General features: G+C 56.7%; 92 protein-coding genes and 11 pseudogenes (2 of these 103 cut by a window edge). 56 read left to right on the forward strand and 47 right to left on the reverse strand.

Features of this window, described 5'->3' with window-relative positions:
• Nucleotides 1-433, reverse strand: partial view of an AraC family transcriptional regulator gene (locus ELQ88_RS00885; protein WP_138962991.1) — the start only. 596 nt of this gene lie to the left of the window's left edge; only the first 433 of its 1029 coding nucleotides appear in the window; the start codon lies at nt 431-433; its stop codon lies off the left edge, out of view.
• Nucleotides 434-577: 144 nt separating this feature from the next.
• Here ELQ88_RS00885 and ELQ88_RS00890 point away from each other — a divergent pair, with 144 nt between their 5' ends.
• The 8 genes and pseudogenes from ELQ88_RS00890 to ELQ88_RS00925 all read left to right on the forward strand — a co-directional run.
• Nucleotides 578-1630, forward strand: coding sequence for a phosphotransferase (locus ELQ88_RS00890; RefSeq protein WP_161599935.1), 1053 nt, complete (start codon nt 578-580; stop codon nt 1628-1630).
• A gap of 11 nt (nt 1631-1641) precedes the next feature.
• On the forward strand, nt 1642-2814 hold the full coding sequence (locus tag ELQ88_RS00895; protein WP_138962995.1) for an MFS transporter: 1173 nt from the start codon (nt 1642-1644) through the stop codon (nt 2812-2814).
• 1 nt (nt 2815) lies between these two features.
• Nucleotides 2816-3652, forward strand: coding sequence for an SDR family oxidoreductase (locus ELQ88_RS00900; RefSeq protein WP_138962997.1), 837 nt, complete (start codon nt 2816-2818; stop codon nt 3650-3652).
• A 44-nt stretch (nt 3653-3696) separates the two neighbouring features.
• Nucleotides 3697-5016: an aminotransferase class III-fold pyridoxal phosphate-dependent enzyme gene (locus tag ELQ88_RS00905; RefSeq protein ID WP_161599936.1), complete on the forward strand. Its 1320-nt coding sequence runs from the start codon at nt 3697-3699 to the stop codon at nt 5014-5016.
• A 99-nt stretch (nt 5017-5115) separates the two neighbouring features.
• Nucleotides 5116-5601: pseudogene (locus ELQ88_RS00910) on the forward strand (IS1595 family transposase); the annotation flags it as partial.
• A 212-nt stretch (nt 5602-5813) separates the two neighbouring features.
• Nucleotides 5814-6335: pseudogene (locus tag ELQ88_RS00915) on the forward strand (IS5 family transposase); the annotation flags it as partial.
• A gap of 604 nt (nt 6336-6939) precedes the next feature.
• Nucleotides 6940-8445 (forward strand): group II intron reverse transcriptase/maturase, encoded by a 1506-nt coding sequence (ltrA, locus tag ELQ88_RS00920; protein WP_138963345.1) that lies wholly within the window; start codon nt 6940-6942, stop codon nt 8443-8445.
• A 72-nt stretch (nt 8446-8517) separates the two neighbouring features.
• Nucleotides 8518-8976: pseudogene (locus ELQ88_RS00925) on the forward strand (IS5 family transposase); the annotation flags it as partial.
• 221 nt (nt 8977-9197) lie between these two features.
• On the opposite strand, the gene ELQ88_RS00930 reads toward ELQ88_RS00925, so the two are convergent.
• From ELQ88_RS00930 to ELQ88_RS00940, 3 genes and pseudogenes are all read right to left on the reverse strand, one after another.
• Complete coding sequence (locus tag ELQ88_RS00930) at nt 9198-10790, reverse strand: aminotransferase class III-fold pyridoxal phosphate-dependent enzyme (RefSeq protein WP_138963001.1); 1593 nt, start codon at nt 10788-10790, stop codon at nt 9198-9200.
• 191 nt (nt 10791-10981) lie between these two features.
• Nucleotides 10982-12481 carry an amidase gene (locus tag ELQ88_RS00935; protein WP_138963003.1) on the reverse strand — a complete coding sequence of 500 codons (1500 nt, stop codon included), beginning with the start codon at nt 12479-12481 and terminating at the stop codon, nt 10982-10984.
• A gap of 385 nt (nt 12482-12866) precedes the next feature.
• Nucleotides 12867-13826 (reverse strand): annotated as a pseudogene (locus ELQ88_RS00940) (IS1595 family transposase).
• A 696-nt stretch (nt 13827-14522) separates the two neighbouring features.
• Between ELQ88_RS00940 and ELQ88_RS00945 the strand changes: the two are divergent.
• The 7 genes from ELQ88_RS00945 (at nt 14523) to ELQ88_RS00975 (ending at nt 27362) form a co-directional block, all read left to right on the forward strand.
• On the forward strand, nt 14523-16079 hold the full coding sequence (locus ELQ88_RS00945; RefSeq protein WP_161599937.1) for a DUF1302 family protein: 1557 nt from the start codon (nt 14523-14525) through the stop codon (nt 16077-16079).
• A 16-nt stretch (nt 16080-16095) separates the two neighbouring features.
• Nucleotides 16096-17454 (forward strand): DUF1329 domain-containing protein, encoded by a 1359-nt coding sequence (locus ELQ88_RS00950; protein ID WP_138963006.1) that lies wholly within the window; start codon nt 16096-16098, stop codon nt 17452-17454.
• Between the two features lie 153 nt (nt 17455-17607).
• Nucleotides 17608-18600: a YCF48-related protein gene (locus tag ELQ88_RS00955; protein WP_138963008.1), complete on the forward strand. Its 993-nt coding sequence runs from the start codon at nt 17608-17610 to the stop codon at nt 18598-18600.
• Nucleotides 18601-18636: 36 nt separating this feature from the next.
• Nucleotides 18637-21018, forward strand: coding sequence for an efflux RND transporter permease subunit (locus tag ELQ88_RS00960; protein ID WP_138963010.1), 2382 nt, complete (start codon nt 18637-18639; stop codon nt 21016-21018).
• A 64-nt stretch (nt 21019-21082) separates the two neighbouring features.
• A complete protein-coding gene (locus tag ELQ88_RS00965) occupies nt 21083-22267 on the forward strand; it encodes an MFS transporter (RefSeq protein ID WP_161599938.1) in 1185 nt (394 codons plus the stop codon).
• A 235-nt stretch (nt 22268-22502) separates the two neighbouring features.
• Entirely contained in the window at nt 22503-23702 is a 1200-nt protein-coding gene (locus ELQ88_RS00970; RefSeq protein ID WP_138963014.1) for a serine hydrolase, read from the forward strand.
• A gap of 1038 nt (nt 23703-24740) precedes the next feature.
• A complete protein-coding gene (locus ELQ88_RS00975) occupies nt 24741-27362 on the forward strand; it encodes a LuxR C-terminal-related transcriptional regulator (RefSeq protein ID WP_161599939.1) in 2622 nt (873 codons plus the stop codon).
• A gap of 292 nt (nt 27363-27654) precedes the next feature.
• On the opposite strand, the pseudogene ELQ88_RS00980 reads toward ELQ88_RS00975, so the two are convergent.
• Nucleotides 27655-27878, reverse strand: a pseudogene (locus ELQ88_RS00980) (transposase); the annotation flags it as partial.
• 188 nt (nt 27879-28066) lie between these two features.
• On the opposite strand from ELQ88_RS00980, the gene ELQ88_RS00985 reads away from it, so the two are divergent.
• From ELQ88_RS00985 to ELQ88_RS01005, 5 genes are all read left to right on the forward strand, one after another.
• On the forward strand, nt 28067-28357 hold the full coding sequence (locus ELQ88_RS00985) for a hypothetical protein (protein ID WP_138963018.1): 291 nt from the start codon (nt 28067-28069) through the stop codon (nt 28355-28357).
• A 151-nt stretch (nt 28358-28508) separates the two neighbouring features.
• Nucleotides 28509-29759 carry an acyl-CoA dehydrogenase gene (locus ELQ88_RS00990; protein ID WP_138963020.1) on the forward strand — a complete coding sequence of 417 codons (1251 nt, stop codon included), beginning with the start codon at nt 28509-28511 and terminating at the stop codon, nt 29757-29759.
• 2 nt (nt 29760-29761) lie between these two features.
• The gene (locus tag ELQ88_RS00995) at nt 29762-30994 is read left to right on the forward strand and encodes a thiolase family protein (protein ID WP_138963022.1); all 1233 of its coding nucleotides are present in this window, start codon (nt 29762-29764) and stop codon (nt 30992-30994) included.
• Nucleotides 30995-31005: 11 nt separating this feature from the next.
• Complete coding sequence (locus tag ELQ88_RS01000; RefSeq protein WP_138963024.1) at nt 31006-32622, forward strand: AMP-binding protein; 1617 nt, start codon at nt 31006-31008, stop codon at nt 32620-32622.
• Between the two features lie 30 nt (nt 32623-32652).
• On the forward strand, nt 32653-33759 hold the full coding sequence (locus ELQ88_RS01005) for a DUF5938 domain-containing protein (RefSeq protein WP_138963026.1): 1107 nt from the start codon (nt 32653-32655) through the stop codon (nt 33757-33759).
• 396 nt (nt 33760-34155) lie between these two features.
• On the opposite strand, the gene ELQ88_RS01010 is transcribed toward ELQ88_RS01005, so the two are convergent.
• Both ELQ88_RS01010 and ELQ88_RS01015 read right to left on the reverse strand, forming a co-directional pair.
• Nucleotides 34156-35742, reverse strand: a complete 1587-nt coding sequence (locus ELQ88_RS01010) for an aminotransferase class III-fold pyridoxal phosphate-dependent enzyme (protein WP_138963028.1) — start codon at nt 35740-35742, stop codon at nt 34156-34158.
• Between the two features lie 134 nt (nt 35743-35876).
• The gene (locus ELQ88_RS01015) at nt 35877-36902 is read right to left on the reverse strand and encodes an AraC family transcriptional regulator (RefSeq protein ID WP_138963030.1); all 1026 of its coding nucleotides are present in this window, start codon (nt 36900-36902) and stop codon (nt 35877-35879) included.
• Between the two features lie 188 nt (nt 36903-37090).
• Between ELQ88_RS01015 and ELQ88_RS34470 the strand changes: the two are divergent.
• Nucleotides 37091-37264: pseudogene (locus tag ELQ88_RS34470) on the forward strand (transposase); the annotation flags it as partial.
• A 163-nt stretch (nt 37265-37427) separates the two neighbouring features.
• Here ELQ88_RS34470 and speB read toward each other — a convergent pair.
• Complete coding sequence (gene speB, locus ELQ88_RS01020; protein WP_228761527.1) at nt 37428-38423, reverse strand: agmatinase; 996 nt, start codon at nt 38421-38423, stop codon at nt 37428-37430.
• Between the two features lie 269 nt (nt 38424-38692).
• On the opposite strand from speB, the gene ELQ88_RS01025 reads away from it, so the two are divergent.
• Nucleotides 38693-39613, forward strand: coding sequence for a LysR family transcriptional regulator (locus ELQ88_RS01025; protein WP_138963032.1), 921 nt, complete (start codon nt 38693-38695; stop codon nt 39611-39613).
• Between the two features lie 202 nt (nt 39614-39815).
• Here the strand turns inward: ELQ88_RS01025 and ELQ88_RS01030 are convergent, their stop codons facing one another.
• The 6 genes from ELQ88_RS01030 to ELQ88_RS01055 all read right to left on the reverse strand — a co-directional run bounded on the left by ELQ88_RS01030 (nt 39816) and on the right by ELQ88_RS01055 (nt 47352).
• On the reverse strand, nt 39816-41036 hold the full coding sequence (locus tag ELQ88_RS01030) for a serine hydrolase (RefSeq protein ID WP_138963034.1): 1221 nt from the start codon (nt 41034-41036) through the stop codon (nt 39816-39818).
• A gap of 77 nt (nt 41037-41113) precedes the next feature.
• A complete protein-coding gene (locus tag ELQ88_RS01035) occupies nt 41114-42313 on the reverse strand; it encodes an MFS transporter (protein ID WP_161599940.1) in 1200 nt (399 codons plus the stop codon).
• Nucleotides 42314-42401: 88 nt separating this feature from the next.
• Nucleotides 42402-43577 carry an MFS transporter gene (locus tag ELQ88_RS01040; RefSeq protein ID WP_138963038.1) on the reverse strand — a complete coding sequence of 392 codons (1176 nt, stop codon included), beginning with the start codon at nt 43575-43577 and terminating at the stop codon, nt 42402-42404.
• Between the two features lie 121 nt (nt 43578-43698).
• Nucleotides 43699-44886: an MFS transporter gene (locus ELQ88_RS01045; RefSeq protein WP_138963040.1), complete on the reverse strand. Its 1188-nt coding sequence runs from the start codon at nt 44884-44886 to the stop codon at nt 43699-43701.
• A gap of 81 nt (nt 44887-44967) precedes the next feature.
• The gene (locus tag ELQ88_RS01050; RefSeq protein WP_138963042.1) at nt 44968-45996 is read right to left on the reverse strand and encodes a phosphotransferase; all 1029 of its coding nucleotides are present in this window, start codon (nt 45994-45996) and stop codon (nt 44968-44970) included.
• 51 nt (nt 45997-46047) lie between these two features.
• Complete coding sequence (locus ELQ88_RS01055; protein WP_228761528.1) at nt 46048-47352, reverse strand: aminotransferase class III-fold pyridoxal phosphate-dependent enzyme; 1305 nt, start codon at nt 47350-47352, stop codon at nt 46048-46050.
• A 349-nt stretch (nt 47353-47701) separates the two neighbouring features.
• Here ELQ88_RS01055 and ELQ88_RS01060 point away from each other — a divergent pair, with 349 nt between their 5' ends.
• Entirely contained in the window at nt 47702-48793 is a 1092-nt protein-coding gene (locus ELQ88_RS01060) for an IS630 family transposase (protein ID WP_138963044.1), read from the forward strand.
• Nucleotides 48794-49107: 314 nt separating this feature from the next.
• On the opposite strand, the gene ELQ88_RS01065 is transcribed toward ELQ88_RS01060, so the two are convergent.
• Nucleotides 49108-50136, reverse strand: a complete 1029-nt coding sequence (locus ELQ88_RS01065; RefSeq protein ID WP_138963046.1) for an IS30 family transposase — start codon at nt 50134-50136, stop codon at nt 49108-49110.
• A 59-nt stretch (nt 50137-50195) separates the two neighbouring features.
• Between ELQ88_RS01065 and ELQ88_RS01070 the strand changes: the two genes are divergently transcribed.
• A complete protein-coding gene (locus tag ELQ88_RS01070; RefSeq protein WP_138963048.1) occupies nt 50196-51023 on the forward strand; it encodes a DUF2254 family protein in 828 nt (275 codons plus the stop codon).
• Between the two features lie 72 nt (nt 51024-51095).
• Here the strand turns inward: ELQ88_RS01070 and ELQ88_RS01075 are convergent.
• Nucleotides 51096-51239: pseudogene (locus ELQ88_RS01075) on the reverse strand (chloride channel protein); the annotation flags it as partial.
• Between ELQ88_RS01075 and ELQ88_RS01080 the strand changes: the two are divergent.
• Together ELQ88_RS01080 and ELQ88_RS01085 are read left to right on the forward strand one after the other, a co-directional pair.
• Nucleotides 51237-51377 (forward strand): annotated as a pseudogene (locus tag ELQ88_RS01080) (aspartate aminotransferase family protein); the annotation flags it as partial. The pseudogenes ELQ88_RS01075 and ELQ88_RS01080 sit on opposite strands and share 3 nt — an antisense overlap.
• Nucleotides 51378-51389: 12 nt before the next feature.
• Nucleotides 51390-51949 (forward strand): annotated as a pseudogene (locus ELQ88_RS01085) (hypothetical protein); the annotation flags it as partial.
• 230 nt (nt 51950-52179) lie between these two features.
• On the opposite strand, the gene choX reads toward ELQ88_RS01085, so the two are convergent.
• From choX to ELQ88_RS01100, 3 genes are all read right to left on the reverse strand, one after another.
• Complete coding sequence (choX, locus tag ELQ88_RS01090) at nt 52180-53124, reverse strand: choline ABC transporter substrate-binding protein (RefSeq protein ID WP_138963050.1); 945 nt, start codon at nt 53122-53124, stop codon at nt 52180-52182.
• Between the two features lie 85 nt (nt 53125-53209).
• Entirely contained in the window at nt 53210-53644 is a 435-nt protein-coding gene (locus tag ELQ88_RS01095) for a helix-turn-helix domain-containing protein (protein WP_138963052.1), read from the reverse strand.
• 114 nt (nt 53645-53758) lie between these two features.
• Nucleotides 53759-56275 carry a CoA transferase gene (locus tag ELQ88_RS01100; protein ID WP_138963054.1) on the reverse strand — a complete coding sequence of 839 codons (2517 nt, stop codon included), beginning with the start codon at nt 56273-56275 and terminating at the stop codon, nt 53759-53761.
• Between the two features lie 703 nt (nt 56276-56978).
• Between ELQ88_RS01100 and ELQ88_RS01105 the strand changes: the two genes are divergently transcribed.
• The 5 genes from ELQ88_RS01105 (at nt 56979) to ELQ88_RS01125 (ending at nt 63282) form a co-directional block, all read left to right on the forward strand.
• Nucleotides 56979-58607: a BCCT family transporter gene (locus ELQ88_RS01105; protein WP_138963056.1), complete on the forward strand. Its 1629-nt coding sequence runs from the start codon at nt 56979-56981 to the stop codon at nt 58605-58607.
• 120 nt (nt 58608-58727) lie between these two features.
• Entirely contained in the window at nt 58728-59885 is a 1158-nt protein-coding gene (locus tag ELQ88_RS01110) for an iron-containing alcohol dehydrogenase (RefSeq protein WP_138963058.1), read from the forward strand.
• 61 nt (nt 59886-59946) lie between these two features.
• Nucleotides 59947-61443, forward strand: coding sequence for a CoA-acylating methylmalonate-semialdehyde dehydrogenase (locus ELQ88_RS01115; RefSeq protein WP_138963060.1), 1497 nt, complete (start codon nt 59947-59949; stop codon nt 61441-61443).
• A 127-nt stretch (nt 61444-61570) separates the two neighbouring features.
• On the forward strand, nt 61571-62347 hold the full coding sequence (locus ELQ88_RS01120; RefSeq protein ID WP_138963062.1) for an IclR family transcriptional regulator: 777 nt from the start codon (nt 61571-61573) through the stop codon (nt 62345-62347).
• 8 nt (nt 62348-62355) lie between these two features.
• Entirely contained in the window at nt 62356-63282 is a 927-nt protein-coding gene (locus tag ELQ88_RS01125) for a LysR substrate-binding domain-containing protein (RefSeq protein WP_138963064.1), read from the forward strand.
• A gap of 192 nt (nt 63283-63474) precedes the next feature.
• Here ELQ88_RS01125 and ELQ88_RS01130 read toward each other — a convergent pair whose 3' ends face one another.
• The 16 genes and pseudogenes from ELQ88_RS01130 to ELQ88_RS01200 form a co-directional block, all read right to left on the reverse strand.
• Nucleotides 63475-63687 (reverse strand): hypothetical protein, encoded by a 213-nt coding sequence (locus tag ELQ88_RS01130; RefSeq protein ID WP_138963066.1) that lies wholly within the window; start codon nt 63685-63687, stop codon nt 63475-63477.
• A 326-nt stretch (nt 63688-64013) separates the two neighbouring features.
• The gene (locus ELQ88_RS01135) at nt 64014-64577 is read right to left on the reverse strand and encodes a hypothetical protein (protein ID WP_138963068.1); all 564 of its coding nucleotides are present in this window, start codon (nt 64575-64577) and stop codon (nt 64014-64016) included.
• A gap of 101 nt (nt 64578-64678) precedes the next feature.
• Nucleotides 64679-66235, reverse strand: a complete 1557-nt coding sequence (locus tag ELQ88_RS01140; protein ID WP_138963070.1) for a BCCT family transporter — start codon at nt 66233-66235, stop codon at nt 64679-64681.
• A gap of 229 nt (nt 66236-66464) precedes the next feature.
• On the reverse strand, nt 66465-67712 hold the full coding sequence (locus ELQ88_RS01145; RefSeq protein WP_138963072.1) for a Xaa-Pro peptidase family protein: 1248 nt from the start codon (nt 67710-67712) through the stop codon (nt 66465-66467).
• A 52-nt stretch (nt 67713-67764) separates the two neighbouring features.
• Entirely contained in the window at nt 67765-69066 is a 1302-nt protein-coding gene (locus ELQ88_RS01150; protein WP_178084662.1) for an MFS transporter, read from the reverse strand.
• 100 nt (nt 69067-69166) lie between these two features.
• Complete coding sequence (locus tag ELQ88_RS01155) at nt 69167-69538, reverse strand: ethanolamine utilization protein EutQ (RefSeq protein ID WP_138963074.1); 372 nt, start codon at nt 69536-69538, stop codon at nt 69167-69169.
• A complete protein-coding gene (locus tag ELQ88_RS01160; protein ID WP_138963076.1) occupies nt 69535-70863 on the reverse strand; it encodes an FAD-binding oxidoreductase in 1329 nt (442 codons plus the stop codon). The genes ELQ88_RS01155 and ELQ88_RS01160 overlap by 4 nt, the downstream gene beginning before the upstream one ends.
• A 10-nt stretch (nt 70864-70873) precedes the next feature.
• On the reverse strand, nt 70874-72127 hold the full coding sequence (locus ELQ88_RS01165; protein ID WP_228761530.1) for an FAD-dependent oxidoreductase: 1254 nt from the start codon (nt 72125-72127) through the stop codon (nt 70874-70876).
• Nucleotides 72116-72280 (reverse strand): annotated as a pseudogene (locus ELQ88_RS34475) (rubredoxin); the annotation flags it as partial. The pseudogene ELQ88_RS34475 and the gene ELQ88_RS01165, both read right to left, overlap by 12 nt.
• 6 nt (nt 72281-72286) lie before the next feature.
• Entirely contained in the window at nt 72287-73732 is a 1446-nt protein-coding gene (locus ELQ88_RS01170) for an aldehyde dehydrogenase family protein (RefSeq protein WP_138963080.1), read from the reverse strand.
• A 10-nt stretch (nt 73733-73742) separates the two neighbouring features.
• The gene (locus tag ELQ88_RS01175) at nt 73743-74933 is read right to left on the reverse strand and encodes an aromatic ring-hydroxylating dioxygenase subunit alpha (protein WP_178084663.1); all 1191 of its coding nucleotides are present in this window, start codon (nt 74931-74933) and stop codon (nt 73743-73745) included.
• Between the two features lie 326 nt (nt 74934-75259).
• A complete protein-coding gene (locus ELQ88_RS01180; RefSeq protein WP_138963082.1) occupies nt 75260-76195 on the reverse strand; it encodes a LysR substrate-binding domain-containing protein in 936 nt (311 codons plus the stop codon).
• Between the two features lie 71 nt (nt 76196-76266).
• Nucleotides 76267-76638: a RidA family protein gene (locus ELQ88_RS01185; protein WP_138963084.1), complete on the reverse strand. Its 372-nt coding sequence runs from the start codon at nt 76636-76638 to the stop codon at nt 76267-76269.
• A gap of 58 nt (nt 76639-76696) precedes the next feature.
• On the reverse strand, nt 76697-78217 hold the full coding sequence (locus tag ELQ88_RS01190; RefSeq protein ID WP_228761531.1) for a BCCT family transporter: 1521 nt from the start codon (nt 78215-78217) through the stop codon (nt 76697-76699).
• A 91-nt stretch (nt 78218-78308) separates the two neighbouring features.
• A complete protein-coding gene (locus ELQ88_RS01195; RefSeq protein ID WP_138963088.1) occupies nt 78309-79295 on the reverse strand; it encodes a membrane dipeptidase in 987 nt (328 codons plus the stop codon).
• Nucleotides 79296-79306: 11 nt separating this feature from the next.
• Nucleotides 79307-80749 carry an aldehyde dehydrogenase family protein gene (locus ELQ88_RS01200; protein WP_138963090.1) on the reverse strand — a complete coding sequence of 481 codons (1443 nt, stop codon included), beginning with the start codon at nt 80747-80749 and terminating at the stop codon, nt 79307-79309.
• Between the two features lie 93 nt (nt 80750-80842).
• Here ELQ88_RS01200 and ELQ88_RS01205 point away from each other — a divergent pair, with 93 nt between their 5' ends.
• From ELQ88_RS01205 to ELQ88_RS01225, 5 genes are all read left to right on the forward strand, one after another.
• A complete protein-coding gene (locus tag ELQ88_RS01205) occupies nt 80843-81748 on the forward strand; it encodes a LysR family transcriptional regulator (RefSeq protein WP_138963092.1) in 906 nt (301 codons plus the stop codon).
• Nucleotides 81749-81934: 186 nt separating this feature from the next.
• Entirely contained in the window at nt 81935-83656 is a 1722-nt protein-coding gene (locus tag ELQ88_RS01210; protein ID WP_138963094.1) for a hypothetical protein, read from the forward strand.
• Nucleotides 83656-84402, forward strand: a complete 747-nt coding sequence (locus ELQ88_RS01215; protein ID WP_138963096.1) for a DUF3726 domain-containing protein — start codon at nt 83656-83658, stop codon at nt 84400-84402. The genes ELQ88_RS01210 and ELQ88_RS01215 overlap by 1 nt, the downstream gene beginning before the upstream one ends.
• 493 nt (nt 84403-84895) lie before the next feature.
• Entirely contained in the window at nt 84896-85162 is a 267-nt protein-coding gene (locus tag ELQ88_RS01220) for a hypothetical protein (RefSeq protein ID WP_138963098.1), read from the forward strand.
• 244 nt (nt 85163-85406) lie between these two features.
• On the forward strand, nt 85407-86096 hold the full coding sequence (locus tag ELQ88_RS01225; RefSeq protein WP_138963356.1) for an IS6 family transposase: 690 nt from the start codon (nt 85407-85409) through the stop codon (nt 86094-86096).
• 161 nt (nt 86097-86257) lie between these two features.
• On the opposite strand, the gene ELQ88_RS01230 is transcribed toward ELQ88_RS01225, so the two are convergent.
• A complete protein-coding gene (locus tag ELQ88_RS01230) occupies nt 86258-87175 on the reverse strand; it encodes a LysR substrate-binding domain-containing protein (protein ID WP_138963100.1) in 918 nt (305 codons plus the stop codon).
• Nucleotides 87176-87298: 123 nt separating this feature from the next.
• Between ELQ88_RS01230 and ELQ88_RS01235 the strand changes: the two genes are divergently transcribed.
• The 3 genes from ELQ88_RS01235 to ELQ88_RS01245 are packed head-to-tail and all read left to right on the forward strand — an operon-like array spanning nt 87299 to nt 91180.
• Nucleotides 87299-88924 carry a BCCT family transporter gene (locus ELQ88_RS01235; protein WP_138963102.1) on the forward strand — a complete coding sequence of 542 codons (1626 nt, stop codon included), beginning with the start codon at nt 87299-87301 and terminating at the stop codon, nt 88922-88924.
• Entirely contained in the window at nt 88921-90042 is a 1122-nt protein-coding gene (locus tag ELQ88_RS01240) for a mandelate racemase/muconate lactonizing enzyme family protein (protein ID WP_138963104.1), read from the forward strand. Before ELQ88_RS01235 ends, ELQ88_RS01240 begins: the two co-directional genes overlap by 4 nt.
• A 13-nt stretch (nt 90043-90055) precedes the next feature.
• Nucleotides 90056-91180, forward strand: coding sequence for a mandelate racemase/muconate lactonizing enzyme family protein (locus tag ELQ88_RS01245; protein WP_138963106.1), 1125 nt, complete (start codon nt 90056-90058; stop codon nt 91178-91180).
• 181 nt (nt 91181-91361) lie between these two features.
• On the opposite strand, the gene ELQ88_RS01250 is transcribed toward ELQ88_RS01245, so the two are convergent.
• A complete protein-coding gene (locus ELQ88_RS01250; protein WP_138963108.1) occupies nt 91362-92252 on the reverse strand; it encodes a LysR substrate-binding domain-containing protein in 891 nt (296 codons plus the stop codon).
• A 156-nt stretch (nt 92253-92408) separates the two neighbouring features.
• Here ELQ88_RS01250 and ELQ88_RS01255 point away from each other — a divergent pair, with 156 nt between their 5' ends.
• The 8 genes from ELQ88_RS01255 to tnpB all read left to right on the forward strand — a co-directional run bounded on the left by ELQ88_RS01255 (nt 92409) and on the right by tnpB (nt 97731).
• Entirely contained in the window at nt 92409-93533 is a 1125-nt protein-coding gene (locus ELQ88_RS01255; protein WP_138963110.1) for an FAD-dependent oxidoreductase, read from the forward strand.
• Nucleotides 93523-93864: a (2Fe-2S)-binding protein gene (locus ELQ88_RS01260; protein ID WP_138963112.1), complete on the forward strand. Its 342-nt coding sequence runs from the start codon at nt 93523-93525 to the stop codon at nt 93862-93864. Before ELQ88_RS01255 ends, ELQ88_RS01260 begins: the two co-directional genes overlap by 11 nt.
• Entirely contained in the window at nt 93854-95260 is a 1407-nt protein-coding gene (locus ELQ88_RS01265) for an FAD-dependent oxidoreductase (protein ID WP_138963114.1), read from the forward strand. Before ELQ88_RS01260 ends, ELQ88_RS01265 begins: the two co-directional genes overlap by 11 nt.
• Entirely contained in the window at nt 95257-95628 is a 372-nt protein-coding gene (locus tag ELQ88_RS01270) for a RidA family protein (protein ID WP_138963116.1), read from the forward strand. The genes ELQ88_RS01265 and ELQ88_RS01270 overlap by 4 nt, the downstream gene beginning before the upstream one ends.
• Before the next feature lie 99 nt (nt 95629-95727).
• A complete protein-coding gene (locus ELQ88_RS01275) occupies nt 95728-96513 on the forward strand; it encodes a transporter substrate-binding domain-containing protein (RefSeq protein ID WP_138963118.1) in 786 nt (261 codons plus the stop codon).
• A 17-nt stretch (nt 96514-96530) separates the two neighbouring features.
• Nucleotides 96531-96869 carry a hypothetical protein gene (locus ELQ88_RS01280; protein ID WP_138963120.1) on the forward strand — a complete coding sequence of 113 codons (339 nt, stop codon included), beginning with the start codon at nt 96531-96533 and terminating at the stop codon, nt 96867-96869.
• A 341-nt stretch (nt 96870-97210) separates the two neighbouring features.
• Nucleotides 97211-97534 (forward strand): transposase, encoded by a 324-nt coding sequence (locus tag ELQ88_RS01285; RefSeq protein WP_138963122.1) that lies wholly within the window; start codon nt 97211-97213, stop codon nt 97532-97534.
• Complete coding sequence (gene tnpB / locus ELQ88_RS01290) at nt 97531-97731, forward strand: IS66 family insertion sequence element accessory protein TnpB (RefSeq protein ID WP_138963124.1); 201 nt, start codon at nt 97531-97533, stop codon at nt 97729-97731. Before ELQ88_RS01285 ends, tnpB begins: the two co-directional genes overlap by 4 nt.
• A gap of 348 nt (nt 97732-98079) precedes the next feature.
• Here tnpB and ELQ88_RS01300 read toward each other — a convergent pair.
• Nucleotides 98080-98359, reverse strand: a pseudogene (locus ELQ88_RS01300) (IS21 family transposase); the annotation flags it as partial.
• Between the two features lie 164 nt (nt 98360-98523).
• Here ELQ88_RS01300 and ELQ88_RS01305 point away from each other — a divergent pair.
• Nucleotides 98524-99198 (forward strand): GntR family transcriptional regulator, encoded by a 675-nt coding sequence (locus ELQ88_RS01305; protein WP_138963126.1) that lies wholly within the window; start codon nt 98524-98526, stop codon nt 99196-99198.
• Nucleotides 99199-99262: 64 nt separating this feature from the next.
• On the opposite strand, the gene ELQ88_RS01310 is transcribed toward ELQ88_RS01305, so the two are convergent.
• Together ELQ88_RS01310 and ELQ88_RS01315 are read right to left on the reverse strand one after the other, a co-directional pair.
• Nucleotides 99263-100021, reverse strand: a complete 759-nt coding sequence (locus ELQ88_RS01310) for a hypothetical protein (RefSeq protein WP_228761509.1) — start codon at nt 100019-100021, stop codon at nt 99263-99265.
• A gap of 294 nt (nt 100022-100315) precedes the next feature.
• Complete coding sequence (locus ELQ88_RS01315; protein WP_138963128.1) at nt 100316-101179, reverse strand: LysR family transcriptional regulator; 864 nt, start codon at nt 101177-101179, stop codon at nt 100316-100318.
• A gap of 154 nt (nt 101180-101333) precedes the next feature.
• Here ELQ88_RS01315 and ELQ88_RS01320 point away from each other — a divergent pair, with 154 nt between their 5' ends.
• The 3 genes from ELQ88_RS01320 to ELQ88_RS01330 all read left to right on the forward strand — a co-directional run bounded on the left by ELQ88_RS01320 (nt 101334) and on the right by ELQ88_RS01330 (nt 104876).
• A complete protein-coding gene (locus ELQ88_RS01320; RefSeq protein ID WP_138963130.1) occupies nt 101334-102218 on the forward strand; it encodes a hypothetical protein in 885 nt (294 codons plus the stop codon).
• Nucleotides 102219-102323: 105 nt separating this feature from the next.
• Complete coding sequence (locus ELQ88_RS01325; protein ID WP_138963132.1) at nt 102324-103571, forward strand: Xaa-Pro peptidase family protein; 1248 nt, start codon at nt 102324-102326, stop codon at nt 103569-103571.
• A gap of 72 nt (nt 103572-103643) precedes the next feature.
• Nucleotides 103644-104876: a Coenzyme F420 hydrogenase/dehydrogenase, beta subunit C-terminal domain gene (locus ELQ88_RS01330; protein WP_138963134.1), complete on the forward strand. Its 1233-nt coding sequence runs from the start codon at nt 103644-103646 to the stop codon at nt 104874-104876.
• A 41-nt stretch (nt 104877-104917) separates the two neighbouring features.
• Here ELQ88_RS01330 and ELQ88_RS01335 read toward each other — a convergent pair whose 3' ends face one another.
• The 5 genes from ELQ88_RS01335 to ELQ88_RS01355 are packed head-to-tail and all read right to left on the reverse strand — an operon-like array spanning nt 104918 to nt 108904.
• Complete coding sequence (locus tag ELQ88_RS01335) at nt 104918-105616, reverse strand: SDR family NAD(P)-dependent oxidoreductase (protein ID WP_138963136.1); 699 nt, start codon at nt 105614-105616, stop codon at nt 104918-104920.
• Between the two features lie 45 nt (nt 105617-105661).
• Nucleotides 105662-106033 carry a tautomerase family protein gene (locus ELQ88_RS01340; RefSeq protein WP_138963138.1) on the reverse strand — a complete coding sequence of 124 codons (372 nt, stop codon included), beginning with the start codon at nt 106031-106033 and terminating at the stop codon, nt 105662-105664.
• Between the two features lie 31 nt (nt 106034-106064).
• A complete protein-coding gene (locus ELQ88_RS01345) occupies nt 106065-106841 on the reverse strand; it encodes a glucose 1-dehydrogenase (protein WP_138963140.1) in 777 nt (258 codons plus the stop codon).
• A 16-nt stretch (nt 106842-106857) separates the two neighbouring features.
• Nucleotides 106858-107787 carry a glyoxylate/hydroxypyruvate reductase A gene (locus ELQ88_RS01350; RefSeq protein ID WP_138963142.1) on the reverse strand — a complete coding sequence of 310 codons (930 nt, stop codon included), beginning with the start codon at nt 107785-107787 and terminating at the stop codon, nt 106858-106860.
• A 31-nt stretch (nt 107788-107818) separates the two neighbouring features.
• The gene (locus ELQ88_RS01355; protein WP_138963144.1) at nt 107819-108904 is read right to left on the reverse strand and encodes a mandelate racemase/muconate lactonizing enzyme family protein; all 1086 of its coding nucleotides are present in this window, start codon (nt 108902-108904) and stop codon (nt 107819-107821) included.
• 124 nt (nt 108905-109028) lie between these two features.
• Here ELQ88_RS01355 and ELQ88_RS01360 point away from each other — a divergent pair, with 124 nt between their 5' ends.
• From ELQ88_RS01360 to ELQ88_RS01380, 5 genes are all read left to right on the forward strand, one after another.
• Nucleotides 109029-109658 (forward strand): hypothetical protein, encoded by a 630-nt coding sequence (locus ELQ88_RS01360; RefSeq protein ID WP_138963146.1) that lies wholly within the window; start codon nt 109029-109031, stop codon nt 109656-109658.
• A gap of 134 nt (nt 109659-109792) precedes the next feature.
• Nucleotides 109793-110794: an ABC transporter substrate-binding protein gene (locus ELQ88_RS01365; protein WP_138963148.1), complete on the forward strand. Its 1002-nt coding sequence runs from the start codon at nt 109793-109795 to the stop codon at nt 110792-110794.
• Nucleotides 110795-110851: 57 nt separating this feature from the next.
• Complete coding sequence (locus tag ELQ88_RS01370) at nt 110852-111715, forward strand: proline/glycine betaine ABC transporter permease (protein ID WP_138963150.1); 864 nt, start codon at nt 110852-110854, stop codon at nt 111713-111715.
• A gap of 6 nt (nt 111716-111721) precedes the next feature.
• Nucleotides 111722-112783, forward strand: coding sequence for a glycine betaine/L-proline ABC transporter ATP-binding protein (locus tag ELQ88_RS01375; protein ID WP_138963152.1), 1062 nt, complete (start codon nt 111722-111724; stop codon nt 112781-112783).
• 67 nt (nt 112784-112850) lie between these two features.
• Entirely contained in the window at nt 112851-113183 is a 333-nt protein-coding gene (locus ELQ88_RS01380) for a glycine betaine ABC transporter substrate-binding protein (protein WP_138963154.1), read from the forward strand.
• A gap of 266 nt (nt 113184-113449) precedes the next feature.
• Here the strand turns inward: ELQ88_RS01380 and ELQ88_RS01385 are convergent, their stop codons facing one another.
• Nucleotides 113450-114715, reverse strand: a complete 1266-nt coding sequence (locus ELQ88_RS01385; RefSeq protein WP_161599941.1) for an MFS transporter — start codon at nt 114713-114715, stop codon at nt 113450-113452.
• A gap of 175 nt (nt 114716-114890) precedes the next feature.
• Nucleotides 114891-115343, reverse strand: the 3' portion of a protein-coding gene (locus ELQ88_RS01390) for an NAD(P)-dependent oxidoreductase (protein WP_138963158.1). Its footprint extends 432 nt past the window's final position; only the last 453 of its 885 coding nucleotides appear in the window; the start codon falls outside the window, past its right edge — the gene reads right to left on this strand; it ends in the stop codon at nt 114891-114893.

Raw genomic sequence — 115343 nt, forward strand, 5'->3', positions numbered from 1 at the left:
CCTGGCTTTTGTGCACGACCCCGGGATGCAGGATTGAATACTCAATGCCAAAGATTCTGCTGTCACGAATGCAGGCGATGTGTGTGCCCGATTGCCAGGGCTTAAGAAACGTTGCCAGGTTACGCAAAGCCGCTCCGATGGTGGGTGAGTTCAGCACCAGATAACCAAAGGCCCCCCATTTAGCCGGATCCTGATTGATCCCCATAGTCAGTCCGAAGTGCGGGCTAAGGGTTATGTCAGCCGCCAGTTCCAATAGGTAGGTAAAGCGATCTAACCTGATCTTTTGATAGGGATCCTGGATTATTTTCAGATCGATATCTGCTTTCTCGAATACTGTCTCCGGATCCAGCCCTTGCCTACGAATCAGCGCCGCCACATCAACTGCTGCAGCAGCTCGAATCATTGGGATGCCAATTGATGGAGTTGGATTCATAGAAAAAGCCTCATGAGATGAAATGGCTGAATAACTGTAATGGATTATTAGGCAGATATATTGATCTGTCGTCAAATGACGGTCATATGTGTTCAATGGACATGATGGTTTGTTTTGACGTGAGTCACAATGAAAAGGTCATCAATGAAAATAAAAAATAGAGAGGTGGTGATGGCGGATTTCTATCAGCTTGATCCCGATCAACAGGTTGAACGGTTAAAGAAGCTTGGCCTGAAAGCGTTGGAGCAGTGGAGCATTGAGCAGCCTGAGCTGAGCCTTATGAAGTACCGGGAAAATGCCGTATTTGCCGTGACCGATGCTACGGGTGCCAAGCGGGCATTGCGCATTCATCGTCCCGGGTATCACAGCACGGTTGCACTTAACTCTGAGCTGGCCTGGATGGAGGCCTTAAAAGCCGACGGCATCCAGACGCCTGAGGTTATCCATACAACAAACGGCAAGCTTCTGGTAATTGCCGAGGTGAACGAAGTGCCTGAACCGCGTCAGTGTGACCTACTGGGCTGGGTAGACGGTGAGGTACTGGGCACAATTGAAGGCAGCGAAGAACAATCGACGCAAGAGCTCCACACTAATTACTATTTGGCTGGCCAGATGGCAGCACGAATCCATTGTCATGCAGGGCAATGGCAGTTGCCTGAAAGTTTTTTTCGTCCAGTGATGGATGCTGAGGGTTTGGTTGGAACGAAGGGTTATCTGGGTAACTTCCGCCTTTTGTCCGGTCTGGGCGATGATCAGGTGGCGCTGCTGGACAAAGCTGCTGATGCGGTAATGGATACCTTGAATGTCTTTGGTCAATCGTCTGATCGCTTTGGCTTGACGCATGCCGACTTCCTGCCGGAAAACCTGCTGATTGATGGCGATATCATACGCATCATCGACTTTGATGATTGTGGTTTTGGCTGGCACATGATGGATATTGCCACTTTCCTGTTTTTCTTGCTGGGCGAGCCCGGTTATGACGCCGCCTACCAAGGCCTGGTCGAAGGGTACCGTTCCGTGCGTGAACTGCCTGACAGCCATCTGGAGTTGCTGCCGACCTGCCTGCTGGCACGGGGCCTGACCTATCTAGCCTGGGTTCACAGTCGTTATGAAACAGAAACTGCCCAAGAGATAGCTCCGGTTCTTATTGAGGGGGTTTGCGCTCTAGCTGGAGACTACCTGACCAATGGTAAATAGGAGTTATGACTATGACGTCTCCAGCTTTATCCGTCGCGGCGTTGATTGCCGCCTCTGCACTGTCAGCGACAGGGGCACTAGTGTTCAATATTTTTCCTCTGTTCCTCAGTGCAATCGCCGGCCAGTTTGGCTTTGATGATGAGCAACTCGGGCTGCTGGGTAGCGCTTATCTGGGCGGTTTTTCCCTGGTGGCATTGACCGCTGTTTACTGGATTACCCGGATACCCTGGAAAATTGCAGGAGTTGCTGGAGTGATCGTTATCTGCCTCAGCGTTCTTGCTTTGTATAGAGTGCAGGTTCCTGAACTTATCAACGCAGTGGTTGCCCTGTTTGGTGCAGGCAGCTGTGTCATCTTTACTATTTCGCTCCGGGTGCTGTCTCACGCCCGGGACATTGATAGGGCCTACGGCATCAAACTGTGTGCCGAGATGATCCTGGCCGGTACCGTCATGTTTGTAATGAGCAGCTACGTTCTCAGTGCGTTCGGGTTTACTGGTTTTATAACCGGCCTTGCACTGGTCTACGCCGTTTCTGGTTTCGCATTGATCTGGTTACCTCAGGCGGGCGATTTTGAGCCGGTCGAGAATCAGGCTTTGACCAGGTTGTTGTTTACCAGGGGAGCATTGCCTGCCTGGCTGGCTTCTGCAGCCCTGTTTATGCAGTTTGCTGTGATGAGTGCTTTGTGGGGGTTTATGGAACGGATAGGCACTTCCGCGGGCGTTGCTGACTCCGTTGGCAATGTGCTGACGCTGGCGCTGGTTGCCGGCTTAGGTGGCGCCTTTCTAGCGGTTTTACTGGGTGATCGGTTCGGTCAGTTAAAACCTCTGTCGGCTTGCTTTGTGGTTATTGTTGCTGCAGTTGGATTGCTAATTAATGGTAACGGGGTCGTAGTTTATGCCCTATGTGCCTGTCTGATCTCTGCAGCGTTGCAATTTGTCGTTGCCTACCAGATGGGGCTGATCACTGCCCTTGATCGGCATGAAGTGTTTACTACCCTGATCCCCTTCTTTCTTGCTGCAGGCGGTGCTGTCGGCCCGGGTGTAGCTGGCCTGATGTTGGATGGTACTGGTTTTACCCCGGTCTATATGGTGGCCGTTGTTGTGACCATTATCTGCTTACTGATTACGCTCTGCGTCGTGAAGCTGGTGCCGAGCACTGAATTGCAACCCGTAGGATTAATTTGAGATGAATAAGTGTTTGACTGGAAAGGTCGCTCTGGTGACCGGGGCTCGCTCCGAACGTGGTATGGGTTATGCCGCTGCACTAAAACTGGCTGAGGAAGGAGCGGATATCGTTATGACCACCCGCTCGGGAAGCTTTAAAGGTGATCCCGCCGAGTTTGAAAGTGACCAGAGTTTTGAACAATTTCGTTCGCTGGCCAGGAACGTTGAAGCCCTGGGGGTGCGCTGCTTTGCGTTACCCATGGATGTCACCGACCGGGAGCAAGTAAATCGTGTTGTTGACTACAGCTGTGAACAGTTGGGGGGTATCGATATCCTGTTTAACAACGCTGGTATTGGCTTTGGTGAATTGTTTATGGATACCTCTCCTGAACAGTTCAACAATGCCTGGAACATTAACGTCATGGGGACGATTCATGTTTCCCAAGCGGTAATTCCGAGAATGCTGCAGCGTGGTGGTGGTTCCATAATCAATAACGCTTCAATTTATGGCTTAGGCGGTGCCGCATATGTATCAGCATATGTGGCGACCAAGCATGCGATTGTCGGCCTGACTAAATCCATGGCGTTGGAGCTGGGTGAACAGAATATTCGCGTGAACGCCATTTGCCCGGGCATGGTTGTGACTGAGATGGGCGATATTGAATATCAGTTGATAGCTGATGCAGAAGGTATCATTTTTGAAGAAGCAAAACAGGGTTTAGCTGATCAGAACGTACTTAAACGTGGCGCAGAGCCAGCTGAAATTGCCGATGCAGTGGTTTATCTCGCAAGTGAAAAATCGAGCTTTGTCACAGGCATTGCGATGCCGATTGCTGCAGGTCAGTCAGTCGGACTCTAAACCCCTGCCTGAAGTGTTAAGAATAGAAATTAATGAGGTGCGTAGTGCATTCAATTAACAGAGAAAAAACATTAGAGCTGTACACGCAGTATCTGCACAAACACAAGCTTCCGGTGTACAAACAGTTCAACTGGGAGGTGGTTGAAGGTAGACGCGAAGGCGCTTTTATCTGGGATATGAATGGTAAACGCTATTTCGACTGCCATACCTGTGGCGGAACTTATAACCTAGGGCACCGTAATCCTGAAGTGATCAACGCGGTGAAAAATGCTCTGGATCATCTGGATCTGGGAAACCATCATCTGCCGTCGCCTGTTCGCGCATTACTGGCTGAGCAGTTGGTAAAATCTGCCGGTGAAACGCCTGACGGTGAAAAAATGGGCCGCGTGATGTGGGCCAGTGGCGGTGGCGAAGCGATGGATTTTGCGTTCAAGATGGCCCGTGGCTATACACGCAAGAACAAGATCTTGTGTCTGGATGGAGGCTACCATGGTCATACCGGGCTAGCGATGGGCGCTGGCGATAAGAAATATACCAAAGCCTGGAATACCAACCCACCGGACTTTGTAAAAGTGCCATGGCAAGATCTGGGCGAGATTGAAAAATATTTTGATGATGATACCGCTGCGGTGACTCTGGAAAGCATTCCTGCGACTCTGGGGATGACAATTATTCCTCGCAAGGTGATGCAGCACATTCGTAAGGTAACCAAAGAAAACGGCATCCTGATGATTCTCGACGAGATTCAGACGGGGATGGGGCGCAGCGGTAAAACCTGGTGTTTCCATCACTACGGCATCATGCCCGATATCTTCGCCATTGGTAAAGGCTTCTCCGGTGGAGTGATGCCCAGCGCAGCTACCATCTATCGCGATGAGATGGAGCAGGTGTTTGCCGAAAACCCGCTGATCCACTTCTCCTCTTTTGGTGGTAATGAGATCTCCTGTGCAGCTTCCAGTGTTGCACTGACTAAGGCGACTGACCCTGAATGCCTGGCGTATACCCGTAAGCTAGCGGCATTCTTTCGCGAAGAGTTCGATAAGTTAAGGCAAGAGACCGATAAAATAGCAGGACTGCGCCAGCTTGGGTTGTTTCAGGCCATCGAATACAAGGATGTGGCGACCTGCATCTCCGCCGTTGAGCGCCTCAATAATAATGGCGTGTTCTGCCTGTTCTCCAACAATGACCGCATCAGTTCCCAGTTTATGCCGCCATTAACCCTGACTATGGATGAGGCCCGTGAGCTGATGGATCTGGTGCGTAAGAGTGTTAATGAAGCCGAGAGCTTTGATCTGGAAGGTTCGGATTACTTCAAGACACAGACTGAATCCCGTATCAAGAACGTGTTGCATCAGCTGGACTGATACAGCCCCCGAATATTACTGATTACGTACCAAGCTCAGTTACTTCATTGGAATCTCCTGCTACGGTTAGCTGTATGAATAACCAGTAATGGGTGTCCCATGGCCCGTAATCAGGTTCAATTCCAGCCCGGTCTTTCGCTCACTAACTTCCTTAAGTGCTACGCAACCGAGGAGCAGTGTCGCGAAGCGCTCTTCAAGCTACGTTGGCCAGCCGGTTTCATCTGCCCCGATTGTGGCCATCAGGGCGCCTGCTGCCAATTGGCGCGGCGGCTGTATCAGTGCAACCGCTGCCATCATCAGGCCTCGCTGACCGCGCGGACAATTTTTGACAGTACCAAGCTCCCTCTGACCACCTGGTTCTTGGCGATCTACCTGCTGACTCAACGTAAGAACAGCTTGTCGGCCTTGCAGCTCTCGCGTGAACTGGGCGTGAGCTACAACACGGCCTGGCAGTTCAAGCACAAGATCATGCAGGTGATGTTCGAGCGTGAACGAAACACGGTGCTCAGTGGCCGCATTGAAGTCGATGATGCCTATCTGGGTGGTGAGCGGCCGGGAAAGCGCGGTCGCGGCTCGGAGAACAAGGGCGGCGATTTTTTCCGGCTCGATGCATCCATCACACAGTTTAAAGGCGGCTTGTATATCGACCGGGCGTACTGTGATCTTGCTCCGGAGAAAGTGGAGGCGGTGATTAATGTCGCCAAACAGGTAACGGGGATTTTGAGCAGTTAGGGAAACTCTGAAAAAGACTTCCCGATTTTGGCAAAATAGCCGGACACCACCCGCCGAGTTTTCCGATGAAGCAGATGACCTTCGCCGACGCCGAGTACGCTGGCAAGCGCAAGCAGACCCGCAGAGAGTTGTTCCTGATCGAGATGGATCGGGTGGTGCCGTGGAAGGGTTTGATTGCCCTGATCGAGCCGCATTACCCCAAGGGTGAAGGCGGTCGTCCGTCCTACCCGCTGATGGCGATGTTGCGGGTACATCTGATGCAAAATTGGTTCGGTTACAGCGATCCGGCGATGGAAGAGGCGCTGTACGAGACGACCATTCTGCGCCAGTTCTCGGGGTTGAGCCTTGAGCGTATCCCTGACGAAACCACCATCCTCAACTTCCGTCGGCTGTTGGAGAAACACGAACTGGCTGCTGGCATCCTCGCTGTGATCAATGGCTACCTGGGCGACCGAGGTCTGTCACTACGCCAGGGCACCATCGTCGATGCCACGCTGATCAATGCGCCCAGCTCGACCAAGAACAAAGAAGGTAAACGCGACCCGGAAATGCACCAGACCAAGAAAGGCCAGCAGTACTACTTCGGCAGTGCGACCTGAAAGTCGCGTGGGTTTCTGTTCCGCAGGTTAACGCCCGACGGAACCGATTGTTCCACCACTCGTTCCCTACCCAGACAGGCGTGGCCGGTAACAGCTGGGTCTGAAGCTCTGGGGACAATGTAACCGCCGATACTTCGGTAGGTCGAACCGCGAGGCCAGACTGAATCTGCCAGCATCAAGGCGGAGAGGGGCTAGGGATGAACGGGTACGGCTAACACACGTGAACCTCATATAAACGTCGTCATAGTAACCAAGCCAAAGATGCTGACAGGCTTGTACCAAAAGGTGTGCGGCCAGGTAGGGGCTCTTACCGATAGCCCCTCGTGGATGTAGTGCCGCCGGCGAAATCGAGGAGCCCGACCCGCTCGGAAATCCATGTGGAACAGGGTAAGCCCGTAGCGCTGCCGGTTTCGGCAGGTGAGCTGTAAAGCAAGCTGTTGGTGCTGCGGGTAAAGGAATGTGGAAAAAGCGAAGGTCACCCTGTAATGGGGTGAATACAGATTGAAAGATCATCTGGCGCGAAAGCGAGCAGACTTCCACACGGTCTTCCATGGCGAAACAACCTGATCAATCGTTGCACGGAGGAAAGCAGATGGCAGTGTTCACACCCAATGCGCAGGCAGCGGCGAGCACTGGTGCACCTTCGAACTTCATATCGGCCTGGCCCCAATACAGGGGCCAGGCCGAATCGCAAGTGAAACGACTCCAGATCCGTATCGCCAAGGCAACACGAGAAGGCAGGTGGGGCAAGGTGCAAGCCTTGCAGCGACTGCTGACTCGCTCGTACAGCGGCAAAATGTTGGCCGTGAAGCGAGTGACGGAAAACAGAGGCAAGAGAACACCGGGTGTCGACGGCAAAATATGGTCGACCCCGGACGCCAAATCGAAGGGAGCGCAGGCGTTGAGGCATCGTGGTTATCGACCACAACCGCTGAGACGCCTTTACATACCCAAAAGCAATGGCAAGAAGCGCCCGCTGGGAATCCCAACGATGCGGGATCGTGCAATGCAGGCGCTATGGAAACTGGCACTTGAGCCGGTTGCGGAAACGCGTGCAGATCCAAATTCGTATGGGTTTCGGCCGCAGCGATCCACTGCCGATGCAATCGCACATTGCTTCAATGCACTGGCGAAACGTGGTTCGGCGCATTGGGTACTTGAAGGTGACATTCGAGGCTGTTTCGACAATATCAGTCACGATTGGCTGCTCGACAACGTACCCATGGACAAGGTGGTTCTGCGCAAATGGCTTCGAGCGGGGTATGTCGATCAGGGAGCCTTGTTCGCAACGGAGGCAGGAACCCCGCAAGGGGGAATCATTTCTCCGGTACTTGCGAATTGGACGATGGATGGCCTGGAAGATGTCGTCAATGCAAGCGTGGCTTCGACAGCGCGCAAGCGTAAGCCATTCAAGATACACGTCGTGCGATATGCCGATGATTTCATCATCACGGGGGCCACGAAAGCTGTTTTGCAACATCAGGTTCGTCCTGCAATTGAGGCGTTCCTGAAAGAGCGAGGGTTGGAACTCTCTGATGAAAAGACTCAGATAACGCATATCTCACAAGGCTTCGATTTTCTGGGCCAGAACGTACGCAAGTACGCCGGCAAGCTACTCATCACTCCGGCTCGTAAGAGTGTGAAGGCATTGCTGGATAAGGTCCGGGAAATCGTGAACGCAAACAAGACGGCGACTCAAGCGAACTTGATCTTGACCCTGAACCCGGTGATCCGAGGATGGGCCATGTATCATCGCCATGTTGTCGCCGCCAAGCGTTTCGCATGGATCGACCATCAGATTTGGCAAGTGTTATGGCGCTGGGCTGTTCGTCGGCACGCCATGAAAAGTGCCCATTGGGTAAAACAACGCTACTTTCGTGTCGTGGGTCGACGGCACTGGGTTTTCGCCACCCAGGAGAAAGCGCGCGGCATGAGTCAACCCGCTTGGCTTTATGCCGCGGCCAGTGTTTCGATCGTGCGGCATATCAAAATATGCAGTGCAGCGAACCCGTTCGATCCGGCATGGACGTTTTACCTTGAGCGCCGAAGAGCGCATCGTCAGGTAGCCCGGTCTTATTCAGGCTGCTGGAAGGCTTGAGCCGTATGAGGGGAGACTCTCACGTACGGTTCTTAGGGGAGGCAGGAGTGGTAACACTCCTGCTTTACCCGACTGAAGGCCCACATCGGCGTGGATGACGAGTCGGGCTTGGTGCACAGCGTGGTGGGCACGGCAGCCAATGTGGCGGATGTCACCCAGGTCGATAAGCTGCTGCACGGCGATGAAAACATGGTCGGGGCCGATGCCGGCTATACCGGTGTCGAGAAGCGTCCCGAGCATGAAGGCCGTCAAGTGATCTGGCAGGTTGCAGCACGTCGCAGCACCTACAAGAAGCTCGATAAGCGCAGCGTGCTGTACAAAGCCAAGCGCAAGATCGAGAAGGCCAAGGCTCAGGTGCGCGCCAAGGTCGAACATCCGTTCCGGGTGATCAAGCGCCAGTTCGGTTATGTGAAGACGCGCTTCCGTGGCCTGGCCAAGAACACGGCACAACTGGTGACGCTATTCGCGCTGTCAAATCTGTGGATGGCGCGCAGGCATTTACTGACAAATGCAGGAGAGGTGCGCCCGTAATATGGGCAATAGCCGCCGCGAGGTGCTCGCGGCGGCTAGAAACACCGAAATGAGCGGGTGATCTGATCGTTTTTGATCGATTTGCCGCTTTCAAAATCAGCGGGGGCTGAAGTCGGCCAGAAATGCACGGCTACTTCAGAGGATCCTTAGGTGTTGATCGCTAGTGTCGTTACCAGACACCTCTGACAGAGGCTAAGGTGTCCGGCTACCCCAAAACGCTATTACTTACCCATCAGGATGCGCACTATGTCATCCCAGACCGGCAGCCATTTGGCAGTATCTTCCTTGCTATGCTGGGGGGTTACGATCAGCATATTGAAGTACGGCATAATCATGATGCCGCGGTTCCAGGCGTAGGCGTGGCTGAATTCAAACAACCCGCCAAAACCGATGCCGACTGACGCCGAAATAGGGTCGTGGCATCTTTCCGGAATGAAGGTATAGCTGATGCGGTTGCCCATGGTTTCAATCAGAAACGGAGCGTTGTATTTTTCGATGGATGCGTTCATTTCATCGACAATATCTTGCACATGCTTACCAACCGAACCATAAACTTCGTCGGTCAGCACTTCTTCCAGGGTCACACGCAGTGCTTTGGCAGACATAGTATTTCCGGAGAGCAAGGTGCCTAGCCTACCAAAGGATGCTTCACCGAATAGACCCGCAGCTTCGGTCTGACGATATACCTCTTGGGCGATCTCTTCGGTCATGCCGAATACACCTGTTGGGATGCCACTGGCAATCGCTTTGCCGCAGGTCCAAAAATCATAGTGGCCATGAAGGCCAAGCTCTCCACAGGCACCTGAGGGGCCGGCAGAAAGCGTATGAGTTTCGTCATAGGCCAGTTTGGTGCCGTACTTTTGACAAAGCCTATAGGCTTTTTTATTCCAGTCATCTTTCGGCCATGCCCAGCCGAAGTTACTCATGATAGGTTCCATCATCACGCAGGCAACTTGGCCGTCTTTAAGCACGGCTTCCAAAGAATCGAGATCGTTAAAGCTGAAGATCCGTGTGCGATCTCCAACGTCAGCATACTGATACACGTTCATTTCGTGCACGCGTGTTATCACACCCTCCGCGGGCATGATTTTCTGTGTCTCATCAAGGTTGCCGTGGTAGGTAAAATTTGGGATGGCAATGATGTTACGACCGGTCACTTGACGGGCAATTGCCAGTACTGCGCGGTTGGAATCCGAGGCTGACAGGTTGGCCATCCAGTGGCTGAGACCAAATTTTTTGGCCATTAATTCACAGCAGATCACACCGTCTTCATTGCCTGACATGGTGTGAATACCATTTTCCAGCATCAGGGCGGCTGCCGCTTTAATGGCGGGGTTGAGACCGCCATGGCCAAACATGTCGGGAGTATCGCCCAAGCAGAAGTCGAGGTATTCATTGCCATCGATATCCCAATATTTATTGCCATAAGCACGCTCGCAATAAATGTTCTGGGGCATATTGTTCCAGTCTTTTTGGTGGTTGCCTAGCACCCCAAATGGCGATGATTTTTTGGCGCGAACAGTCATTGCTTTACTTTTAGGCTGCTTAGCAAACCATGTTGCCATTTCATGCTCTGCCAGTTTCATAACTTCTTCGCGCGGTATCACACCGGGCAAGTTGGTGGGATAGGAGTCCTCAATGGTTGCATTGGGTGAGTATTTCAGCGCTGTTGGGGTCATGATGCTACCCCCGGCAGCGGCTGCCACTCTGGCTGGAACCGTGGCCGCTATGGCGCCAATACTGGCTATTCCCGTCATATTTATGAACGACAGGGCGCCGGTTATTTTTATGAAATCTCGCCGATTTGTAGCCATATGTGAACTCCTAGAATTCCTACATGCAGGTTGTCGGTAGTAGGCTTGGTGTTATGTTGGCCCGATAGATGTTGAGTCGGCCAATGCGGGCAGTTGGGAGCGCAAACTTCTTTGTTACCAACGTAAAAATAAGCATCAATAAGGGAGCGAACCTTACGGCTCGCCCAATGGCCGATGACTTTCTTCAGAAATTACTTGACCACGTTCAGCGGTGGACGCTGGTCAAACCACTCAGGCCGAGCCCGTTCGATTTGGCCGGCTAGTTGGAAAATTCGGTCTTCTCTGCACCAGGGAGCGTTGAGCAGCACCCCAATGGGCAAGCCGTTGGGGGCTAATCCTGTGGGTATGCTCATGGACGGGATGCCGGTTTCGTTGCCTGGGATAAGGTAGCGCGAGTCCCTGATCATCCCCCGCATCCATTTCATCGCGGCTTCGGGAGTATCGCAGAGGTCAAAAGGGGAGAAACCGGAGCCTGCACCGGCTTTGGCGGTCAGTCCTGTATCTACCGGGGTCAGCAGCAGGTCATATCGATCGAAAAGACGGCCGAAACCGCGGGTGAAACCGCCGTTATTGGCGAAGTGCGCCAGGGTGTCTTCGGCGCTAAACTCGCTTCTGGCAGCCTTTACCAGCTGTCGGAAAACCGGCTCCAGGCTGTCGTCCGTCAATCGTTTGCCGAACTGTTCGGCGAATGCTGCCCAGTAACGGGCGCTCCCGATCCAGGTGCTTTCGACACCTTTCCACATTGCCTTCCAGTCGCAGATGTCATCACCGTTGACCTCCTCTACCTCATGGCCAAGCCCGATCAATAGCTCGGCTATTTTGCGGGTATTGGCGATGATTGTGGGGGCGAGATCTTCCTCCTGACCCCATCGGCCAGTGCTGAACGCGATGCGAAGTTTGCGAGGCTCCTGATTCACGTCCAACAGATAGCTGTGGCCCGGGTCTGGGATCGGCATAAAGCTGTCGCCGGGCCGATGCCGGCACAAGTAGTCGTAGACACCTGCCTGATCGCGCAGGGTGCGGGTGATCACTCCTTCGTAGACGAAATGTGTGCTGAGTTCATTACCGCATGAAGGCGGAAAGGGCAGTCGACCGCGGGTTGGTTTGAGTCCGATCAGGCCGCAAATCATCGCAGGGCTGCGGGTAGAGCCTCCGCCGTCGCTGGCCGAAGCAATGGGCACTATGCCAGCGGCTACTGCCGCCGAGGATCCCCCCGAGGAGCCTCCAGAGGTATAGTCCAGGTTCCAGGGGTTGAGGGTGATGCCATTGATCAGCGATTCAGTGGTAGCAGCGTAACCCAGTGGGGGCACCGCGGTGCGTCCCAGCAGGTTGAAGCCGGCATTACGGAGGTTGAGGGTCAGAGGGTCATCGGTGTTGCGACGTATGCCCTGCATAAAGAGCGCGCCACACTCCTGCAGACGGCCTTTCATACCCGAGCCGAGGTCCTTCATTAGGCTGGGGACCCCGTAGAATTGTCCCTCTGGATTGATACCGTCTCGGTGAGGAGCTTCAACTACATCTTCGAATACCTCGAGTACGGCGTTAATCTGGGGGTTAACCCGCTCGACTGCGCCGGCGCACTGCTTTGCCAGTTCTTCGGCAGTTACTTCACGTTTGCGAACCAGTTCCGCCATGCCGGTGGCGTCGAGGCGGTCCCATTCGGACCAGTTTAAGGTCGGAGTGAAGGTCATGTTCTTATCCTTATTGGTATTGGTCACTGTTTTCAAACTTAGACCCGCAGTGGCGGGGCTGGTGATTGGCGACCTAACGACCCCGTGGCTACGCGCTACAGAGACGTATCAATGCTTAGATCCTATGGTGCGGTGTCCATCAGTGCCAAACCGACCGGAAATGGTGCTCGCAGCTGAAGTGTGTGACTGTTTGCTCGGTGATGAGAGCCTTTCTGATAGGGGGGGGGGCAAGTCTGTGCAGTCTGTGTTCAGCATGACGGAGTGGTCATCGTTCTGAGGTATAGGTGCGCCACTGATCATTGATCTGGCCCTTATTGCTTCGTGTAGTGGAATCAAATGCTTGATCGGCAGATCTTGCTCAGGGAGCTGGAAATAATTTTTAAGGCTATGTCTGAGTTAGCTGTTGCATGGGACGGCCCACCGCCTCCTGCAGACAAAATTCTGGCTTAATGCGCTTTGTGTACCGCTCAAGCATGCGACGCCAGCCCAGATAGTTAACGAGGTACTTAGTTGCTACGCCATGAAAGCGCACCATCCAGCCTTTCAGTCGACAGTGATAGGCATTGACGTTCTGGATATGAAAAGCTGCTTCCTGGACGCGTAACCCCGGCCTCGCATACGCCACCTTGTGGGTGATCCCGTTGCGGCGTGCAAATGCCGCATAGATTGCGGCGCCATCAGTACAGAGCACCGACGCTTTTCCACCAAAGGCCTTAGCGCGGCACTTACGTGGGCCGCGTCGAGCTTCTCCAGCTGAAAATCAGCGGTGTGTCCCGCATGGTCGCGAACCACCAAAACAGCTATCTGATTCGGTCCAGTTCCGCGTGTCTTAACCACGTCCCCGCGTTTACGGAGTGGGCGCGGCATCTCACGCTGGCCTTTGAATGACTCGAGAAAGAACGTTTCATCCGCCTCGACAATGCCGCTTTCACGCGCATCTAGATGCACTGCTGCATCATGCAAAAACCGATGTCGCCAGCGAAATTAGGTGCTCTTGCTGACGTTGCAGTGTCTGGCTGCCGCTCTCACGGTCAATCCAGGAATGAGGGCTTGGGCATAATCCAGCCAGCAATCCTTATGGTGTAAGCGCGCCAAGGGTGTTCCGGTCAATGCGTTGTACGTGCGCCGACAGACTCGGCAGCGATAGCGCTGCTGGCCGCCACCGCGGCCCCACGAGGCCAACTGTACGGCGTCAGCGGCACAGTGCGGGCAGGCGATCCGGAATGACCTCTTCAAGGCCATCTCACCGCACGTTGATCTGGAGAAAACTCTGAACGATAGATTTCTGTTTGATCGTGAGGCGATCAAGCCGAGCTAGCAGGTGCTGAAAGGATTGGGCATCCATAACGGCACTCCTTGACGCCTCCCGGAGCTCAATATGTAGCTATGCTGGCACATAGGTATCCACTTGTGCAGCGGGTTGGCGTTGAGAGCGTGATTGAGCCCTACGCAAGCAATCGTGGCGTCGGGTTCGCGGCACTCTTGGATGAACTGGGTCTTGAACGTTTTGAGGTAGAAGCGGCGTTTTAGCTGCATGAAGGATCCGTCATGGTGTCCACTTAATTTAGGTGGACACCATCGCCTCAAGCGACGGCATCAGGAAGGTGTGTTGCCCGGACGGTTACCGATATGCGATGTCTTGAGTGGATGCATTAAGACAGAAATGGTTGGAAAACTGCGCAACGCCTAGTTCGGCGATGCGGGTGAGCTCGAAAGATTTGACACCTGTGGCTACATTGATGGCGCGCATCATGGTGGGCTGGTTGCGCATGCAAAACGTAATTAGGACATAGCGCTTGATAAGCGCCCGCAGCGTACCCCGCAGCCCTTGCGACAGGGTGCATCTGCAGGTCCCGTAGGCTGCTGCGCTATGGCCGGCTGGAAAGGCTCGGTAAGCGGAGTGTCCAGTCCTTAAATGCTGTGCCCCCCCCCCTGTCAGGAAGGTTCTGGATTTTACGGGCAAGTCGTAAGGTCGATACAGATTCAAATGCCTTTATCGATCGACCGTCGATACCAAACAAAAAGAAACGAGGCCTATCTAATGCGAATGCATCTTCCCTTTAAGGGGTTGCCCCTGGCGGGAGCGATTTTATCGGGCACTATTGGTTTGGCGTCGAGCGGACTGGCAGGCGCTTTCGAGCTGAACTTCAGCGAAGGCTCTGAGCTGAGCGGCAGCACGGACTTCACCTTGTCTTACGCCACCTCGGTGCGTGCTACAGATGCCGACCGCGGTAGCTGGGCCACGGCGCCCAACTTCCTGTCCGATGCACGGGTGCCAGACTCCGGTGATCTCATTTCCAGTGTTTACAAGGTTGGCGCCGAGTTGGGGCTGGCTTGGCGTAACTACGGGTTTGTCGGCAACTATGTCTATCAGTATGACACCGAGATCATGGATGACGACGCCATCGATTTTCTCGGCAATAAGACCCACTGGACTAACGCAGCGGAGGACTATGCCGGTAATGCCTTCGATGTGTTGGATACCTATGTATACGGCTCCTTCGAAGTAGGTGAGAACCCTCTGGAGGTGCGAGTCGGCAAACAGGTGATTAACTGGGGTGAGGGCTTGTACTTCATCGATGGTGTATCTACCCAGGTTCCGCTGAACTTCAACAAGTTAGTAACTCCAGGCGCTGAGCTGAAAGAGGCTTACATCGGTGTGGAGTCGATCTACGCTCAGCAGGCGGTCGGTGATAGTTCTTCTGTCTCGGCATACGTGCAGACCAAATGGCGTCGTACCGAATTCGCCCCCCGTGGCACTTTCTACGGCGATGATGCCTTCTTCCGCGGTGGTACCGAGGTGGATCCAGTGTTCGGCGTGCCGATGCGGGGCTCCGATCAGGAGGCGAGTGACAGCGGCCAGTGGGGCATCTCCGGGCGGACCACCATTGGCGATGCAGAGTTCGGCCTCTATTACAGCCGCTATCACGAGACGCTTCCCTTCGTGACCGCGAATACACCGGGGCTGTCGTTGACTGGACTGGCACAGTACTGGCCTGAAGATCTGGATATGTACGGCATGAGCCTCTCGACCACCGTGGGGGAATGGTCTGTCAGTGGCGAAGTGGCTTACCGACCGGATCGACCGCTGTTTATGAGTCTTGCCTCGCCCAACGCTTTTACCGATGCGGACCTCACAAACGCCGAAAAGCACGACACGGTTAGCGCCTCGGTAAACGGCATTTGGCTAGGAGGAGCGCTGCCTCTGGGCATTGACTCTCAGGTGGTGTTAGCGCAGTTCGGCGCTGATTACATCGCCGGTGACCTGAGTGACCTGCAGGCCAATGCCAATATCACCAAGGAAACGCTGACGCCTGACAGTTTGGCCTACGGTGCGGCGGTGGAATGGATCGGCACCTGGCAGGGCGCTTATCCGGGTACCGACATCTCGCTGGGTCTGTTCCTGCAGAAAGACATCAAGGGCAACTCCCATTTCTGGGGCAACTTTGCCGAAGACCGCCTACTGGGCTCGTTGAGCCTGACCGCCAATATTGGCAATGAGTGGGAAGCCAGTGCCGTTTACTCCTGGATAAACATGGATAACTCCCACTACGACACTCAGGATGTTTACAACCTGTCTGTTAACTACAAGTTCTGAGTCGAGGAACATGACCATGATTAAGCGAACTCTTCTGTGCGCGGCCGTGACCCTGATCTCCATGGGTAGCGTTTCGGCGTTGGCCGCGATCTCCGCCTCCGAGGCCGCGCGTCTCGGTGCCGAGCTGACCCCGGTAGGCGCCGAAAAGGCCGGCAACGTCGACGGCTCCATTCCCGAGTGGACCGGTGGGTTGACCGAGGCTCCGGCCGGCTGGTCGCGCGGCCAGGATCGCCCCGATTTCTTCGCTGGGGAAAAGCCGCTGTTGGTGATTACTGCAGCCAATATGGCCGAACATGCCGATAAGCTGACCGAAGGCATGCGTGCGCTACTCAAGCAGTACCCCGAATTCAAGATGCCGGTCTACCCAAGTCACCGCACCGCGGCCTGGCCCCAGCATGTCTACGACAACATCAAACAATATGCCGCCAGCGCCCAATTGATCGAAGGTGGCAACGGTATCAGCGGTGTCTGGGGCGCGATTCCCTTCCCGATTCCGAAGAACGGAAACGAGGTGATCTGGAACCACAATACGCGTTTTCTCGGAACATTTAGGGACATACCCCGTGCCATCGAGAACACTATCTATAACGACGGTCAGCGGCTGGAGTGGGTCTTCGACAGTAAGGTGTATTTCTCCTACTACGACCCGAATGTCTCCGCGGAGGACAAACAGGGTGGGGTGATATTCAAGTACGCCTCCACCACGCTCTCCCCTTCCAGGGATGCGGGTGAGGGCGTTCTGGCGCTGGAGAATATCGATGCCAAGAACATTCCCCGCAAGGCCTGGACCTACGACCCTGGCGAGCGCCGCGTGCGCCGTGCGCCCAACTTGGCCTTCGACACCCCGGACCGGCCAGTCAACGTCATTGACGACTACGACATGTTCGCCGGCTCCCCCGAGCGTTACGACCTGAAGCTGGTGGGCAAGCGAGAAATGTATGTGCCCTATAACAACAACGAACTCAACAAGACCACTCACTCAGTCAAGGACGTATATGGACATCCGGTGATCAACGCCGAGCTGACCCGCTACGAACTGCACCGCGTCTGGGTGGTGGAAGCGACAGTCAAGCCCGAAGCTCGCCATGTCTACGCCAAGCGGGTCTTCTACGTGGATGAGGATAGCTGGACCATCCTGACCACCGACAAGTACGACGCCAACGGCAGCCTCTGGCGGGTGGGCGTCAATTATCCGGTGACCGCTCCCGAGGTGCCAGTGACCGCCGGTGGCTTCTATGTCCACTACGACCTCAAAGTGGGGGCCTACTACACCGTCTTCGGCGTCCAGGGGCAGCAGGTGGCTCAGACTTTTGACGGCGAACCGCCTAAGGCCTCGTTTTACACGCCGGCGGCGGTCCTGCGGCGGGGCAAGTAAGGCCTCTACGTCTGAAGTTTGACCGAGGATCTCCGATCTCCTCATCGGGGATCCTCATCAATGAACCACACCGATTTCAGTTTTCCTTGAGTTGCCTTTGATCGCCCTGAAGCAGAGGCAGGAGCTCGGAGTAGTAGTGTCCTGGAGTGCGTTATGAGTAGATTGAAATTGATTCAAGCGCTGGTGGCGATGGCGCTGACCGCTGGTGCGAGCGCCTCCCTGCAGGCGGAGTATCGCGACGCAATCGACCTGCCATCGTTGAGGATGGAGTCGGTACGCTATTCGCTGCTACTCGATATCGCCGATACCGGCGAGCAGCTGGTAGCCATCGGTGAACGCGGCCATGTCCTGCTCTCCCAGGATGACGGTCGTAACTGGACCCAGTCCCAAGTGCCCACCCGACTGCAACTCAACGCGGTGAGTTTCGTTGACAAAAATACTGGCTGGGTGGTGGGTGAGGACGAGCTGATCCTAAAAACCACCGATGGCGGCAACACCTGGCAACAACAGCATGAGGGGCGTAACGCCGAGCGGAAAGGCCCACTGCTGGACATCTTCTTCAAGAATGCAAAGGAAGGTTTTGCCATCGGCGTCTTCAACAAGATGTTCCACACAGCAGACGGCGGCGCTACTTGGGACAGCTGGCAGGCGCACATCGAGAACCCCGATGAGTGGCACCTGATTGCCATGGCGAGTACCGGTGCAAACAGCGAAACCCTCTATATAACTTCCGAGATGGGGCTGCTGTTTCGCTCCACCGATGGCGGCGAGAGCTTCGAGCCCCTGCAGACCGATCACGACGGCTCTTTCCACGGCATCATCGCCCGTCGCGGCAGCAATGGCCTCGATCAGCTGGTGCTGGTGGGCGTTGGCGGCATTCTCTATACCACCCTTGATGGTGGTGACACCTGGAACTCAATCGAAACCCACACCGAGGCGGGCCTGGCCTCGGCAACTTGGCTCAGCGATGGCGGAGTCCTAGTGGTAGGGGCCGACGGTGTAGTGATCCAACTCGATGCCAACCTGCAAAAAGCCAAGACGCTGCATACCGATAGCGGTCTGGCGCTGAGCAGCGTGGTCCAGCTAGATCGTCATGAAGCGCTGATGGTGGGGTTCGGTGGTGTGCATCGCCTCGAGCTCGATTAAGCCAACCGACGCCCTCCGATTGATAGGTGTGAAACCATGACTATGATAGAAAAACAACAATTGCGGTTTTCGGCGTTGGAGAATTGGATATTCCGGCTACGCGTTCCGATTTTGGCTCTCAGCCTGCTGGCCACGCTGTTTCTGGCCTACCGGGCCACCTTCGTGACCCCGGATACCCGTCTGGAGCGGCTGATACCCGGCAGTCACGAGTTTGTAGTTAGCGCCAGGGAAGTACTGGGTGATGTGAGTGCCGGGGGCAGCAGCACCCTGCGGGTCGCCGTCGCCCGAAAAGCTGGCAGCATCTTTGATCACCAATACCTGCTGCGGTTACAGAAGATCAGCGATGAGCTCTCGCTGCTTGAGGGGGTGGATACCGGCAGCCTGAACTCGCTTTGGGCCCCGGGGATGCTCTGGTATGCAATCACCCCCGAGGGGTTTGACAGTGGTCCGGTGATCCGTAACGACCAATTTGCCGACACTCCCGAATCGATGGAAATCATCCGTACCAATGTGCTGCGTGCCGGCTTGGTCGGCAGCTATGTTGCTAACGATTTCCTGGCCTCGATGATCGACTTCCAAGTTCTACCGACTAACGCCGCCACCGGTGAAGCCACCGACGTCAATGCACTGTCCGATAAGATCGAAGCGATTCGCGCCAAGTACCAAGATGACGATATTTCGATCCATGTGATCGGTGATATCAAGAAGGTCGCAGACTTGGTGGATGGGTTTGCTCAGATCGCGGTGTTTTTCGCCATCGCGTTCTTGATTACCGCGGTGCTGCTGTTCAATTATTCCCGTTGTCTGCGGGCTACCTTTGTGCCTCTATGTTGTTCGCTGGTGGCGGTGATTTGGCAGCTAGGGGTTCTCAGTCTGCTGGGGTTCGACCTGGGTGTTTTCTCGGTGCTGGTGCCCTTTCTGGTGTTCGCCATCGCGGTCAGCCATGGCGTGCAGATGATCAACTCCATCGCCCACGAAACCGCCAAGGGCGAGAGCCGCTTGGATGCGGCCCGGATCACCTTTCACCATCTGTATAAACCGGGTCTGCTGGCGCTGCTCAGTGACGGTATTGGTTTTGCCATGTTGTTCGTGATCGATATCGGCGGTATTCAAGACTTGGCCATGGTGGCCAGTATTGGCGTGGCGCTGGTGATCTTCACCAACTTGGTGCTGCTGCCGATCCTGATGTCTTATGCAGGCGTTAGTCAGCGCTGCATCGACCATGCTCAGTCCAAGATGAATGCCAAGAGCCCACTGTGGGAAACCCTTGCCAACTTTTCCGAGCCCAGGTTGGCCCGAGTGACAGTGGCAGTGGCATTGGTGTTGGCGGTCGGGGGCCTCTATTACGGCATTGACATGAAGATCGGTGACCTGGATAAGGGCGCTCCGGAGTTGCGCGCGGACTCCCGCTACAACCTCGACAATAACTACATCACGGAAAACTTCAGCACCAGCACCGACCTGATGACGGTATTCGTGAGCGTGCCCGTCGGCCAATGCGGTAGCTATAAGACCATCGATATGGTCGACCGCCTGGGATGGTTGTTGACCAACACCCCAGGAGTTAAATCGGTCGACTCCGCGGCTCAGGCTGCCAAGCTCAATCGCTACCTGGGCAACGAGGGCAACCTGCGGCTGTACTCCATTCCCCGGGATGAGCGGGTACTGATGCGCGGCATCGAGCGGGTCGGTGGCTTCGGTACCTCCAATTTCGTCGCCGAGACTTGTACCCATCAGGATGTCCAGTTGGAGCTGGACGATCACCGCCAGGAGACCCTGCAGCGTGTGGTGCAGGTGGTGCGCACTTTTGCTGCCGAGCATGACGATACCGAGTTGAACTTCCGTTTGGGAACCGGAAACGCTGCCTTCGAGGCGGCCACCAATGAGGTGATCGACAGCGGTCAGTACCAGATTCTCGGCTATATCTATGGGGTGGTGGCGCTGATGTGCCTGTTGATGTTCCGTTCCTGGCGGGCCGTGCTCTGCATCCTGGTGCCCTTGGCGCTGACCTCTATGCTCTGCCAGGCACTAATGACCTTCCTGGGAATTGGCGTCAAGGTGGCCACCCTGCCAGTCATCGCCCTGGGGGTGGGGATCGGCGTGGACTACGGCATTTATATCTTTGACCGACTGCGTTCGTACCTGGCCTTAGGCCATCCCTTGCGAGCGGCTTACCTGGAGACTCTGAAAACCACCGGCAAGGCGGTCTCCTTTACCGGTGTCACCCTGGCGGTTGGTGTTGCCACCTGGATCTTCTCGCCAATCAAGTTCCAGGCAGATATGGGGGTGCTGCTCACCTTTATGTTCCTGTGGAACATGATCGGCGCATTAACCCTGCTGCCGGCACTTGCGCACTTTTTGCTCCGGCCAAGTAAGTGGGATGCGCTGGAGTCGAGGAGTTCATATGAACCGACCTGATTGGCGCCTCGATCCGTACCCGTCCCGACGATTTCCAACTAACCGTCTATGGAGAGCAAGTAAAATGAGTGGCGCGGCGGAAGTAGCATTGGGGCACATAGATGCCGGGGATAACCCCACGGAACACTTCGGGCCCAGGGCAGTATGGTCCGCGATCATACTGGCCACCTTCGTATTAATGGTATTTTTGATTCAGCCACTTCTGATTGGAGGGCTGGCTGAGTTGGGTTTCACTGAGACGCAGCAGGGTCTGCTGGCTGCCGCAGATCTTCTGGGGATGGCGATCGCTAGTATTGCCGGAGTTTTTTGGGTAAGGCGATTTCCTTGGCGACCGACGATGTTTGCCGGGGTGGTGGTGGTTATCTGCAGCAACCTGATCTGCATTGGTCTTAGTGACTTTGCGAGCTTGATCGGGTTGCGCCTGCTTTCGGGACTGGGGGCAGGTAGTGTGGTCGTATTGACCATGTCGATTATCTCCCGTACCTCGCGCCCGGACCGTAATATCTCGTTTTTTATTGCGTTTCAGATTTGCTGTCAGGCAATCGGCTTTCTCCTGATGGCTAGTGTGGTTGCATCCCATGGGGTTAGAAGCCTCTACTACCTGTTTGCCGCTCTGGCAGCCTTGGGGTCGGTGCTGATTGGTTTTATTCCCCATGGTGCGGCCAGTGAAGCGCAAGATGGACTCGAATCGCCTGTGGTCCAGCCTGTTGGTCGCATTGTATTGCTGCTGATTTTGGCTGCGATAGCAGTCTTTTTTCTGGCGCAAAGCGCACTCTGGGCTTTTGCTGAGCGGATTGGCTCTGCAGCAGGCCATAGTGTCGAAGATGTAGGGGCGGTACTCGCGTTGTCCTCAGCATTTGCCTTCGCCGGTGCGCTCATCCCAGGTTGGCTGGATCTGCGTTTCGGCCGGGCATGGCCAATTCTTATCGCCGGTTCCGCGCAGATCGTGTTGCTGACTCTATTCCAAGGTGAGATGTCGCTGACCTATTACGCTATCGTTTTTGGCCTGTTTGGTTTGTTCTGGAATATAGGAATTCCTTATCAGGTTGGAGTGCTGGTCAGCCGCGATAGAGATATGCGTTTTGTGGCCTTGATTCCGGCCTTTCAGGGGACCGGACTGGCGCTAGGGCCGGCACTGGCCGGTGCCTTTATCGGTATCGGCAGTTATATCGCAGTTAATATCATCGCAGGAATCGCCCTGCTGTTGTATATGGGTGTGATTCTTCCTTTTGCTCGTGTTAAAAGTTAAAGGCACTAGGTCGAGTTAGAATGGTTTGTTAAACAGGTATGTTAAAAAGGTCAGGGGGCTCTGAGTTGCGGTTGGCTTATTGCTCAATAATTTTTCAGTAGTGATTATCAGCGTAAATGAAAAATCAGCCATAGATCAGATATCTCTTGGTCGATGGTCCTGTACTTGTTAAATGCACTGTTTTGACGTTCGTGAAATCTTTCAAAGTATTCTGCTTTGTCCTGGAGAGTGAAAAATGTCTGAAGAAAAAGTTCTGTCTGTTATTGAAGATGCGCCACATATCGAATTAAATCAGGATGGTTCAACAATCAATCTCTGTAATTGGGGCGAGCCGGCTAACCGCAATTGGAGTTACCGTCATACAGTGGATGTCCTGCCGTATACTCAAGAAATTTCCCGTGGCGAAGGTGAGATTCGTGAACTGGGTGAAAAGCCGGTCGACCTGTCTGCGGTGACGGTTCACTACCGCAACCGCGATATGTTGTTGGAGGAGTACCTGAAGGAGAGCCATTGCGATGGTTTTTTGGTGCTCAAGGACAAGGATATCGTTTATCAGAATTACCGGCGCATGGCTGCGGATGAACGCCATCTTTGCCAGTCAGTCAGTAAAACCACCGTCTGTGCCGTGATTGGCGAGTTGATTGTCAGTGGCGTGATTGATCCGTCGAAATCTGTGGATCACTACATCCCAGGTGTCGCCAGCGGCTATGCCGGGGTGACCGTTCAGAACCTGTTAGATATGAACGTGGCGTTAAAATTCAGTGAGGACTTCACGGATCCAGGCGCTGACATTTTCGAGTACGAAATGATCAGCGGCTGGCGTCCGGATAGCGGTGGTCAGGCGGAAGGCATACTGCCCTATCTCAGGCGCCTCGAACAGGATCCTGATTTTCAGCTGGACGGCGGGACCCATTACCTTTGTCCCAACACTGATATGCTGGGATGCATTATCGAACAAGTGACCGGCAAACGTTTCACTGAACTATTTCAGGAGAAAGTCTACCGGCATCTGGGCGCCGAGGCCGATGCCTGCTTCACCACCGATGCTACAGGCATGGCTGTAAGCAGTGGCGGGTTGATTATTCGTCTGAAGGATCTGGCCCGCTATGGCCAGCTTTATGCCAACCGGGGTGTTGCCAGCAATGGCGTTCGGGTGTTGCCCGAAGGCTGGATCAATGACTGTCTGAATATAGGCAAGGGCACTCGCTACTATCTAGGTAAGGGTTATCAATACCACAATCAAATAACCTCCAACGGAATAGCTTTGTGTCATCTTGGGGTGGGAGGACAGATGCTGTACGCGAATACGGAAACCAAGGTTGTGGTAGTGCAGTTTTCGACTACCAGTATACCGTCCAATGGCGATTTGGATGTGGGGAATGCGCTCTACAATATCGCCGATACGATCAGCGAATATTTGAGTCAGTCACGTTAATTAGTGAGGCTCCGGACTTCACTCAATGCCGATTGTAATGACATAACCGAATCCGAACGGAATCCTTCATGGGTGTTCTTCGCCACGTTAACGCATTGTCCCGAGAGGGAGCATGGCAGCGTGGAGAGCGCAGATTGTGATTCCATTCGGAAATGTCTCGCTGGTTTCAGGTGCGGCCGAGGCGATCGGTGATTCCGAGTTGCTGTTTAAGGGTGCAGGCAATATTTTCTGGGTCTCAGTGCATTGTTGTGTTAAAGGTGGCCTGAAGTAGCCCGCTATTTTCAGGCCACCTTGCCATCAGCGATGGCGGCCGATTAAACAACGATCATTTCAGCCGCTTATATCATCCGTTCTGGCCGCCGCGAGGTGTCTACTCCTGCAATCGCCTAGAAATGAGCGAGTCATCTGATCGATTTTTATTGATTTGCCGCTTTCAAAATCGGCGAGGAATGAAGTCAGCCAGAAATGCATGTCCACCTATTGAACTCCGGGAGGCGTCCATATAGACCATCCCTAGGCTATGCTCCATCATAGACGGATACTACTGCATTGATCCGAACTAATTAGAATTTGAACGTATCACCGGTAAGCTGAGCGCTATATTGCATGTCTATGTATGATAATAGCTCGCTGAGCTGCCATTACCGGAGGTTGAGGCTTTGGCAGTGCAATTAAGATGTTATTTTTCTAAAGGTTGGGTAGCCATTTTGCCTCACGTTAGCTATCGGCGTTCTAACTACGATGAGCGCTATAGCATGCTCTATACCGCGCCCCCCTTGCTTCATGACACGGACTAGGAGAGACGGGTGCGGGCTGGTTTTTTGCAAAAAAGTTCTGTATGTGTTAACTGATATAAAATGTAAAGGGCGCCATGAGCATAACAATAAAATGATAAAGACGGATGCACAAAATATAGAGGGGAGCCTGGGCGCTTGGAATCTACCGCTGATTACCACCAAGTTGGGCCCGTTTCGCTTGGGCGTACGCCTGGTTGAGCGGCCGTTACTGCTGAAAAGGTTATCCTTGGAAGGAAAGGTAGTGCTGACCTTGATCGAAGCATCGGCCGGGTTTGGTAAAACCACCTTGCTGGCTCAGTGGCGCAAGGCGTTGCTGAGCGAGGGGCGGGCCGTTGCTTGGCTTAGCCTCGACAGCGAGGACAATTCCCCGCACGGCTTTATGACCTATCTGGTGTCTTCGTTGGGGGCCGCCATGCCCGGTGTTGGTGAGGGGGCCCGTGCCCTGCTGCAATCAGGTCCGCTGGTGCCTCCTAAGGTGGTGGCGTCAATTCTGATCAATGAGCTTGCCGCCCTCGACCGTCAGGTCTATTTGATATTGGATGATTTCCATGTCATCACCGATCCAGTGATCAAGCAGGTAATGGATTACTTCCTCAGCCATACCCCAGAAAATTTTCACCTGATACTCGCCGGTCGATCGGAGCCGGGTCTGGCTGTCGCCGGCTTACGAGCCGCGGGTCAGCTGTTCGAACTGAGCGACCGCGATCTTCGTTTTGGGATTGAGGAGTGTCGCCAGTTTTTCGACAAAACATCGTCAGACAAACTCTCCAGTTCCGATATTCAGCGGTTGCATGATGCGACTGAGGGGTGGGTAGCCGGCTTGCAGATCGCGGCCATCTCGCCCGGTATCAAGCAGCAGAGTGCGGGATTCAAGGAGGCGATCTCCGGTGGCATGACGGCGATCAGTGCTTATATGGGGGATGTGGTGCTGGCATCGCTCTCCGATGAAGTACTACGCTTTTTGTTGCGTACGTCGCTGGTTGAGCGTTTTAATGCGTCACTCTGTGAGGCAGTATCCACCATCGAAAACTGCCAGGAAATTATCGATTTCCTTATTACCCATAAACTCTTCATTCAGCCCCTTGACGAGGCGGGACAGTGGTTCCGCTTTCATCATTTGTTTGCCGATTATCTCAAGCATCGCCTGCTGCAGGAGCACGCTGAAGAGGTAGCTGAACTACACCGTCGGGCCTATCGCTGGTTTGCGAAGCAGGAGTTGTGGGCTGAGGCGGTTCGACATGCCCTGGCTGCCGGTGATAGTGAGAAGGCAGTGGCCTGGGTGGAGCATTGCGCCATGTCGATGGTGGAGTCCAGCAATATGGCACAGCTGATGGAATGGGTTGGCCGTCTGCCAGAGAAACCCATTACGCGGCGACTGCCATTGCTGGTGGCGCAAGCTTGGTCGATGGCACTGTTATTCAAGTTCGATGACGCCGAGTGCATCCTTCAACAGATTGAGGCAGATATAGAACAGGCGCCAGAACGGGAGCGGTTGAGTATCAACTTTTCGGTGCAGGTGATAAGGGCGCTGATATTTGGCTTGTCGGACGACACTCTCGCGGCCCGTGAACTGGGGGCGGAGCTGTTGGGGCGGTGGCCGAGAGGCGTCGATCTTCCGTTCGCCATCGGGGTGCTGTGTAATGTACTGACCTTTGCTCACTTGCATGCTGGTGAATATGAAAAAGCCAAAGATGTTCAGCTGCGTGCACTGGACGATGACAGTGGCCATACAAATCTGTTTGTCACCGTGTATCGTAAGGATCTGCTCGGCCTGATTGCCCTGAAACAAGGCAGGCTCGATGAGGCGCTACGGTGGTTCCAAGACGCCCTTCAATTAGCAGAGTCCAAGGAGGGGCGCCGTTCCGTAGCGGCCACCCTGAGTGCCTGTTTCCTGACCACTGTCTGTTATGAGCAAAATCGTCTCCTAGAAGCTGACCTCTTGCTGGCCGATCGCTGGGATATCGTTGATGAGGGCTGTTTTGTCGATGCAGCCATGCGTGCCTATCTCATCGCTTCGCGGATAAAGGAGCGGCAGGGCGATCTGGGGCGGGCTAAGGCGCTGCTACAAAAGGCCGAGCGGCTGGCAACCCGGCGTGGCTGGCAGCGGATGCTCGCGGCCAGTAGTGCCGAACGAATACGCTTGCTGTTGAAAGAGGGGGATATTCGGGCTGCAGAAGAGCAATTGGAACGCCTGCAAAACCTAGTCCCTGAGGAACGCTTAACGATGACCTCGGCCCGTTCGAGTATTGCCAGCTTTGCTGTAATTGCGCAGGCTCGAATTGCCATTTGGCGTGCCAGAATGGGGGACCTCCACAGTGCTAAGGAGACTGTCAGCCTGCTGAAGTCACTGGTTGCGGAGCTGTCTGAGTTGGGTAGCCGTTACGCTTGTAACGAGGTGCGTATCTTGTGCTGTACCGCGCTCGACAGTATCGGTGAGCGCCAGCAGGCTTATGACTGCCTGTCCGAGTGTTTGAAGCATGGAGCGGTAATAGGTTTTCGGCGAAGTTTTCTTGATGAAGGTGAGGCAATGGCGCTATTGCTGCTCGACTATCGTGACAGCGGGATCGCCAATGACTACCTGGATGAGTTGATTAGCGCCTTTACTGTGGAACTTGAGATGCCAACAGGCGTCGCGACGGAGGTGAGCTGCGCCGATGGGGAGAGCGCCGGTATCAGTCAGCGGGAGCTGGAGATTCTGACCCTCATCGAAAAGGGGCTGTCCAATAAGGAGATCTCCCGTGTCGCGGGTATCTCGTTGGGAACCGTCAAGTGGCATATCAAGAATATTTACCGCAAGCTCGAAGTCTCCAGTCGCACCCAGGCAGTGAGTGAAGCTAAGACGCAGGGGCTGATGAAATCCTGACGTTCGCTTTGAATTTCCCACTAGGAGGCTGTCCGAGAATAGCGATCGTAGCGAGGGAAGGCCGGTTTGAGGCAGTTTTTGCGCTCTTTTGAGGCGAATAGTCGCTCTATTTAACGATAAAGAGCGCGAAAAATGACCAATCCGGATTTTCCGCAGTAGGTCAGTCTGTTCTCGGACAGCCTCCTAGCAGCCTGTCGAACTTGAGCTCATGAACAGGGCAGTAATGACCAAAGTAGGCGATTTGCGTGCTATTTGCCGCTTATTGCTCTGCTTTTCCTGAAGTCGAGCAGATTTATCCCATTTTTAGCTGCAATTGAACGGATTTGTGGCGCAACACGGCCATGCGCTTCAAATCCAACGCCAAGCACACCAGGCGCCATTCTCCGCTCACTTTAGCCTTGCCGCGCAGCAGGAACTGGCGAAACCCATCACTGACTTGATGATGCCGAACACCGGTCCCACGGCCTGTTTGCGCAGGGCATAGAGCGTGCGCCCCGGTTGGCTCTTGAGCTTGTGGTGCGGATTCCACGCCATTCGGACACTCAGTCCACGTTGATCCGGACACCCGTTCCACGGTCATTCGGACAGGCCGGTTTGCGAGCTGGGGGGCTCTAGAAACATCCCCCCCTCTCTTTATCTAGGTTCTGCCGGACCTATTCCAATCTTTATGATGGCATATCTAAAGCTCCAATAAGGCGCTGTATATGTCACGTCATGATCAGGGCCTTGAAAGCCCTAACGCAGCATCTGCTGGCCAACTTGAGCTCAATGTTTGCGAGCTCAAAACGCGAATACAGCAGTGCCTCAGCGAGTTGCTGCCGCCCTTTGTCGAGGTGGATATTGATCTGGCACTGAATGAACAGGACAGCGTCAAGCTGAAAATAAGTAACAGTCGTTTTGTCAATAAAGCGCTGGTGGAGCAACAAGTCAGAGCGGCTTTCGCGACTACTGAGATTCGATACGACCTGATCTGGAGTGAATGGCAAGGGCTCTGAGGCGACAACTAGCCTGACACCGGGGAGGAGGTTAGGCGGCAGTTTCTGGCAACCCCTCCCTTTAGAAAGGTACTAACGCCTCCGGAGACGCCGTAGCTTAGAGCTGTAAACGGCTTATATAAGTTAACCGCCCAGTATCAGGGGAACGATAATGTCTAAATATAAGAATAAATCACCTAAGGTCATTTTGCCGCCCACGGGAGGTGAAATCGGTCTAACCGAAATAGAACAGGCTATTCAGGACAACGTGCGCCGCTTCGCCATTGAGGTGATGCGCCCAACCGGTATCAAGCTGGATGAGCTGTCGCCTGATGAGGCGATTGCCGCTGACTCACCGTACTGGTTGATGCTGGGGCAGTTCGCCGAGCTGGGGCTGACCCCCAGTGTCTTAGCGGAGATGCCCCGGGAAGAGCAGGGGCGTCTAATACCAATTATTTACGAAGAGCTAGGCTACGGAGACTCTGGTCTGGCGGTCTCCCTGGCGGCTGGTTCTCTGGTTTCTTTGATGGCCCATCACTATCAGAACCAGGCGATGATTGAATTAAGCGAAGGTAAGCTGGGTTGCTGGGCGATTACTGAGCCGGATCACGGCTCCGACACCCTCGATTACAACCGTCAGAACGTCTACCCCGGCAGCGATTATGACCGCCCTAACTGTACCGTGACTATCGATGGCGATGAACTGGTAATTAATGGCCAGAAATCTGCTTGGGTGTCCAATGGGGTGATCGCCCAAGTGGCGGTGCTGTTTGCTGCTTGCGATTCGGGAAGCGGTGTCGATGCCCGCAATGGTGCCATTGTGGTAGTGCCCTTGGATGAGCCGGGTGTTAGTCGAGGTAAGTCGCTGGATAAGGTAGGGCAACGAGCACTGAACCAAGGCGAAGTCTACTTCGAGAACGTGCGTCTCTCGAAAACACACCTGCTGGTTGGGCCGGAAGGTTATGAGGCAGGTACCTATGCGATTCTGGCCGATGCCAACATGGTGATGGGCGCCATCTTTACTGGTCAGGCCCGTGCCGCTTATGAATTGGCGGTGCAGTACACCAACGAACGTAAGGTTGGCGGCACTCTGTTGAAGAATCACCAGTATACCAAGCTCCGTATTTTCGAGATGTTCCGCAAGGTAGAGGCGTCCCGCGCGCTCAACCGCCGTGCATTCCACTACAACTTCAATGCGCCTGTGCCAGCGATCCAGATCTCCATCGCCTCTAAGGTAACCGCGACTCAGGCCGCACTGGACGTATGTAGTGAGGCGCTTCAGGTCTTCGGTGGCAACGGTCTGACCAAGGAGTACCCACTGGAGAAAATGTGGCGCGATGCCCGGGCCTCCCTGATAGAGGATGGCTGCAATGAAACCCTGGGCATGAAAGCCGGCGGCTATCTGACTGAAATAGAGGGATAAGTATGAAGCAGAATGCCTATATCGCCGGAATCGGGATGACTCGGTTTGGCAAGCATCTGGACCGCGGCCTAAAGAGCTTGGCAGGGGAGGCGATTTGCGCGGCTCTGAATGATGCCGGGATAGATAAATCCAAGCTCGATGCAGCCTATGTTGGAAACGCCGCCGCCGGCATTATTACTGGCCAGGTATGCATACCTGGCCAGTCGGTGTTGCGTGAGCTGGGTATAGGCAAGATCCCGGTGGTAAATATGGAGAACGCCTGTGCGTCCTCCTCCTCAGCCTTCGTGCAAGCCTGCTCCATGATCACTGCTGGCTTGCACGATGTGGTGTTAGTGGTGGGAATGGAGAAGCTCTATCACTGCGATAAGGAGCGGATTTTTTCCGTTTTCGGCGGCTGTATAGATAAAGAGGATGAAGCGGGCGTGCTTGCCCAGTTAGCGGAGAACGCGAAGCGCAATGGCGCCAAGGTGAACCTGGGCGAGGCCGGTAGCAGCCGTTCCGTTTTCATGGATATTTACGCCACCATGGCGCGGGATTATATGGCTCGCAGCGGAGCCACTCCCGAGCACTTTGCCAGGGTGTCGGTAAAGAACTCCAAACACGGCAGCCTCAACCCTAATGCTCAATTCCGCAAGGTGTTAACGGTCGAGGAGGTGCTCAATGCTCCTCTGATCGCTGACCCGCTAACCCTGCTGATGTGCTCGCCGATCTGCGATGGTGCAGCAGCCATTGTGCTGGTCAGCCAGAAGAAAGCCATGGAACTGGGGCTTGGCCAGATGGTGAGGGTCGAGTCGGCGCTGATCTGCAGTGGCTGGGACTATCAACCCGGTGATGAGTCGGTCGCTACATACGCTGCGCAGAAAGCCTATAACGCGGCCGGTATCGGCCCTCAGGACTTGAGCTGTATCGAACTGCACGATGCCGCGGTTCCGGCGGAACTGATGTACTACGAGTACTTGGGCTTATGCGGCCAGGGAGAAGGCGTGGTCTTGCTGGAATCTGGTGCAACCGCGCTGGGCGGACGCATTCCTGTCAACACCTCCGGCGGTCTGGTGCGCAAAGGTCACCCGATTGGTGCCACTGGTGTTGCCCAGATCGTCGAGCTAACCGAGCAGCTCCGAGGGAGCGCTGGTGCCCGGCAGGTTGACGATGCTCGTATAGGCCTAGCTGAAAATGGTGGAGGCTACATCGGTACCGATGCCGCGGCCATGACCATGACTATTCTCTCGATATAAGGTGAACAGCAATGGCTGAAAAAGACTTGTTGATTCTTGCCGACATTATTCTCGACAAGGTCGAACATTCGCCTGACTTGGATGTGCTTACTTTCGTCAATGTCGAACAGAACGGTGACCTGACTGAAGAGATCCGCACCTATCGGCAATTGTGGCAAAACGGTTGTCGTGTCGCTGCTGGCTTGGCCGAAGAGGGGATGAAAAACGGTGACACCTTTGGCCTCTTGATGCAGAACCACCCGGAGTTTGTGGACGCTATGGTGGGTTCCTCTATCGAGGGCACAGTTTTCGTGCCTATCGACCCCCGTACCCGGGGTGACAAGCTGGTTTATATGCTTAGCTTTGCCGAGTGTCGCGGGGTGGTGGTGGCCGATTACGCCTTACCTCAGTTGGCTGAGGTGATGTGCCAACTGCCGTTGCTGGAGTGGATCTGGGTGGTCGATAGCGGTAGTTGCCATGAGCGGCCGCGCAATCATCGACGGGTCCGTGAAATGGTCGAGATACTGAGGGTGCCCTTTGTCGGGAGGGCGGTCTGCGTGACCGACGCTAACGCGCCAATGCAGTACCTGTATACCTCGGGGACCACCGGCGACCCCAAGGCGATTCTTGGTTCGTACGCCCGTTTTGGCACTATCGCCGCCTTAGGGCCTGTGGTGGGCCTGGAGCCCGAGGATCGTCCCTACACCGGCCTGTCATTGACTCATGCCAACGCCCAACTGATTACGCTTGGCAATATCTTGGCCCAGGGCCTACGGGGGGTGATCAGTCGTAAGTTCACCAAGTCTCGACTCTGGGATATCACCCGTAAATATGGCTGCACCACGTTCAACCTGCTGGGTGGCATGACTACCGCGATTTTTGCCGATCCGGTCCGACCGAGCGATGCCGACAATCCAGTGCGCTACGTTTTCAGCGCCGGCATGCCTGAGGCTATCTGGGAGGACTTTTCCAAGCGTTTCAATGTTGATATCTACGAGTTCTATGGTGCTGCCGAAGGTGGGCTGACTCTGAATCCGCCGGGCAGAGGCCCGGTCGGTAGTATCGGAAAGGCGCCGTCCAGCATGACCTGCACTATCCGCGACGAAGAGGACAAAGAGTGCCCGCGCGGGCAGACTGGTGAAATTTGTTTCAGAAACTCCGATGGTTCTGTCCCCCTGGTTAACTACCACAAAAATCCCGAGGCCTCTGCGAAGAAAACCAGGGGTGGCTGGTTACGAATGGGAGACGTTGGGCGTATGGACGAGGAGGGCTTCGTCTACTTCCACTACCGCGAGGGCGGAGGTATCCGCCGCAACGGTGACTTCGTCAACCCCGCCTTTGTGGAGAAGGCAATCGCCGAGAATGACAGCGTTCTCGATGTGTTCGTTTACGGTGCCCCGATGAAGAATGGTGCACCCGGCGAGAAGGAAGTGGTTGCAGCGGTTGTTCCAGTAGACGTCTCTAGCTTCGACCCGGCGGCCATCTTCGTTGATTGTCGTGGCAAGCTGGAATCCAACTTTGTGCCCGGCTTTGTGCAGGTAGTCGATGAGATACCCAAAACTTCATCGGAAAAACCCCAAGAGCGTTTTTTGCTAGAGGGATTTGACCCTGAGGCTGCCAATATTTATGCAGAAGCAAACTTTCGCTAGTCACAATTTATAATAAAAGGAGCAAAGGTTATGAGTAAACCACAAGTAGTTGTCTACGGAGCAAGCGGTTACACCGGCAAGCTCATCGCCGAATACCTTGCCAAGCGTGGCATCAGCTTTATTGCGGCGGGTCGTAGCGAGTCACGCTTGAAGGCGGAGCTCGGTAAGGTGCCTTTCGTTGATCGGGTCGAGGTTCAATATGCGGCGCTCGAGCACACCGTCGAAGCCCTCACCGAACTGTTCCTGGGTGTCAAGGTGGTGATCAATGTCGTCGGCCCCTTCGCTCAACTGGGGCGCGAAGTGGTGCAAGCCTGTCTGAGCGCCGGCGCCCATTACCTAGATACGACGGGCGAGCAGGATTGGGTCATTGACTGTAAAGCAGAGTACGGTCAAACCTTTGCTGACAAAAAGCTGGTGTTGGCGCCAGCGACCTCTTGGATGTGGAATGCGGGCCTGCTGGCCGCTGAAGTAGCGTTGGAGACGTCCGGAATTGATTCGCTGGATATTGTGTATGCACCGAACGGTAACCCGTCGCCGGCTTCCACCAAGTCGTTCTTGCGGATGTGCTGCCAGCCGCAGCTAAAGCTGGAACTCAACAAATTTCAACCCTGGCCTCAGGCCACCGCTTACGAGGCCACGGTGCCTGGTTTCCACCAGCACCTGTTAGCGTTGCCCTGGAGCGGTGGCTGCGAACCGGTATGGTATGCCGACGATGAGCGGGTACAAAATTGCTCCGTGCTGACGGCCTTTACTAATCGGCCAATGATGGAACTAGTGGTCGCTAAGATGAAAGAGTTTGCCGACTTGGCGCCGACCCTAAGTGCCAAAGAGCAGGAGGAGCTGACAAACGCTTGGGGCGAATCGATCTGCAGTACCGAGCCCCCCCGGGAAATTGAGGAAATCAATCGGGTGGTCATCAGTTGTTGGGCTCGCGGGAATACCACAGTGAAGCACGTTGTCTTTTTCAACACCTGCGGTTACCTCCAGACCGGCGTGATGGCGGCGGAGCTAGCTGACCGCCTGCTGCGAAACCAGCACAAGCGAGTCGGTTTCACCTCTGCAGTTCACGCTGTCGGCCATCGTGAGCTGATTGCAGCCTGTGCCGAAGAGGGTATGCACTGCTGGGAGCCTGCCTGAAGCGATTTAGTACAGGACTGTGCCGATGAAGGGTAGAGTCCTGTGTTGGGTTAGATTCATAGTGAAAGATTTTGCCGTTAGTCTTCCGTAGAAGCTTCCAGCCACGTTTTAAATTAACTGCTAAGTCGAGTGGCGTATTCCTCGACTGTAAACGAAACCCCGTTCACACAAAACCCCGCACACTCTCAACTGTAGCGGGTAGCCAAGAGGCGCTGGAAGCTTGTCGGGCGATGACCAGTCAGACCCATTGTCTCGAAGATGTTGATGTCGACACTCCGGGTTTGAGGGCAGTCCACGTCGTTGGTACGCGACAAATTGGGCGTTAAGCTTCATCCGCGACCAGCGCGTCAGCAAGGTCTCTTTTTAAAGAGGACCTTGCAGCTGGCTTTCTGCAACTTACCCCTCTTTCTTACCCATGATAATCGCGATCATATCGTCGAAAACCTCAAGGAATCGGTTCAATTCCTCCTGGGTATGCTGCGGGCAGATCAGGAACATATTGAAGAAGGGCATGATCAGCAGCCCGTGGTGCCAAAGATAAGCGTGGGCGAACTCGAACAGTCCGCCGAAGCCAATCTGGGTGATGCCAGTGAGCGGATCGTGACACTTATCGCTGATGAAGTGGAAACAGAGACGATTGCCCATCATCTCGGCCCTGAAAGGCGCACTGTATTTTACAAATACCGCTTCCATCCCATCACGCACGAATGCAGCCTTGGCCAGCAGCGGATCGAACACCTCTGGGGTCATCACCTCCTGCATGGTGACCCTTAGGGCGGTAGTGGACATGGTGTTGCCGGTCAGCGCATTGCCCAGAAAACCCAGGCCTGCGCCGGCGAAAAAGCCGGCCTGAAGCTGCCACTTCTCCACATAGTCGGCCACTTCGCGGTTCATGCCGAACACTGCTCCTGGGATGCCCGAGGAGATCGCCTTTCCGCAGGCCCACATATCAAATCCTGTGATGCCTTGTGCACCCACCGAACCGTTCCAGGCATGGCCCAAGGTGTGGGTCTCGTCGTAGCAGAGTAGGGTGCCGTATTTTCGTGTCAGCTCGCGCACCCCTTGGTGCCAGCCCTCTTTGGGCCAGGCCCAGCCGAAGTTGCTCATCACCGGCTCCATCATCACCACAGCGACGCTTTTATCCTTGAGGCACTCCTCTAGGGACTCTAGATCGTTCCAGGTGAAGATCTTGGTCCCCTGGTCTACTTCACCGTAGTATTGGGGCATCTCGTGGTAGCGGGAAATAACTCCGGGCTCGGGCATCATCTTCTGGGTTTCGTCGATGGTGCCGTGGTAGGTGAAGTTAGGGATGGCGATATTCGGTCGGCCGGTCACGCAGCGGGCTATGGAGAGCAGATAGCGGTTGGCGTCGGTGGCCGTCAGGGCGTGCATCCATACCGGCAACTGGAAGTGTTTCTCCAGTTCCTTAGCGGTAACGGCCTGCTCCTCGGTACCCATCATCGGGTCGATACCGACGTTCATCAGCGACTCTGCGGCAGCTCTTACTGCAGGGTTTTCTGGTCCGTGGCCAAACATGGAGGGAGTATCGCCAAACTGAAGGTCGATATACTCGTTGCCGTCTACATCCCAAAGCTTGCCGCCCAGGCAGTTCTTGGCAAAGGGCAGGATCGGTGTTTCCCAGTCTTTCTGGTAGGATCCGAAGACACCGAAGAGCATATTCTTTCTGCCAGCATCCTGCAGTTTCTTCGAAGTGGGCATCTTGGCCTGCCACAGCTCCATGTATTTTGCTGACAATTCCAGCAGCTGCGCTTGAGGGATGACGCCCTGTTTTTCGCCCTCTGACGGGTAGAAGCTGGCGAGGTCATTGAAGTCGGCATTGGGGGCCCACTTGCGCGCGCTGGAATAGTCGAAGGGTTTGCTTGGAACCATCGTCGAGTGCTTTCGGAACACGCGGTTGCCACGTGTATGACCTGCTTCGGTTTGCTGGGAGGGGGTCTCGAAAATACGGTCGAAATCTGTCATGGGTCGGAACCTCGTGGTTTTCTGGTGGCACGAAACCCGCTTATGTCATGGGTTTCCATGCTTACAAACTACGAGGACGTCGTCGCCTCAGAAAGGTTATGTACGGACGAGGGCCGAGTGAAATGCGGACAAAGTCAGTTGCGGTAGTGGCTGGGTGGGTGGCCGGTCCAGTGTTTGAAGGCTTTGCGAAAGTTGCTGTATTCGGAGAAACCGACCCGTTCAGCGACCTCATCCAGGCTAATGTTGGAGTTGCTCAGGTAGTCGATCGCCAGGTGGGCACGCACGTCGTCCGCAAGGTTCTGGAAGCTAGTGTTGTGCTCGGTGAGATAACGCCGGAGGGAGCGGGTGCTCATCTTCAGCTCCTCGGCTACCAAGTCCATGCTGGGAAAGCGGCCAGGGGTACGACCTAGGATTCGACGGATGCTGTAGCACAGGTCGGTGACTTGCCCCTGGCGCTGCAACGATTCCACGCAGAGGGTGCGGCTCAGTTGTGCGCTGATGGAGTCGGCGGTAACCAGGGGGCAGTCCAGATATTGTGCATCGAAGATCATGCGGTTGCTGGGACTGTTGAAGTGGATCGGGCAGCGGAATAGCCGATCGTATTGCAGGCTATAGGCCGGCTTGTCGAAGGCAACCTCAATCTTCCGGGCCTTGAATGGTTTGCCGATCAGTACCGGGAAGACCGCATAAACACAGGCAAACAGCTCTTCGATCACGGTTGGCAGCAATGAACCAATGGGGTGCGGGGTATAAGCCTGCATCACGCAGTGGTCGGGGGTGAAATGGAACTCCATATCGTAGAGTGCGGGGCCCGACTGGTAGTAGTCGTGAGTGACCTCCAGCGCGCTCTTGAGGGTGGCCGAACTCATGATGGCAAACCCCAACAAGCCCCAAGTGCTAACCTTCTCCCGCTGGCCTACTACCAGGCCGAGTCCCGGCTCCGGGTAAAGTGCGAGCGCATTCTCGACAATGCGTAGCACCTGATCGTAGCGAATAAAGGTGTTCTGTTGGCGCAGATCCTGAGGCAAAAGCCCCGTACCAGCCAGCACTTCTAGGTCAGTAAAGCCCTTCTCCTTGATCACGTCGGCAAAAATCGCGACCACCTGGGTGGGCAGAACCACTTCATTGACGCTGGTGCGTGGATCGCTGATCGGGCTCATTTGATTCGATGTGTAATTATGTATGTCCAATTGTGAGTGTGCGGGGAGCAGCTGCCAAGCATATTTGAGAATTGTCACGAAAGGTCGGGGGGATTACCGGTGGATCGCAGTGCCCATCACTTCCTAGGTGGTGTGGCTTAATGATTCTGGACACCCCGATAGGGGGTTAAGCTTCGCCGATCAAAGCGGTGTTCAGGACCAGAGGATCATTTACTACAGATTTAAACTCGAAGCAGATGGCCTAGTTCTAGACCAGGGCTATTCAATATCTGAGGCCTGTAGGTTTATGGGCACAGGCCTAACGGTCGGTGTTGCGCTTATGGGTTGAGCAACTGCGTGACGAGCGCAGCGGCACAACACCACAGAAAAGTCTCCTGTTAAACAAGATCCGCCCTTTTTGGTCGATTCGCGGGAGTAGCCTCTATCCGACGAAATGGTTCGGCTAGGAGGAAGTAGCGACACAGCAACTTTTAGCTAGCCTCGCCGTGATGCTCAACTTGATAGCCTCGGTATTTGTGCTCAGTGCTACTGTCGTGAGCCAACTTGTTCAGCCAGTAGACAGAGCATCTCAAACAGCAGTGTGGCACCATTTAGTGCGGTCAGGCCGCTCGGATCCAGGGGCGGAGAGACCTCCACCAGATCGGCTCCGATAAAGTTGAGTCCGCGCAGTTCCCGCAACAACCGCTGGGCTTCCCGCATGCTGATACCGCCGGCTTCAGGGGTGCCGGTTCCGGGGGCGAACACCGGATCCAACCCGTCAATATCGAAGGTCAGGTAGACCGGGCTGTCGCCGACGATGCGTCGGGCTTCGCTAGCCACTGCTTTCCAGCCCAGATCATCGAACTCCTCGATAGTGATCACCCTCATTTCTTTGTTGCGGGAGTAATCGAGGCCATCGGAAAAATTCTGCCCGCCGCGTATACCAATCTGAACCGTTTTGAGCGGATCGATCAGCCCTTCGTCGACAGCCAAACGAAATGGTGCGCCATGGTGAAACTTAGATCCCTGATATTCGCCCCAAGTATCAGTATGGGCGTCGATATGAATTATGGCGATCGGCTGATCATGGACTTTCGCCAGAGCCTTGAGAATGGGGTAGGTGACCGAGTGATCGCCGCCAATGCCGATGGGTATCACGCCACTTTTAGCGATGGCATCATAGTATTTTTCGATATCCTGGATGGCCGCATCAAGGCTGAATAGATTGGAAAAACGCACATCACCCAGGTCAGCGATGCGCGCAATATTGAAGGGCTTGACCCCGGTTGCCACGTTGATGGCGCGCATCATGGTGGATTGGTTGCGCACCTCACGGGGGCCCATACGAGCGCCGGTTCTACAGGTGAGACCGCCGTCAAAGGGGATGCCGATGAGGCCGATATCGACTTGGCTAAGCTCTCTGACTTGGGGCGCGCGCATAAAGGTGGCGACTTCGCTGTAACGCTGACACTGGATCGGGGTGTAAGTCTCGCCGAGAATATCTTGAGTCTGATAAAAGCGGTCTATCATTTCGCGGTTCATAATGGCAGTTTCCCGAGTCGCTGATTGTTGTTATTGAAAAAAGGCAGCTGCCTCAGGGCAGCCGCCAAAAAAAGCGGTCACGTCGGGAACCGCTTTTGGAGCTCAGTTAAAGCACGGTTTGGAGTCTCCCAGAGCTTCTGCGGCCGAAGAATATTGAATGCGGTAAGCTGGCTTATAAGTAATTGGAAGTGCGAGCCCACGTGAAGGGTTGTCGCGCAAACAATCTGCTAGATTCAGCGATCGAGTGCAGAAAAAGGTGGAAAGGAACGATGAAGCCTAAAGGGCAGCTGAGTGATATGGATCTTAAGTTGCTTCGGGTTTATGTTGCTGTAGTGAAGGCAGGCGGCCTGTCCGCCGCCGAGATCAGCCTGAACATGAGCGTCTCCAATATCAGCGCCCGGTTATCCGATCTGGAGCAGCGCCTCGGGATGCGTCTGTGCGAGCGAGGGCGCCACGGCTTCTCGCTGACCGAGCAGGGGCAGCAGGTCTATGGGGCCACGCAGGAGTTGATCCAGTCCATCGAACACTTTACCGGCCAGGTGCAGGCGACCCAGGGGCATATCACCGGAGAGCTGCGTCTGATTCTCACGGATAACACGCTGTCCGATCCCAACTTCTTGATAGTGCCGATTATCCAGCGTTTCCAGTCTCAAGCGTCTCAGGTTCATATTCGATTGGATGTGGGCTCGCGTTCCGAGGTTGAACGGGCCGTCGTTAATGGCGAAGTACAACTAGGTATCACCTCCCTGACCCAGCCATTGGAAAATCTGGTGTGCCACTACCTGTATCCTGAAGAGTATTTTCTTTACTGCGGTCGCTCCCACCCCCTATTCGATCAGGGTGTCGAGACGGTGACGCAAGCGGATATCGACAATTGCTGTTTTATCGATCATGCACCGGGAAGCCATGGCTCGGATCCGATCACCGGCGCCAAACAGACTGCCACCGCTGCTGCGCTGGAGGCCCGAGCGACTCTGATCTTGGCGGGCAACCATGTCGGTTTTCTGCCCAGCCACTATTCACAACGCTGGACCCGAGCAGGACAGATGCGGGCATTGCTTCCAGAGGCAATGTGCTACAAGAAAGACATGTATGCCTTGACCAAGAAGGGGCGTGCTTCGAATGCCGCGTTGAATCTGTTTATTGAGACTTTATTGCAGGCTTATTCGCCAGCGGTGGGGGAGGGCTGAGGCATCTGTTTTGACCGGATCGTTCGGAAGGCTCGATCCGGTCAAGGACCAAGTGGATCAAGGTCGACATGCCCGTACCCGGATATCCATGAGTGCTGTTAGGGAAGCCAGAGTGCAATCTACGCGGAATACCGAAGTGTCGGCCCGAACGTGCGCGATGAGTTTGTTAGTTCGCGAGGTCAAGGGTGCGTGAGTATTCTGGTTATTGCTCGTTGCCAGCCTCCAGTGCTGCGGCAATCGTTTCGAAGGCGCGCGCCATATTCTGATAAAGCTCGCCGTCCACTTCCTCAGGATGGGAGGAGAACTTCACCCCCACCAGCTGAGCTACCGGATCGATATAGACAATTTGTCCGAATACTCCCGCGGCCATCATCGCCTGGAGGGCATTGCCGGGCAGCCACCACTGGCTTCGATAGCCGCCTTCGGGAAACAGTGCAGCATAGTACCCTTTGGCCCAAGCGGCCGAATCGCTATTGAAGCGGATATCATCGATCCAGGCCCGCGGCAGAATCTGCTGGTCGTTGAAGGTTCCGCCCTGGAGGATCATCTGGCCAAAGCGCCCCATGTCGCGAAGAGTCGCACAGAGGCCGCCATCCAGAATGGCGCTACCCGAGGGATCAACCCCGATGTAGGCGTCCCGTTCGGCGCCGAGCTTTGACCAGAGCTCACGACTCAGCAACTCCGGCAGGGCTATGCCGGTTACCCGTTCCATGATCCATCCCAGCATGTCGGTGTTGATGGAGTCATAGCTGAACCGTTGCCCATGGTCGCCGTCGCCTTTCTTCAGCAGCTGGGCAAGGTCGTACATGCTCTTGGGTCGGCCGGGGCCGCTTTCCGGGCTCCAGCCCGTCACCTGATCCAGATCCCGCAGGGAGTAACCTCCAGGCGCTTCTGGGTACTCGTCATAGTTGCTGGCGATCTGCATATCCAGCACCTGGCGAACCGTCGCATCGCCATAGGCGCTGTCCTTTAGTTCGGGAATATAGCTGGGCAGTGGGGCATCGAGATCGATCAGTCCCTGGGATACCAGAATGCCCATCAGGGTCGAGCCCACGGACTTGGTCACCGACATCAGCAGATGCTGGGCAGACGGCGCCATGCCGTTGAAATACTGTTCGGTGACGATCTTACCGCGATGGATCACCAGAAACGCGTCGGTGCTGGTTTCACACAGCAACTGCTGCAGGGGAACCACTTGGCCATCCATCTTGGTTACAGGCACATCATCCAGATAGCGGGGGGCCTGTTCAAAGACTGAGGGCGGGTGGTTGCCACGACTAACTTCCGCGGTGGGCACCAGCCTGCGCACATTCTGGAAAGCCCAGCGGCTATAGGGCGCCCGTTGCCAGTTTGCCAGGGTTACCTGTTGCTCGGGGGGAGGGGGAAATCCTTGCATCAATGGGTCAGTCAGATGTGAACGCATGATTTGCTCTCTTGTTTTCTATGTTCAGTCAGTTGAGCGGATGTTGATTGCCGAGCCGGTCATAGCAGATGGCAGGCTTAGTTTTCTGAAGGTGGGGATTTCATCAAGCCAGAGCCAACGGGGGAAGGAGCCTGCATCTGGAAGCTGGACGGTTCACCAGCGGCCGGAAGCGGATCAATCAACCGCCTATAGAACGCGTGTCCGGCCATCAGTGCCGACATGGCCGCCAGGCACCAGAAAAACCCCGGGGCGCCCCAGCGCTCCATCGTCAGCGAGATCATAAAGGGACCCAGGGTGGCGCCGATGCCACCCACCAGCAACAGGGTGCTGCTGGCGCCGACCGCCTGATCCGACGTCAGTTCGTCGTTGGTAAGCGCCAGGTAAAGTGCCAGCAGTGGGAAACAGCAGCCGCCGAACAGTAACGCCAGCAGCAGGTGACGATTGTCGGCGGCGAATCCGGTTTGCCCGCTGACGAGGGCAAACAACAGTGCGGCAAAGGCCGCAGCGCAGATCACTGAGCGCCGGTCCATGCGATCGGAGAGCTTGCCCAGGGGCCATTGCAGCAGCATGCCGCCAACCACCAACACCGCCATAAACAGCGAAATCTCATCCACCTGCATCCCCAGTTTACTGGCATAGACTGCGCCCATACCAAGCACCATGGCGTAACATGTATTGATCAGGAAGGAGCCGATCAGCCCTGTGGGGGCGAGGTGATAGAGAGCTTTGATGCTCACCGGTCGGGCGGCTTCGAAGGATGGCATTGGGGTGGCGGTGATCAGAATCGGTATGGCGGCCAGGCTGATTAGTACCGAAATCAGGGTAAATAACTCGAAACTGGCGGGATCCGCCAATTTGAGCAGGAACTGGCCGCTGGAAAGACCGGCCAACATGGTGACCATGTAGATCGACAACAACTGGCCACGGCTGCGGTTGTTGGCTGCCTGGTTCAACCAGCTTTCGGCGACCACATAGATCGCCGAAACGGCAAAGCCGGTGAGCAGGCGCATCAGTCCCCAGGTCCAGGGATCAATGATCAGGGAGTGAACCAAAATGGTGATGGATGCCAGTGCAGTCAGTGCTGCGAAAGCGCGAATGTGCCCTACTCGCTGGAGAATCTTCGGCGCGCGCAGTGAACCGAGCAGAAAGCCAACGTAGTAGGCCGACATCAGTAGCCCAGTTACCCGGATATCGAAGCCTTCCAGTTCAGCACGGATTCCCAGCAGTGAGCCCTGAGCGCCGATACAGACGCCGATAATGCCGAGGCCGAAGAACAACGGCCAGACGCTGGTAAGGGTTTTACGCATCATGTCAGGGGATCCGTCGTTGGAGCCAAGAGGCTAGAGTAGAGCCTGCCATCACGCCTTAGCGGCGCGAGAACGGCAGGATAAAGAGCAGATAGCCGCCCAGTGCAGCAGCGCTGATCAGGTTCACCGAGAAGTAGCTGCCACCAGTTATAAAAGCCCCGGCCAGGGCAGGTCCAAGGGCCAGTCCGGCGCCTTGAAATGCGGGAATCAGCGCCGTGTATCGGCCCTCGGTATCGCAACTGATCAGCGCGCCAACCTGATAAGCGATGCCGAAGTTCCAGCTGAAGGCAAAGATCGAAAAGATAACGGCGAAGACGATTGCACTCATCTCACCATGGAACAGGCCGAGCGCTACCAACTGCACCGCAATGGCGATGAGGATTGGCCAAAAACGACCAAAGCGGACATCCATCCAGACCGAAAGTACGGCCCCTAGCAGGGAGGCGAGGGAGGTTAACGCGAGTAAATTACCGATGGTCTGAGCATCGAGCCCGCCCGTTGCGGCGATGCGCTCACCATAGGCCCAGATTGCCCCCTGGCCGATAAAGAACAGAGCCATGGCTATCAGTATCGAGAAAACGGCGAGTTTTGCCGAGACCGGCAGGCCTGCGGCTTCACCTCGATGCAAATCTTCGGCATGGCCAGTACTGGGAAACCATTTCACCAATCCCATTGCCAGCAGTGCCAGTGAGCTGAACAGGTAGTAGAAACTGTTCACTCCCCAGTGCGCCTGCATCGATGGTGCGGCGAAAAAAGCGATAGCTTGTGCCAACACCTGAATGGCAACGAACAATCCCATATAGCGATCCGGGCGGGTGGTGTTGGCGATCACGCTATAGGTCAGCACGGCTGCACAACCGCCCCCCAGGCCGGTAACGAAGCGCAGCAGCATCAGTGAGCCGTAATCGGTGACGTTGAGGCAGAGCAGGTTGCCGATGATCAGTGCCGCCATGGACATCAGCCCCGCGAGGCGCCAGTTGAGCCGCTTGATCCAGAACAGGGCTGCAACGCTGGCTACGGCCATTCCGGCCAGATCCATCGACGCCAGATTGCCCAGTTGACCGTCATCGAAGCCGTTGGACGCCAGTGCACCTACGAACATTGGCATCATGAGGAATACGAAGAGGCCGATGGTGCCGAACAAGATGGCAGCCCACACCCCGCCCCCGGACACCTGACTGCTTTCCACGGCGGGGAGCTGTGCCACAGCTATTGCTCCGATGGAGTTACTCATAACAACAAACCTTTATTATTTTAGCTTTTATTTGCCTGGCTTCAGCTTGGTGCCGACTGTTGTTGGCGAGTAGGCTCGATTCGGTCAGCCATCGGGTGACATTCGGCCAAGGCGTAGCCAGTCATCCGTTGTTGCAGGCTAGCGCCACTTGGGTATCGCCATCAGCTGTCCGCGCTAATTGGGTTGCCAGCATGGTCAGTGCCATGGCAGCAAGCGTGAAGAACACCGCCCACAGGTAGCCGAACCCGAAGCCGACCTGCGCCAAAATTGCGCCCAGCACCCCAGGTCCGATGGCACCGCCAGCGGCGAGGATAAAGGCGATCATCACCGTATAGCGGCCATTGCGATCGGTTTCGGTGATCAGTGCCATCTGTGTGGCCGAGACGAACTGCAGCAAGGCGTTGAGGGCGCAGGCGGCAACGGCAAAAACCACTACACCGTTGGCAAAATGCAGCAAGGCCACGCAGGCAAGGGTCAGCCCCATGCCGCCGAGGATAGGTTTGCGATGACCGAAGCGCTGGCCCATCAAGGCGCAGAGCATGGCGCCCAATAAGCCCGTTACCAGGGACAGGGTCAGCAGGGTGCCGAGGGTGTCTGGGGTCACGCCGTTTATTTCACCGATCCGCTCCATAAAGCCCCAGAGGCCACTGAAGGTCCCGAACTGGAAGAACAGTGCTAGGGCGGCCATGGCTGCCGGCCTGTTCAGGCCGTTTCCTGCAGTCTTGCTGGTTGAATGTTGCTCGACGGCCTTGAGGAAGTTCTTTGGCAGTCCAAGCAGCGACAGTGCCGACAAACTGTACAGGGCGACGATGCCGCCGATAAAACCGTCGTAACCAAAAGCTTCGATCACCAGAGTGGTCATCGCCAGCATTAATACTCCCGCTACCAGCATCTCAGTCATTATTTTCCAGCCATAGGCACGATCTGGATTTCTGGCCGCCGACACTACCCCGAGCGAGAGGGTGAAAATGACTCCAGAGCCCAGCCCTAGCAGCCCCATGACGTAGTGGATCTGCTCGGTGGGTGCCGTTTTTAGCAGGAAGGACGCGATGACGATGAGCAGATAGCCGAACACACCGCAGGTTTTCCAGGGCAGGCGAGGCATCCACAACGGGGCGAGCAGGGCAATTAGGGCGAAGCCTGTCAGGTAGGCGGTGCCTAACAGCCCCAGTTGTTCGTCATTGAAGCCGAAAGCTCCGGCGATATTTCCGAGAAACAGCGGGAAGGCGTTGAACACTAGGGCGCCGGCTGCCGAAAGCACACAGGCGGCAGTTAGGGCGCGAGTACTGATCTGATGGTGAATTCTCATGGCAATTTCTCTTTTTTGTTGTTGCTGTAGGCGGAGACATTTCCGGAGGATCAAGCCGCCCTCAGGAGGCGGCCTAGCCTGCTAAGGACGACCCGCAAGATAGGCATCGGCCAGCGCCACGACCCTGTCGATCAGATCTGCGGTGAGTGCCTTGGCGGTTTCGGTATCCTTGCGGGTATGAACCCAGCCCAAATACACCAGTCCCCGCACCAGGAAGAAGGTGGGTAGCATCGCCAAATGGGCTTGTGGGAGTTCGCGCACGTAGCGGTAGCACTCGATCATCGAGGCCAGGATGTCGTCGAAATTGTCCTCGCCGATATGGAAGAACAGCGAGGTGGCAAACTCGAACAGGTGCCAGCCGAAGCCAGCGTCATCGAAGTCGATAATGCGAATGCCATCGGCCGTCATCAGCAGATTTTCGGGTAGAAAATCGTTGTGGATCAGGCCGTAGCGATCCGGGCTTTGACCGAACGCCTTTAACTTTTGCTTGGCTATATCCCGGGCGAGGCAGAGCAGTACCCGCTGCGCGTCGAACAGAGGCTCCAGCTCGCAGAACCGGCCCCAGATCGGATTATCGCCGACCAAACCATCGGCATCCCAGGCGTCGCGGATGAAGGAGGGAGGGCGTTGCCAGTCTTCGCTCTGGTTATGCAGGCGGCCGGCCAACTCTCCCACCACTCGGTAGCTCTCCACCTGCTGGGCCGGATCGAAGTCGTGGTCATTGTCAATCGAACCCAGGGGGGCTCCCTCGACCCAGCCCAGCAGGTCGCATTGGTGAGGCCGGGGGATGGTGTCGATGGCAACGTTCTTGAACAGTTCGCCATCGATGGTCGGGATGATAGGTGGCGTGCAGACGCCGGCCTGGTTCAGTGCCCGCATCCACAGCAGCTCGGAATGCAACGCGGCATCTGAGTGGTAGCCGAAACGGTGCACCCGAAGTGCATAGCGGCGCTGGGAGGAGGCGTCGATCACGCTGAAGACGGCATTTTCCCGGTGTTTGGTCAGGGAAATGGCGGCGTCATCGATGCCCCAATACTTGAGCGCCTCCCGGGCCAGTTCTTGAAAATGGCGCGCCTGTTGAGGTGAGGCAAGTGTAAGGACTTTATCCATGGCTACCTCGTGGGTCGTTGTTATCGTCTTGGTGGAGACTGCCGCCCCGGGTTATTTGGATGGATTAATGCTCATCGGGATGCCCTTGTCCTCGACCCGCTCGGCCACACGGATGGCGGCTTCGAATTTATCCAGTGCTTCGTCGCAGAAGGCCCGGTCGATCAAGAGGCCTGCTTTGAACTGCAGCACTGAGGGGTCGAACCCGGCGAAGATCGCCCACAGTCCCTGGTCGAACAGGGCTTTCATCATGTGAATGCCGCCGTTAGGGCTGTCGAACTTGAGGCCCATTACCACTCCCTGACTGCGAATTTCCTTGAGGTAGGGGTGGCGTTGCTGGATATCCGCAAGGCCGGTTCGGAGATAGTCGGCGGTGCTGCGGGTCTGTACGAGGGTGGCGAAATCGCTGCAGATCGCCAATACCTTGCTGGCAACCGCGCAACCGATCTCGCTACCGCCGAAGGTGGAGACGTGCCCCCAGCCGTTGTCGATCAGCCAGGACCCGACCCGCTCACTCATCACCGCGGCGGCGATCGGGTATAGCCCAGCGGACAGCCCCTTGCCGGTGACCAAGATATCCGGCTCAACCCCCCAGCACTGGACGGCCCAGAGCTCGCCGCAGCGTCCCAGGCCAACTTGTACCTCGTCGGCGATAAACAGGCTGCCGTAGCGCTCGCACAGAGCCTTGACTCCGGGCAGGTAATCATTGGTTGGCATCGTGAAGCCAGCCGTAGCCGGGATCACTTCCATCAGTACGGCGGCCACATCCTCGCTGGCCAGCGCCGCGTCCATCGCTGCCAGGTCGTTGAAAGGCACGGTGTGGAAATCGTCGGCGCAGTCGGAGTGGAAATAGCGGGAGTTGGATGGATCGCCGGCGGCGCCGGATAGGCCGGTGCGACCATGGAAGGCTGTGTCCAGTGCCACGATCTTGCGTCGTCCGGTGGCGTAACGAGCGGATTTGATTGCCACATCGTTGGCTTCGCTGCCGCTGCTGGTAAGCACGCTGTAGTGGAGTGAGCCACCAGGCGACAGGTGCGACAGCTGTTCGGCCAATTTGGTCCGGTAGGGGGACGCGAAGTGGTGGTTGCCTATATCCAAGGTTGTCAGTGCCTGGTTTAACACCTCCAGCACTTCGGGGTTGCGGTGTCCGACATTGTAGGTGCCGCCATTTAGGTGGAAGTCCATGAACTCCTTACCGTCGATATCCCAGAACCGATAACCCTCTCGGCGACCGATCACCAGATCGATGCCCATCTGACTGAAGGTATTGATGCGCCCTGGGATCAGGTGATCGTGGGCCTTGCGCAGGGCCTGTTGTTTCAACATCGAGGTACTGACTGGAGTCTGCAGAATGTTCATGGCTTCATCTCGGGAGCTTTTAGATGAGCACCAGCCATCGGCTGACCCTGCGGGGCCAAGGTCGATTTCCTGAATACTCTTTTTTATTTAATCGCGGCGGGGGAGTGTTGGTTAGGTTGTAGGTGGCCAAGTTGTGGGTGAATAGCGGTCAGGGCCGGTAGTTCTTTAGGGGGGGCGAAGATGACCATTTTTTCAAATCGCGGCTTTATAGGTCGCTGGGGTACTGGCTTGCATTTTTCGAGTGGCCATACATTTCCATTGCTTCCTAGTGTCCTGAGCGGTTAGTTCGATTATCGAAAAATATGTCGATATACTGACCAGACTTCGACCTCACTGAGCAGTAGTGCGCATGGCCAAACCCGCCGCCCCATTCGTTTTAACGCCATCTGACCAAGCCACACTACAAGGCTGGTCGCGGATGGGCTCGCTGGCACAACGTCTCGGGCTGCGGGCCAGAATTCTGCTGTTATTGGCGGATGGATTAACGCCCAAAGACGTCAGCCATCAGCTCCAGGTCTCAGCGCCGGTGGTGTTCAAATGGCGAAAGCGCTATCTGGAGGCGGGTCTTGAGGGCTTGAACGACCTGCCTCGAAGTGGCCAGCCTCGCAAGCTCAGCACTCAAAAAATGAAGGAGATTCTTACCCTGACCACCCAGCGCGTGCCTCGTGAGGCGACGCATTGGAGTGTGCGCTTGATGGCCAAATATGCCGCCGTTACGGCTTGGCAAGTGCGACAAGTCTGGGCCGCTTCCGACCTTAAACCCCATCGTTTGAAAACGTTCAAGATCAGCAACGATCCGCATTTTGCCGATAAGGTCGTCGATGTCGTCGGGCTTTATCTGAACCCGCCGGATAACGCCATCGTGCTGTCGGTTGATGAGAAAACCCAGATCCAGGCACTGGATCGCACACAACCGATGTTGCCGCTACGCCCTGGCCAGATCGAGCGACGCACGCATGATTACAAACGCCATGGCACCGCCAGTCTGTATGCCGCTTTTGACATCCTGACCGGCCAGGTTATCGGGCGGATAACCCAACGCCATCGGGCCAAAGAGTTTCTGGCCTTCCTGCGACAGATCGACCGCGCGACGCCCGCAGAGCTTGACCTGCATGTGATTCTGGACAACAGCTCGACGCACAAAACACCGGCCATCAAACAATGGCTGGAGAAGCACCCGCGTTTCAAACTGCACTTCACGCCGACCAGTGCTTCGTGGCTGAACGCCGTGGAAGGCTGGTTCGCGCAGCTGGAAAGGCGAGCACTGTATCGGGGTGTTTTCACCAGCGTGGCCGAACTGAAAGCGGCTATTCGTCAATTTATCGAGGCCCACAATGACCTTTCGGCGAAGCCCTTCAAGTGGAACAAGACGGCTGAATCCATCATTAGCTCTGTGAACAAAGCAAAGCTGGGAGCGATAAAAAATAAGTTATTGAATTAACCGCTCAAGACACTAGGCGCTGAAGAGCGAGGCAGCACTTGAAATGCGCTGCACCTAATATGTCCGAATTTCACCCCTCAGTTGGCCGAAAGCACGCTACAGACCCTTGAGTAGCCGCGATATATTCAGCTCCAGCCAATTAATAATGTCGACTCAATAAGCATGGCTGAGCAGGAGCAACCGTAACTAGTTATCCCGGGGGCATGGGCTGCAACAACATGATTGGCCAAGTTGAAATGCAGTTCTCCCCAGTTAATAGCTCCATTGCCAACAATAATAATGAGGGGCGGTTGCAGGAGCTGAGTGCAACACGGTTATTGAATCGAAGTGGGAGTATCGTGCCGCATCGCATTGGCCTTTTGCATCACCTCACTCATCACTTCGATCGGACATTTGAAATCGAAGCGTTTACGTGGGCGCATATTCAGTTGCAAGGCAATGGCATCCAGCTGTTCTTGGCTGTGTCCCGACAAGTCCATCCCTTTGGGCAGGTACTGGCGGATCAGCCCGTTGATATTTTCATTACTGCCACGCTGCCAAGGGCTGTGCGGGTCGCAGAAGTAAATCGCCACCCCGGTGTTCTGGGTGATCTCGGCATGTCGCGCCATCTCTCGGCCCTGGTCGTAAGTCATGCTCCTGCGCATCGCCAGCGGCATGCTATTGAGCGCGGCGCTGAAGCCCTCCATCGCCGAGGTTGCCGTCGCGTCATTCATCTTCACCAGCATCAGATAGCCACTGGTGCGTTCCACCAACGTGCCTACGGACGAGGCGTTGGCCTTGCCTTTGATCAGATCACCTTCCCAATGCCCCGGCATCAGCCGGTCTTCAATCTCCGGCGGGCGCACGTGAATGCTGACCATCTCGGGAATCTGGCCGCGTCGATCCACGCCGCCCGAGCGTGGTCGGCGGGCCGTTTTGCCTTGGCGCAGACAGATGATCAGTTCCTTGCGCAGTTCGCCGACCGGCAGGGCATAGATCGCGTTATAGATCGTCTCGCGGCAGACGTAGGCATCTCTAAGGTTGGGAATATTCATGCTGCGTAGCTTGCCGGCAATCTGCTCGGGAGACAAACGCTCGCGCAGCATATGGGCCACCAACTCGAAGCGTTCACTACCCGGCAACAGCTTTCGCATGGGTCGACAGGTTTGACGGCGGGCATGCATCTGTTGCTGGGCCGCACGGGCTGAGTAACTCCCACAGACCTCTCGATTGCGGCGCAACTCCCGACTGATGGTCGAGGGAGATCGTTCGATCAGCCGAGCAATCCGACGCTGGCTGAGGCCCTGGACATGACCGATTTGAATGGCGGCGCGTTCTTCGACGCTGAGTTCGTGATAGGACATGGGGCAGCACCGTACCGGAAAGGTCAGGTGTTGCACTCAGTTTTTGCCGCCGCCCACTTTTGCGCTGGATCGATCACCTATCCAAACTCGGCCGGGTGGGAGAAACCATCGATCGTGTCGAACAGGCGACCATCGATGCTATAAACAATAGGCTCCAATGGCCTCATTTGGGCGGTGTTGCTTACCCTTCCGAGTGGATGATTCCACCCTCTGCTCAAATAGTGACAAGCAAACAAACCGGGTATGTCCAACATATTGATGTACAGGCATTAGGTGCCATTGCCACCGCGTGCGAGATTCAGATCTTTCTGGAGATCCTTCCCGGAAGCTTTGTGCATTTGGGCATGCCGCTTGCCCGAACGGTGAGTTTGAACAAGGAGCGCGTAGATGAGTTGCACTCCAGCAGCGAAAAAATACTGGCATGTCTGACCGTAGGCGTACGCCGAACATTTGAACACGATCCCAGGTTTGGGCTGTCAGTGTTGTCGGAGATCGCCTCCCGAGCTTTATCGCCAGCAGTCAATGATCCCGGGACTGCAATTGACGTGATTGGCCGTGGGGTCAGAAGCCTCACCGACTGGGGTAGGCCCCCAGACTCTACAGCGATGATCGATACAGATTGCGAGCAGGTTTATCTTCGCGGGCTGGTAGTAGACGACTTATTCGATGACTTTTTCGCACCGATTGCCAGAGACGGCGCGAGCCTGCTTGAGGTTGACCTGCGCATGATGAAGGCCCTGGCCAGTCTTGCGCAGATAAATCCGGATGTGTTCAGCAGTGCATGTATCCGGCATGCGAACCTTCTACTCAAGCACGCAGCCACTGCACTGACGTTGGAGGAAGATAGAAAGAAGCTCCACGAAATGGCTCAACAGCTGGTGTGCTAGTACGACTTATTGAGTGGCTTTTCGCGCAGTAGCATCACCATCCGAAGATTGCAAAAAACCGCGAGCCAACTGTTAATGCAACTCGGGCCCCATCCTTGCACTGACTGCTTTGGCAATCAGCGCGACGGCCATAAGGCTGATCACCATGCCATGGCTATCGATCATCTCCATGACGATGACCGCGGAGGTGATGGGCGATTGCGTTACGGCCGCTACCCGATGGGTGGAACTATCGATGGGCAGTACGGCGACCACATCCTGCTGGCACCGCCGTTCATTCTTGAGGACCATCATCTGGATGAGATCGCCGATAAACTCCTGAGCGCCGTGAATATCACGCTCAAAGGTCTGTGAGGGAGTAACGGCATGGCTATTCAATCACGACTGACTTCGCTGACCGAAACGCAAATGGATGATGCTCAACGCGCCGTTCTCAGGGAAATTCTCAGCGGCCCGCGAGGCTATCTGGACGGGCCGTCCTGGCCTGGATTCACAGTCCTTAGCTGGCCAGCCATGCGCAGCGATTGGGTGCGTTCTGTCGCTATAACACTCGGCTGGAATTGCGTTTGACCGAACTGGCAATCCTGTTCACCGCGTCATGGTGGCAGTCCCAGGCCGAGTGGCAAATTCATAAACCGATCGCGCGCTCGACGGGTTTGTCTGAACCGATAATCGAGGCGCTGCGTCAGCAGACACTCCCGCAATTCACCAATGAAGATGAACTTCTGGTTTATCGACTGGGCAAGACTCTGGACGAGACTCGTCGTATCGACGACGCTCTTTATGCACACGCTATTCAATCGTTTGGAGACCCCGCTGTCGTCGAGCTGATAGGTGTCTTCGGATATTACGCATTTGTCGCGATGACGCTAAACGTCTTCTCTGTTCGCCGTGATTCTGATACACCGTTGCCGTTCGTAGAGCCGCCGGTATTAAATGTGCCCCGCAAGCTTACGGGACACATTTCATGCGTTGGGTCGTCGAGCTTCGTCGGTCAACCATTCGATGTATCGGCGTGCCGTATTGCTGAGCACTATCTGGCGCAGCGTCAGCAGGTAATAGACTTGCTCATGACGCATCGTCAACGCTGGGCAGAATGACCATTCAGCCACTGCGCAAGGGCCTCTCGGTGAGCTTCAGGGCGCACAGCGCTTCATCAAAGTCCGAAGTACTGATGCGCGGCAGCTTTGGCATCCTTGCCGTCAAAGGTGGTCAGTCCATCCAGCCACGGGTCGAGCCACTGCGGATTGCGAGTGATCCAGGCCTTGGCCATTTGAAGCGGATCTTTCTTATCGAGAATGCCCACCATCAGTTCACTTTCCATCTGAACGTCAAACTTCATGTTGCTGATCAGCTTCGCGGTGTTCGGGCAGCGCTGGGCATAGTCCGGTGTAGTCACGGTATAGACCGTCGCGGCGCCATAATTGGGGCCGAACACCTGATCCCCTCCGGAAAGGTACGTCATCTTGAATTCCAGGTTCATCGGGTGCGGAGCCCAGCCCAGGAACAGGATCGCTTTCTCGCGCCTGATCGCCCGCGAAACCTGCATGCGCATCGCCGTCTCACTGGACTCAACTAACTGGAAGTCACCCAGGCCGTAGAGGTTTTCCTTGATCATTTTTCTCAGCGAGGAGTTGCCACCGCTGCCCGGCTCGATACCATAGATTTTGCCGTCCAGTTCGTCCTTGAACTTGGCGATATCGGCAAAAGTGCGCAGGCCTTTCTCGGCCAAGAAATCAGGCACGGCCAGGGTGTACTTGGCGCCTGTCAGGTTTGCCGGTTGCAGCTTGATGATCTTTCCTTCCTTGATCAGTGGCTCCACGGTCGGATCAAGGGCGGGTGACCAGTAATCAAGAAACGCATCCAACTGGCCATTGTGTATCGAGGCCAGCGCGATCGGCACTGCAACCAGGATTTTGGACGGCTTGTAGCCGATAGCTTCGGCCACGGCCATGGTCAGACCATTGTTCGCCGAGTTATCGGCCCAGCCAAGATCAGCCAGCCGTACCGCCTGACATTGTGCAGGCTCCGAAGCTGCGAAAATATTATGGGCGAACAGGGCGAGAGCTGCAGCGGTGAGGCGCAGGGCGGGCTTGTTCATTAATGGACTCCGAGGGTGTCTTAAAGGCGAAAGGTGGCGAATGTAGGTTCGTCCTGAGCAAGGATCAACGCGACCAACGAACTGCTCAGTTTTGGCGCTTGCCGGTCATATGGATGCCGATTTTCCAAGTGAGCGCGAGTGAGGGGATCGTCTGGCAGGATGTTGCCGAAATGCTTGCGGTAGGGCTGGAAAACTGAGCACTGGACCCAACGCCGCGCGCCGTGGCGACGCGCTGGATCGACGGAGGTCTTGCCCGCAAGAGTCGATGTGCGTGACTCAGGCGTAATTGCCGGCAATAGTGAGAAGGGGAGCAATCAATGTGTGTTTTGAACAAGCGTTCAAGGTGGCGTCGAGACAGGTTCATGGAAGCGGCAAGTTTGTCAAAATCAATCATCACCGGCAGTTCCTGTTCAAGGCTGGCCAATGCCTGACGCACCTTTAACGGCTGGCGATGGCGCAGTTGTGCAGGCGCGCTGAAGTCAATCAAGGGGAGGGTGATTCGATTATCTTGAAAGTGCATGTCTTAATCCTTTATTGTATTTATTGGATTGAACACTTGCAATCGGGATCGAGCGTTTTGGTTCCTCCTGGAATGAGAAGAGGACGGAACATCGGTTCCATCCTCTGGCAGTGCTTAGCTAGGAAGGAACTCTTTGGCCCAGCCCAGGCTGGCGATGTTGCGTTCGATCATCGAATTAACCTCGGCCTCGCTGTAACCCATTTCGGCCAATACTTCGCGGGTGGAATGGCCCCAGCGCTCTGGCAGAGTGACTGCCTTGATGCTGGCCTCACTCGGCCGGATCGCCAGGTGGTCGATCTGGGTCAGGCAATGGCCGCTGGGGTGCTCTGGGTGAACCGAGAAAGCAACGCTGCCAAGGTCGATACCGACGGTGCCGTCGCCATCTCGGCTGTAAAGCTCGCGCAAGGTTTCAATCGATAGTGGTTCCGCCGCGGCGATATTGGCTGCCTGCAGTTGTTCAGCCCAGTAAGCCGCTGGAGCGGATTGAAGGGCGGTTTTGAGGAACACGCCAACATCCGCCGCCGAGCGGATACCGGCTAGGCCCTCGATGCGTTCAAGCTGCGGTAGCTCGGCAGCGTTGGAGTCAAGGTAGAGCCAGCCCTCGGCGGTTTTGTAGAAATGCGACAGGGCATTGTGGCCCAGCACTTCGCGGCCTGAAGGTTCATTGAACGGCGCACGCCCAGCATAATCGAAGGCGAAAGACAGCTGCGCCAGGTTCGTGATGGCCGACAGCGAAGTACGCGATCGTGTCGCCTGACCAGTCTTCATCTTGTGGTAGATCGATACCGCCATGCCCAGGCCGGCAGCGAAACCGCAGTTGACGTCCAAGGTGCCGAGGTGAGCGTGCTCCTCCGGGGTCTGTGGGCCCCCAAAACGGCTCATGATGCCGCTGTGCGCCTGGATGATGTCGTCATAGCCGATGTAGTTGCTTTTTGGTCCGGGCAGTGGGCCGCCGAGACAGTCCAGGCGGCAGAACAGCACGCCCGGATTGACCGCCTGCAGGCTGTCGTTGTCCAGCCCCAGGGCTTTGAGCTGGCGATCAGCGGCGTTGATCACCACCATGTCCACCGAGCGCACCAGGCGGTTGAACACCTCGCGGCCTTCGGCGCTCATAATGTCGACCAGCGCACTGCGCTTGCCCATGCCGGTCTGGAAGGTGAATAGGGTGCCAATCAGCGGGTCGTACATGGGTTTGACGGTGTCGAGCTTGATCACCTCGGCACCGAAACGGGCAAGGAACGCAGTCGAATGGGGGCCGGCGATCACGTTGGTGAGGTCAAGGATGCGCAGCCCGTCGAGCCAACCGGTATCGCTTGCCGCCTGCACAGCATCACCAACCGGGAAGCTGGTCGGATGAGCGGCAGCGACCTCACGCAGTTCGGCCAGCGCTTCGGCGAAGCTGACGGTCTTGCGTGGACGTGGCGTGACCATCTGCTCGGCGCATTCTTCCAGCCAGGCGAAGGGTCCAGGCTGCTTCATCAGGCCGTATTCAGGGTCGTTGACCTCTACAATCAGGCCCGCTGTGTTGGTGTGCTCGTGATTGACCCACTCTTGGGTGGTGCGGTGTGGCGCGCCGGGAATCTGGCCTTCGCCGAAGATCGTGCCCCACTCCTCGGACGTCTTGGTCAGGAAGGCCTGCTTCATCTTCGCCGAGATATGGTCGGCCCACTTTTTCGGTAGCGGGTAGACACCGATGGAGGTCTCACCGTCCCACTCGCTGATCGGAGCGTGTAGATCGTTGACTTCCGGTAGGCCATCGGCGACCAGCTCGTCGTAGATCCCCAGTACCTGCAGGGCGCGTTTGGCGTGATTCCGGTGGGACGGGCAAACGCAATAGAACATGCGGTCGTCGGAGCACTTATAGGTGCGGTAGAAGGGATCGAGGTATTCCTGCAGGTCCTCGTAGCTGAGATCCATCGCAATGTTATTGGCCTTGCGGTGCTCGATTTCCAGCTCGCGCATGGTCTTGTACCGTTCGGGCAGGCCTTCAATAACATAGGAGTTATACGACAAGCCTTCCATAAGTGCAGAAATCACCGGCACTTCAATAGCATCACCGCGACCAGTGCGCTCGCGGGCCTGCAGGGCGAGGGCGACGGAGGCAGCAGCCAGAGTGGTGGCGTAGGCCGAGCCTAATGGCAGTGGTGAGAAGCTTGGATTTAGGCCCAGCAACACGCGGTTGAATCCCATGTCAGTGAAGGCCCCAGCTGTTGCGGCTACCACGGCTTCGGTTGCTTTCCAGTCTCGGCGCAGTTCGTCGTTGCTGGCAAAACCCGGCACCGATAGGGTGATCAGTTCAGGGCGGGCTTCACGCAGTTCGGTGAAGTCAATGCCCAGTTTCTGCATGACGCCGGGGCGGAAACTTTCAATGACGATGTCCGCCTGTTCGATCAGCGCTAGGGCCTGAGCCAAGCCCTCCGCGGACTTGAGGTCCAAGCGCAGGCAGCTTTTATTGCGGTTGAGCACAGCATTAGCCGGGTGATCCCACTGTGGGCCTTGCGGAGGGTCGATATGTACCACGCTGGCACCCAGGTCAGCGAGGGTCATGGCCACGGCCGGGGCGGCGATCTGCTGGCCGAAGTCGACAACGCGAACACCGGTCAAAGGCAATTGATTGTTGTTGTTGTTCATTTCACTGATCCCTCTAAGAGCGCTTCAGTCCGTGGCCAAAACAGCCAGGGTGGACATGGTGTTGAGTGTTCAGCGGGCCGTTATCACGGTGCCGAGTAATAATCGCCGAAAATAAAAATTAACTTACAGGCACTAAATGATGGGGCTTCTAAAATTGCGGCCAAGCCAGATTCTGGGTCGCTCTCTGTTCATCGTGGCGCTTGTTAGTAATGACCTTTATTTCGGTACTGCCGATACTAAGAATTAATATGTTCATGGACCAGCAAAAAAAAATTGGCCTTAGACAGGGTTTTGCTTATGGCTGAAACGGGGCGTGTAATTACGCCGATGTTCTACTGCTCGGAAAGAAGCCTGCTAGCGCCGGATAGCATGGCGTGACGCTCAGAGAAACCCGCGAGCCATAAAAAATAATGGGTCAAAGGTCACTATTTTATTGCTTCTCAAGGTCTTTTATCTTCATAACAATAGGTTTCGTATCGATTTAAGGCCTTTAACGAGTCAAACGATTCGAGAAGCATGTCTCGACCGGGCTGCGCACATGACCTGGCTAGTAATGCAGGGGTACGCAGTGGCATAGCCGGCTGGAGCTTGCAGGTTCTCACATGGTTCGCGTGATCGACGCGGATGCGAGAGTTAACCAACAGCTATAGAGGTGTACGATGAAAATAAATATAAGAAACTCGCACATGCAGAGGGGCGGGCAATGACTGATCAAGTAAACAAACTGCCTTCGTCCGGGCCATTTGTAGACGCTAGCCCCGTGATGTCTATTGGTGCGGCGCTATTGGTTGTTGCTTTTGTCTTATTTACCGTGCTGCAACCAGAATATGCTGGACATCTATATGGTGCGGCCAAGGATTTTATTTCAACTAAGTTGGGCTGGTATTACATCGGGCTGATGAGTTTCTTTCTGTTCGTTGCTGTCTGGCTGATTTTCAGTCGGTATGGAAATATTCGTCTGGGTCAGGACAGCGATCGGCCAGAATTTAGTAACTTCTCCTGGTTCGCCATGTTGTTCGGTGCCGGTATCGGCATCGGTATTCTGTTCTGGAGCATCGCGGAGCCTATCAATCACTATCAGGGCAACCCGCTGATTGGCGATGCACAGAAAATGACCGCAGCAGCCGCGCAGGTGGCGATGCGCATCTCAATCTTCCATTGGGGGCTGCATGGCTGGGGCCTGTTTGCGATGTTCGGCCTGATGCTGTGCTACTTCACATATCGCAAAGGCCTGCCGCTGTCGATTCGTTCCACTCTCTATCCGTTACTGGGCGAGCGTATCTACGGCCCACTGGGCCATGCCGCCGATCTACTGGCAGTATTCGGTACGGTGTTTGGTATCGCCACATCGCTAGGTCTAGGCGCACAGCAGATGAACGCTGGGCTGAACTACCTACTGGGCTTCGAGATTTCGGTCAGCAACCAAATCCTGCTGATCGCGGTAATCTCGGTGATCGCTACGGCGTCGGTGCTCAGCGGCGTGAACAAGGGTATTCGCATGCTCAGCGAGCTGAATATGCATCTCACCATCCTGATTCTGGCGCTGTTTGTAATCTTCGGTCCGACAGCCTACCTGCTCGGCGCCTTCGTCACCAACATCGGTGATTACTTGGTTCATGCGGTTGAGTTGGGGATGTGGGTCGATCCTGATCCTAAGGGTCAATGGCAGGGGTGGTGGACCATTTTCTACTGGGGGTGGTGGATTGCTTGGGCGCCCTTTGTCGGCATGTTCATCGCGCGTATTTCTAAAGGTCGGACCTTGCGTGAGTTTGTCCTTGGTGTGCTGATCGCGCCGACTGTACTGGCGGCCTTCTGGATCACCATGTTCGGTAATAGTGCGATCTACATCGAGTTGTTCGGCGGTGGAGGAGTGACTGCAGCAGTCAACGAAGACATCACTATGGCGCTGTTCAAGACCATTGAGCTGATGAGCCTTGGTCAGTGGTTGAGCCTTCTGATGTCAGCAATCTGCACCCTGATGCTGGTGACCTACTTCGTCACCTCGGCAGACTCGGCAACGTTGGTAATCTGCACCCTGATCTGTATGGGCAACCAACACCCGCCTGCGCGCTACCGGATCTTCTGGGGCCTAGCGATTGGTGCCGTGGCGGCGGTGTTACTGCTCGCCGGGGGGCTAAAAGCCTTGCAGACGGCCTCGATCGTGGCGGCTCTGCCAATCTCATTCGTCGCCCTATTAGCCTTATATGGCTTCTTCAAGGCGCTTCGCCATGAGGTTGTGCGAACCGATTTGGCAGCCAGCTACGAGAATGCCGAAACCCAACAGGTGTCAGCACACCTAAAACCAGCGGTCGCCACCTCCGTCACGACCTGAGTGGCAGCAGCACCCTGCGCGCCAGGGACCGCAGTTTACTTTATCAAACGATCACCACGGCAAGGGGCGCGCACTGATTACGCTCCCCACTGCCTGTCCCCCGGAATTAGCGGAGTTGCCATGTCTACTCAAGTAATCCTTCCTCGCATCATGCAAATCGGCGAGGACGCCAGCCAGGACATTCACATCGTGATGGCTAACCTGGGCTGCAGCCGACCATTGATCATCACGGATCAGATGATGGTCAAACTCGGTTATGCCGGACGCATCCAGCAGCGCCTGGCGCGCGAAGGCATAAGCGCCGAAGTGTTCGACGAGACGGTGCCAGAGCCAACGGTCGCCTCGATCCAGGCCGGCGTGGCCAAGGCACGCGAGGGCGATTACGACTGCATCATCGCCCTCGGTGGCGGCAGCCCAATCGACAGCGCCAAGGCCATCGCCATCCTCGCCAAGCACGGTGGCGAAATGCGCGACTATAAGTTTCCGCGAATCGTCGTCGAATCGGGTCTACCAATCATCGCAGTGCCAACCACCGCTGGCACCGGCTCTGAAGTCACCCGGGTGACCATCATCGCCGACGAGAAAACCGATGAGAAAATGCTCTGTGTCGGCATCGGTTTTATGCCGGTGGCAGCGCTTATCGACTTCAGCCTGACCCTCAGCCTGCCGCCGCGCATTACCGCTGACACTGGTATCGACGCGCTTACCCACGCCATGGAAGCCTACGTCAGCAAGAAGGCCAGCTTGTATAGCGACAGCCAGGCCCTGCAAGCCATGCGCTTGATCGGCCCGAACCTGCGCCGTGCCTATCACGATGGCGCGGACAAGGCGGCGCGTGAAGCCATGATGCTGGGCTCGACCTTGGCCGGGGTGGCCTTTTCCAACGCTTCAGTGGCATTGGTACACGGCATGAGCCGGCCAATTGGCGCTCATTTCCATGTACCTCACGGCTTGTCCAACGCCATGTTGCTGCCCAGCGTCACGGCGTTCTCCATCCCTGCGGCAGCCGAGCGGTACGCCGATTGCGCTCGCGTCATGGGGGTGGCCGCTGCTACCGACAGCATAGAGGTGGCCAACGCCAAGCTGCTCTACGAACTGCGCGCGCTTAACGATGAGTTGCAGGTGCCCAGTCCCGCGCAGTTCGGGATAGATCGCGAGCAGTTCTTCGCCAAACTGCCGGTCATGGCCGAGCAGGCGCTTGCTTCTGGATCGCCGAACAACAACCCACGGGTCCCAAGCGCGGAAGAGATCATCGAGATCTACAAGCAGCTCTGGTAACCATTTTCTTAGCCATGCCCGGCGGCAAACCGCCAGCCCCCTTTAATGAGGCACACCCGTTATGAACACAGTAGGACATCTGATCAATGGCCGTATCGTCAACGACGCAGCCCGCCTGCAGGACGTGTACAACCCCTCCACTGGCGAGGTCAGCAAGCAGGTGGCGCTGGCTTCAAAGGCCACCGTCGAGCAGGCCATCAGTGCGGCCGAGGCCGCTTTCCCCGAGTGGCGCAACACCCCGCCAATGAAGCGCGCACGGGTGATGTTCCGCTTCAAGGAGTTGCTTGAGCAGAATGCTGAGCGTATCGCCCAGATGATCGGCGAAGAACACGGAAAGATAGCCCATGACGCCCTCGGCGAGCTGCAGCGCGGTATTGAAAACGTGGAATATGCGTGCGGCGCTCCCGAGCTGTTGAAGGGCGAGCACAGCAAGAACGTCGGTCCGAACATCGACTCTTGGAGCGAGTTCCAGCCGCTGGGGGTGGTCGCCGGTATCACACCGTTCAACTTCCCGGCGATGGTGCCGCTTTGGATGTTCCCCATGGCCATCGTCTGCGGTAACTGCTTCATCCTCAAGCCATCCGAGCGCGACCCTAGCTCCACCCTGTTTATTGCTCAGTTGCTGCAGGAAGCCGGGCTGCCGGACGGCGTAATGAACGTAATTAACGGTGACAAGGAAGCGGTCGATACGCTGCTCGGCGATGAGCGCATCCAGGCTATCAGTTTTGTAGGGTCAACACCGATTGCCGAGTACATCTACAAGACCGCTACCGCCAACGGCAAGCGCTGCCAGGCTTTGGGCGGAGCGAAGAACCACGCCATCGTGATGCCCGATGCCGACATGGACAACGCGGTAAACCAGCTCCTCGGCGCCGCGTTCGGCTCCTCCGGCGAGCGTTGCATGGCGTTGTCGGTGGCCGTTGCGGTGGGCGATGCTGCAGCCGATGCACTGGTCGAGAAGATGCGAGCCGCCATGCAGTCACTGAAGGTCGGAGCCTATTCAGAAAAGAGCAACGACTTCGGTCCCGTGATCACCAAAGCGCATCAAAAGAAGGTGGTGGGCTACATCAATAGCGCCGAAGAGCAGGGCGCCAAGGTGGTCGTTGATGGCCGCAATCCGCAGGTGGCCGGGCATGAGAATGGCTTTTTCGTTGGCGGCACGCTGATCGACAATGTGCAGTCAGAGATGCTCAGCTACAAGGAAGAAATCTTCGGTCCAGTGCTGCAGGTAGTACGCGTGAGGAGCATGCAAGAGGCTATGGACCTGATCGATGCCCATGAGTATGGTAACGGCACTTGTATCTTCACCCGCGACGGCGAGGCGGCACGCTACTTCTCCGACAACATCAAAGTCGGTATGGTTGGGATCAACGTGCCGCTGCCCGTGCCAGTGGCGTACCACAGCTTCGGCGGTTGGAAGCGTTCGCTTTTCGGCGACTTGCACGCCTATGGCCCTGATGCCGTGCGCTTCTACACCAAGCGCAAGACTATCACTCAGCGCTGGCCGTCCGCCGGAGTGCGCGAAGGTGTCTCCTTTTCTATGCCGACCATGAAGTAACTGGCCATACCATGCCGACGGAAAAACCGCTGGCAATCGCAGGCCACGTCCCGTGTCGGGACGTGGCCTTTTTGCGTTTCAGTCCGGTCTAAAGGTCAGGCATGGCACGCTAAGTGGGAGAAGTACGATGACCGAAAAAGGATCCTCAATCACCCGGGTAATGGAGATCATCGAAGCGGTGGCGCGGGCGCAGCGGCCGATGTCACCGGCCGACCTGGCTGACCAGCTGAGCATTCCAAAACCAAGCATCCATCGCCTGCTGGCCCAACTCGAAGGTGAGGGTTACCTGCAAAGTAATATGCGCGGGCTGCTGGAGCCCGGTGACCGCCTTCACGAGGTAGCTCTGGGCGTTCTTTACAGTGGACGTTTTAAGGCCCCGCGCCAGGCAATTCTGAAACGCCTGACAGCGATCATCGGCGAAACCTGCGGGATCGCCATTCCAAATGGCACCGAGATGATCTACTACGACCGCGTGCAGACCGAATGGCCGCTGCAAGTCTACCTGCCGGTGGGTAGCCACACACCAACCTGGTGCACCTCCAGCGGCAAGCTCTACCTCAGCTCGCTGCCGCGTGAACGGCGCTTGCGCATCCTCAACAACCTGCCGCTACGTCAGTACGCGCGTAACACCCTGACCGATGCCGCTGCGCTAGAAACCGCGTTGTTGAAAATCAGAGTGGATGATCTGGGTACCGATAATGAAGAATTTGTCGATGGTCTGGTAGCCTGTGCAGTACCCGTCAAAGATCGGCATGGCAGGCTCTTCGCGTGCCTGTTCACTCATGCACCACTGCTGCGCAAGAGCCTGGACGAGTTGCTGAGCTATGTCCCGCTATTACGCGAGGCGGCCACTGAGCTGGGCCAACTGATCGATCATGCGGACGATGAAACAATCAAGGTGTAGCCACTGCCATGAAAAAAAGACTCCCGCCGTTGAATTGGCTGCGCGCGTTCGAGGCGTCGGCCCGACACCTGAACTTTACCCAGGCAGCCGCCGAACTGAGTCTGACCCAGGCGGCTATCAGTCAGCAGGTCAAGGGACTGGAATCTCAGCTCGGGACCAACCTGTTCAAACGCCTGCCCCGAGGACTGGAGTTAACCGAGGCCGGCCAAGCCTACATGCCAGTCATCCATGATTCGATCGAACGCTTGGCCGCCGCCACCGACGAGCTGTTCGGCCAGGGGCGTAAGCGGCCGATCACCGTGCGCGCCAACCTGGTGTTCTTTACCACTTGGTTGGCTCCCCGACTTGGGCGCTTTCGCGCCGCGCACCCGGATGTCGGTCTGCATTTCACCAGCAATATATGGCTGGATGAGCGCGGCAAGGAAGTCGATATGGAGATACGCTACGGCAAGGGTAACTGGGCCGGTTTGCGGTCGGTACAACTCACCCACGATGAACTGTTTCCGGTGTGCAGTCCGCAGCTGTTGAGCGGTGATCCGACGCCCGTCAGTCCAGGCGTACTGAATGCGGACAGCATGCTGCATGTGATCGGCTACGAAGAAGGCTGGGGCTACTGGCTGAACAAGACAGGCTTCCAGTACGTCGATGCTTCGCAAGGCATGCAGTTCGACACACTGATCACTGCGTTGGAGATGGCGGTGCGGGGCCATGGCCTAGCCTTGGGGCGCACCTCGCTTGTCGCGGAAATGCTGGCAGATGGACGTCTGATCGCACCTTTTGAACAGCGTATACCCGCATCAGAAGCTTTCCACTTGAGTCGCCCAAGCCATATACACTTGTCGGCTCAAGGCGAGAAATTTTGGGGTTGGTTAGTAAAAGAGTCGACACAATCAACTGACAGCGATTATGCATTGGCGGGTCAACGCCCACATTGAATTCAGGTTCGGCGGTGTACGCCGAGCCGTTATCGCTTAGCCATTTCACAGGCGTTGTCGGCAGTTGATCACTAAAGCGCTTCTCCACGCTTTCCAGCATCAAGTCGGGGATATCATCACCGCTGTATCCGGTAGAGCTGGCGACCCAGCCGATGGCTTCGCGATCACAGCAGTCCAGAGCGAAGGTCACGCTCAGTTTTGCGGCTCCTCGCAGCGGAACTCAACGCCATCTGAGCACCAACGTGTATTGCTGGTTTTCACCGCAATACGGCCTTCGTGCCGACGCGGCACGCCGGGCTGTTTGATTCGGCGCTCAAGCAGCAAGTTGTGATCACGCATCACCCGGTAGACCCGCTTCACATTGATCGCGGGGAGCAACTGGGTTTCATGGGCGTGACGCAGCAACCCCAACCCCAACCCCAACCCCAGACACGACGGTAGCCATAGCTGGGCAGTTCGCTGACTTGTTGCTGTATTTCGACCACCAACTCAGTGTCATTCACCAGCCTGCTTCGCCGTTTGGCGATGCCGATTGCTTGATTCGAACCGTTAAGTGCGAGCGCGCCACACCGAGACATTCGCTGACCAGCTTCAATGGTCGTCCCCCGGCAACAATTGATCAGGGGTTGGTGGGTACGGTTGATCGGGAAATGGCCCTCCAGGAAAGCTAACACTGCCTGACCATCAGCGAAGAGAACGATCTGGAGCAGGACGCTCGAGACAAAACTGCATCAACGCGGGGCTATTTTGAACGGTCGCTCAAGATTGTTTTCCGGATCAAACTGGCGCCGTCCGGTGTGATTCAGATGCCGGCCATACACATGAAACGAAAGGCTGGTGTGCTCGGTTTCATTGATCACACTGTGAATACTCCCGGTTGGCAAAAGTAGCGCCTCTCCAACTGTGATGCATTGCTCACCCATTAGCTGCAGCTCGGCGTATCCAGGACGTTGCGCATCGTCCAAGCGCTGCCAAAACAGGTTGCGTTCCGTGCCATCGACACCCACCACCACCGCCCATGTATCGTGGTCATGGGGCGGCACACCACGCCCGGGTAGCCAGCTATCGACCACCACGAATAATGACTGGTCGGGCTCGACGTGTAACTGCGTCGTGCCATAGCCCAGTTCTGAGTCGGCCTCATACATATCGGCACTTAGCCAACTACGCTTTTGCACCATTCGCTGGACTATAGGTCCGACTTGCGCAAGCAGTTCGGCCTCATCCGCCACCTCATGCACAACTTTCCGTAGTTCCACGACAAAACTCTGTATATCGTCCTGTTGCGGTCCCATCTTCAACTTCCCCTTTTGGTCGATCTAGGCAAAGCGATTCGCCTGCCACACTGGCCAACGGCCTGCCTCCGAAGAGGTAGGCCGGCTTGCCCGAAGCAATCTTAGTCGCGAGGCTCCTTGGCCAGCGCTTTAACGAAACCGATCATCAGCAACAGCATGAGCACCATAAACGGTAACCCCATGGCCACTGCACCGGCCTGAATGCCTTTGAGCGCGGTATCGCCACCGATTACGAACAGCGTGATGGTGACTAAGGCAATCATCACTAACCAAAGCACACGCTGTACTGGCGAAGTTTCCGGGTTACCGCCAGCGGCCAGGTTGTCGACCACTAAAGCGCCCGAGTCCATAGAGGTCACCATAAAGATGACCAGCAGGATGACCACCAGCCCCGAACTGATGAGCGGCATCGGTAGCATCTGGAGGAACTGGAAGATCGCCATATTGACGTCCGTCAGACCGGCCGCCAGGGCTCCACTACCGGAGATGACTTGATCGATGGCGCCTACTCCGAACGCGGTGAACCAGGCGATAGCGACCAGGGTTGGCACCAGCATCACCACGCCGACCATCTGCCGGAGCGTACGGCCGCGGGAAACCCGCGCAACGAATACGCCGACCAATGGCCCCCACGTGCACCACCACGCCCAGTAGAACACCGTCCAGCCGTGGAACCAGTCCTGGTCTGGACGATTGACCCAGTTACTCAGTGGCAGGAAGAACTCGACATAATCGACGGTTGTGCTCAGCACACCGGAAAAAAAGGTCGACATCCCAATACCGATCACGACCAGTATGAATAAGCCCAGCGCCAGCAACATATTGATATTGCTTAGCAACTTGACTCCAGCATCCATACCGCGCCAGAGAGAAAACCCGGCCAGGCCAGTCACGACCAGGATGAACAGCAACTGCAAACCGAAAGAGTTGGGAATGCCCAGTACTTGGGAGATGCCGGCAGTCGACTGCATTGCGCCAAGGCCTAGAGAAGTGGCCAGGCCGAACACCGTAAGCACCACGGTAAAAACGTCTACCAACTGCCCTGGCAGCCCTTTGTGTGCTTTACCAATCAATGGCTGCAGCCCCGAACTGAGGGCAAATGGCAGGCCTTTGTTAAAGGCAAAAAAGCCAACCACCAACGCACTGGTCAGGTAGATTGCCCAAGGATGAAAACCCCAGTGAAAGATCGTCGCACCCATTGCCGCATGCTCGGCCTGTGGAGTGTTCGCCAGCACGTTGAGTGGCGTTTTCCACCAGGCGGTATATTGTGCTACCGGCTCAGCCACGCCCCAATACAGCAGGCCGACACCCATCCCGGCTGCAAACAGCATGGAAAACCAGGACAGCGTGCTGAACTCCGGCGTCGCCTCCTTGCCACCCAAGCGAATTTTACCAAAGGGCGAAATGGCGACTCCGGCGCAAAACAGCACGGCCAGATTGCCCATAATCATGATGAACCAGTCGCAGTTCTTGAGAATCCAGCCTTTGGCCCCCTCCAGGGACTGGCTGAAGGTTACCGGGTCATGCAATGCAACTAAAACTAGCGCCAAGACAATCAAGAATGAAACAGGAAAAATAACCCGGTGAATATTCAATCCTAATATTCGGACATTAAACGCTCGAGAATAGGATCCTTCATCGACAACTAACTCTTTCATGCTAAGGGCCTCTCTATTATTTTTGTATTTACAGCCAACATCGAATAACCGCCAATTAGGCGTAACGTTATCCAGACCAGTACGCACGGCAACGCATTGGGATTGATGTTCAAACAGGAAGCGGTGCACGACAAATCATTTTATCTGCGCCACTAATGACTATTTCTCATGAGTACTCGTGTTCCAGATTGGGCTGTGCGCATTACTGCAACCACCCGCAATGAACGACTTACAACCAGTCCTCCTGCCATGGATAATTTGAAAGCACTTCGCAACCGTGGTGGGTGATTAAAACTTGCTGTTCAAGCTTGATACCTTCCTTCCCTCCTCGTTCGCCCATATAACTTTCCACGCAAATCACCATATTCTCTTCGAAAACACCGTCATAACCACTGCTGTCCCAATCAGCGCCTTTATGCGCCAGTGCCGGGTATTCGTCGGCCAGACCAACACCATGCACCACACAGCAGTAACGATTGTGCTGATAGGGCTGTGGAATATCCCAGGAACGCTGAACGAACTCGTGATGGCTCAGGCCAGGGCGCAAGAGCGCCATGTTGTGCTGAATCTGCTCATGGGCCAGCGCATATAGTTTGCGCTGCTCGGCCGTGGGGGCAACGTGACCGACGGTCCAGGCGCGCGAGATATCCGCGCAATAGCCATAGGGGCCGATCAGATCAGTGTCGAAGGAAATGATTTCACCTTCCTGCATCACCCGATCGCTGGACTCCTGCATCCACGGGTTGGTTCTAGGCCCCGAGGCCAGCAGGCGGGTTTCGATCCACTCTCCACCGTGGCGGATATTCTCGTAGTGCAGCCAAGCCCACAGTTGGTTCTCGGTCATGCCCGGACGCTGCTCATCATGCATGCGTTGAATGCCTTTCTCGCACACCTCGATGGTCCAGCGCATCAGTTCCAGTTCAGCGGCTGATTTAATCTTGCGCGCCTCCTCCATCAGACTGTGCCCCTCGACCAGGGTCAACCCCTGAGCCTGAAGTAACTCAAGCCCTTCGAAGTCCGCCTTGTCCACGGCAAGGCGCGCGTTGGCACCAGCATACTCGCGCATCACTTCGACAATTTCACGGGCCCAAATGGCAGCCTTCTCGGTTATGCGCGAACCGGCGCCGAAATAACTCCAACTGACCGCTTCGCGCACTTCATCGATCAGGCTGATGCCTTCGTGCAGGTGTTCGCAATTGTGGAACTCCCACAAGATCACTGGCCCATTGGCGAACACCAGGGCGTAACGAGCGAAGTTGTGCAAGGTCCACACCTGCATGTTCGAGGTATCAGTGGCGTAGCGGATATTGACCGGATCATAGAGCAGGATGGCGGCATAATCGCGCGCCAGTAACTGATCGCGCACCCGCTGCAAGCGATAGGCACGCGCCGCCTGCAGTGTTTCCAGAGTGACGGGGTTGTGCAAGGGTTGCGTGGAGTAATCGCCAGTACGGTATTTATTCTTATTTTCGAACATGCTTTCAGTTCCGTTAATCGCAATAGGAGAAAGGAAGGTCAACCATTTAGTTTCACGACCGATTCAGCTCCGTGGCTATTTCAGTCTTGTTGATCGCCGTACCGCACTGCGTGCGCTCGGAGTTTGCAACGACCGACTCGACGACTGCCACCAGACTGGAACTGGCAAGACCATTGGGCGTTGACGGGTGATGAAGGGGGGCATCGTCTTGCAAATGCTCACCGGTGACCTTGCCTTGGCCCACGAACACGACCAGCAGCGCAGCGCAGGCAGCGAAGAAGAAATAAAGACTCGATGCGCCGAAGTGCTCCATCAGAGAACCGGCCAGCAGCGGACCGATCCCGGCCCCCACACCAAACGCCACCAACAACACGCTGGCCAATGACACACGCAATTGCGGCTCAATATTGTCGTTGGCTAATGCCACACCGAGCGGATACAGGCAAAACTGCAAAAAGCCTATCCCCGCACCGAACAACATCAGGGTGTTGAACGAAGGGCTTTGAGAAAAACCCAGCGGCAGCGTGACGCACATCAGCAGCGCTGCGACAGCGCGAATCAAACTGGCACGTGGCAGTCGATCCGAAAGCCAGCCTAAGGGTAGCTGGGCCAGCAATCCGGCCCCAATCACCAAGGCCATGAACTGACCGATTTCAACCGTATCGAGTCCCTGCTGACTGGCATAGATCGAGGCCAGACCGTAAAAACCACCCGTCATCATGCCCGACACCACCAGGGTCACTAACGACTGCGGTATTCGACGCAGGAACAATTTAACGTCGACAGGCGCCGCAAGGATGGGCGTCGGATGCGGGCAGCGGGTCAACGCCACCGGCACCAGGCTCAACGCAAAAGCGATGGCCACGCCAAGCAACGCATGGATCCCCAAGTCGCCATTGAGACTCAGTGCCAGCTGACCAAGCATCATGCCAACGTAGCTGGCAACCATATAGAGGGCCAGCACGCTGCCGCGCTGTTCAGTCCGAGCCTGATCGTTGAGCCAACTTTCCAACACCATGAACTGACACATCATGGCCACCCCCACCAGCGCTCGCAGCAGCAGCCAAAATGGCAAGGCACTACTGAATTCATGAGCCAGCACTGCCGCGGCAATCCCGCCAGCGCAGGTGACGTAACTGCGGATGTGTCCGACCCGCTCAATCAGGTAGTGCCCGACTTTGCCTCCCAACACCATGCCCAAGGCGTTGGCGGCCATCAATGCACCGCTCCACGTCTCGGCCCCACCCCCTGCGTTCAGGCGTAGCGCCAGGTAGGTCATCAACAGGGTTGAACCCAACTGCATCAGCAAGCTGCTCAGATACAGGGCGCCAAACGTCTTCGTCAGTCCAATCACTGCGCAGCCTCGTCAATGATGTGTGCGTTAGATTGCAAGCTGCAACGTTGCCGCCCCATGACATCGCTCTGTACATTTTGCATTGCACTGCGCTCCCGACTCAGGCTAAACCGTGCCGCTGCTTCCAGTCGCCTGGCTGAACCACATACCCGAACAACGCATGGCCCCCATAGACCAGTTCGGTGCCTTCGGGAATCCATAACAACTGTCCCGGCTCAACCCGGTACAGCTCACCGTTGGCCTGCAATTCGAAGCAGCCTTCGATGACGAAGATCACCTCGTCATACAGCAGGGTCCACGCGACTTGCGCGCCCTCCCAGCGAGCAAAGCCGATACCGATATTCGGCGATACTTCATTGCTGATCGCACGAGCGACATAAGCCGCACCTGGAGGGCCACCACGCAGCGCGAAATCCAAATCATGATGATCGACCCGCAGCACTGGGCCTTTTCCAGTGACGACCCGGCTCATAGCTCACTCCGACTGTTCCAGGCCGCCAAGCGGATACGAGAACGCACACCGAGGCCGAGGAAGGGTTCCGGTGGGTTGAGAGAAGGCATGCCCGTCACGGCCTGAATGTCGCGCAGTTGCGCAGAATCTGCACCCACGGCAAGGTCCGCGAGCAAGGTGCCTGAGATGGTGCCCCAGGCCGCACCGACGCCGTTGTCGCACGCCGAGGCATAGATGCCCTTTTCCAGCTCGCCAAAGAAGTTGGTGAAGTTGCGCGAGATGGCGTAGACGCCGCCCCAGGTATGGCTGAAAGGCACTTCGGCGAGCTGCGGAAACCGCGTCAGGAAGGCTTTCCGGTGATCCTTGCGCACACTCTCACGCATGGCATCGTTGGTACTTTGGCCGTACTTGGGGACATGCTTGTAGGTATTACGGATGATCAAGCGGCGATCCTGAGTCATGCGCACCGTGGTACCGGCGTGGTCTGCCGGGGTCAGCCCCCAATCGAGTTGACCGCCATAGGCGGCCAACTCGGCATCGGTCAGAGGGCGAGTCCAACTGGCGAAGGTCATCACCGGCAACAGACGATTGCGCAGAAAACCGAACTCTTGAGTGAAGATGCTGGTGCCAAGCAACAGCTGCGCAGTGCTAATCCGCCCCTGATTGCCATGCAGAATCCAGCCGCCCTGGCCGTCGCGCTCCAGGCGCTGGATCGGTGACTCCTCAAGCAGCTCGACATTACTTGGCAGTGAGCGGCCCAGGCCATTGACCAACGCGGCCGGCTGCATCAAGTAGCAACCCGGGGTGTAGATCGCGCCGCTGTAATGGCTGGTGCCCACCACCTGAGCCAACTCGGCACGCTCGACCCGACGGAACGGCTCACCGAGATCGCTCATCAAGTGTTCGAAATGATCCAGATAAGCCAAGCCGCGAGGACCTACCGCGCCTTGATACTTGCCGGCATGGGACCATTGACAATCGATTCCATGGGTTTGAATCAATCCCTGCAACTGGGCGATGGCTGCGCGATTGAGGCCGAGTAAACGCTGTTTGTGCGCGGGGTCCGGATGTTCCAGGGCAAATTTGTGGGGCAGGTCGATGACAAAACCCGAGTTGCGCCCAGAGGCACCATAAGCGACGCGCTGGGCATCGACCAGCAGGATTCGAGCCTCAGGATAGTGTTCGGCCAACCGGCGGGCCGCGGCCAGGCCAGCGAAGCCGGCGCCGATCACGGTGTAGTCGGCGCGCTGTTCACCCTGCAAGCGTTTGCAGGGCGGCTGCTCGGGCAAGGCCGCATACCAGCCACAGCTGGCATCGTCATGGGGAAGGTTGATGGTGTTTTTCATGGTACTGCCCTCAGGCGACGGCCCGTTGAGCGTTCTGACAGGACTGCAGCAATGTATTGCGCTGCAATTGTGCTTGGCGACCGAGCAGGACAAAGCCGCAGAGTGCCCCCTCGATGTCGTAATAACCGGCACTGAGGCCATCGGCAGTCGGTGTGCAACGCCACTCCCCGGCGACGCCGACGGTGGGTGGCAGCAGGCACAGTGGTGCCGCCGGGGTCTTCACCGTGACGGGCATCAATGGATAGCTGACCTTGGCAGGCTGGCCGAGCAAGGTCTTGCACAGTGCCTGAATACCCTGGTTGATGGGGGCTAGGTACGGGAGCAATTGGCCGTCGATCTCGATGCAGTCGCCCAAGGCATAGATCCCCGGTTGCGAAGTCTGCAACTGGGCGTCCACTTGAATGCCGCGACCCACTGCGACCCCGGCGGTCTCGGCCAGGCTCAGGTTGGGGCGCAGCCCCACGGCGGACAACACCAGGTCGGCTTCCAGGCTTTGGCCATCGGCCAGGCTCAGGCGATAGCCGTCTTCAGCCGGCTCAATGCGTTGCAGGGTGTTCTCCAGGTGCCAGTTCACCCCCAGTTCGCTCAAGGCGAGTTGCAACTGCCGCCCGGCCTCCTCCGGCAACAGACGCTCCATCGGCCAATGGCCGAGGCCGATAACGCTGACGGCAAAGCCACTGCTGGCCAAGTCGTTGGCAAACTCGCAGCCGATCAGGCCGTCACCCAGGATTGCCACTCGCCGCACGCCCACCAGGCGTTCACGCAAGCGCTGGTAATCGTGCAGGTTGTTGACACTGAGTAATGCCGCAGTCTCACCCTCGATCGGCAGTCGGATGGGCTGCGCACCACTGGCCAGTACCAACTGGCCATACTCCATTTCACCGAAATTGGTGTGCAGTCGATGCGCCACGCTGTCAATACGCGCCACCGTACAGTGCGGATAGACGCGGATATTCAAGCGCTTTTCGATCGCCAGCGGCGTTTCGCCGGACAATGCCTCAGCGCTTTTACCCTGTGCCAGGCCAATGGACAGCGCCGGCTTGGAATACAAGTGGCCAGACTCTTGAGTCAGCACGCGGATCTCGACCTCAGGGTCGGCCTTGCGCAGCGCCTGGGCCAGACCGTATCCGGCATAGCCACTGCCGATGATGACGATCGGCTGGCGTGGCAGTGTCGCCGCTGGTGGCTTTTGCGCCTGCACTGCCGGTGCAACCGGCGCACTGACTGCGGCGGTCGCCACCACCGGCTCACTGATATCCAGCATCTCGAAATCGGTCTTGCCGACGCCACATTCGGGGCATTTCCAGTCTTCTGGCACATCCTCCCAACGCGTGCCAGCGATGATGCCGTCCTGCGGCCAGCCGAGGGCCTCGTCGTAGATCAGCCCACAGACCACACAGAGCCAAGTCTTGAACATGTTTGCTTACTCCCCCGCTACGCGGATCGCCACGTTCTTCGTACGCACGTAGCTGTACAAGGCTTCCTGCCCTTTTTCCCGGCCAAAACCGGACAGGCCGACGCCGCCAAACGGGGTTTCAATGCCACCGGCATACCACTCGTTCACAAACACCTGGCCCGCTTTCAGGCGGCGGGTGCAGCGCATGGCGCGACTGATGTCCTGGGTGAACACACCCGCAACCAGGCCAAAAGCGGTGCCATTGGCGATGGCGATCGCCTCTTCTTCGCTGTCAAACGGGATCACCGCCAACACCGGACCGAAGACCTCTTCCTGGGCGATGCACATCTCAGGGCTCACATCGCGAAACACGGTCGGACGCATGAAGTGCCCGGTACGGTCACTGAACGCTTCACCACCAGTGGCCGCTACCGCACCCTCTTCGATGGCGCGCCGACACAAGGCTTCGATGCCTGCCAGTTGCCCGGCACTGACCACTGGCGTGAGGTCTGGGTTGTCGTGGCCGACACCCACGCTGAGCCCTTCGGCCAAGGCGACGACAGACTCGACGACCTCTTCATAAATCTCACGTTGCACCAGCAGCCGCGACATGGCAGAGCAGACCTGACCGGCATTGAAAAAAATACCGCCCTTGACGCTGGCGAGCAGTTGCTCGCGATCGGCATCGGCGAAAGCAATCGCTGCCGACTTGCCACCCAACTCCATTACGCTGGGGATGGCATGTTCGGCGGCATCGCGCAGTATCGATTGACCGGTCGGCACTGACCCGGTGAAGACAATCTGGTCGACAGCACGATGCCCAACCAGGTGCGCGCCAACCTCACGGCCACGGCCGCAAATAAGGTTGACCGCGCCCTTGGGTAGCCCTGCTTTGGCCACTGCGCGGATCAGCACGCACATCCCCAAAGGCGACAGCTCGGGCGATTTGATCACCACCGCATTGCCAGCCGCCAACGCCGGTGCAAGCGAGCGGGCGCAGATCGAAACCGGGAAGTTCCACGGCACAATTTGCGCGGACACGCCCATCGGGTCATACAGAGTGAAGTCCATGTAGCCATTGCCTAATGGAATCGAAGTGCCTTCGATCTTGTCAGCCATGCCCGCGTAGTATTCGAAGTAGCGTGCAGCCTCGACGAACTCATCTTTGGCATCATTGAGGCTCTTGCCGTTTTCCTGGCACAACACCCAGGCGCCCTCTTCGGCCACGGCACGGATCTCTTCGGCAATGCGCAGCAACCAAGTGACACGCTGCGCCGGACGAACGCGGGTCAACTCACCGCTGTCGGCGCAACGACGAGCTGCGCGTACGGCAAGCTCGGCGTCGGCGATAGTGGCTTGCGCGATAGTAGCCAGCGGCTCTGCAGTGCCGGGGTTGTTCACCGTCAGCTGCTGCGTGCTATCAAGCCATTCACCATCGATGTAATTGAGCCAATGGGATGCGATTGGATACATGCTCATCTCCTCAGGCGTCCGGTACGGTGGCTAGCAACTGACGCGCAGCCCACTGATGGAAAAAGTGAGTTGGAACGTCCATCTCCGGCGAGAACGCACCGCCTTTGTAACCAGGGGAGTGACGACCTTTCTGCATGCCTTCGACCGAGCTGATGTCCTCGGCAAATACCACTTTCCAGGACTCCAGAATGGCGTTACGGCAGGCGGCGTATTCATCACCCAAGGCCTCGTCCCCCACATAGAACAGGCGCAGGTGTTCAATGGTCCGACCTGGTGCAACCGGCTCCAACTGCATGGCGAAGGCATGATCGGCCTGGATGCCAAGCAGTACGTTGGGGAAGAAGGCTACGTATTCAGCGTTGCGCAGGCGGTCTTGTGGCCAGCTCGGAAACTTCGGCAAGTGCGTACCCGCCACGTCGGACAGGTTGTAGGCATAGCTGCCCTGACCGCCGAAACGCTCGTCAAAGAGGATGTTGTAGTGATCCTCCAGGCGCGAATAAGAGTTCAGGCTCGGGTGCACCCACGGCAGGTGATAGGCTTCGCAGTAGTTCTCGACTGCCAACTTCCAGTTGCAGTTGATATCCAATGTGGTGGCGTCATGACCCGGACGGCGGCGCAGCAGGCTCATGCCGTCCTCGCCGAGGAACTGCGTCCAGCGCGCAGTCAAGGGTGCAAGCATTTCTTCAAGCGGCTGTGCGTCACCCGACAGGTTGACGAACACCATGTCCATCCAGATGGCGCTGTTGATTGCTTTCAAGCCGTGCTTTTCGCAAGCGAAACGCTCGTCCTTGTGCTTATCGATACCGCCAACATGTGGCGTGCCACGCAGGGCGCCATTGAGGTCATAAGTCCAGGAGTGGTAGGGGCAACGAATAACGCCCTGTACTTCACCTTCTTCCTGCACCAGCTTCATGCCGCGGTGGCTGCAGACGTTATGGAAGACTTGCACCAGGCCTTCGCGGTTGCGCATCAGCAGCAGCGGCAGTCCCATGAAGTCGACAGGCTTGACCGAGCCGTTCTTGGTCAGGTCGCTGGCGAAACCGACACACGCCCAGGTCTTGCCCATCACCTGGTCGCGTTCCAATTCGAAATAGTGCTGATTGGTATAGAACTCGTTGCTCAACCCGGTGGCTTGATGAATCGGGTTAAGTACGGTTTCCAGATGATGCACAGGAATGTGTTGAGAGGTGGTATTGCTCATTATTGTTTTCCCCTGCTGGGCACGGTGTGAAATGTTCGGCAGGCTCACTGGCCTTGGTCCGTTGGCAGTGAGTTTCGAGAAAACCAGCAGTGTTCGACAAACGATATTTACATCACCATTTATGACTTTTAATCATCAATTAAAACAGGCCAGATTCATGCATCAGAGCGACACACACGCAACGTCCAAAGATCGTTGATCAACGCTTTCAGGCAGTGGGAATGCAGCAGACTTTGATGATGCGCAAAGACTGGGAGGCAGTGGAGGCATAATGCAACTGTGCCGCAGGCCACCCGTCTGCGGCATGTTTCATTCAAGAACGGTATCTATTCGCTGGAACCGAATTCTGAGTCACTGAGCGTCGTCGGTAATTGTTCGATCAACCAGGTGCGAAAACATTTAACGCTTTGCCGCATCCTCCCCTGGCCCTTCGGCTCCAGCAGGCAGAACTGCGCGTCTGAACTCAATACTGTATCGATCGGTCGCACCAACGCACCGGTTTGCAGGTGATTATCGACCAGATTCGACCAAGCCAAAGCGATACCCTGCCCACTGAGTGCCGATTGGATCAGCATGGAGTAACTGTTGATATTAATCCGGCGCCTGGGTTCAACGCTCTTTAGCCCGAGCCGTTGGAACCACTCAGTCCAACCGATCCAGTCACGCTGCGGATCCTCTAACCATAACCAAGTGCAATCAGCCAATTGTTCTGGTGTTTTCAATGCGGGGTGCTTTGACAGGTAGCTCGGACTGCAGACCGGGAACACCGCTTCAGAAAACAGCGGCGTTACCTGCATGTCTTTCGGTGGGGTTCGGCAGTAATACAACGCCAAGTCGCAATCGAGTCGCGAGAAGTCCTTTACCTGATCGTAGGCAATAATGCGCAGATCAATGTCATCGTTATTGCTCTGAAATTCAGACACTTTGGGTAGCAGCCACAGCGAAGCCATGGCGGAACTAGTAGCCACTGTGACCTGCTGGGCGCCCTGCCAGTGGCGAATTTCACCTGTAGCCTGGGCCACCTGCATGAGTGATGCACGTACAGTCTCATAGTATTGGCTAGCGGTTGGGCTAAGGTGGATCGAGCGCGTGGTGCGCTCGAACAAAGTCTTCCCGAGGTAGTTCTCGAGCAGACGCACTTGCCGACTGATCGCACCTTGGGTGACATTCAGTTCCTGTGCTGCCAGCGTAAAACTCAAATGGCGCGCGGCCGCTTCAAAGGCCACCAGACTGTTGAGTGGCGGTAGAGGGTGGATTTTCATGCAGGCAAGGTCACATCTGTATTGTGATTTTATCGATCCAGTCTAGCCCCAGCAGGCCAACGATGACAGCGTCAAGTCGCTGCATACACCACTAGCTCTACTAACATCTCTTCACGTGCCAGCCCGGCAATGATCATGGCCGCCCGATTTGGGTAAGGGGGCGAAAAATACTCCGCATACACTGCATTGACGGTGGCGAGATAGGCGCGGTCGGTCACGTAAATCAACACCTGGGTCACCGCTTCCATGCCCAAACCAGCCGCTTCAAGTGTGTGTTTGAGGTTGTCCAGCGTCTGCCGGGTTTGCGCCTCGATACCGCCGGCAACAACTTGACCTTGCACATCAATCGGAATCTGCGCGGTGTAAAGTGTCCCGTTACCGATAACCGCCCACTCCAGGGGCGCTTTGGAGGGAAATAGCTGGGTTTTGACGGCTTGTTTCATTGTGGGCTCCATGAAAAAAAGGGAGGCGGCAGGGCCGCACCCCCTTGAAAGCGAGGTATTAGAGGTTCTGTTCGTCGGCCATGCGCCGGGCTATCTGCGGCGCGTTCCACAGTGAGGGCAGCAAGATCAGCGAAACCGGAACGGCGGTGATAACGATGAATGACTGCAAAGCACTGATGCCTCCTGACCCAATGGAGATCAATAACGCGGCGACCAAGCCCATCATCACCCCCCAGAACACGCGAATTTCCGCACGAGGGTGATCGGTACCGGTCATCACCATGGAGACGCAGTAGGTCATGGAGTCACCCGTCGTGGTTACGAAAATGATGGTGAGCAACAAGAACAACACCGACATCAAGTAACCCAAAGGCAGTTGCGCGGTGATCGCCAATAAAGCGGCGGGAAGGTTGAACCCGGCAAAAGCTGTCGATACCGAGCCCGGGTTTTGGAGTTCGAAGGCCAAACCGCTGCCACCCACAATGGTGAACCAGAAGCAGGTGATCACCGGTGCGACAATCGAGATCAACACCACCAGTTCACGAATTGTGCGCCCCCGAGAGATACGCGCAACGAACATCGCCATCAGCGGACCGTAACCCAGGAACCATCCCCAGAAGAATACCGTCCACCAGTCAAGCCAGGCCGGGTCGGCACGGAAGGTCGCCATGGGGATAAACTTGTCCAGGTAAATCCCCATGGCTTGCAGGTAGGCATCAACAATAAAACCGGTGGGCCCGAACAGCAGAATGAACAGCATCAGCCCAACCGCAAGCCCCACATTGATGGCACTGAGCAGTTTGATTCCCCGCGCTACACCGGAAACGGCCGAGAGGGTATAGACACCCACCAGTAAGCAAATAATGGTCAGCTGGGTGGTGTAGTTATTGGTGATGCCGAAGAGTTTCTCCAGGCCAAAGCTCACTTGCAGACCGAGAAAGCCGATTGGGCCAACGGTACCGGCGACCACTGCGATTACACAGCACGCGTCAATTAGCGCCCCCAACCAGCCACGCATCACCCGCTCACCCAACAGGGGATAGAGCAAGGTGCGGGGTTTCAGAGGCAGACCTTTTTCATAGTGCAGGTGCATCAGCACAATGCCGGTCAAACTACCGAGGATGGCCCAGGCCAAAAAGCCCCAGTGCATGAAGCTCTGCGCCAATGCGTTGTAGGCGGCGCCAGGTGTGCCGGTCACTCCGCCAAACAAGGGCGGTGGTGACAGGAAGTGAGCCATGGGTTCAGCCGCTGCCCAGAACACCCCACCCCCTGCGAGCAGGGTACACATGACGATCGAGACCCAGGTGAACGTACTCATTTCCGGCTTTTCCAGGGCGCCGAGGCGCACCCGGCCAGTGCGACCCATCGCCAGGAAAAGACCGATGACAAACGTCATGAGCAACAATATTTGCCAGTAGGCGCCGAACAGTTTCGTCGACCAAGAGAACGCCGTGTTGACGGTCTTGGTCATCAAATCAATATCGAGCAGGGCAAGGATCGCAAAGAGCAGAATGAAGCCGCCGCTCATTAGAAACACCGGGACATCCACGCCCTGCAGAAATTTGCTTTTTTCAACCATCGCGGGTCTCCCCAACTCGGCAGCGTGTTGAGTACTCTTCATTACAGCCTCCTGACAAAATTTTGTAATTGTTGATTGTTCAGGACCGGCGTTATGCCGGCTTGAGACCTTGCTCCAAGGTGTTCAGCCAATTGAGACCCATCACCTTTGCAGTGTCCTCGGCACTGAAACCTCGTTGCAGGAGCCCTTGGGTAATATTCGGGAAATCACGACTGTCGTTGAACCAGCTCAACGGTTTGGGCCAGTCGGCATTGCTGGCAGACCCTTCGCCATAGTCGATCTGCTTTGACCAACGACCCGTACGCATCCATTCGAGTACCGACTGCGGCTGCTGCTGACACAGGTCAGTACCGATGCCGATGTGGTCGATACCCATCAAGTCGGCGGTGCGCGCCACCATGTCGCAGAATTGCGCCAGGGTGCAGTCGGAACCGTTCTGCAGGTGGAAGGGATAAAGGCTAAAACCAAGCAGGCCACCCGAACGGCCTAATTCACGCAATACAGTTGCTGATTTGTTGCGCTTGGCCGTGTGAAAGAATTCCGGGTTGGCGTGCGAGATGATAATCGGCCGGGTAGACAGCTCGATGGCCTCCAGGGTGCTGCGCTCGGCACTATGGGACATGTCGATCAGCATGCCTACACGGTTCATCTCGGCGATCGCCTGCTTGCCGAAGCGGGTGATGCCGCTGTCGCTGCCCTCATAGCAACCGGTGGCAAGCAAACTCTGGTTGTTATACGTCAACTGCATGATCATCAGGTTGAGTTGCCGGAACACCTCGATCAGCGCGATATCATCTTCGATCGGTGAGCAGTTCTGCGCACCAAAGAAGATCCCTACCTTACCGAGTTGTTTCGCCAGGCGGATGTCGTCCGCGCAACTTACCGGCATGATCAAATCGCCATGCTGTTCGAAACGAAGGTTCCACTCGCCAAGACGACTGAGCGTCTCGCGGGCGTTTTCGTGGTAAACCAAGGTCACGTGAACCGCCGTAATACCGCCTTCGTGAAGCTGGGTAAAAATGTTCCGGTCCCAGTTGGAGTACTGCAATCCGTCGATCACTATCAGGTCGTCATGCATGGCGCTGCTCCTCAGGCCCGGATATAGATGGTTTTAACCACGGTGTAGAACTCGCGGGCATACTGACCCTGCTCGCGAGGTCCGAAACTTGAGTCCTTACGGCCGCCGAAAGGCACGTGGTAATCGGTACCGGCGGTTGGCAGGTTGACCATGACACAGCCAGTCTGGGCTCTACGCTTGAAGTCACTGGCGTACTTCAGGGATTGCGTCATGATCCCGGCAGTCAAACCAAAACGGGTGTCGTTGAGGGCGGTCAACGCCTCTTCGTAATCCTTGACCTTGATCACGCAGGCGATTGGGCCAAACACTTCATCACGGTTGATCTGCATGTCATTGCGCGTATCGACGAACAACGCCGGGCGCATGTAGAAACCTTCATGCTCCTCGTTGATTCGTTCGCCACCGCAAACCAGGCGCGCGCCCGCCGCTTGTGCCTGTTCGATGTAACGCAGGTTCTGATTGAGCTGCTTCTCATCGATCACCGCGCCAATCTGCACGCCTTCACGCAGCGGATGGCCGACCTTGAGTTGGCCCATGCGCTCGATCAGTGCGGCAACGAAACGGTCATGCACACCTTCGGTCACAATCAGCCGTGACGAAGCGGTACACTTCTGCCCTGTACCGAAAAACGCGCCGTTCACCGCGCATTCAACGGCCTGTTCCAGGTCGGCATCATCGAGCACAATGAGAGCGTTCTTGCTGCCCATTTCCAGCTGGCAGCGTACGAAGTTGGCGGCGGTTGCCGAGGCTACTTTCCGACCGGTTTCCACCGAGCCGGTAAAGCTCAGCGCAGCGATCTTGTCAGAGTGGATCAAGGCATCCCCCACCGAAGCGCCGCTGCCCATGACCAGGTTGAATGTACCGGCGGGTAAGCCCTGGCGAGCGATAATCTCGGTCAGCGACCAGGCGCTGGCGGGCACCGCGTTGGCGGGTTTGAAGACCACGGCGTTACCGAAAGCCAGCGCAGGTGCGATTTTCCAGGCCGCGGTGGCCATGGGGAAGTTCCACGGGGTAATGATCGCGACAACGCCAACCGGCTCACGTCGCGTCTCGATTTCAACACCGGCGCGAACCGAGTCGGCGGTCTCGCCCATCTGGCGGAGGACTTCGGCGGCGTAATAGTGGAAGAACTGGCCGGAGCGATAAACTTCACCGACACCCTCGGCAAGGGTCTTGCCCTCTTCGCGAGCAAGCTGCTCACCCAGTTCAGCCTTACGTTCAATGAGCTCGTCGCCAATCGCCATCAGTACCTGATAACGCTGTTCCAGCCCACTGAGCTGCCATTGCGCCTGGCCCTGGATGGCGGCATCGATGGCCTGTTCAACTTGAGCGGTACCGGCCTGCGCGTAGGTACCCAGTCTGTCCTGGAGATTGGCCGGGCTGACGTTGTTGATGGTCGAAGCGCCCGAAAGCCATTCGCCGTTGATGTAGTTATTAAAAATCTCGCCGTGCATATGCACCTCCTCTCATGCGTTGAGTAGATGGTATGCCTCATCCTTGATAAACTAAAAACAATAGTAACTATTATTCGATAAGGAAAACTTACCATGCTCGCCGACCTTAAGATCGTGCAACTGCGGCACTTCGTCTGGGTCACCGAGCTACAAGGCTTTCATGCAGCGGCTGAACGGGCACACCGCACCCAACCTGCGATCTCGCTGTCGATCCGCGATCTGGAAAGCAAACTCGGCCAGCAATTGTTCGAAAAGCGCAATGCGCGGGTAGCGCGCTCCGAGTTGACGCCATTTGGTGTGCAGTTTTTGGGCTATGCCAAAGAGTTGATCGCACACCACGACCGGGTGGTCAAAGATATGAGTTTGATTGCACAGTACAAGTCCGGGCATTTGCGGATCGCGTCTGTCCCTTCCATTGCCAGTCGAGTGTTGCCAGACATCCTCGCCCGCTTCATTGGCGATGCCACCGATCTTCATGTGAGTTTGTTCGACGACAGTTCCGAAGTGGTACTTAGCATGGTCGAGAATCAGCAGGTGGATTTTGGTATCGCCAGCGTGTGGGATGTGGAAAGTGATATTCAGTTCATCCCGATCTGGGAAGACAGCATCGGCGTGGTTTGTCGAAATGATCACCCACTGGCGGCAGAGACTCAGTTGAGTTGGACGCAATTGCGCGCAGAACGTCTGATTGCCAACGGCACCTCTCGCCTGCTCGAAGGCAGCGATGCCGAAGAGTTGGTGGAGGACTCACAATTCTATATGTCCAACATGATTTCTCTGCTGGCCATGGTTGAAGCGGGAATGGGCATCACCACGTTGCCGCGTTTTGCTTTCCCACCAGAACATAGCCGTCTGTGTTTCATCCCACTGAGCGACCCGCTGGTCAATCGCGATATGGGCATTGTGCGCCGGGCCAACCGATCGTTACCCGTCGCGGCTCAAGCGCTGTTCGAGTTCATATTGCGCGACAACGAACTGGACCCTGCTGACTGGTACTGACTGACCAATATCTGATCAATTCGACCAATCAGATAAATTTCACTTATCAGCCGATAGGCCGATCTGAATTGCCTGGCCGTGCCCCTTGGACCACCATCGCCAACAGATAAAAACAATTCTCCGCACCAGGCACTCCTCTTAACGGTTTGCTCGATCACTGCGGCGTCCGCCACAAGAGGACACGAAATGAATACCCTTTCGAGCATTGATTCTGCCCAAGAGCAAACCCCAATCTTGAGCATGCGTCCGGCCAATGTGGTCATGGACCTGGAACGACTTGGCAGCCTGCATCAAAGTCGTCTGAGCTTCATGCGCAGCCTTGTCCGCAAGATCATGCGCGAAGGCTGGCAAATACAGCCACGTCGTTTCGATCTGGATGCTGATGGCTACGGCACTGTGATCTACCGCGTGCAAACCAACCAGGATCTCTTCAGCTTTGTACTGTTCTCCCAGTATCTGGCGCCGGAAAGTCGTAATGACCGGGTCATCGCTACCGAATGGGACCTGACCATGGCGCTGTGCGAAGGCGAGGTTGACGATGCCTATGTCGAGTTTCTACGTCGCAATGTGCCGCTTCAAGAGGCGGGGCGCTTGGATTCAAAAGTCATGGTGCTCTCACGTGCTAACCGCAGCATGCGCAACTTTGACATGGTGGTATCAGCACTGAGTGAGGGTCGCCAGCCAGAGGTCAAGCAGATTGCGCACGTTGGCTACCTTTATCGCACCACTGCAGTTTATGGCAGCGGCAAGCTCGGGATGGCCGACTGGGAAAAAGTCAGCAAGAAGCACCCTGACTTTTCGCGCCCCTTTGCAGCCGAGATGTTCAACTGCTTCATGTTACGCAACTTCAGCCTGCAGCAAGCCGAACATATCGCCCGACAACGTGCGCCCGAGACAGCCGTTGCATTGCAGCCTGCCCTCAAACGCTATTTTGGTATTGGTAATTCCACAGGTCTCGGCATGGCGCCGTATCTGATCAACCACCCCCAGTTGATCAGCCGTTGGGTGGAGATGCGTGAATTGGCACTGGCTCGTGTACATGGCATGCGTCAAATAACCGAAGAGCGTCTCGCACACTTGTCGACGCTGATTGACCGTGGCATTCGTCACCTGACGGAGACCGTCACTGAAGACCAGTGGCAGACGCAGAACAATCAAACGGTGTGCGAAGACCTGGCCAGGTTGCAAGACTGGCTTGCCAGTCAGCGCCTGCAAAGTTGGGATCAGCTTTCGTCATGGGCCGGACAATCGCTCAGTTTGCAGGCACAAGAGCTGCTCAACTGCATCCTGCTGGAGCTCTATCCCGATCTGGTCGACGAACTGGAAGATCGTCTCTCGCTGGTGGAGTCGCTTGAGTTGCAGCCGGAAATGGCCATCGGCGAGCTGCGTGCCTTAATTGAGCGGCACTACGCCTGGGCGCTGGCCATCGACTTTGATGCCGACGGAGCCACTGAAACCTTCTGGTACCGCTCCGAAGAGAAACAGGAACCTCGTCTGGGTAACTGCGACTTGGAAAGCGGCAGGGAAAAGCAGATGCCACTTGGCATTGGCTACCTGGCTCAGCAGTGTTATCGCTTGCTTAATACGCAGGTCGACGTGCATTCGACCCAGTGCGTGGCCAGCTTTCTGCTGCTTCACCCCCAGCAACGAGGCATTATACGGCGCATCCAGAGCATGGCAAAAACCCACTACGGTGAAATTCAAGCCAACCTGTTGGATCGCAACGTACTGCCCATGCACCTGCTGCGTTGCAAACTGGCGTTCTTTGGGGTCAGTAAATTCGACCCGCGCTCACGTCTCTGGGTGCGCAACACGATGTTCCAGGGTGCACCGTTACTTGAAGACATCGGCAAACCATTTGAAGACGACTGGTTCCTGCCACTGGCCCCGACCCCGGAGACTCGCTGATGTTTATTTCATCGAACGAATTAACGTCCCTGCTCAAGCGCGTCTTCGAAGGAATGAGCTACCCCGTCGGTTATTATGAGGACGCCGCAGTATTGGTCAAATGGCTGCAAGTCCATGGCGAACAAGGATTTGCCGAACTGCAGCGCGCGCTGCCTTATGTGGCGGACAGCCAACGCCCTGCCTTACAGTTACTGGTGGAGGAAAGCCAGGCTCTGATATTTGAGTGCCACGGTCGAAGCGCTCTGAATTGCCTACCCAGCATTGTTGAACTCGCGCAGAACAAGGCGCTTGAACAAGGATGCGTCAACGTTAAAATCCGTAACTGCCACAACCGTAAGTTTGTCCTCAAACTACTGGTTGATTGTGCAAAACACGGCATCAGCGCAATGGCTTACTGGCAAAATGGAAAAGCCCCGGCCAGCGAACACGTCGCCTGTATTTCGGCAGGCTCCGCCTATCCCAGTTACAGCGAAGCCCTGCTGGAAGAATATGGCGCACCCTCCGACACTCAGACCCTGACGCTTCTGCTAAATACCCGCATCGACCTGCAAGGCCAACTGCGTGATACCAGCAGTAAACGTCAGGGTTTGCGCCAGGTCAGCCCGGAGCAGTTCGCCCGTGCTGGAGATCGCGCAATAGAAGAGGGTATGGATATCTCGATTGAGCTTTGGCAGCACCTCAATCATCTCGCCGAGGCCGTGCTGGTTGAGAACTCTGAGCAATCGAGAAGCGGTGCGGGAGCCTAAGGCCACCCCGAAAATCTATGGTTACTTCCATTTTTGCAATATTGATTAGTGGATGAAGTGGTTTGCTTAAATCTATTCGGCGTCTATCTGGGGTATGCCCAGCGCCATGATGAGAGTAAGCAATAGGATGGACGCCCCCTCCCATAAGCGTATCGCGGTGCCAGAGTGAGCGGTGTCGCCATCCGCTTGTTCAAAGGGGGTAATAGGGGTTCGGGGAGCAATGGAACTGAAAGTGCACTTAAGCTCAGTCGCTGCCCCGCAAACCCTTGCAACGTGGGGATAGTTTCGAAAAACGACCATTTTATAGAACCGTTTCCGCTATCGCGAGGAAAGGCCACCAACACCCGAAAATCAGTGCAATAAACCCGTCTCACGAATCAAAGTTCTTTTATTCGCAGTCGCTGACGAGTGAAACGAACTCTATTTCGGCTTACGTTGGTTTTCAGTTCCATTGCTCCCCGAACCCCTAGTAACAGTCCACAGGAGGATCTAAATGCTGGTACTTACGGACATGCAGCGGGCATATCTCAGGAAATTACGAGCTCTTAGCAAAGACAGTCAGGGCAACGAAGTTTTTGTTGGCCTTACGCTCGAGGAATCAACGCGGTTCAACTTTTTGAGTGAGTCGCTTATGAAGCATGAGTACCGCACGCCAGAAGCGCTGGACGAATATCTCTCCTTTCGCCTCAGGCACGAGCATCATAGACTTCAAGTGTATGCAGAGGTAGAAGCCCAACAGTGCAAATCGGCAAGCCACTAAAACGTCAAGCGTAGCCTGGTCCCTGGTCCCGCCAAGGGAAAGGCGCGCCCCCCCTGCCCCATGGGATCGCTCACTGCGCCAAATCAGCGTGAGGGCGCGCCCCCAGGGCCTGCGCTACGGATGCATCCCCCCTGCCCGCCGAGGCGGTCCGATTCAGCGCAACCCTTGGGCCCGCTTAAAACGGTTCTGTCGCACTAAGCCCGTGAGAGGTAACCTGTTGTTTTCCATGAAGCCACTGTCTCAGATGTCGCTGATCCGAAAAGCCTTCAAACGCCTCCATTATCCCGTTGCTGTTATCGCCCAGTGTGTTCGCTGGTATCTGGCTTACGCCCTGAGCCTGCGTAACATTGAAGAGATGATGGCGGAGCGCGGCATTGTCGTTGATCATTCCACGCTGCATCGCTGGGTTATTAGGCTGGCTCCCGTGCTGAATACGGTCTTGCGTCGATACCAGCGTCCCGTGGGACGCCGCTGGCGAATGGATGAGACCTACATCAAAATCCGCGGCCACTGGAAGTACCTGTACCGCGCCGTGGACACTGATGGCCAGACCATCGATTTTCTGTTGACCGCTAACCGGGATGCCAACGCAGCATTGCGTTTTTTCCGCAAAGCCATCCGCCAGTGTGGCAAGCCTGAGGTCGTGACCATCGACAAAAGTGGTGCCAATACCGCTGCCCTGGCGGTGCTCAATGCCGACCAAGCTGAAGGGATCACCGTTCGGCAAAACAAATACCTGAACAACTTAGTTGAGCAGGATCACCGCAACATCAAAAGACGAATACGACCGATGTTGGGATTCAAGTCATTTCGTCGAGCACAAACGTTACTGGCAGGCATTGAATTGATACAGATGATCCGCAAAGGGCAGCTTCAACATCCGCAAGGTGAAGGGCTGTCACCTGCCGAACAGTTTTATCTTCTGGCCGCCTAAACAACAGACTGCCGATTTTTGGCAGCCTATCGTCGTTAATGCGACAGAACCAGATTTTGTCTGCGAACTTCTAACTCACAACACTAGGGCTCCACGTTTTGGTGACGAGCCAAGTTCTTTACCGACGAGTGAGAGGCCTATATCTGTCCAGACCGCAGGCGTCATGTTGAGTGGCCGCCTGTTTCTTCCTTGAGCCACTCAATGAACTGCCGGGTTATCTCGCTGACACCTTTTTGCGGTTGAGTCAGTAGGTAATAAGCGAGTTGGTGCGGCATGATCATGTCGGGGAATGGAATAACCAGTTCGCCATTGCTTACTGCCCGTTCCGTCAACTCAATCGCACACAACGCAACCCCATGACCTTCGATCGCGAGTTGTGCCAGGACGTGGGAGTCGGTGACGACGTGCCCACTGCTAACCTGTAGATCGACGGTTGGGTACAATTTCTGCCAGCTTTCCCAGTCGCGCTGATGCCGGTCGTGCAATAAAGCCTGGCGCGCCAGATCGGCGGGAGCGCGAATGGCGTTAGGCCCCTCAAGCAGGGATGGAGAACACATCGGTACGTAGTTCAGACTCATCAGGTATTCGGCCTCAAACCCCGGCCATTCGGCCGACCCCCATTTGATCGCCAGCTCTACTTGATCCGGAAACTCGACGCGTTGAGTCGTTAGTAATTGCTGGATGCGCAGCTCTGGAAAGCGTTGAGTGAAGTGTTTCAACCGTGGTGTCAGCCAGAACGCACTCATCACGGGCTCCGCTTCAATGTGCAGCACCTGGGGGGCGAGTTGGCGGGCGCATTTTTCAAAGGCTGCCACAAGCTGATCAAACGGCGTGCCGATATCGCTTAGCAAGCCTGCGCCAGCCTTGGTCAGCGTGACGGTGCGGGTGGAGCGCGCAAACAATGCCACGCCCAACGCTTCTTCAAGTTTGACCACTTGCTGGCTGACGGCCGACTGCGACAAATGCAGCACTGTCGCTGCGCGGGTGAAGCTGCCTTGCTCGGCAACGGTTTTGAAGGCAAGCAGCAAGGTCATGTGCGGCAGTCGTGTCGAGGCGAAAGATTCTGTGTATTTATTCATAAGGTTTCGTTATTAGACCATTACCAAATCGCGATTCTCTCGTCGCAGGCCGCCAGATTACATTACTCGCAGCACCCGCCAATAAAGGGGCCAATCCAATAATTACAACAGTTGGGAATCAATATGCAGCAAAACACCGAAAAAGATCTGACCCTGATCTTTACTAGCATCGTGGTGATATCACTGACTGTCATCGGCTTGATGATGTTTCCCGATCAGGCCAAGGTCTTGGCTGATCAGCTTTTCACCTCTGCGACTACCACGTTCGGCACACTCGTGCAGTTGCTTGGCTTCGCCTGCGTGGTATTGATCGTCGGCTTGGGCTTCAGCAAATACGGCAATATCCGCCTGGGCGAGGGCAAGCCAGAGTACAAGAACAGCAGCTGGATCTTCATGTTCATCTGCGCAGGACTCGGTTCGGCGACCATGTATTGGGCATTCATGGAGTGGGCGTATTACTACCTCACGCCTGGCCTGAATATTGCCACTGCGAGCAAGCAAGCGTTAGAAATGAGCATTGCTTACTCGTTCTTTCACTGGGGTGTGACCCCGTGGGCAATTTACGGCATTGCTTCGCTGGCGATGGCTTATCACTTTCATGTCCGCAAGAACAAAGGTTTGAGCCTGGCGGGTATTGTCGAGTCAATTACCGGCTTCAAAGCGCATGGCCCTGTAGGGCGAGTCATCGACCTCATCTTCCTGTTTGCGACCTTCGGCGGTCTGGTGCTGACGACTACCCTGACGACGTCCACGGTCGCCAAAGGTTTGTCTGACCTGACCGGTATTGCCGACGGCTTCATGCTCAAGGCGTTTTTGGTGATTCTGGTGACGGTGGTGTTTTCGCTCAGCTCCTATATCGGCATCAGCTCCGGTATGCAGCGTTTGGCGAAGCTGGCGTGTGGCATGACCATGCTCTTTGCCTTGATTGTGCTGATCCTCGGTCCGACGCTTTTCAGCGTCAACAACATCGCCAACGCCATTGGCCTGACGCTGCAAAACTTCATCCACATGAGCTTGTTCACCGACCCGACCGGGGATGGCGAATTTTCGCGCGGCTGGACCGTGTTCTACTGGTTGTACTGGATTACTTACGCGCCGGGTGTCGCGATCTTTGTCACACGGGTTTCCAAGGGTCGTACGATCAAAGAAGTCGTGATGGCGATGATTTTGGGTGGTTGCGGTGGCTGCTGGTTCTTCTTTGGCAGCCTGCAGAGTTTCGCCATTCATCAATTCATCACCGGCGTGGTTGATGCGCCGGCCATGCTCAGTGGCGCCGGTGGTGAAGCGGCGGTATCGATGCTGTTGACCAGCCTGCCATTCGGTAAAGTGCTGTCTGCGGTTTACTTTCTGCTGATGTTGGTATTCCTCGCTTCGCACCTTGATGCGGTGGCGTATACCGTGGCGGCGACCAGTACCCGCAACCTGCGTGAAGGGCAAGATCCATCGCCTACTTTGCGACTCTTCTGGTGCCTGCTGCTGGCAGTGTTGCCGCTGGCAATGCTCTACATCAACGCATCACTCAATACACTGAAAACGGCCGTCATTCTCACTGCCATTCCGTTCATTTTTATCTTGATGGTGAAAATCTGGGGGCTGCTGAAGTGGCTGCGTGAAGACTATGCGGCGATGCCTGCGCATTTGATTGAAGAACAGTCGGCACGTCTGGCAGGGATGAGCACGGCCGAGGCAAATGAAGCCCGTTTCGTGGTCCGACACGGCGCCTCGAAAAATCTGGAAGTCCAGCAATGAAAATAGTTGATGTAGAGGCTATCTGGTTGCGCGTCCCGGCGCTCGACCAAACGTGTGAGTGGGGAGAGGATGCGTTGATCGTACGCATCTACACCGACAGTGGGCTGGTCGGCATCGGAGAAACCGACAGCTCTCCAGCCGTCGTCAAAGCCTTGATCGAAACCCCGGCGTCGCATGAAACCTGTCAGGGGTTACGCGATATTCTGATCGGGGAAAACCCGCTGGAAATCGATCGGTTGTGGAAAAAAATGTACCGCCACTCCGAATACATGGGCCGGCGCGGCGCCGCCATTCATGCCATCAGCGCGTTGGACATCGCCTTGTGGGACATCGCCGGTCAGCATTATGGCGTGCCGGTCCACACCTTGCTGGGTGGCAAATACCGTGCGCGCATCAGCGCCTATGGCACGTTCATCCCGCGTCCCGACGAGGCCGGCAACCGTGAACTGGTGCGCGGTTTGCTGGCCCAGGGCTTGCGCAGCATCAAGCTGGGCGGTGCCGGGTTTGGCGACGACCTGCAAAAAGACAAAGAGCTGCTGCGGGTAGTGCGTGAGGAAATCGGTGACCAGGTGCAGTTGCAGATCGACCTTGTTGGGCGTTGGCGTAACTACCCGCATGCGTTGGCGCAATGTGACGCACTGCGAGCGTTCAATCTGAACTGGATCGAAGAGCCGCTGCCTTCGGACGATACGAAAGGTTTAGCGTATCTCGCCGAGCGTTCCGGCCTGCGCGTTTCGGGGGGAGAAGGCCTGGCCACGCGACATGAATTCCGACACTTTCTGGAGGCTTCTCGGCCATCGATTATTCAGCCCGACATTACCCGTTGTGGCGGCATCAGCGAAATGCGGCACATCTACGAGCTGGCGCAACTGCACGGCGCACAATTGGTGCCGCACGGTTTCAGCACTGGAATTTTGCTTGCGGCGACCGTGCACTTTCTTGCAGCCAGCGAGTTCGGTGAGTTGATCGAGTATTCGCAAAGCGATAGCCCATTGTTTCGTGGCCTGGTGACAAATTTGCTGCCACTTGAAGAGGGTCATGTCGCCGTGCCGGAAACCCCGGGCCTTGGTGTAGTGCTGGACGAAGCCATGATTGAGCGCTATCGCGTTCGGTCGTGAGAGGAGAACACAAATGAAAGACCTGATCATAAACCGGGTTGAAGTGTTTGCCTGCGCGCCACAAGTCCGCGGATCGACCTGGACTCCGGAGCAGCCGGAGCCTTGCACCACGCACACGTTTATTCGCATTAGTACTCGGGACGGGATCGTCGGCGCTGCCGCGACTGACTCGTACACCACGCATCACGCGGACGCGGTCCTCGCCGAAACCCTGCGCGACATGATCCCCGACTTGTTGGGGCGTTCGGCGCTGGAGCGCGAAGGGCTGTGGTCACACTTTCAACCCAAGGCCTACGCGCGTTCGGCGCAGGCCCAGGCGCTGATCGATGTGGCGCTATGGGATATCGCTGCACAGGCCGCCGGGCAGCCGTTATTCAAATTGCTCGGGGGCTACCGCGATCGAATCGACGCTTACGCCAGCACGCCGGTGCTGGCGACATCGCACGCCTATGTCGAGACGGTGCAGCAACTGGCCGAACAAGGTTTTCGCGCGATCAAGTTTCATTGCTGGTGTGATCCCGCGCGCGATCTGCACATGGTGGAGCAGGTGCAGCGCGCTCATGCTGACAAGCGGCTGGCGCTGATGCTCGATGTAGAGCAACGCTATGACCTGGATGCGGCGCTCAAAGTCGGGCGGGTGTTGAGCGAACTGGAGTATGCCTGGTTTGAAGCACCGCTGGATGATTACGATCTGGCGGGGTATCGGCAGTTGAGCGCGAGGTTGGACGTGCCGGTGCTGGCGGCGGGCAATGCGATCACTGATTACCGACTGGTCGCCTTTGCGGCTCAACAACAGTGCTGGAGTCGGGTGCGTGTCGATGTCATGACCTGCGGCGGCATTACGCCAGCGCTGAAGATCATTCACCACGCTGCCACGAACGGGATCAAGGTCGAGTTGCAGAGCTGGGGCCATTCATTGGCGCAGGCTGCAAACCTGCATCTGATGCTGGGTCAACCGGTATGCAGTTACTTTGAGCAGGCCTGCGAGTTCGAGCTGTTTGAATTCGCTGTAGCCAACCCGATTCGCACGACCCCGCAAGGGGAAGTTATGGCGCCAGGTTACGCAGGGTTGGGGCTGCAGATCGATTGGGACAAGATACAGCACTGTGCCGATATCCGGTTGAGCGTCAGCCGCTAGTCGGGCGTCGAGGTCAGTCGCCCAAGGCGTCTGTCCTTAGCTAGTTTCGGAGATAAGGACCATTTTCAACGGATTGCATCAGGGCCATGGAAGGCCCGGATTTAACGTTTCGTTGGATGACTGGTTGTCCCGAACCAGCATGCCTTAGTCCGAGTTGATGAGAATCTGATGTTCGTTAACATCACATCACCTCGCGTGCAACAAACGCCCTGATGTGTTGAAGGAAGCTTTCGTGGAACTTTGAGGGCTTTTTCTGCTGCGGTACTAACATGCTGAAGTCCATTTCGATGGTGGGTTCGAAAGGGCGAAAAATGACTTTTTCACCCTTGTATTCAAGTGCGCTGATGGGATCGACCAAGGCAACGCCCGCCCCCAGTTCCACGAACTTGCACATCGGCATCGAGAGCTGGGTTTCCAGGTTCATCCTGCGCTCCACCCCATACGCGGCAAAGATGGAGTCGATGTGTTGACGCGAGGCGACTGCATGCGGATAGGAAATGAAGCGCTCCCCCTCCAGGTCCTGCGGGACGATCATAACCTTGTCGCACAGTCGGTGGTCGAACGGCAGTGCGCATTGCAGAGATGACTGAATAATTTTCTCGCCGCGCGGGCTAGGGTAAGCGTTGGGTTGAGCAATAAATCCGACATCGCAGCGCTCGCCCACAATCGCGTCCACCACTTCTCTGGAAGATTGGACCACCAAGGTTATTTGTGCGTGTTCATGCACTTCGAGAAATGCAGTGATGGCACGCGGCAAAAACGACAATCCCAGCGCCGGAGCGCAGGCTATCTGAAGTGAGCCGCGCTTGAGATCAATAATTTCACGCGCCGTGCGGGCGATGCGCTCGACTCCCAGCAAAGACCGCTCTACCTCTTCGTAAAGTACCAAGGCTTCGGGTGTTGGTTGCAGGCGCCCCTTGATCCGCTCAAACAAGGCGAACCCGATGTTCTCTTCAAGCGCTCCGATCAGGCGCGTCGCTGCTGGTTGCGAGATGTGTAGCATCTCGGCGGCACGGGTCACGGTCTGCCCAAGTATCACTGCTCTAAAAGCCTCTAATTGACGAAGATTCATAGCACATCGACCTATAACAAAAAGACATGGTCGCCGCAAAATAAAGCATTTTTCATCCGTGTTACAGCGTCATAGGATCATTGCAACTTCGACGACGTCTCAGCTTTGCTGACTATCTCGGTACAGAGTGGTCTGGCAGTTGATCAAGCAGGATCTATGCAAAAAACTGATTTCATAGTCATTGGCGGCGGTCTGGCGGGGATGGCGACCGCCTACGGCCTTTCGTTGCTCGGGCTTCAGGTGATCGTGGTTGACGAAGGTGATAATGCCTTTCGTGCAGCGCGCGGCAACTTCGGATTGCTTTGGGTGCAAGGCAAAGGCCATGGCATGAGCGCATATACGCAGTGGACCCAAGCGTCCGTCAGGCTTTGGCCGCAATTGGCCGCCATGCTGCTGGCTGAAACCGGCGTTAATGTACATCTGAAGCAACCCGGTGGATTTCAACTTTGCCTGTCTGAGGTGGAACTGGCCGACGAAGCGCGGCTGTTGCATGAGATTCGGGCCGCTCAGGGCGGCGATTATTCATTTGAAGTCCTGGACCACACTGAACTGCGCAAGCGCTTGCCCGGCATTGGATCTGGAGTGGTCGGTGCCTGTTACTCGCCCATGGATGGCCACGTTAATCCGCTGAAGCTACTTCATGCTCTGCATGCCGCGTGCAGGCTACGTGGCGTAAAGGTGCTCAATGGATTGAAGGTAGATGACATTCGGCAAAGCGCTGCGGGATTTGAAATCACGGCTGGGTCTGAACGCATGGCGAGCGACCGGCTGGTTTTAGCCGCAGGGCTCGGCAATCGAGCCCTTGGTGCGTTGCTTGGCCAAGATATTCCGCTGGAGCCTAGCCGTGGGCAGATTTTGATTACCGAAAGACTCAAGCCATTTCTTCACTACCCCACGACGTATGTCCGCCAGACAGATGAGGGAACCGTACAGCTCGGTGACTCAGCCGAGCGGGTGGGCTTCGATGACCGCACCAGCGTGTCGGTGATGTCACAGATTGCCGGCCGCGCAGTGACGTGTTTTCCGCAACTGGAGCATGTCCGACTGGTCAGGGCTTGGGGATCGTTGCGGGTGCTGAGCCCGGACGGCGCCCCGATTTACGAGGACCTGGCCAATGCGCCTGGCTGCTTTGTGGTGTCGTGCCATAGCGGCGTGACCCTGGCCGCCGCCCATGCGTTGACACTGGCACCCTGGATTGCCGGGGCAAAGGATTTGCCGAGGGTGTCGGCATTTTCCCTCCAGCGTTTCATTCAGTCGAGCGAGGTCGCCCATGCCTGCTGAGAGCCTGTTCCATCCGATAACCTGCGAGGTTCCTTGGTACATCATCGAATTTGATGGTCGCCCTTTGTCGGTACCGGAAGGTGTTTCCCTGGCAGCGGCGTTGCTTGCCGGCGGTGTCAGAAGCATCCGTACCACGCCGGTCTCGGGCCAGCCTCGTGCGCCCTATTGCTTGATGGGCGTGTGCTTCGAATGTCTGGTGGAAATTGACGGTGTACCCAACTGCCAGGCGTGCCTGGTCACCGTCCGCGCCGGCATGAGTGTCCGCAGCCAACAAGGCGCGCGCGCATTGGCCGGTGCTGCTGAAATGGTGTGTGATCATTATGAAGCCTGAACTGTTCGATCTACTCATCGTCGGTGCCGGCCCCGCGGGCATGAGTGCCGCCGTGGAAGCCAGGCAACATGGCCTGACCGTATTGGTCCTGGACGAGCAGCCATCACCTGGTGGGCAAATCTATCGCAACATCCGCAGCACTGACGCCACGCGTCTGGAGTTGCTCGGTAGCGATTATCTGACCGGCCTGGCGTTGACCGATGCCTTCATCACTTGCGGTGCGCAATGGATAAGTGCCGCGTCCGTGTGGTGGGTAACTGAAGACAAACAGGTGCACTACCTCGTCGACGGTCAAGCGCACGTTGCACAGGCCCAACGGCTATTGATTGCTACCGGCGCCTTTGAACGGCCAATGCCCATTCCTGGCTGGACGTTGCCTGGCGTCATGACGGCGGGGGCGGGGCAGATCTTGCTCAAAAGCGCCGCGCTCCTACCGGCAGGCCCAGTGGTGCTGGCCGGTTGCGGACCCTTGCTGTACCTGTTGGCCGTCCAGTACCTGCGGGCAGGCATTGAACTGACAGCTTTGGTCGACACCTCAAGCCACGGTGACGTTTTGCGCAGCTGGCGAAGTATTCCCGGCGCATTGCACGGTTGGCGCGACCTGCTCAAGGGCATGTCTTTGTTAGCAGTGTTACGGCGTGCCGGCGTCAGGCATTATCGAGGTGCGCGAGAACTGCGCATCGAGGGGACTGACCGTGCCAGTGCCCTCAGTTTTCGGCAGCGTAACGTGCAGCGGCGCATCGCGTCTGAACTGATCCTGCTCCACCAAGGGGTGGTTCCCAATACTCAGATCAGTTGGGCGCTGCGCCTTGAACATCATTGGAACTCCTCGCAAATTTGCTGGAACACGGACCGCGATACCTGGGGTGAAACCAGTCAACCGGGAATTTTCATCGCAGGAGACGGCGGCTGCATTGGCGGTGCACTCGTCGCTCGAACCGAGGGCAGGATCGCTGCGCTGCGGGTCGCAGAGCAATTGCAACGACTCGATGTCTGCGCGCTTGAGCGCTATGCGGTGCCATTACAGCGGGCGTTAAGGCAACAATTGGCTGCGCGACCGCTGATTGATGCGCTGTATCGCCCCCCCCAGGAAACCCGCATCCCCGCCGATGAAGTCACGCTGTGCCGCTGTGAAGAGGTCAGCGCTGGCGAAGTGCGCCGTCATGTCGATCTGGGGTGTCTGGGCCCCAACCAGACCAAGGCGTTTGGTCGTTGTGGCATGGGTCCCTGTCAAGGTCGGTTATGCGGCCTGAGCGTGACCGAGGTCATCGCCGAGCGGCGCCAGGTGTCTCCGGAGGAGGTGGGCTACTACCACATTCGCCCGCCCATCAAACCCATAACACTCGGCCAGTTGGCTGGCGAGTCCCACCCCCAGCTTCCCCAGGAGACTGTATGAACGAGATCGAACGTATAGAAAGTAATCCGCGACTGAGCAGGGTCGTCCTCCACAACGGCGTTGCCTGGCTCAGCGGCATTGTCGCTGCTGATTGCAGCGAAGGCATTGGTGGCCAGACGCATCAGGTGTTGGCGCAACTGGAGCGACTGCTGGAGCAGGCAGGCAGCAGTCGCTCGCGGATATTGAGTGCACAGTTGTGGATGAAAGACATGGTCGCTGACTTTGACTGCATGAATGAGGTGTGGAGCCAGTGGTTTCCTCCCAGCGAGACTCCCGCCCGGGCGACGGCACAAGTCGTATTTGACGACGAACAGATTCGGCTGGAACTCATTGTGGTCGCTGCACAGTCGCTAGTGACGGACCGATAGTCAGCACTTCACCGATATAGCCTGGCACCCGTACCGTCGTTCAGCATCGACGGCACTCGCATAGCCTCACCCATCAAAACAATAAAGCGAGAGAAAGACATGCACTTTAAATTAAATGTAAAGACCCTCGGGTTTGCCGCAATGATGGCAATGACCGGTATGGCTCAAGCCAGCGAGAGAACATTGCGTATTGGTGTTGAAGCGGCCTATCCACCCTTCGCCTACAAAACCCCTGACAACCAATTGGTGGGTTTTGACTATGACATTGGCCAGGCATTGTGCGCGAAAATTGCAGCAACGTGCCAATGGGTGGAGATCGAGTTTGATGGTCTTATTCCTTCACTTAAAGTACGCAAGATTGATGCTGCGATTTCCTCGGTTTCAATCACCGAGGAGCGTTTGAAATCCGTTGACTTCACGACCAGTTATTATCGCTTGCCCGCCAAACTCGTTACGCGCAAGGACAGTGGAATCAACACCCTTCCTAGCGATCTGGCCGGCAAACGAATTGGCGTGCAACGGGCGACCAATTTCGATCGCTATGCGACGCAAACTTTTGAACCCGCTGGCGCACAGATCATTAAATATGGCAGCCAGAATGAGGTATTCCTTGATCTGGCGGCCGGACGCCTCGATGCCTCCCTCGCAGGATCTGTCGCCATTGAAGAAAGTTTGTTGAAAACTCCCGGCGGGGCGGTTTATCACATGCTAGGAGACAACTTTACCGACGAACACTACTTCGGTACGGGGGCAGGGATTGCCGTGCGTAAAAACGATCCATTAGCGGGTGAACTGAATAAAGCCTTGGCAGAGTTGAAAACTGATGGGACCTATGATCGCATTCGCAAAAAATACTTCGAATACGATATTTCAGGAAATAACTGAACCTCTCGGAGAGAAACATGCAGCTTGATGAGGTCGAGCAGTTCGCACTGAGCCAGCTGTTCAATGCAGACGGCAGGCAAGGTGAGGTGGCGCAAGCATTTCGTTATAAGGTGCAGGAGCGAAGGATTACCATTGCCGGGTTCTTTTCCATCATAAAATGCCTTAATCCGTCGCAATGCATTCAACCATCGAAAGAAGTAAGTAAGTCGTTTACTCACCCTCGATTAAAAAGAGGGGGGATGTTTGTTTGCTGGGTAGAACATGACTTAACACTTTGTCTGGAAGGCTTCGCCAAGGGCGGAAGCTGGCCTCCTGAATTGATACCTCTTGCGTTGCAAGGATCCAATAGAGGCTGAGTTTGGCTACTTGTCCTTGTGCGCATGGTAGCACGCAAGGGGTTTTCGATCCTTGGCTGACGCGCCCAAAGATTATTACTGGTTGCACGTTAGGTCTGTGCTATATCACCACAAAAGGTGCAAGCCAGTCCAAGACTGGAAGAGCGCAATGAATCAGTTCGCAGTGTTTTACGTAGATCGATTCACTAGGCCTACCCGATGAAATGAAGGCCTGCCTGACGGCAGGCCATTAGTAAGCGGCTGGCGAACTCATCTACCAAACCAGCAGGTCAAGAGCGATAAGGGCAAAAGCGTCCACAATTTTTTAAGCGGACGCAATTACCCTTAACGCTAGGATCCGCATGCGCCAACGACATACCTATTCAAAATCCCTCAAAGCCCAAGTTGTTCAGGAATGCGAGCAACCTGGTGTCTCCGTCTCCAGTGGCGCCTTGACGCACGGGATCAATGCCAATGTCGTCCGTAGATGGCTGCCGCACAAGCGTAATAATGCGGTCGCCAATTTGCCGGCCTTTGTGCCCTTACAACTAGCCCCCACGGCTCAGGCAACGCCGGGGACATCGGTCAGCATCGAGATCCCGTACGAGCAAGGGGCCCTGACTGTGACGTGGCCCGCTTTCGACCCGGTCGGGTTTGCCCGGTTTGTTCGCGGCCTGACACGATGATTCGCATCGACTCGATTTGGCTCGCCACCGAGCCCATGGACATGCGTGCCGGCACTGAGACTGCGCTGGCCAGGGTGATCGCAGTGTTCGGTGCAGCGAAACCGCACTGCGCCTATCTGTTCGCCAACCGCCGCGCCACTCGTATGAAAGTGCTAGTGCATGACGGGATTGGGTCTGGCTGGCTGCTCGCCGATTGAACCAAGGAAAGTTTTACTGGCCAGCCATTTGCGGCCTCTCGTTGGACACGTTCCCAATCAGTCTTGCTAGAGGGCTGCATAGCGTTTCCTCTCTTGTTTCGAGGTGCGGCGCAGAGAAATCGCTCGGAAATTCGGACCTCGCTCAACGTAGACCAATACCAGGACCACCGCCATGACCTTGACCATGGCCACATCCATCCATCAGGCGTTCTTCGTCTTGGCGTGACGAGCGCAGGGTGATCTTGTCCGGCGCATCGTAGATCAGTCCAGCATCCGCCAAATCCAGCCCATGCTTTTCGAGCCGTCGTGCAGCCATTGGCCTCTAGCCCGGTGCAAGATCAGAGATTTGGGGTTGATGTCTGGCTCGAACCGATGCGCAGATCGTTCGGCACGAGAATTTGCGATCTCCCACCGAGAAAGCGAAGCATCGAGCGTGCGAGCCGAGTCAGTCAGACAGACAGTTGATGCGACCAGGTGCCTCGGCAAAGGTGTAGCTGGACGCGCCTAGCACGGCAACGAATATCTGGGCCTGACGGATTTCACCAGTCTGTCGGTTGATGACCAGCTCGGTCTGGCCGGCGTAGTCGACAAACAGCTTTTCGCCGGCTCGGTGCTCCTGACGCATGAGCGTCCGCTCAGCCATACTCTGGCTGGCCTAAAACGTAGGCAATACCTATGTAATTTCTCTTTCGCGACGCACGGCATGACAATTGTTAACCATTATACGATAATCTGCCTTTGCGTTAGGGATGATTCTGCCTAAAGCAGCACTTAGCGATTGGAGCAAAGAACATGCTTGGAAGTAGTACTATTTCAAAACAAAGCTTTGATGTGCAGACAGCCAATTTTCTTCGCGAGATGATTGTCTCGGGCATCCTGGAGTCAGGCTCTCGCCTGACCGAAGCGAAGCTCACCGAGCAGTTCCAGGTATCTCGCGGCACCATCCGCGCGGCCTTACAAAAGTTGCACAACGAGGGCTTGGTTTCCCAAGTCCCTTACACCGGCTGGCATGTCATCGCCATCGACGCCCAGGATGCCTGGGAACTGCACAACCTGCGGCGCGTGCTCGATGGCCTGGCCGCACGCCTGGCGGCGGAATGCATCAAGCCAGAAGGAAGCAAGCAGCTCGAGGCGGCTTACCAGCGTCTTTGCCAAACCTGCGAAGCCGGCGACCCGAAGGACATCGCTAATGCGGACTTCGAACTGCATAAGCTGATCGTCTTCCTCTCCGGTCACCGACGTCTGCAAGAGCACTACAAACTGACCGAGCAGCAGATTCGCGTGTTTATCGCCTCCTGTGACTCTGAGTTCTCGGACTATAAGAACATCGGCCATCGGCATGCGGCCCTAGTGCAAGCCATATTGTCGGGTGACGCTGATGCGGCCGAGCGGTTGGCCAAGGAGCACAATGCCACCCAAGGCGATGCATTAATCAGCAGTTTGCGCCAGACGGAAACCCAGAAGTAAGCCAACCAGAGAGCTATATCACTCGCCAAGGCTTTGGCCACTGACGAGTGACGTCTACCGCGGGTCAGTCGGTCAGGCGATCTGGACGCAGGGCCTCGCGCTCATAGTGGATGGGCATCGCATACCCATAGAACTGCTTCGCTCGCTCCGGCCGGTTGACGGTCTCGGGGTCTAGGACATAGGTGGGTAATGCGGTAATCCACGCGCCCTTGCCTTCTACCTGGGTCACGCGGTGCAGCGAATAGCGGCCCTTGAATAGCTGCAGGGCACCAGGTTCCCAGATCAGCTTGTGCACCCGACTGCGGTCGCCGTCGAGCACACGTCTGACCCCCTCGAAACTCTCATCCTCGACCGAGCGCATGTTCAGTACGTACTCGAACTCTCCGCCCTGCTCCGGCTGCTCGACCGACACGCTGATGGTAAATTCGCTGCCGTCGAAGTGCCAGGGAAAGTAATGGCCATCCTCCATGATCGCGTACGGACAACGGGCCAGCGGATCGGCCCATTGGTAGATCGGCCAGACCCCGACGCAGGCGCCGACGAAGCGAGTCATGGCATCCCAGTCATAGAGGGCACGTAGGTCCAAGTTGGTTTCGAGGATGTCGGTGTTGATGAATCCACTGGTGCGCCGCTCGAAGAAACGCTTGGGATGTGTTTCCGGTAGCGAGAGGTCTTCCGCGGTCATGTAGGGGTTATGGCTCTGCATCGACCAGAAAGTCCGCTCCCGCAGGCGGTAGGCCTCCGCCCGCATCCGCGCCAGGGCCTCGGGACGGATGAAGTCGGGTACCACACTACAACCCGTCTCATCCAGTGCGCCCGGCACTGGCCGATCAGGGCCTGGGTCTTGGGATTGTCAGGTTGATGAATCGGGTAGCGCTCCAAGTCAATGATATCCGCAAGCGCCGTTTGCTCTGTAGTGGACACAGGTGCTGATGTCATGAGGCCTACAATAAGCCAATGGGTTGTACATCGGCCTGCATAATCACAACCCCTCAAACACCAATCAAACAAATATAATGGCCATCCATCGATTTATTCAATTCAACTCGAATACTACCGCGACAAGTTCTCCTGCAAATCCAGAACTGAGCCCCCTGGCTGGCAGCTCAGAACCTCCTCAGTGGGCTTGCTTGCGCTCCTGGCGCATATCGATGGCCACCACGTCCTTCAGCGCGCCTATGGCCAGATCCAGCAGCTCGGCATCGATGGGCTCCTTGGGATGGAGCAGGTAGACCGGCCGCTGGAAGGTCGGTGCCTTCTCGATCAGGTGCAGCCGCCCCTCTTCGAGCAACGGCGCCACCGTACGCTCGGAGAAATAGCCCGAACCACCGTGTTTCAGGACGTAGTCGAGGCCGATCATACTCAGGCCCACCGATAGGCGTGGCGCGCGGGTTTCCGGGTAGGCAAGATTGTGCGCCGCGCGGAACTCGGCGCCCCAGTCGACGAACACGTAGTCCGGCTGCCAGTGCTTGCTCACCTTGCGCGGGGTGGTCGAGACCAGCACCAGAGTGTCCTCCATCAGTAGCTCGCAAGCCAGGCCGGGCTGCTGGCGCGGGATATAGGTCATCGCCAGGTCGATCAGGCCGTCGCTGAGGTCGGCCAGCAGGTTCTCCGAATAGTCGGCCACCACCCGCGTGCCGACATCCGCCGCGCGCGCCTGCATGGTCTCGACCCAAGCAGGCGCGATCCGCTCCCAGTGGTTCATCTGCACGCCCAGGGTCACCACCGCATTGAGCTCCTCGGGCAGCGCCACCTCCTGGCGCGCCTGCTCCCAGGCCCGCACCGCCGCGTGGGCGAAGCGATGGAAATGCCGCCCGGCCACAGTCAACTCGCAGCCCTCGCGCTTGCGTATGAATAACTGCCGGCCCAGTTGCGTCTCCAAAACCTTGATGCGCGCGCTCACCGTCGACTGGGTGATATGTAGGCGATCGGCAGCCAATTGGAAACCGCCACTCATGGCAACCTCTAGGAATGCTTTCATATGATTGATATTCAATGACTTTTCCTAATCAAATCGAATTCTTAAATGCTTGACAGTGAATAAAATCGTTTTCCTAATATAAGCATTTTGCAGATGATCCGGCCATGCGCCAAGCGCGCCGCAACCCAAATGATTCTCGCCAGGAGACACTGCAATGCTTCAAGTCGCACAACCCCTCGCAAAACCTGTCGTAAGCCCCGCGCTGGAGCAGATCATCGACCTCGATCGCTATCCTATCCATGACCCTGCCGACCCGGTCACCCAGGCATTAGTCGAGCAATGCCGCGCCGAACTCGATGCCGTCGGTTGCTGCTGCGTGCGCGGCTTCATCCGCCCCGAATCGGTCGCACGCATGCTGGCCGAGGCCGAGCGGCTCAAGCCGCAAACCTACTGGTCCGAGAACTCCAACAACCCCTACATGACCAAGGACGACCCCTCGCTGCCGGAAGACCACCCCAAGCGCATCTTCAACAAGCGCACTAACGGCTTCATCAACTCCGACATCCTTGAGGTCGACTCCGATCTGCGCGCCGCCTACGACTCCGACGAGATGCTGCGCTTCGTCTCCGACTGCCTGGGCGTGGCACCGATCTACCAATGGGCCGACCCTCTGGGTCGCAACCCCTACAGCGTGATGGAACCTGGGCACGAGTTCGCCTGGCACTTCGACGGCAACGAGTTCACTGTCAGCATCCTGGTTCAGGGAGCCGAGAAAGGTGGCATGTTCGAGTATTGCCCCGACCTGCGCAGCCCGGAGAACGAGAACCTCGAGGCCGTCACCAAAGTGCTGCACGGCGACCGCGGCCCAGTTCATGAACTGGATCTGCAGCCCGGCGACCTGCAGATCTTCAAGGGCCGCTTCTCCATGCACCGAGTGACCCAGATCGAGGGCCACCGCACGCGCTACATCGCCCTGCCGACCTATGTGCTGGACCCGTACAGCGTCAACCGCCCCGAGCGGGCCAAGCAATTCTATGGTCGCGCCGAGCCGATTCACTATGAGCGGGAAGCGCAGCGCCCGGATCAGCTGCTCGACTGACCCCATCGCTCCCTTTAGGCGCCTGCCGAGCCATCGGTCGGCGCCTTTTTTGACCGTGCATGGCGACCACTCCAGCACGTCACCGCACTCGTTTGGAGTCCCAGCATGAGCAACGTCGACATGGTCCGCCTGGCCCATACCTCTCCGGTCATGCGCCTGACCGACTGCGAAGCGCAGATCGACATGCGCCGCCTGCGCGCCTACCGCCTCGGTCGCATACGCGAACAACTGATCAAGCGCGACTACGCCGCCTGCCTCCTCTTCGACCCGATCAGCATTCGCTACGCCACCGGCTTTCGCAATTACTCACTGTTCCAGATGCACATCCCCTGCAGTTACCTGTTCGTCCCCGCGCAGGGGCCGGTGATTCTTTACGAATCGCCGTCCTCTTTCCACATCGCCCGGGGCCTGGAGAGCATCGACGAATGCCGCCCTGCCCTGCAGCTCAACTATTTCTTCGGCGGTAGCCGGGAGCAGGAGTGGGTCAAGCAATGGATCGATGAGGTCGCCTCCTTGATGCACGAGCATGGCGGCGGCAACCGGCGCCTGGCTATTGGACGCACCGATGCGCGCATTCCCCTGGCACTGGTCAATTCCGGCCATGACATTTTCGATGCCCAGGAGTTGGTGGAAGCCGCGCGGCTGATCAAGTCGCCGGAAGAGGTGCTGGGCATGAACCACGCCATCACCGTGGCCGAAGTCGGCATTTCGCGGATGCGCGAGGCGCTGACTCCCGGCATGACCGAAGTGCAGCTGTGGTCGATCCTGCACCAGACCAATATCGCCATGGGTGGCGAGTGGATCGATTGCCGCCTGCTGTCGTCCGGCGACCGGGCCAACCCCTGGCTGCAGGAAGCCAGCGAGCGAATCATCCGTCCCGGCGAACTGGTGGCCTTCGACACCGACATGATTGGCCCACTGGGCTACTGTGCCGACGTATCGCGCACCTTCCATTGCGGTCCTGGCAGGCCCTCTGCCTCCCAGCGCAGGCTCTACCAATTGGCGCGTGATGAGATCTGTCACAACCTCGAGCTGATCCGTCCCGGGGTCAGCTACCGCGAGCTGTCGGAGAAAGCCTTCAGGCCGCCGGCCGAGTTCGTCGCCAACCGTTACCCCTGCATCGCCCACGGCATCGGCATGTGCGACGAACACCCGAGCATCTTCTATCCCCAGGATTTCGAACAGCACGGCTACGACGGGGTGATCGAGGAGAACATGACCCTGTGCGTGGAAAGCTACATGGGCGCCGAAGGCGGTTACGAGGGCGTCAAGCTGGAGCAACAGGTACTGGTCACTGCCAACGGCTGCGAGGTGCTGTCACGCTATCCACTCGAAGAGGACCTGCTGGTTTAAGGCCTTGCAGGCGCAAACTGCACCTGCAAGGCGCGCCGTCATTCGACAAATTATCAAAAGGAGATAGCCAACGTGCCCCACGAACTGAACGACATCGTTCGCAATGGCCTGTGCATTGGCTGTGGGTTGTGTCAGAGCATTGCCGGCCCGAATAGACTGAAGATGACCATGACCAGAGAAGGCCGGCTCCGCCCTTCTCTGCTTCAGCCCTTGTCGAGCGAGACCACCGAGCGCATTTACGCGGTCTGCCCCGGCGTCCGTGTCGAGGGACTCGACCAGCGCAACTTCGGCCCAGCTTTCACCTCCGACCCGGTCTGGGGCCAGGCCGCACGACTGGCCATAGGCTTCGCCGCCGATCCGCAAGTACGTTTCAAGGCGTCTACGGGGGGCGCGTTGTCGGCGTTGTGCATCTACCTGCTGGAGAGCGGCAAGGTCGACTTCATCCTCCATGTGGCGGCTTCCAACGAACAGCCCATGCGCTCGGAGCGCCATCTGAGCTTCGACCGCAGCCAGGTGCTCCAAGGAGCCGGCTCGCGCTACGGCCCAGCGGCGCCACTGGTTGACTTCTGCCAGCTGCTCGATCAGGAGCGGCCATTCGCCTTCGTCGGCAAACCCTGCGATGTGGCTGCGGTGCGTAATCTGGCCAGGTCCGATCCGCGCGTCGATCGATTTGCGCGCTATCTGCTCAGCCCGGTTTGCGGCGGCGCCTCGGAGCTGACGCTGTCCCACAATATCATTGCCCGCTTCGGGCTCGAGGAACCGGAGGTGGGCCTGCTGCGCTACCGAGGCAACGGCAACCCCGGGCCAACCCGGATCGAGACCAAAGACGGCAGAACCTTCGAGGCCTCCTATAACGAGGTATGGGGTGACGAAGCCGGCTGGCAGTTGCAGTCACGCTGCAAGATCTGCCCGGACGCCATTGGCGAACAAGCCGACATCGCCGTTTCCGATGTGTGGCCCGGCGGCTCGCCACAGGGCGAAGACGCCGGTTTCAATGGCTTTATTGCCCGCACGCCGAAGGGCCTAGAACTACTGGAGCAGGCCGAACGGGCCAGCGCCGTCTGCCTCGATCAACCGATGACCTTTCGCGACCTGGACCTGTTTCAGCCCCACCAAGTGCGGAAAAAGCAGGCAGTGGCCTCGCGGGTGCTGGGTATGCTGCTGGCCGGACAGATGCTGCCGCGTTTTCGGGGACTCAGATTGGTTCGCCTTGCCTGGCACGCGGGCCTGATCTACAACATCCGAAATTGCATCGGCACATTCAGGCGCTCACGTCTGGGTAGGACTCGAGAGCCCGCCGCCTAACAACTGCCGCCGATATGTCTAGGCGATCGGCGGCATTTCCTTTAGAAGCGCTCGACATCCGGTCGTAAATCAAACTCGAAACTCCAGGCCGAGCGATCCTGCTGGATCAGATGCAGATAGCTGTCGGCCACCGCCTCGGCCTTGAGGGTGCTGTCCTGATCCCCGTCTTGCGCACAGATCACCCCATCGATGATCACATGTGCAACATGAATACCTTGGGGTCCCAATTCCCGGGCCATCGACTGAGCAAGACCGCGCTGGGCGAATTTGCTCGAACCAAAAGCGGCGAACTTGGCTCCAGGCTTCACCGCTGAGGTGGCACCAGTAAAGATCAGGGTTCCCTTGCCCCTTTTTTGCATCCGAGATACCGCCTGCTGGGCGCACAGGAAGGCCCCCAAACAGTTGACCCGCCAGAGCGCTTCGAAGTCGGCTGCCTGAGTGTCCATTAGGGATTGACAGAGGAAGGCGCCCGCCGTGTAGACCAGCACGTCGGGCACACCAAGATCGCGCTCAATGGCCTCGAAGGCCTGACTCAACTCTGCCTCGTCGGTCAGGTCGCAGGTGAACAACCGCATCACGCCACCGGCACTGCCGATCTCCTGCGCGAGGCGTTCACCCACCTCGCGGTGCCGGGCCAGGCCGGCCACGGCATAACCTGCTGCGGCCAGCTTGCGGCATAGAGCGGCGCTCAGACCGGGACCGACCCCGGCCACCACGGCTACGGCTTGCTCACTACTCATGGATCACCTCCTCTAGGTAGCTGGGATTGGCCCGGTGTAGGTCGCTCAGCAAAGGCTACCGCCGCTGAAGGCATGACCCTGGGGAATGTCGCGGTACTCGGCAAAGACCTTTTCGATCGGCACTGCCAGGCACTCCGCGACCGTGCTGGCGGTGGCCTGCAGAACCCTCGCCTTGAGCTCTGCCGTACGCCCCTCCAGGGCCGTGATTGAGATCAGTGGCGCCGCCTTGCCGGCATCGGCTTCGCCCCAGACGCAGTCGCCTTCGGCATAGGTGCCTGGAGCAACCGCTTGAAAAATCACCCAGCAATAGTTCTGCGGGATGCCCAGCGCATCGGCGGCGGCAGCCGTGCAGCGGGTCAGCATTTGACTCACATCGCAGCTCTGTGGGGCGATGGCCTGGATTCGGATAGTTGGCATTTGGATAGCTCCTCGATGGTTATTTGAAGTGTTAGTTGCGACTCTGAACGTAGGGCGCATGAGCGGTCAGGCCACCGTCCAAGACGAACAGTTGGCCGCTGGCGAAAGAGGCCTCATCCGAGGCCAACCAGGTCGCCAGGTTGGCGATGTCCTGCGGCTCGCCGAGGCGACCAACCGGATGCTGGGCGATCACCGCGCCTTCGGCCTCGGCCGGGTCGGCCTGACTCTGCAGGTAGGCGCTCATCATGTCGGTGCGGATCCAGCCCGGACAGATGGCGTTGCAACGAATGCCCTCGCGACCGTAATCCACCGCGATGGACTTACTCAGGGCATGCACACCGCCCTTGGATGCGCAGTAGGCAGCAAGGCCCGGATCGGCGGCGAAGCCGTCGTAGGAGCCAATATTGAGAATGACCCCTCCGCCAGCCTGGCGCATGGGCGCCAAGGCTGCCTTGGCACAGAGGAACACGCCCTTGAGGTTAATGCCCATCAGCCAGTCCCACTCTGCTTCGCTGGTCTCACCGATGGGTTTTTCCAGCTGCACCGAGGCGTTATTGACTAGTACGTCCAGGCGACCGAAGCGCTCGAGCGCGAAGGCCATCAGCGCCTGCACGTCGGCGGCACGGGCCACATCCGTGCGGCAGAACAGCGGATTCCCGGCGCCGCCGGCGAACGGTGGATCGGGCTCGCTGCGCCCGGCCACCACCACTTGGGCGCCTTCGACGACGAAGCGCTCGACGATTGCGCGGCCGATGCCGCGTCCACCGCCGGTGACTATTGCGATCTTGCCCACCAGCCTGCCCGTCATCACCAGCCTCCTGTGTTTAGTAGCCGCGCACTGGATCGTAGATCGGGAAAGGTAGCTCGCCCGCTTGTACCCGCTTGATGTTGTCGGCTATCAGCTTGGCCGCCGAGTGGGCGTAGTTGATGCCGGCGATATGCGGGGTGACGAAGACCTTGGGATGGCTCCACAGCGGACTGTGCGCAGCAAGCGGCTCACTGCGGAATACGTCCAGGGCGGCAGCCTCAAGGTGGCCGCTGTCCAACGCCGCCACCAGGTCATCTTCGACCAGGATCGGCCCACGGCTAATGTTGATCACGCAGGCACCGGCCGGCAGTTGAGCGAAACGCTCGGCATTCAGCAAATTTTCCGTGGCCGGGGTCAGCGGCAGCACATTGATCAGGATATCGGTCTGTTGCAGAAACTCGGCGAGTCGCTCATCACCCTGGTAGAACTCGACGCCCTCGACCTTGACTGGATCACGCCCCCAACCGGAAACCGAGAAACCCAGGTCGCGGACGAACTTCGCCGCCACCGCGCCCATCGCACCCATGCCGAGAAAACCCACGCGGCGCTCAGCGGGATCGAGGTGCGGATGGCGGCGCCAGAGCCGCTGCGGCTGGTCCTGTTGGTAGCGATGGTAGTTGCGGTGAAAATGAATCACCCAATGCACCGCGTGCATGGCCATGTCCCTGACCACCAAGTCATCCACCAGGCGCACGATCGGTACTCCCGGCGGCAGGTCGGGGTCGCGGAGGATGTGCTCAACGCCGGCACCGAAGGACAGAATCGCCTTGAGGTTCGGGTAATGGCGCAAATCGCCCACGGGGTGCATCCACAGGGCCACGAAGTCGATCTCGGCCGGATCGCCGACGTCGGGGAAAACTCGGAAGTCCTGCTCAGGAAGATGCTTGGCGAATTCGCGGCGCCAGGACTCGGGGTCGGCGCCTGCGTAACTGAACAGCAATGCCATGGGGGGCCTCCACTAGGGAATATGGGGTGGGTCAGAGCACGCGGAAGCGATCCACGGCATCGGCATCGAAGCTGAAGCCCAGTCCTGGACGCTGGGGGATAGCAATCAAACCGTCCTTGATTTCCATTTTTTCCCGGTACAGCGGCGAGAACCAGGACACGTGCTCGACCGAGATGCAGTTGGGTGCCGAGCCTGCGATGCTCAGGCTCTGCTCGGTGAAAATATGCGTAGAGATCGGCATGTTGTGGGCAGCGGCCAGGTTGGCCGTCCGACGAAACTCGGTAAGCCCGCCGATACGCTGCAGGTCCGGCATGAGAATATCTGCGGCCTTGGCGTCAATCATCGCACGCATGCCATGGCGGGTGTATTCGGTCTCGCCCGAGGCGATCGGCACATCCAGCGCCGCGGCCACGGCGGCATGGCCCTGGTGGTCATAGGAGGCCACTGGTTCCTCGAACCAGCCAAGATTGAAGGGTTCTAACATTCGCCCGAGACGTATCGCCTGATGGGGGGCAAAGGCCTGGTTGCCGTCGGCGAGCAGTTCAATGTCCGCGCCTATAGCCTCGCGCACCGCAGCCACGCGAGCCACGTCTTCTTCCATGCGCGGCTTACCCAGGCGAATCTTCATCGAGCGGAAGCCCTGGGCCAGGAACTCCCTGGCCTCCTCTACCAACTCATCGACGCTCTGCGATAACCACAAGCCGCTGCTGGCGTAGGCCTTAACCGAGTCGCGATAGGCACCGAAGAGCTTGTAGACCGGCTGCCCGGCCGCCTTTCCGATCAGATCCCAGCAGGCGGTATCCAGCGCCGACATCGCCCCGATGGTGATGCCCTCGTGGCCGATGGGATTGATCTCGCGCCACATGCCGTCCCACATCCGCTCTACATAGTGCGGGTCTTGACCCACCACGTGGTGGGCCAGACTCTTGATCATGTCGTCGAAAACACTCAGGCGAGAGGTGTTCAGGGTAAAGATGTAGTTCTCGCCGATGAGCCCAGTGTCGGTTTCCAGATAGACCAGCACGCAACCCACAGAGCGCGTCTCGTGGATGGCCGTGATCAATGGCTTCTCCAGGGGCACCTCGACTTGCACGGTTCGCAGATTCGTAATCTTCATTTGCACTGTTCCCGATTCACTTAATTTGAGCGCCTCGCTGAGGGTCGACAGAGACCACGCAGGTGGTTCATAAGTCGCGCATCAACATGGGCCACTGCTTGCGGGGATCAGCATATGTCTCTTGATGATGGTTGACAATCATCAATTATCGATTTACAAAGATAGCCAGTTGCAACACCAGTTGGCCTGCACCGGGCGTATCGCCGACAACCTCCTAGCTTCGGAGCGAACAGTGAAGATCTCGCGCATCGCGATCTACCGAAAAAACCTCAGCGACGGCAACGAAGTCTTTGCCAGGGGCCGTGGCAACGTCATCGAGTCGAGTTCGTCCACTATTGAAGTAGTAGATACCGATGCCAGCCCCAGTGATGTCGGTGAGTTCTGCGGCGAGAACCACATAGTGGCCCACAGCGAGGTAACGGAATCGGCGGCGCGCTTGAGGAGTGAAGACCTCCGCCAAGTAGCGCACATCGAGCGTCTAATGGACCACACCATTCTTGGCCATAGGCATACCAAAGCCGCCGTCAATCTCGCCTGCTGGAACCTCCTCAGTAACAAGCTAACTGATGGTGCGCCGATGTCGCAGGACAATGAAAAGGCCATCGCTGACGCTAACCGGGATTGGTCGTGGAAGCCTATCTCGGCTCGTTCGGCAATCCAGTACCCGTGTACGGACAACAAGCATGACCGCCAACAAGCCTCTTTTCGCTCGAAAGCTACTGTATGGGTGACGCAGGAAACGACAACGAACTAGACATTGGTTCATCAGTTTCAGGTCTGCCGCTCACACATAAATGTGATCAAAAAAATTCCATGGGTTAATTCGCACCCACGAAACCGGCCCATCGACCGTTAGTTGATAATCCTAATAAGTACAAGAGGTGAACCATGAAAAAGCCCGTCACAAGTCTCACCACGCTAGCCTCCTGCATCCTGGCGGCCACTGCGTTATCGGCCCAGGCCAACTGTGAGTTCGGCGAAACCATCCAGATCGCTGATATGAGCTGGGTCTCGGCGTCAACGATTGCTCACGTGGAGTCGAAGATTCTCGAGAACGGCTTCGGCTGTAAGACTGAGCTCATCCCGGGCGAGACGGTCACCACAGCCACCACCATGGTCAAGAAGGGCCTCCCGCATATCGCGCCAGAGCTGTGGAGCAGCAATGCCAAGAAACTGCTTGAGGAAGGCGAGGAGAAAGGCACTGCATACGTTGCCGGCAACGTGTTCGCTAGTGGCGGTGTCGATGCCTGGTGGGTACCCAAGTACGTGATCGATCAACACCCCGATATAAAATCGGTGGAAGACCTGGCCCGCTACAGCGATCTATTTAAAGTCGCGGGCTCGGACAAGGGCCGTTTCTACAACAGCATCCCCGGCTGGACCGTCGAAGCACGCAGTACCAACCTGATGCATGCCTATGCTCTGGATGAGAAGTTCGAGATCTACTCGGCTGGCTCGGGCGCGGCGCTTGATGCGGCCATCGTGTCGAATTACAAGCGCAAGAAGCCGATTTTCTTCTACTACTGGGGACCTTCGGCCATTCTCGGCAAGTACGACATGGTTCAGCTGGACATGAAGCCTTATGACCCAGCCAACGACTCGTGCAACGCCGAACCCGACTGTAAGACACCAACGACTAGTGGTTTCCGGAGAGCAGAAGTGAACACCTTGGTTGTCGGTAAAATCAAGGAGAAGGCGCCCTCGATCTATCAGTTCCTGAGCAAAGTGCAGCTCGAGAACGCCGCAGTGAACAAACTACTTGCCTGGGGTGAAGATAACGGCGCCGATCCGGAGAAAATCGCCAATTACTTCCTAAAGAATCATCAAGATATTTGGACTGCCTGGGTGTCGAAGGACGTCGCCGACAAAGTCATCGCCAAGCTCAATTAACCACTGAATGTCCGGCGCGGCCGTAGTCGCGCCAGACTGATGCGAGGTCCTTAACCCATGTTTCCAGAAATGATAGACCCCAGCGTTTTCAGGGGCGTCGTCGACCACTCCATCGATCAGTTCGTCATCCACTGGGCAACGGCCCTCGAGGAATTCTTCTATCCCTTTCTCCAGTTGCTGAACTTCTTCGAGTCGGTGTTGATCCATAGCCCGTGGTGGCTGGTTATCGGTGTGGTTTCGGCCGCGGCTTATGCCAGTTCCCGCAAGTTGTCACTGGCAGTCTTCATCGCGCTAGCCATGTTTGGTATCGGATTTCTTGGCCTCTGGGAAGACGGCATGCGCACCCTCGCGCTGATGCTCGTTTGCACGCTTTTAGCTACCGGCGTCGGCGTACCGCTGGGTATCCTGATGTCCTGGTCCAATCGCTTCCGCTCGGTGATGCTGCCAGTGCTGGACATCATGCAGACCATGCCCAGCTTCGTTTATTTGATCCCAGTCATCATGCTATTTGGCCCGGGCAAGATCCCGGCGGTTCTGGCCACCGTGGTCTACGCTGTGCCGCCACTGATCCGTTTGACCGATCTGGGCATTCGTCAGGTCGACGGTGAGATCATCGAAGCGGCCCAATCTTTCGGTGCTAATCGCATGCAGAAGCTGTTTTGGGTGCAGATCCCGCTCGCGCTGCCGAGCATCATGGCCGGCATCAACCAGGCCACGATGATGGCACTGTCAATGGTGGTGATCGCCTCGATGATCGGTGCCCAAGGCCTCGGATTCCAAGTCTTGCAGGGCATCACCCGCCTAGAAGTCGGACGTGGCCTGATGGCTGGTCTCGCCATCGTTCTTCTGGCTGTGGTCTTCGATCGTATCACCCAGGCCTTTGGCAAACGCGCTCAGGCCCACCTGGACACCAAGAGCTGATTGGGTATGACTATGAACAGCAACTATAAGATCGAGATCAAGAACATCTACAAGGTGTTCGGAGCGGCTCCAAGCGCCGCCATTGCCATGATCAAGGGTGGCGCAAGCAAGAACGAGATTCTCAAGCAAACCGGCAACGTGGTCGGCCTCAATGACGTCTCGATGGCCATCGAGGCCGGGCATATCCATGTAATCATGGGCCTGTCCGGCTCAGGTAAATCGACCTTGATCCGTCACTTCAACCGCTTGATCGAACCGACCAGCGGACAGGTCTTGGTCGATGGTCAAGACGTGCTTAAGTTCAGCAAGAAGGAGCTCGAGCACTACCGCCGGCACAAGGTCAGCATGGTGTTTCAACGTTTTGGCCTGTGCCCCCATGAGACCGTGCTCGCCAACGCTGCCTTCGGCCTGAAGGTGCAGGGTGTGCCCCGCGCCGAGCGCGAGAAAAAGGCCCTTTACTGGTTGGAACAGGTTGGCCTGGCCGGGGTGGAAAAGCACTACCCTCACCAGCTCTCCGGCGGCATGCAGCAGCGCGTCGGCCTGGCCCGGGCGCTGGTCAATGACCCCGACATCCTGCTGATGGATGAAGCCTTTAGCGCCCTCGACCCGCTAATCAAGAGCGAGATGCAGGATCAACTGCTGCAACTGCAGAAGAAGCTCAACAAGACCATCGTGTTCATCACCCACGACCTCGATGAGGCGCTGAAAATCGGCGACCGCATCGCCATCCTCAAGGACGGCGAACTGGTCCAGCAGGGCACCTCGTCCGACATCCTGATGCGTCCGGCCGACGACTACGTCAAGGAGTTCATCGGTGGGGTCAATCGCTACAAGGCGATCCGCGTTAGCCATCTGCTACGCAAGGTGCCACTGGCCATGGTCAAAGGCGGCGAAAACTTTGCCGACGCGCGCCCTGCCCCCTCTGGTACGGTGCGGATGAACCAACCGCTGGAAGAGGTAATGCCGCTGCTCATGGGCACTGACAGCAGCCTGGCGGTGCACAATGATGAAGGTGTACTAATCGGCCACCTGGACAAGGCCGAGGTTATGAGGGCGCTCTATCACTGAACGCCCACGCCGATTGCAACTTACAAGTTGCCGTGCCCGCCCGGCATCTCGCCGGACGGGCACGGACATGGTCAAGTTGGACATGGCACCATACGACGAGGCCAATGACTCATGCAATGCCGAGGCCGATTGCAAAAAGCCAACGCTCAGCGCCTTCCCGGTCGTAGCGGTAAATACCGTAGTGGCCGACACCATCAAGAACAGTGCTCCGGTCATTTACCAGTTTCTGAGGAGGGTACAGTTTGAGAACGCCAAACTGAACAAGCTGCTGGCCTGGGGCGAGGACAACAAGGTCGAGCCCAAGGAAGTCGCCCAATATTTCTTGAAAAATCATCAAAATATCTGGAAGACCTGGGTTCCGCAGGAAGTTGCCGACAAGGTCATCACCCGCCTCGAATAACACCCAGAACAATAGACGCGCCACCGTCTCGCCTGCCTGATCCACTGGCCGGGCAAGGGCTGAACTGCACAGCATAGGTGCTCCCATCTCACCCAGTCTCCGCAATCGATGCCAAGGCAGGCCCACCATATTGCCCAAGGGTGTGATCTGCGACCCGATAGTTCTCGATGCCAACCTACCCCTGAATGAGCATCTGCTATCAGGTGCTCTGGTGACATTCGTCGCGGCAAAGCAACTGCCCATGGTGATAGACCCGACGCTGTGACTTATGGCTGAGCGCCGTCGGAGTTTGCTTTACTGAGTCTCTCTGCGACCGTAAGCTGCTCCGGCACTTCATTCGAGGCGCCGACCGTGGTCTCCTGAACCATGGTCATTACGACCTGGGAAGTACCGGAGCCAATGGGCACACAGAGTCCCTGTTCGGCGAGCGGCACAGCGCTACGCCGGGTCATGCGGTACAGGGCGAAGACGCCAATAACGGCATGCACCACGCCCAAATACCAGAAGAACCCATCTGGACCCACAGCCTCCATGACAAAAGCCGCCAGGCTTGGACCTATGGTCGCACCGATGCCGAAGGCAAGTACCAGGTTGCTGCTGGCGGCGACCATCTGTCGAGGATCGAGCGCATCGTTGGTATGGGCGACACACAGGGAATACATGGGGAAGGCCAGACCACCGAACAGGAACGCTACGGCCAGCAGGCCCGCCGTCGAAGCCTTTGCGATCGCCACCGCCAACAACGAGGTCAGCGCGGCCAAGGCCGTCACGACGAAGATGACCCTGCGCCTATCGAGCCGGTCGGACAGACTGCCAATAGGCCACTGCAGCACCACACCACCGACAAACACCAGGCCCATGAACAAAGAGATCCGGCTCAGCGACAGTCCCATCTGCTGGGCATAGATCACCCCCATTCCGAGCATCGCGCCAATCGACATGCCGGTACCCATACAACCTAGGATGCCCAGCGGCGAACTGCGATAGAGCTGGAGCAGGCTCAGGTGCTCGGGTGCCGCGAAGCTTGGTGCCGGCGTTGCGCTCAGCAGAATCGGCAGCAGCGCTAGGGAGAGCTGCACCGAGATCAAAATGAAGAGCTCAAAACTGCCGGGGTCGGCCAGGTTCAAAAGCAGCTGACTACAGGCCATGGCTCCTGTGGTGATGACCATATAGAGCGACAGCAGCTGCCCGCGGGTGGCGTTGCTGGCGCTGTCGTTGAGCCAACTCTCGGCGACAATGAACAAGCCAGCGATACAGAAGCCAGTGACCAAGCGCATACCGAACCATAGCCAAGGGTCGATGAACACCGCATGGAGCAACACCACGCTCGACGCCAGCGACGCGAGCGCGGCGAACACACGAATATGTCCGACTTGCGCCACTATCCTTGGGGTCAGCGTCGAGCCGGCGAGGAATCCGAAAAAATAGCCGGTCATCAGGATCCCGGTGATTTGCGTGGAAAAGCCTTCCTGCGAAGCGCGCAAGCCAATCAGCGAGCCCTGCAGACCGTTACCCAGCATCAGCAAGCCCATGCTTAGCAGCAGTGCAGCGGTAGTTCTGATCATTGCTCGCATCATTAGCCCCTTGGCAGGTGAGTTGCGGTCGACGCTGCCGCAAAAAAAAACCCTGGAGTCCAGGGCTAAAAGCACCGAGGTGCCACTATTTCATCTGTCCGCGGGGCGTTACCGTCCCGCCAGCGCCGCCGGACTAGCCCCGCAGCGACTGATCATTGGCCTGCTCCAGCAACTTGACCGCCATCAGGTGCGGCGCCTTACCACCGAACTGGTCGACAGCTTGCTCATAGATTCTCTCGACCTGCTGGCACATCGGCAGCTCGGCCGAGACCTGGCCCGCCAGTTCTAAGGTAAGACGCATGTCCTTGAGGGCCAGACCCAGTTCGAAGGTCGGGTCGTAATCGCCGTTGAGGATGCTCGGGCCGTAACGGTCGGCGACGTAGCTGCGGCCGGTGCTGTTCTGGATGATCGCCAGCATCTTGTCGGCCGGCACACCGCCCTTGACGCCGAGCATCAGCGCCTCGGACAGCGCCACTGAATGGAGGTAGCAGAGCACTACCTGGGCGATTTTGGCGACATAGCCGGCGCCGGCCTCACCCAGGTAGTCGATACGCTTGCCGATGGCGGCGAAGATCGGCTGGCAGAG

The organism is Pseudomonas sp. MPC6, from assembly GCF_006094435.1.
Lineage (GTDB): Bacteria > Pseudomonadota > Gammaproteobacteria > Pseudomonadales > Pseudomonadaceae > Aquipseudomonas.

Coding starts and splice junctions, on each gene's coding strand:
- ELQ88_RS01230 (WP_138963100.1), bottom strand. CDS start 87,175: ATGAATAAATACACAGAATCTTTCGCCTCGACACGACTGCCGCACATG.
- ELQ88_RS01170 (WP_138963080.1), bottom strand. CDS start 73,732: ATGTATCCAATCGCATCCCATTGGCTCAATTACATCGATGGTGAATGG.
- ELQ88_RS00895 (WP_138962995.1), top strand. CDS start 1,642: ATGACGTCTCCAGCTTTATCCGTCGCGGCGTTGATTGCCGCCTCTGCA.
- ELQ88_RS01105 (WP_138963056.1), top strand. CDS start 56,979: ATGACTGATCAAGTAAACAAACTGCCTTCGTCCGGGCCATTTGTAGAC.
- ELQ88_RS01210 (WP_138963094.1), top strand. CDS start 81,935: ATGAATACCCTTTCGAGCATTGATTCTGCCCAAGAGCAAACCCCAATC.
- ELQ88_RS01030 (WP_138963034.1), bottom strand. CDS start 41,036: ATGCGTTCACATCTGACTGACCCATTGATGCAAGGATTTCCCCCTCCC.
- choX (WP_138963050.1), bottom strand. CDS start 53,124: ATGAACAAGCCCGCCCTGCGCCTCACCGCTGCAGCTCTCGCCCTGTTC.
- ELQ88_RS01335 (WP_138963136.1), bottom strand. CDS start 105,616: ATGAGTAGTGAGCAAGCCGTAGCCGTGGTGGCCGGGGTCGGTCCCGGT.
- ELQ88_RS01200 (WP_138963090.1), bottom strand. CDS start 80,749: ATGCACGGCGAGATTTTTAATAACTACATCAACGGCGAATGGCTTTCG.
- ELQ88_RS01115 (WP_138963060.1), top strand. CDS start 59,947: ATGAACACAGTAGGACATCTGATCAATGGCCGTATCGTCAACGACGCA.
- ELQ88_RS00935 (WP_138963003.1), bottom strand. CDS start 12,481: ATGACCTTCACTCCGACCTTAAACTGGTCCGAATGGGACCGCCTCGAC.
- ELQ88_RS00990 (WP_138963020.1), top strand. CDS start 28,509: ATGTCTAAATATAAGAATAAATCACCTAAGGTCATTTTGCCGCCCACG.
- ELQ88_RS01305 (WP_138963126.1), top strand. CDS start 98,524: ATGCTTGGAAGTAGTACTATTTCAAAACAAAGCTTTGATGTGCAGACA.
- ELQ88_RS01345 (WP_138963140.1), bottom strand. CDS start 106,841: ATGACGGGCAGGCTGGTGGGCAAGATCGCAATAGTCACCGGCGGTGGA.
- ELQ88_RS01195 (WP_138963088.1), bottom strand. CDS start 79,295: ATGCATGACGACCTGATAGTGATCGACGGATTGCAGTACTCCAACTGG.
- ELQ88_RS00955 (WP_138963008.1), top strand. CDS start 17,608: ATGAGTAGATTGAAATTGATTCAAGCGCTGGTGGCGATGGCGCTGACC.
- ELQ88_RS01370 (WP_138963150.1), top strand. CDS start 110,852: ATGTTTCCAGAAATGATAGACCCCAGCGTTTTCAGGGGCGTCGTCGAC.
- tnpB (WP_138963124.1), top strand. CDS start 97,531: ATGATTCGCATCGACTCGATTTGGCTCGCCACCGAGCCCATGGACATG.
- ELQ88_RS01215 (WP_138963096.1), top strand. CDS start 83,656: ATGTTTATTTCATCGAACGAATTAACGTCCCTGCTCAAGCGCGTCTTC.
- ELQ88_RS00890 (WP_161599935.1), top strand. CDS start 578: ATGAAAATAAAAAATAGAGAGGTGGTGATGGCGGATTTCTATCAGCTT.
- ELQ88_RS01275 (WP_138963118.1), top strand. CDS start 95,728: ATGCACTTTAAATTAAATGTAAAGACCCTCGGGTTTGCCGCAATGATG.
- ELQ88_RS01100 (WP_138963054.1), bottom strand. CDS start 56,275: ATGAACAACAACAACAATCAATTGCCTTTGACCGGTGTTCGCGTTGTC.
- ELQ88_RS00950 (WP_138963006.1), top strand. CDS start 16,096: ATGATTAAGCGAACTCTTCTGTGCGCGGCCGTGACCCTGATCTCCATG.
- ELQ88_RS01380 (WP_138963154.1), top strand. CDS start 112,851: ATGGTCAAGTTGGACATGGCACCATACGACGAGGCCAATGACTCATGC.
- ELQ88_RS01175 (WP_178084663.1), bottom strand. CDS start 74,933: ATGAGCAATACCACCTCTCAACACATTCCTGTGCATCATCTGGAAACC.
- ELQ88_RS00965 (WP_161599938.1), top strand. CDS start 21,083: ATGAGTGGCGCGGCGGAAGTAGCATTGGGGCACATAGATGCCGGGGAT.
- ELQ88_RS01055 (WP_228761528.1), bottom strand. CDS start 47,352: ATGAACATTCTGCAGACTCCAGTCAGTACCTCGATGTTGAAACAACAG.
- ELQ88_RS01250 (WP_138963108.1), bottom strand. CDS start 92,252: ATGAATCTTCGTCAATTAGAGGCTTTTAGAGCAGTGATACTTGGGCAG.
- ELQ88_RS01140 (WP_138963070.1), bottom strand. CDS start 66,235: ATGAAAGAGTTAGTTGTCGATGAAGGATCCTATTCTCGAGCGTTTAAT.
- ELQ88_RS01220 (WP_138963098.1), top strand. CDS start 84,896: ATGCTGGTACTTACGGACATGCAGCGGGCATATCTCAGGAAATTACGA.
- ELQ88_RS01350 (WP_138963142.1), bottom strand. CDS start 107,787: ATGGCATTGCTGTTCAGTTACGCAGGCGCCGACCCCGAGTCCTGGCGC.
- ELQ88_RS01385 (WP_161599941.1), bottom strand. CDS start 114,715: ATGGGCTTGCTGATGCTGGGTAACGGTCTGCAGGGCTCGCTGATTGGC.
- ELQ88_RS01045 (WP_138963040.1), bottom strand. CDS start 44,886: ATGAGAATTCACCATCAGATCAGTACTCGCGCCCTAACTGCCGCCTGT.
- ELQ88_RS01375 (WP_138963152.1), top strand. CDS start 111,722: ATGACTATGAACAGCAACTATAAGATCGAGATCAAGAACATCTACAAG.
- ELQ88_RS00960 (WP_138963010.1), top strand. CDS start 18,637: ATGACTATGATAGAAAAACAACAATTGCGGTTTTCGGCGTTGGAGAAT.
- ELQ88_RS01320 (WP_138963130.1), top strand. CDS start 101,334: ATGCTTCAAGTCGCACAACCCCTCGCAAAACCTGTCGTAAGCCCCGCG.
- ELQ88_RS01255 (WP_138963110.1), top strand. CDS start 92,409: ATGCAAAAAACTGATTTCATAGTCATTGGCGGCGGTCTGGCGGGGATG.
- ELQ88_RS01065 (WP_138963046.1), bottom strand. CDS start 50,136: ATGTCCTATCACGAACTCAGCGTCGAAGAACGCGCCGCCATTCAAATC.
- ELQ88_RS01120 (WP_138963062.1), top strand. CDS start 61,571: ATGACCGAAAAAGGATCCTCAATCACCCGGGTAATGGAGATCATCGAA.
- ELQ88_RS01285 (WP_138963122.1), top strand. CDS start 97,211: ATGCGCCAACGACATACCTATTCAAAATCCCTCAAAGCCCAAGTTGTT.
- ELQ88_RS00985 (WP_138963018.1), top strand. CDS start 28,067: ATGTCACGTCATGATCAGGGCCTTGAAAGCCCTAACGCAGCATCTGCT.
- ELQ88_RS01360 (WP_138963146.1), top strand. CDS start 109,029: ATGATGGTTGACAATCATCAATTATCGATTTACAAAGATAGCCAGTTG.
- ELQ88_RS01265 (WP_138963114.1), top strand. CDS start 93,854: ATGAAGCCTGAACTGTTCGATCTACTCATCGTCGGTGCCGGCCCCGCG.
- ELQ88_RS01260 (WP_138963112.1), top strand. CDS start 93,523: ATGCCTGCTGAGAGCCTGTTCCATCCGATAACCTGCGAGGTTCCTTGG.
- ELQ88_RS01010 (WP_138963028.1), bottom strand. CDS start 35,742: ATGACAGATTTCGACCGTATTTTCGAGACCCCCTCCCAGCAAACCGAA.
- ELQ88_RS01270 (WP_138963116.1), top strand. CDS start 95,257: ATGAACGAGATCGAACGTATAGAAAGTAATCCGCGACTGAGCAGGGTC.
- ELQ88_RS01165 (WP_228761530.1), bottom strand. CDS start 72,127: ATGCTGGATATCAGTGAGCCGGTGGTGGCGACCGCCGCAGTCAGTGCG.
- ELQ88_RS01245 (WP_138963106.1), top strand. CDS start 90,056: ATGAAAGACCTGATCATAAACCGGGTTGAAGTGTTTGCCTGCGCGCCA.
- ELQ88_RS01240 (WP_138963104.1), top strand. CDS start 88,921: ATGAAAATAGTTGATGTAGAGGCTATCTGGTTGCGCGTCCCGGCGCTC.
- ELQ88_RS00995 (WP_138963022.1), top strand. CDS start 29,762: ATGAAGCAGAATGCCTATATCGCCGGAATCGGGATGACTCGGTTTGGC.
- ELQ88_RS01040 (WP_138963038.1), bottom strand. CDS start 43,577: ATGAGTAACTCCATCGGAGCAATAGCTGTGGCACAGCTCCCCGCCGTG.
- ELQ88_RS01050 (WP_138963042.1), bottom strand. CDS start 45,996: ATGGATAAAGTCCTTACACTTGCCTCACCTCAACAGGCGCGCCATTTT.
- speB (WP_228761527.1), bottom strand. CDS start 38,423: ATGAACCGCGAAATGATAGACCGCTTTTATCAGACTCAAGATATTCTC.
- ELQ88_RS01190 (WP_228761531.1), bottom strand. CDS start 78,217: ATGGTTGAAAAAAGCAAATTTCTGCAGGGCGTGGATGTCCCGGTGTTT.
- ELQ88_RS01025 (WP_138963032.1), top strand. CDS start 38,693: ATGAAGCCTAAAGGGCAGCTGAGTGATATGGATCTTAAGTTGCTTCGG.
- ELQ88_RS01185 (WP_138963084.1), bottom strand. CDS start 76,638: ATGAAACAAGCCGTCAAAACCCAGCTATTTCCCTCCAAAGCGCCCCTG.
- ELQ88_RS01355 (WP_138963144.1), bottom strand. CDS start 108,904: ATGAAGATTACGAATCTGCGAACCGTGCAAGTCGAGGTGCCCCTGGAG.
- ELQ88_RS00970 (WP_138963014.1), top strand. CDS start 22,503: ATGTCTGAAGAAAAAGTTCTGTCTGTTATTGAAGATGCGCCACATATC.
- ELQ88_RS01235 (WP_138963102.1), top strand. CDS start 87,299: ATGCAGCAAAACACCGAAAAAGATCTGACCCTGATCTTTACTAGCATC.
- ELQ88_RS01180 (WP_138963082.1), bottom strand. CDS start 76,195: ATGAAAATCCACCCTCTACCGCCACTCAACAGTCTGGTGGCCTTTGAA.
- ltrA (WP_138963345.1), top strand. CDS start 6,940: ATGGCAGTGTTCACACCCAATGCGCAGGCAGCGGCGAGCACTGGTGCA.
- ELQ88_RS01095 (WP_138963052.1), bottom strand. CDS start 53,644: ATGCACTTTCAAGATAATCGAATCACCCTCCCCTTGATTGACTTCAGC.
- ELQ88_RS01005 (WP_138963026.1), top strand. CDS start 32,653: ATGAGTAAACCACAAGTAGTTGTCTACGGAGCAAGCGGTTACACCGGC.
- ELQ88_RS00900 (WP_138962997.1), top strand. CDS start 2,816: ATGAATAAGTGTTTGACTGGAAAGGTCGCTCTGGTGACCGGGGCTCGC.
- ELQ88_RS01325 (WP_138963132.1), top strand. CDS start 102,324: ATGAGCAACGTCGACATGGTCCGCCTGGCCCATACCTCTCCGGTCATG.
- ELQ88_RS01365 (WP_138963148.1), top strand. CDS start 109,793: ATGAAAAAGCCCGTCACAAGTCTCACCACGCTAGCCTCCTGCATCCTG.
- ELQ88_RS01340 (WP_138963138.1), bottom strand. CDS start 106,033: ATGCCAACTATCCGAATCCAGGCCATCGCCCCACAGAGCTGCGATGTG.
- ELQ88_RS01125 (WP_138963064.1), top strand. CDS start 62,356: ATGAAAAAAAGACTCCCGCCGTTGAATTGGCTGCGCGCGTTCGAGGCG.
- ELQ88_RS01015 (WP_138963030.1), bottom strand. CDS start 36,902: ATGAGCCCGATCAGCGATCCACGCACCAGCGTCAATGAAGTGGTTCTG.
- ELQ88_RS01315 (WP_138963128.1), bottom strand. CDS start 101,179: ATGAAAGCATTCCTAGAGGTTGCCATGAGTGGCGGTTTCCAATTGGCT.
- ELQ88_RS01205 (WP_138963092.1), top strand. CDS start 80,843: ATGCTCGCCGACCTTAAGATCGTGCAACTGCGGCACTTCGTCTGGGTC.
- ELQ88_RS00945 (WP_161599937.1), top strand. CDS start 14,523: ATGCGAATGCATCTTCCCTTTAAGGGGTTGCCCCTGGCGGGAGCGATT.
- ELQ88_RS01060 (WP_138963044.1), top strand. CDS start 47,702: ATGGCCAAACCCGCCGCCCCATTCGTTTTAACGCCATCTGACCAAGCC.
- ELQ88_RS01110 (WP_138963058.1), top strand. CDS start 58,728: ATGTCTACTCAAGTAATCCTTCCTCGCATCATGCAAATCGGCGAGGAC.
- ELQ88_RS00930 (WP_138963001.1), bottom strand. CDS start 10,790: ATGGCTACAAATCGGCGAGATTTCATAAAAATAACCGGCGCCCTGTCG.
- ELQ88_RS01225 (WP_138963356.1), top strand. CDS start 85,407: ATGTCGCTGATCCGAAAAGCCTTCAAACGCCTCCATTATCCCGTTGCT.
- ELQ88_RS01135 (WP_138963068.1), bottom strand. CDS start 64,577: ATGGGACCGCAACAGGACGATATACAGAGTTTTGTCGTGGAACTACGG.
- ELQ88_RS01160 (WP_138963076.1), bottom strand. CDS start 70,863: ATGAAAAACACCATCAACCTTCCCCATGACGATGCCAGCTGTGGCTGG.
- ELQ88_RS01155 (WP_138963074.1), bottom strand. CDS start 69,538: ATGAGCCGGGTCGTCACTGGAAAAGGCCCAGTGCTGCGGGTCGATCAT.
- ELQ88_RS01280 (WP_138963120.1), top strand. CDS start 96,531: ATGCAGCTTGATGAGGTCGAGCAGTTCGCACTGAGCCAGCTGTTCAAT.
- ELQ88_RS01000 (WP_138963024.1), top strand. CDS start 31,006: ATGGCTGAAAAAGACTTGTTGATTCTTGCCGACATTATTCTCGACAAG.
- ELQ88_RS01145 (WP_138963072.1), bottom strand. CDS start 67,712: ATGTTCGAAAATAAGAATAAATACCGTACTGGCGATTACTCCACGCAA.